This is a genomic window from Flavobacterium kochi, from assembly GCF_048286715.1.
Taxonomy (GTDB): Bacteria; Bacteroidota; Bacteroidia; order Flavobacteriales; family Flavobacteriaceae; genus Flavobacterium.
Window position 1 is genome coordinate 173,015 of the sequence record NZ_JBLVPW010000002.1, and the last position, 112,478, is coordinate 285,492.

91 protein-coding genes and 2 pseudogenes (1 of these 93 cut by a window edge) are annotated in these 112,478 nt (G+C 35.6%); 58 read left to right on the top strand and 35 right to left on the bottom strand.

Features of this window, described 5'->3' with window-relative positions:
• On the top strand, nucleotides 1-4,008 hold the 3' portion of the coding sequence (locus ACNQGH_RS03195) for a CHAT domain-containing protein (protein WP_417954538.1). It extends 1,323 nt beyond the left edge of the window; the window shows 4,008 of its 5,331 coding nt (coding positions 1,324-5,331); the start codon falls outside the window, past its left edge; its stop codon occupies nucleotides 4,006-4,008.
• A gap of 211 nt (nucleotides 4,009-4,219) precedes the next feature.
• Here the strand turns inward: ACNQGH_RS03195 and ACNQGH_RS03200 are convergent, their stop codons facing one another.
• From ACNQGH_RS03200 to ACNQGH_RS03255, 12 genes are all read right to left on the bottom strand, one after another.
• Nucleotides 4,220-4,708 carry a TIR domain-containing protein gene (locus ACNQGH_RS03200; protein WP_417954539.1) on the bottom strand — a complete coding sequence of 163 codons (489 nt, stop codon included), beginning with the start codon at nucleotides 4,706-4,708 and terminating at the stop codon, nucleotides 4,220-4,222.
• Nucleotides 4,709-4,810: 102 nt separating this feature from the next.
• A complete protein-coding gene (locus ACNQGH_RS03205; protein WP_417954540.1) occupies nucleotides 4,811-5,719 on the bottom strand; it encodes an N-acetylmuramoyl-L-alanine amidase in 909 nt (302 codons plus the stop codon).
• 34 nt (nucleotides 5,720-5,753) lie between these two features.
• On the bottom strand, nucleotides 5,754-7,037 hold the full coding sequence (locus ACNQGH_RS03210) for a TIR domain-containing protein (protein WP_417954541.1): 1,284 nt from the start codon (nucleotides 7,035-7,037) through the stop codon (nucleotides 5,754-5,756).
• Between the two features lie 100 nt (nucleotides 7,038-7,137).
• A complete protein-coding gene (locus tag ACNQGH_RS03215; protein WP_417954542.1) occupies nucleotides 7,138-8,424 on the bottom strand; it encodes a TRAFs-binding domain-containing protein in 1,287 nt (428 codons plus the stop codon).
• A 14-nt stretch (nucleotides 8,425-8,438) separates the two neighbouring features.
• Complete coding sequence (locus tag ACNQGH_RS03220; RefSeq protein WP_417954543.1) at nucleotides 8,439-8,846, bottom strand: TIR domain-containing protein; 408 nt, start codon at nucleotides 8,844-8,846, stop codon at nucleotides 8,439-8,441.
• Between the two features lie 5 nt (nucleotides 8,847-8,851).
• Entirely contained in the window at nucleotides 8,852-9,406 is a 555-nt protein-coding gene (locus tag ACNQGH_RS03225; RefSeq protein ID WP_417954544.1) for a hypothetical protein, read from the bottom strand.
• Between the two features lie 25 nt (nucleotides 9,407-9,431).
• Nucleotides 9,432-10,586: a patatin-like phospholipase family protein gene (locus tag ACNQGH_RS03230; protein ID WP_417954545.1), complete on the bottom strand. Its 1,155-nt coding sequence runs from the start codon at nucleotides 10,584-10,586 to the stop codon at nucleotides 9,432-9,434.
• Nucleotides 10,587-11,347: 761 nt separating this feature from the next.
• Nucleotides 11,348-11,638, bottom strand: coding sequence for a helix-turn-helix domain-containing protein (locus tag ACNQGH_RS03235; RefSeq protein WP_417954546.1), 291 nt, complete (start codon nucleotides 11,636-11,638; stop codon nucleotides 11,348-11,350).
• A 345-nt stretch (nucleotides 11,639-11,983) separates the two neighbouring features.
• The gene (gene mobC / locus ACNQGH_RS03240; protein ID WP_417954626.1) at nucleotides 11,984-13,966 is read right to left on the bottom strand and encodes a conjugal transfer protein MobC; all 1,983 of its coding nucleotides are present in this window, start codon (nucleotides 13,964-13,966) and stop codon (nucleotides 11,984-11,986) included.
• A 56-nt stretch (nucleotides 13,967-14,022) separates the two neighbouring features.
• Nucleotides 14,023-15,309, bottom strand: a complete 1,287-nt coding sequence (locus ACNQGH_RS03245) for a relaxase/mobilization nuclease domain-containing protein (RefSeq protein ID WP_417954547.1) — start codon at nucleotides 15,307-15,309, stop codon at nucleotides 14,023-14,025.
• A complete protein-coding gene (locus tag ACNQGH_RS03250) occupies nucleotides 15,294-15,689 on the bottom strand; it encodes a plasmid mobilization protein (RefSeq protein ID WP_417954548.1) in 396 nt (131 codons plus the stop codon). The genes ACNQGH_RS03245 and ACNQGH_RS03250 overlap by 16 nt, the downstream gene beginning before the upstream one ends.
• 198 nt (nucleotides 15,690-15,887) lie before the next feature.
• Nucleotides 15,888-16,784, bottom strand: a complete 897-nt coding sequence (locus ACNQGH_RS03255; protein ID WP_417954549.1) for a toprim domain-containing protein — start codon at nucleotides 16,782-16,784, stop codon at nucleotides 15,888-15,890.
• A 427-nt stretch (nucleotides 16,785-17,211) separates the two neighbouring features.
• On the opposite strand from ACNQGH_RS03255, the gene ACNQGH_RS03260 reads away from it, so the two are divergent.
• Both ACNQGH_RS03260 and ACNQGH_RS03265 read left to right on the top strand, forming a co-directional pair.
• Entirely contained in the window at nucleotides 17,212-18,732 is a 1,521-nt protein-coding gene (locus tag ACNQGH_RS03260) for a MauE/DoxX family redox-associated membrane protein (protein ID WP_417954550.1), read from the top strand.
• A 129-nt stretch (nucleotides 18,733-18,861) separates the two neighbouring features.
• The gene (locus ACNQGH_RS03265) at nucleotides 18,862-19,146 is read left to right on the top strand and encodes a DUF6520 family protein (protein WP_417954551.1); all 285 of its coding nucleotides are present in this window, start codon (nucleotides 18,862-18,864) and stop codon (nucleotides 19,144-19,146) included.
• A 68-nt stretch (nucleotides 19,147-19,214) separates the two neighbouring features.
• Here ACNQGH_RS03265 and ACNQGH_RS03270 read toward each other — a convergent pair whose 3' ends face one another.
• From ACNQGH_RS03270 to ACNQGH_RS03280, 3 genes are read right to left on the bottom strand one after another with little or no spacing between them, the layout of a single operon-like run.
• On the bottom strand, nucleotides 19,215-21,875 hold the full coding sequence (locus ACNQGH_RS03270) for an alpha/beta hydrolase family protein (protein ID WP_417954552.1): 2,661 nt from the start codon (nucleotides 21,873-21,875) through the stop codon (nucleotides 19,215-19,217).
• Nucleotides 21,875-23,302 (bottom strand): RagB/SusD family nutrient uptake outer membrane protein, encoded by a 1,428-nt coding sequence (locus tag ACNQGH_RS03275; RefSeq protein ID WP_417954553.1) that lies wholly within the window; start codon nucleotides 23,300-23,302, stop codon nucleotides 21,875-21,877. Before ACNQGH_RS03275 ends, ACNQGH_RS03270 begins: the two co-directional genes overlap by 1 nt.
• An 18-nt stretch (nucleotides 23,303-23,320) precedes the next feature.
• Nucleotides 23,321-26,353, bottom strand: a complete 3,033-nt coding sequence (locus ACNQGH_RS03280) for a SusC/RagA family TonB-linked outer membrane protein (protein WP_417954554.1) — start codon at nucleotides 26,351-26,353, stop codon at nucleotides 23,321-23,323.
• A gap of 838 nt (nucleotides 26,354-27,191) precedes the next feature.
• Between ACNQGH_RS03280 and ACNQGH_RS03285 the strand changes: the two genes are divergently transcribed.
• The 8 genes from ACNQGH_RS03285 to dcm all read left to right on the top strand — a co-directional run bounded on the left by ACNQGH_RS03285 (nucleotide 27,192) and on the right by dcm (nucleotide 38,981).
• Nucleotides 27,192-27,605 carry a helix-turn-helix domain-containing protein gene (locus ACNQGH_RS03285; RefSeq protein ID WP_417954555.1) on the top strand — a complete coding sequence of 138 codons (414 nt, stop codon included), beginning with the start codon at nucleotides 27,192-27,194 and terminating at the stop codon, nucleotides 27,603-27,605.
• A gap of 521 nt (nucleotides 27,606-28,126) precedes the next feature.
• Nucleotides 28,127-30,175, top strand: coding sequence for an ATP-dependent nuclease (locus ACNQGH_RS03290; protein ID WP_417954556.1), 2,049 nt, complete (start codon nucleotides 28,127-28,129; stop codon nucleotides 30,173-30,175).
• A gap of 1 nt (nucleotide 30,176) precedes the next feature.
• A complete protein-coding gene (locus ACNQGH_RS03295; protein ID WP_417954557.1) occupies nucleotides 30,177-32,078 on the top strand; it encodes a UvrD-helicase domain-containing protein in 1,902 nt (633 codons plus the stop codon).
• A 103-nt stretch (nucleotides 32,079-32,181) separates the two neighbouring features.
• Nucleotides 32,182-34,215 carry an McrB family protein gene (locus tag ACNQGH_RS03300; protein ID WP_417954558.1) on the top strand — a complete coding sequence of 678 codons (2,034 nt, stop codon included), beginning with the start codon at nucleotides 32,182-32,184 and terminating at the stop codon, nucleotides 34,213-34,215.
• Entirely contained in the window at nucleotides 34,215-35,909 is a 1,695-nt protein-coding gene (locus ACNQGH_RS03305; RefSeq protein ID WP_417954559.1) for a hypothetical protein, read from the top strand. The genes ACNQGH_RS03300 and ACNQGH_RS03305 overlap by 1 nt, the downstream gene beginning before the upstream one ends.
• Nucleotides 35,910-36,597: 688 nt before the next feature.
• Nucleotides 36,598-37,032: a very short patch repair endonuclease gene (locus ACNQGH_RS03310; RefSeq protein WP_417954560.1), complete on the top strand. Its 435-nt coding sequence runs from the start codon at nucleotides 36,598-36,600 to the stop codon at nucleotides 37,030-37,032.
• A 99-nt stretch (nucleotides 37,033-37,131) separates the two neighbouring features.
• On the top strand, nucleotides 37,132-38,016 hold the full coding sequence (locus ACNQGH_RS03315; RefSeq protein ID WP_417954561.1) for a type II restriction endonuclease: 885 nt from the start codon (nucleotides 37,132-37,134) through the stop codon (nucleotides 38,014-38,016).
• Nucleotides 38,013-38,981, top strand: a complete 969-nt coding sequence (dcm, locus tag ACNQGH_RS03320; RefSeq protein ID WP_417954627.1) for a DNA cytosine methyltransferase — start codon at nucleotides 38,013-38,015, stop codon at nucleotides 38,979-38,981. Before ACNQGH_RS03315 ends, dcm begins: the two co-directional genes overlap by 4 nt.
• On the opposite strand, the gene ACNQGH_RS03325 is transcribed toward dcm, so the two are convergent.
• The gene (locus ACNQGH_RS03325; protein WP_417954562.1) at nucleotides 38,964-39,944 is read right to left on the bottom strand and encodes a hypothetical protein; all 981 of its coding nucleotides are present in this window, start codon (nucleotides 39,942-39,944) and stop codon (nucleotides 38,964-38,966) included. The two genes, dcm and ACNQGH_RS03325, sit on opposite strands and share 18 nt — an antisense overlap.
• Before the next feature lie 687 nt (nucleotides 39,945-40,631).
• Here ACNQGH_RS03325 and ACNQGH_RS03330 point away from each other — a divergent pair.
• A complete protein-coding gene (locus ACNQGH_RS03330; RefSeq protein WP_417954563.1) occupies nucleotides 40,632-41,096 on the top strand; it encodes an NUDIX hydrolase in 465 nt (154 codons plus the stop codon).
• 75 nt (nucleotides 41,097-41,171) lie between these two features.
• Here ACNQGH_RS03330 and ACNQGH_RS03335 read toward each other — a convergent pair whose 3' ends face one another.
• Nucleotides 41,172-41,843, bottom strand: a complete 672-nt coding sequence (locus tag ACNQGH_RS03335; protein ID WP_417954564.1) for a response regulator — start codon at nucleotides 41,841-41,843, stop codon at nucleotides 41,172-41,174.
• Nucleotides 41,844-41,954: 111 nt separating this feature from the next.
• Here ACNQGH_RS03335 and ACNQGH_RS03340 point away from each other — a divergent pair, with 111 nt between their 5' ends.
• From ACNQGH_RS03340 to ACNQGH_RS03355, 4 genes are all read left to right on the top strand, one after another.
• Entirely contained in the window at nucleotides 41,955-42,203 is a 249-nt protein-coding gene (locus ACNQGH_RS03340) for a hypothetical protein (protein ID WP_417954565.1), read from the top strand.
• Between the two features lie 110 nt (nucleotides 42,204-42,313).
• Complete coding sequence (locus tag ACNQGH_RS03345; protein WP_417954566.1) at nucleotides 42,314-44,347, top strand: tetratricopeptide repeat-containing sensor histidine kinase; 2,034 nt, start codon at nucleotides 42,314-42,316, stop codon at nucleotides 44,345-44,347.
• Nucleotides 44,348-44,545: 198 nt separating this feature from the next.
• Nucleotides 44,546-45,028: an SRPBCC family protein gene (locus tag ACNQGH_RS03350; protein ID WP_417954567.1), complete on the top strand. Its 483-nt coding sequence runs from the start codon at nucleotides 44,546-44,548 to the stop codon at nucleotides 45,026-45,028.
• A 101-nt stretch (nucleotides 45,029-45,129) separates the two neighbouring features.
• Nucleotides 45,130-45,579 carry a GNAT family N-acetyltransferase gene (locus tag ACNQGH_RS03355; RefSeq protein WP_417954568.1) on the top strand — a complete coding sequence of 150 codons (450 nt, stop codon included), beginning with the start codon at nucleotides 45,130-45,132 and terminating at the stop codon, nucleotides 45,577-45,579.
• A gap of 138 nt (nucleotides 45,580-45,717) precedes the next feature.
• Here ACNQGH_RS03355 and ACNQGH_RS03360 read toward each other — a convergent pair whose 3' ends face one another.
• Nucleotides 45,718-47,391 carry an AraC family transcriptional regulator gene (locus ACNQGH_RS03360; RefSeq protein WP_417954569.1) on the bottom strand — a complete coding sequence of 558 codons (1,674 nt, stop codon included), beginning with the start codon at nucleotides 47,389-47,391 and terminating at the stop codon, nucleotides 45,718-45,720.
• A 349-nt stretch (nucleotides 47,392-47,740) separates the two neighbouring features.
• Here ACNQGH_RS03360 and ACNQGH_RS03365 point away from each other — a divergent pair, with 349 nt between their 5' ends.
• The 17 genes from ACNQGH_RS03365 to ACNQGH_RS03445 all read left to right on the top strand — a co-directional run bounded on the left by ACNQGH_RS03365 (nucleotide 47,741) and on the right by ACNQGH_RS03445 (nucleotide 62,731).
• The gene (locus tag ACNQGH_RS03365) at nucleotides 47,741-48,478 is read left to right on the top strand and encodes a hypothetical protein (RefSeq protein ID WP_417954570.1); all 738 of its coding nucleotides are present in this window, start codon (nucleotides 47,741-47,743) and stop codon (nucleotides 48,476-48,478) included.
• A 193-nt stretch (nucleotides 48,479-48,671) separates the two neighbouring features.
• Complete coding sequence (locus ACNQGH_RS03370) at nucleotides 48,672-49,550, top strand: helix-turn-helix domain-containing protein (protein ID WP_417954571.1); 879 nt, start codon at nucleotides 48,672-48,674, stop codon at nucleotides 49,548-49,550.
• Between the two features lie 46 nt (nucleotides 49,551-49,596).
• Nucleotides 49,597-50,796 (top strand): hypothetical protein, encoded by a 1,200-nt coding sequence (locus tag ACNQGH_RS03375; protein WP_417954572.1) that lies wholly within the window; start codon nucleotides 49,597-49,599, stop codon nucleotides 50,794-50,796.
• A 247-nt stretch (nucleotides 50,797-51,043) separates the two neighbouring features.
• Nucleotides 51,044-51,523 carry a hypothetical protein gene (locus ACNQGH_RS03380; protein WP_417954573.1) on the top strand — a complete coding sequence of 160 codons (480 nt, stop codon included), beginning with the start codon at nucleotides 51,044-51,046 and terminating at the stop codon, nucleotides 51,521-51,523.
• Nucleotides 51,524-51,658: 135 nt separating this feature from the next.
• On the top strand, nucleotides 51,659-51,991 hold the full coding sequence (locus ACNQGH_RS03385) for a DUF4134 domain-containing protein (protein ID WP_417954574.1): 333 nt from the start codon (nucleotides 51,659-51,661) through the stop codon (nucleotides 51,989-51,991).
• 234 nt (nucleotides 51,992-52,225) lie between these two features.
• Nucleotides 52,226-52,543, top strand: coding sequence for a DUF4133 domain-containing protein (locus ACNQGH_RS03390; protein WP_417954575.1), 318 nt, complete (start codon nucleotides 52,226-52,228; stop codon nucleotides 52,541-52,543).
• A gap of 38 nt (nucleotides 52,544-52,581) precedes the next feature.
• Nucleotides 52,582-55,050 carry a TraG family conjugative transposon ATPase gene (locus ACNQGH_RS03395; RefSeq protein ID WP_417954576.1) on the top strand — a complete coding sequence of 823 codons (2,469 nt, stop codon included), beginning with the start codon at nucleotides 52,582-52,584 and terminating at the stop codon, nucleotides 55,048-55,050.
• Nucleotides 55,051-55,062: 12 nt separating this feature from the next.
• Nucleotides 55,063-55,755, top strand: coding sequence for a conjugal transfer protein TraI (locus ACNQGH_RS03400; protein ID WP_417954577.1), 693 nt, complete (start codon nucleotides 55,063-55,065; stop codon nucleotides 55,753-55,755).
• A gap of 10 nt (nucleotides 55,756-55,765) precedes the next feature.
• Entirely contained in the window at nucleotides 55,766-56,389 is a 624-nt protein-coding gene (locus ACNQGH_RS03405; RefSeq protein WP_417954578.1) for a hypothetical protein, read from the top strand.
• Between the two features lie 2 nt (nucleotides 56,390-56,391).
• The gene (locus tag ACNQGH_RS03410; RefSeq protein WP_417954579.1) at nucleotides 56,392-57,027 is read left to right on the top strand and encodes a TerB family tellurite resistance protein; all 636 of its coding nucleotides are present in this window, start codon (nucleotides 56,392-56,394) and stop codon (nucleotides 57,025-57,027) included.
• A 12-nt stretch (nucleotides 57,028-57,039) separates the two neighbouring features.
• Complete coding sequence (gene traJ, locus ACNQGH_RS03415) at nucleotides 57,040-58,236, top strand: conjugative transposon protein TraJ (protein WP_417954580.1); 1,197 nt, start codon at nucleotides 57,040-57,042, stop codon at nucleotides 58,234-58,236.
• Nucleotides 58,237-58,269: 33 nt separating this feature from the next.
• Nucleotides 58,270-58,878 (top strand): conjugative transposon protein TraK, encoded by a 609-nt coding sequence (gene traK / locus ACNQGH_RS03420; RefSeq protein ID WP_417954581.1) that lies wholly within the window; start codon nucleotides 58,270-58,272, stop codon nucleotides 58,876-58,878.
• Nucleotides 58,879-58,892: 14 nt separating this feature from the next.
• Nucleotides 58,893-59,414, top strand: coding sequence for a hypothetical protein (locus ACNQGH_RS03425; RefSeq protein WP_417954582.1), 522 nt, complete (start codon nucleotides 58,893-58,895; stop codon nucleotides 59,412-59,414).
• Nucleotides 59,398-60,708 (top strand): conjugative transposon protein TraM, encoded by a 1,311-nt coding sequence (traM, locus tag ACNQGH_RS03430; protein WP_417954583.1) that lies wholly within the window; start codon nucleotides 59,398-59,400, stop codon nucleotides 60,706-60,708. The genes ACNQGH_RS03425 and traM overlap by 17 nt, the downstream gene beginning before the upstream one ends.
• Before the next feature lie 19 nt (nucleotides 60,709-60,727).
• The gene (gene traN / locus ACNQGH_RS03435; RefSeq protein ID WP_417954584.1) at nucleotides 60,728-61,576 is read left to right on the top strand and encodes a conjugative transposon protein TraN; all 849 of its coding nucleotides are present in this window, start codon (nucleotides 60,728-60,730) and stop codon (nucleotides 61,574-61,576) included.
• Between the two features lie 27 nt (nucleotides 61,577-61,603).
• The gene (locus tag ACNQGH_RS03440; RefSeq protein WP_417954585.1) at nucleotides 61,604-62,401 is read left to right on the top strand and encodes a hypothetical protein; all 798 of its coding nucleotides are present in this window, start codon (nucleotides 61,604-61,606) and stop codon (nucleotides 62,399-62,401) included.
• A gap of 6 nt (nucleotides 62,402-62,407) precedes the next feature.
• Nucleotides 62,408-62,731, top strand: coding sequence for a hypothetical protein (locus ACNQGH_RS03445; protein ID WP_417954586.1), 324 nt, complete (start codon nucleotides 62,408-62,410; stop codon nucleotides 62,729-62,731).
• A 54-nt stretch (nucleotides 62,732-62,785) separates the two neighbouring features.
• Here the strand turns inward: ACNQGH_RS03445 and ACNQGH_RS03450 are convergent, their stop codons facing one another.
• The 4 genes from ACNQGH_RS03450 to ACNQGH_RS03465 all read right to left on the bottom strand — a co-directional run bounded on the left by ACNQGH_RS03450 (nucleotide 62,786) and on the right by ACNQGH_RS03465 (nucleotide 65,562).
• On the bottom strand, nucleotides 62,786-63,742 hold the full coding sequence (locus tag ACNQGH_RS03450) for a HipA domain-containing protein (RefSeq protein ID WP_417954587.1): 957 nt from the start codon (nucleotides 63,740-63,742) through the stop codon (nucleotides 62,786-62,788).
• A complete protein-coding gene (locus tag ACNQGH_RS03455; protein ID WP_417954588.1) occupies nucleotides 63,735-64,067 on the bottom strand; it encodes a HipA N-terminal domain-containing protein in 333 nt (110 codons plus the stop codon). Before ACNQGH_RS03455 ends, ACNQGH_RS03450 begins: the two co-directional genes overlap by 8 nt.
• A 5-nt stretch (nucleotides 64,068-64,072) precedes the next feature.
• Nucleotides 64,073-64,291 carry a helix-turn-helix domain-containing protein gene (locus tag ACNQGH_RS03460; RefSeq protein WP_417954589.1) on the bottom strand — a complete coding sequence of 73 codons (219 nt, stop codon included), beginning with the start codon at nucleotides 64,289-64,291 and terminating at the stop codon, nucleotides 64,073-64,075.
• Nucleotides 64,292-64,539: 248 nt separating this feature from the next.
• Nucleotides 64,540-65,562 carry a substrate-binding domain-containing protein gene (locus ACNQGH_RS03465; protein ID WP_417954628.1) on the bottom strand — a complete coding sequence of 341 codons (1,023 nt, stop codon included), beginning with the start codon at nucleotides 65,560-65,562 and terminating at the stop codon, nucleotides 64,540-64,542.
• Between the two features lie 416 nt (nucleotides 65,563-65,978).
• Here ACNQGH_RS03465 and ACNQGH_RS03470 point away from each other — a divergent pair, with 416 nt between their 5' ends.
• The 14 genes from ACNQGH_RS03470 (at nucleotide 65,979) to ACNQGH_RS03535 (ending at nucleotide 85,357) form a co-directional block, all read left to right on the top strand.
• Nucleotides 65,979-66,992, top strand: a complete 1,014-nt coding sequence (locus ACNQGH_RS03470; protein WP_417954590.1) for a PfkB family carbohydrate kinase — start codon at nucleotides 65,979-65,981, stop codon at nucleotides 66,990-66,992.
• A gap of 11 nt (nucleotides 66,993-67,003) precedes the next feature.
• A complete protein-coding gene (locus ACNQGH_RS03475) occupies nucleotides 67,004-67,456 on the top strand; it encodes a NanQ anomerase/TabA/YiaL family protein (RefSeq protein ID WP_417954591.1) in 453 nt (150 codons plus the stop codon).
• Between the two features lie 9 nt (nucleotides 67,457-67,465).
• Complete coding sequence (locus tag ACNQGH_RS03480) at nucleotides 67,466-68,131, top strand: beta/alpha barrel domain-containing protein (protein WP_417954592.1); 666 nt, start codon at nucleotides 67,466-67,468, stop codon at nucleotides 68,129-68,131.
• Nucleotides 68,132-68,146: 15 nt separating this feature from the next.
• On the top strand, nucleotides 68,147-68,959 hold the full coding sequence (locus tag ACNQGH_RS03485) for an SDR family oxidoreductase (RefSeq protein WP_417954593.1): 813 nt from the start codon (nucleotides 68,147-68,149) through the stop codon (nucleotides 68,957-68,959).
• A gap of 36 nt (nucleotides 68,960-68,995) precedes the next feature.
• Entirely contained in the window at nucleotides 68,996-70,159 is a 1,164-nt protein-coding gene (gene uxuA / locus ACNQGH_RS03490) for a mannonate dehydratase (protein ID WP_417954594.1), read from the top strand.
• 7 nt (nucleotides 70,160-70,166) lie between these two features.
• Complete coding sequence (gene uxaC, locus ACNQGH_RS03495) at nucleotides 70,167-71,588, top strand: glucuronate isomerase (protein ID WP_417954595.1); 1,422 nt, start codon at nucleotides 70,167-70,169, stop codon at nucleotides 71,586-71,588.
• Nucleotides 71,578-72,939 carry an MFS transporter gene (locus ACNQGH_RS03500; protein ID WP_417954596.1) on the top strand — a complete coding sequence of 454 codons (1,362 nt, stop codon included), beginning with the start codon at nucleotides 71,578-71,580 and terminating at the stop codon, nucleotides 72,937-72,939. The genes uxaC and ACNQGH_RS03500 overlap by 11 nt, the downstream gene beginning before the upstream one ends.
• Before the next feature lie 1,469 nt (nucleotides 72,940-74,408).
• On the top strand, nucleotides 74,409-77,354 hold the full coding sequence (locus ACNQGH_RS03505) for a SusC/RagA family TonB-linked outer membrane protein (RefSeq protein WP_417954597.1): 2,946 nt from the start codon (nucleotides 74,409-74,411) through the stop codon (nucleotides 77,352-77,354).
• Nucleotides 77,355-77,380: 26 nt separating this feature from the next.
• A complete protein-coding gene (locus tag ACNQGH_RS03510) occupies nucleotides 77,381-79,033 on the top strand; it encodes a RagB/SusD family nutrient uptake outer membrane protein (RefSeq protein WP_417954598.1) in 1,653 nt (550 codons plus the stop codon).
• Between the two features lie 64 nt (nucleotides 79,034-79,097).
• Entirely contained in the window at nucleotides 79,098-79,919 is an 822-nt protein-coding gene (locus ACNQGH_RS03515; protein ID WP_417954599.1) for an SDR family oxidoreductase, read from the top strand.
• A gap of 44 nt (nucleotides 79,920-79,963) precedes the next feature.
• On the top strand, nucleotides 79,964-81,844 hold the full coding sequence (uidA, locus tag ACNQGH_RS03520) for a beta-glucuronidase (RefSeq protein ID WP_417954600.1): 1,881 nt from the start codon (nucleotides 79,964-79,966) through the stop codon (nucleotides 81,842-81,844).
• 249 nt (nucleotides 81,845-82,093) lie between these two features.
• Nucleotides 82,094-84,124, top strand: coding sequence for a glycoside hydrolase family 3 protein (locus ACNQGH_RS03525; RefSeq protein WP_417954602.1), 2,031 nt, complete (start codon nucleotides 82,094-82,096; stop codon nucleotides 84,122-84,124).
• 298 nt (nucleotides 84,125-84,422) lie between these two features.
• The gene (locus ACNQGH_RS03530; RefSeq protein WP_417954603.1) at nucleotides 84,423-84,860 is read left to right on the top strand and encodes a MarR family winged helix-turn-helix transcriptional regulator; all 438 of its coding nucleotides are present in this window, start codon (nucleotides 84,423-84,425) and stop codon (nucleotides 84,858-84,860) included.
• Nucleotides 84,861-84,961: 101 nt separating this feature from the next.
• Nucleotides 84,962-85,357 (top strand): DUF2798 domain-containing protein, encoded by a 396-nt coding sequence (locus ACNQGH_RS03535; RefSeq protein ID WP_417954604.1) that lies wholly within the window; start codon nucleotides 84,962-84,964, stop codon nucleotides 85,355-85,357.
• A 70-nt stretch (nucleotides 85,358-85,427) separates the two neighbouring features.
• On the opposite strand, the gene ACNQGH_RS03540 is transcribed toward ACNQGH_RS03535, so the two are convergent.
• The 3 genes and pseudogenes from ACNQGH_RS03540 to ACNQGH_RS03550 all read right to left on the bottom strand — a co-directional run bounded on the left by ACNQGH_RS03540 (nucleotide 85,428) and on the right by ACNQGH_RS03550 (nucleotide 87,960).
• Nucleotides 85,428-86,558, bottom strand: a complete 1,131-nt coding sequence (locus tag ACNQGH_RS03540) for a DUF998 domain-containing protein (RefSeq protein ID WP_417954605.1) — start codon at nucleotides 86,556-86,558, stop codon at nucleotides 85,428-85,430.
• A 25-nt stretch (nucleotides 86,559-86,583) separates the two neighbouring features.
• Nucleotides 86,584-87,339, bottom strand: a pseudogene (locus ACNQGH_RS03545) (alpha/beta hydrolase fold domain-containing protein); the annotation flags it as partial.
• 69 nt (nucleotides 87,340-87,408) lie between these two features.
• Nucleotides 87,409-87,960, bottom strand: coding sequence for a hypothetical protein (locus tag ACNQGH_RS03550; RefSeq protein ID WP_417954606.1), 552 nt, complete (start codon nucleotides 87,958-87,960; stop codon nucleotides 87,409-87,411).
• A 619-nt stretch (nucleotides 87,961-88,579) separates the two neighbouring features.
• On the opposite strand from ACNQGH_RS03550, the gene ACNQGH_RS03555 reads away from it, so the two are divergent.
• Nucleotides 88,580-91,615, top strand: a complete 3,036-nt coding sequence (locus ACNQGH_RS03555) for a SusC/RagA family TonB-linked outer membrane protein (protein ID WP_417954607.1) — start codon at nucleotides 88,580-88,582, stop codon at nucleotides 91,613-91,615.
• A gap of 28 nt (nucleotides 91,616-91,643) precedes the next feature.
• Nucleotides 91,644-93,317 carry a RagB/SusD family nutrient uptake outer membrane protein gene (locus ACNQGH_RS03560; protein WP_417954608.1) on the top strand — a complete coding sequence of 558 codons (1,674 nt, stop codon included), beginning with the start codon at nucleotides 91,644-91,646 and terminating at the stop codon, nucleotides 93,315-93,317.
• Here the strand turns inward: ACNQGH_RS03560 and ACNQGH_RS03565 are convergent.
• From ACNQGH_RS03565 to ACNQGH_RS03575, 3 genes are all read right to left on the bottom strand, one after another.
• Complete coding sequence (locus tag ACNQGH_RS03565) at nucleotides 93,314-95,326, bottom strand: ATP-binding protein (RefSeq protein WP_417954609.1); 2,013 nt, start codon at nucleotides 95,324-95,326, stop codon at nucleotides 93,314-93,316. The two genes, ACNQGH_RS03560 and ACNQGH_RS03565, sit on opposite strands and share 4 nt — an antisense overlap.
• A 92-nt stretch (nucleotides 95,327-95,418) precedes the next feature.
• The gene (locus ACNQGH_RS03570) at nucleotides 95,419-95,625 is read right to left on the bottom strand and encodes a hypothetical protein (protein ID WP_417954610.1); all 207 of its coding nucleotides are present in this window, start codon (nucleotides 95,623-95,625) and stop codon (nucleotides 95,419-95,421) included.
• Nucleotides 95,626-95,959: 334 nt separating this feature from the next.
• Nucleotides 95,960-96,673: a LytR/AlgR family response regulator transcription factor gene (locus ACNQGH_RS03575; protein ID WP_417954611.1), complete on the bottom strand. Its 714-nt coding sequence runs from the start codon at nucleotides 96,671-96,673 to the stop codon at nucleotides 95,960-95,962.
• A gap of 100 nt (nucleotides 96,674-96,773) precedes the next feature.
• Here ACNQGH_RS03575 and ACNQGH_RS03580 point away from each other — a divergent pair, with 100 nt between their 5' ends.
• The gene (locus ACNQGH_RS03580) at nucleotides 96,774-97,430 is read left to right on the top strand and encodes a response regulator (RefSeq protein ID WP_417954612.1); all 657 of its coding nucleotides are present in this window, start codon (nucleotides 96,774-96,776) and stop codon (nucleotides 97,428-97,430) included.
• 395 nt (nucleotides 97,431-97,825) lie between these two features.
• Nucleotides 97,826-98,017, top strand: coding sequence for a hypothetical protein (locus ACNQGH_RS03585; RefSeq protein WP_417954613.1), 192 nt, complete (start codon nucleotides 97,826-97,828; stop codon nucleotides 98,015-98,017).
• A gap of 128 nt (nucleotides 98,018-98,145) precedes the next feature.
• Here ACNQGH_RS03585 and ACNQGH_RS03590 read toward each other — a convergent pair whose 3' ends face one another.
• Nucleotides 98,146-98,676 carry a flagellar hook assembly protein FlgD gene (locus ACNQGH_RS03590; RefSeq protein ID WP_417954614.1) on the bottom strand — a complete coding sequence of 177 codons (531 nt, stop codon included), beginning with the start codon at nucleotides 98,674-98,676 and terminating at the stop codon, nucleotides 98,146-98,148.
• A 22-nt stretch (nucleotides 98,677-98,698) separates the two neighbouring features.
• On the bottom strand, nucleotides 98,699-100,411 hold the full coding sequence (locus ACNQGH_RS03595) for a T9SS type A sorting domain-containing protein (protein ID WP_417954615.1): 1,713 nt from the start codon (nucleotides 100,409-100,411) through the stop codon (nucleotides 98,699-98,701).
• An 857-nt stretch (nucleotides 100,412-101,268) separates the two neighbouring features.
• Between ACNQGH_RS03595 and ACNQGH_RS03600 the strand changes: the two genes are divergently transcribed.
• Nucleotides 101,269-102,888: a hypothetical protein gene (locus ACNQGH_RS03600; RefSeq protein ID WP_417954616.1), complete on the top strand. Its 1,620-nt coding sequence runs from the start codon at nucleotides 101,269-101,271 to the stop codon at nucleotides 102,886-102,888.
• A 252-nt stretch (nucleotides 102,889-103,140) separates the two neighbouring features.
• Here the strand turns inward: ACNQGH_RS03600 and ACNQGH_RS03605 are convergent, their stop codons facing one another.
• Nucleotides 103,141-103,449, bottom strand: a complete 309-nt coding sequence (locus ACNQGH_RS03605) for a hypothetical protein (protein ID WP_417954629.1) — start codon at nucleotides 103,447-103,449, stop codon at nucleotides 103,141-103,143.
• A gap of 682 nt (nucleotides 103,450-104,131) precedes the next feature.
• On the opposite strand from ACNQGH_RS03605, the gene ACNQGH_RS03610 reads away from it, so the two are divergent.
• Nucleotides 104,132-104,614, top strand: a complete 483-nt coding sequence (locus ACNQGH_RS03610) for a hypothetical protein (protein ID WP_417954617.1) — start codon at nucleotides 104,132-104,134, stop codon at nucleotides 104,612-104,614.
• Between the two features lie 239 nt (nucleotides 104,615-104,853).
• The gene (locus tag ACNQGH_RS03615) at nucleotides 104,854-105,720 is read left to right on the top strand and encodes a class I SAM-dependent methyltransferase (protein WP_417954618.1); all 867 of its coding nucleotides are present in this window, start codon (nucleotides 104,854-104,856) and stop codon (nucleotides 105,718-105,720) included.
• A 331-nt stretch (nucleotides 105,721-106,051) separates the two neighbouring features.
• Here the strand turns inward: ACNQGH_RS03615 and ACNQGH_RS03620 are convergent.
• Nucleotides 106,052-106,147: pseudogene (locus tag ACNQGH_RS03620) on the bottom strand (hypothetical protein); the annotation flags it as partial.
• 113 nt (nucleotides 106,148-106,260) lie between these two features.
• Here ACNQGH_RS03620 and ACNQGH_RS03625 point away from each other — a divergent pair.
• The 4 genes from ACNQGH_RS03625 to ACNQGH_RS03640 all read left to right on the top strand — a co-directional run bounded on the left by ACNQGH_RS03625 (nucleotide 106,261) and on the right by ACNQGH_RS03640 (nucleotide 109,704).
• Nucleotides 106,261-106,455: a hypothetical protein gene (locus ACNQGH_RS03625; protein WP_417954619.1), complete on the top strand. Its 195-nt coding sequence runs from the start codon at nucleotides 106,261-106,263 to the stop codon at nucleotides 106,453-106,455.
• A 338-nt stretch (nucleotides 106,456-106,793) separates the two neighbouring features.
• Nucleotides 106,794-107,591 (top strand): type II toxin-antitoxin system antitoxin SocA domain-containing protein, encoded by a 798-nt coding sequence (locus tag ACNQGH_RS03630; protein WP_417954620.1) that lies wholly within the window; start codon nucleotides 106,794-106,796, stop codon nucleotides 107,589-107,591.
• A complete protein-coding gene (locus ACNQGH_RS03635) occupies nucleotides 107,588-107,935 on the top strand; it encodes a hypothetical protein (protein WP_417954621.1) in 348 nt (115 codons plus the stop codon). Before ACNQGH_RS03630 ends, ACNQGH_RS03635 begins: the two co-directional genes overlap by 4 nt.
• A 491-nt stretch (nucleotides 107,936-108,426) precedes the next feature.
• Nucleotides 108,427-109,704, top strand: coding sequence for a transposase (locus ACNQGH_RS03640; protein WP_417954622.1), 1,278 nt, complete (start codon nucleotides 108,427-108,429; stop codon nucleotides 109,702-109,704).
• A 354-nt stretch (nucleotides 109,705-110,058) separates the two neighbouring features.
• Here ACNQGH_RS03640 and ACNQGH_RS03645 read toward each other — a convergent pair whose 3' ends face one another.
• The 3 genes from ACNQGH_RS03645 to ACNQGH_RS03655 all read right to left on the bottom strand — a co-directional run bounded on the left by ACNQGH_RS03645 (nucleotide 110,059) and on the right by ACNQGH_RS03655 (nucleotide 112,437).
• Nucleotides 110,059-111,582: a DUF4062 domain-containing protein gene (locus ACNQGH_RS03645; RefSeq protein WP_417954623.1), complete on the bottom strand. Its 1,524-nt coding sequence runs from the start codon at nucleotides 111,580-111,582 to the stop codon at nucleotides 110,059-110,061.
• Between the two features lie 215 nt (nucleotides 111,583-111,797).
• The gene (locus ACNQGH_RS03650; protein WP_417954624.1) at nucleotides 111,798-112,394 is read right to left on the bottom strand and encodes a site-specific integrase; all 597 of its coding nucleotides are present in this window, start codon (nucleotides 112,392-112,394) and stop codon (nucleotides 111,798-111,800) included.
• On the bottom strand, nucleotides 112,357-112,437 hold the full coding sequence (locus tag ACNQGH_RS03655; protein WP_417954630.1) for a hypothetical protein: 81 nt from the start codon (nucleotides 112,435-112,437) through the stop codon (nucleotides 112,357-112,359). The genes ACNQGH_RS03650 and ACNQGH_RS03655 overlap by 38 nt, the downstream gene beginning before the upstream one ends.
• Between the last annotated feature and the right edge of the window lie 41 nt (nucleotides 112,438-112,478).

The following is a 112,478-nucleotide window of genomic DNA, read 5'->3' on the forward strand; positions in this document are numbered from 1 at the left end:
GATCATTTTCATTACTTTAAAAACAAAAAAACAAATAGCGCTATACTTCTTGCATTAAAGTTTACAGGTTCTGGTGCCATAGATGGTTTTACAGATCATTTCAGAGGTACATTAGGGGAGGCAGAAAGAAATGCAGTGCTTGGTTTGGATGGGGGGCAATATTCGACTCCGGAGCCTACTGGAAGGAAACCGATTGTTGTTTTATTGCCGGGAATTATGGGCTCCAGTTTAACCCAAAAAGATGATCTGGTATGGATAAATTATTTAAGATTTCTCACTGGCGGACTCGGCAGGCTTTCTATTACTGAAAATAATATTGAAGCTAAATCGATTATAAAATCTTCCTATAAAAAATTAGGTGATGCATTGCAGAGTGAATATGATGTTGTCATTTTTCCATTCGACTGGAGGATTTCGTTGGAAAAGGCAGCAGGGCAGTTTAATGCCAGAATAAATGAATTACTGAAACTGAAACAACCTATTAAAATTATTGGTCATTCTATGGGCGGGGTTCTGGTGAGAGATTTTATGGTCTTTCATCCCGAGACCTGGAAAAGACTCAATGATTCAACCGGTTTCAGGTTAATATTTCTTGGTTCGCCTTTGGGCGGTTCTTTCCGTATCAACAACGTATTGTTTGGGGAGGATGATATTATTGGAAAACTAAGTAAAATTGATATTGTCCATTCTAAAAAGAAGTTACTTGAAATGTTTTCAGCTTATCCAGGTTTACTTTGCCTGTTACCATTTAACATAGATGCAGACAATGATTTTACCAACATTTCTATCTGGAATAAAATGGCAAAAGCATTTAGTGATGACCCATGGCCAATACCTAATAAATCAGATCTTACGAACTTTAAAGATTACAGGGATAAAATCATCAATGCCAAAACAATTGATTTTAGCAATGCTGTATATATTGCAGGACATTATAAGCATACTCCCTGCGGCTACCGTATAGAAGATACCGCCCGAGGAATAGAATTGACGTTTCTTAGCACCGCAGAAGGTGACCAGAGCGTTACATGGGAAATGGGAATACCAAAGCCAATGATTGCAGCCAATACTGTATATTATGTAAACTATTCGCATGGGAATTTAGCAAATGTTCCTGCTATTTTTGGTGGAATAAAGGAAATACTTGTAAAAGGGAAAACCAATTTATTAAGTAATAACAGACCTGTAATAAGGAGCGATCAAAAAGTATTTAAGAAACCGGAGATAAGTGACTTTGATTTTTCGCCGGAAGGTCTGCAAAATACCATATTGGGGATTTCTGACGAAAGTGAGACTATTTCCAGTGAACTTCCATTACAAATTAAGGTATCCCACGGGGATTTGAAATATGCTTCATTTCCGGTACTGGCGGGACATTTTAAAAACGATAGTATATTATATTCTGAAAATAGGATTAATACTCTTCTAGCAAATCTTTTGAAAGAACAGCACAAGCTAGGTATATATCCCGGAGATATTGGAACTTATGAAATTTTGTTGACACACAACAGTACGGGGTTTGCGGGAGCAATTATTGTAGGATTGGGTGAACCAGATAATTTGACCTCTTTTGAACTGATAAGAACTATAGAACAGAGTATTACGAAGTATTTGCTAAGTATAAATGATGGCCACGATAAAATAAATTCACCTTCAACGGTTACTGAACCTATTGGTATAACTTCCCTTATTATCGCTTGCGGCTACGGTGGCTTATCAATAGAAAGTTCTGTCAATGCAATTTTGCAGGGCATTATTAACGCCAATGCAAAAATTAAAAGCCTATATAAAGAAAAAGGTAAACTAATCGAGCTGGCGGAATTCATTGAGCGCTATGAAGACAAAGCGTTAAGTTGTATGTATTCCGTTCGGAGAATGTGTAAAGAACAGGGAGGTTCTTTCAATATTGCACTTCAGTCTAACCGAATCAAATTACTGGATGGTTCACATAAACAGATGAATGTAAATCAGAGTAGTGAATGGTGGAACAGAATATCAATAACAAAAGTGGAAAATAAGAAAGGCGAAATAAAAGGTATGCGCTTTTCCATTTCAACAGGCGCAGCCCGGGAAGATCTTAGAACGATTTATACCAGTACTGGGATAGTAGAAAATTTAGTAGAAAGTATATCAACAAATAACAATTGGACTGATGAAAAAGCCAGAGCCATTTTTGAATTACTCATCCCAAATGATTTTAAAAGCCGATTAAAAAAACATGGAAATATTACCTGGATACTGGATAAGTATACAGCAAGATTTCCCTGGGAGCTTTTACAGGACAATAATATGGATGCCAAACCTCTTTGCATTAGCGGTGGAATGATACGACAGTTACTTACAAGCGATTCCAGATTAATAATAGAACCTGTTACAGAAAATATTGCATTAGTTATCGGCGATCCTGATCTTAATGGATTTCTCACCCAACTGTCAGGCGCCCGTGCAGAAGCGCAACGTGTAACTGAATTGTTAGGTGAACGCGGTTATAATGTAACCTCTTTGATTAACGAATCTGCCGATACAATCGTTCCTGCGTTGGTAAGTTCCAATTATAAGATAGTTCATCTGGCGGGGCACGGTATTTTTAATTCCGATCCGGACCAACCATCAGGAATGGTAATTGGTGTAAACAATTTTCTGACCACAGCTGAGATTGCCCAGATGAGCGCAACTCCGGAATTAGTATTTGTGAATTGCTGTTTTCTCGGAAAAACAGATGGAGTTGCAGAAGAATTTTTCCGGGAACGTTATAAATTAGCGGCAAGTATTGGCATGCAATTGATAGAGAATGGGGTTAAAGCGGTTATTGTTGCCGGCTGGGCGGTAGATGATACCGCAGCTTTGGCGTTTGCTAAGGAATTTTATACGTATATGCTTGAAGGAAAGTCGTTTGGTGAAGCTGTGAGGTTGTCAAGAGAAAAAATTTACTCACCCAAAAAGAATACCTGGGGAGCTTATCAGTGTTATGGAGATCCTTTTTATGCACTTCGAGAAATAGAGTGGGGTGATAAAGAAAAGGATTATGTGATTTCGGCCCAGGCTGAGATTGAATTGTCGAATCTTCTGAACGATCTTACTATGGGAGAAACAAACACTGAAGCAGCAATAGAAAAGTTAAATGCGATTTCTGCCGAGGTGGACAAACAAGAACTGCGCACTCCACTTATTACAGAATTTGAAGCATTTATTTTTAAATCGTTGAATGATTATGATAATGCCATTAAGAAATTTGAACAATTGCTGGGATCGGAAAACACATCTTATTCTATCGCAGCAATTGAACAATATTGTAATATCAGAGTTAAAAACCTGATCCAAAGAATTGATAAAGAAAATGATCCCAGCTATTTGGAAAAAGAATTTGACAAGGCTATTTCAGATTTGGATGCACTTATACAGTTGAGTCCTTCAACAGAAAGGTATAACTTAAAAGGTAGTGCATATAAAAGAAAAATCAGGATGTATAAAACTATCAATGAAACGAATGCTGTTAACATATTGCAGGAAGCAAGTAAAAACTATTATCTCGCCTATTCAGGAGCCAGAAAAGACAATAGAATATATGCATATACAAACTGGATAACACTGGAAATTATCTTTTGTATTTCCTCAAATTGTGAATGGAGAAAATTTAATATGGATGATGTTACCGTTTCGGGTTTATCATTACAAGTAATAAAGAAGAATTTGCGTGAAATGAAGGAATTTCATTCTAAGAAACCCATTTCAGATCAATATTGGGACAGGATAGTAATCCCCAACATAAAATTGTGCGAGTGGTTATTGACCGCGACGCATAAAGATATTGAAAAAATGCCGGATTTTAAAACCGTAACAGAAAGCTACCGAAATGTATGGAAAATGTTTGGCTCCAAAGAACAAAAGGAATTGGAATTGCAGCATCTAGAACTGCTGACAGATGCAATTAATATTCTTGCTCCCAAAAACTTACTTCTTGAGGCAATAGAAAAGTTGAAAAAGGAGTTAAATAATATATTGGGATAATCGAAAAAAATACATTAACGTTTTTGCAGGAATAATGAAAATGATAAATGGATTAATGACCTCATTATTCCATTTGTTGAAAAATTGGGATGTATTGTCATCGTTAATGAAGAAATGCAGGGTCAGAATCTTTCCGAAGGTGTTCTACAAGAATTAAAGAAAGGAATTAAAATTAATTAGCTACTTCAATTAATTAATCTAGTCATAGATCTTATTGTAAGTCAAAATATTCTTTTGCCTTATCATATGAATTTATTAAAGCTTCTTTAATTCTCACTTCCTGATCTTTAATGGAGTCTTTTTTAAACATAATTTTTACTAATCCATCAATGTTAGCAAATAACTCTATGTCTTTTTCGGCTATTACAATTACGGCGTTTTTGGTTTCATAACCGGAATGACTAGGGATACTATCAAAAGCTCCGAAACAATACCCTAATTCAAATATGACATTTTGCCGGGCTCTTTTTTTATTCTTACTTGTTCTATCATCTCCTGTCAAAACAATAACAACACAATGAACATCATCCCAAATTAAGTTTCTGAAATTCTCTAAAATAACATCTGCATCATATTCTTCAATCAATATGCGTGGTTTAAATCCAAGTTTTTTGACATACTTTTTTATTATTAAATATTGATCAGAATGTCCGTGCATTATAGCTACATTAAATACATCTTTTTCTTCTTTTTCTTTCATAGGAATAGTGTTTGATTTATGTAAGAAGGTGCAACTAAATTTATCCCCTAAAGTTACGAATTAATGTAGATATCTGTTCTTCAATGGATTATTTATTGAATTTTATTTTAATACTAATAACGAACTGTGTATCCATCCAATTTCTTTCTTGCTGCTGCCATCTGGATTAACTACATCTTTTCGCTCATTTACTAAATAGACCTTGTACCAAGAACCGTTGGTTTCAATTAACCCAACTTCATAATCTTTCTTTAGCCTTTTTATAGGGTTATTTTCTCTCGACGGTGAATTTCTAAAGTTGGTGCCGTCTTCTGTAACTTTAAAGATTTTACCAACGTGATCAGTCTTACCAAGTACTATTGTTTTAAAAGTATCCCATGGAAATGCAGGTCCAGGATCAGGCTTTCGAGCAGGTGAAATATCATCGTGACCGATAGCGGTAATAAGTTGATAATGTTGTATTAATAATCTGCTTAGTGTATAAACGGTATCCAATTGTGCTTGTGGAAATTGAAACCAAAGGTGATCATCGGAATCTGTCCAAAATTTATGTTTGTGGCTACCAGCAAACAGTTTTGTGGCAATAGAAGCTGGGTATGTCTTGTAAACAGGCTTCTTATTTTTATTTTGTCCAACATGTCGTCTGTAACTACCGTTGGATAATTTTTCTAAATAGCCCGGATTAACAATTTCTATACCGATAGCATGGTCATTAAACCCTGATATTTTATCCCAAACACTATAACCTGCATGATTGGCCCTTCTGTTAAAAGGTACTAGTTGAGTGATTGTGCCATCCAGATCCACAACAATATGTGCTGCAATCCTGTCTGGGTTGCCCTTATCCTGTGGCGTCATAAACCAATTAACAGCTGCTTCTGAGGTATCACCAGCAGTATAGTGAATGACTAAATATTTAGGAACAATAATATAACGAGAGTTTGGAGAAACCAGTTTATTTATTTTTCCAGAAGTATTATCAGTGACCAACCAATCGTTATCAATTTTCATAATGAATGTTTTTAGTTAATATATAAACGGACTTTTAATTTTTAGCTACCAAATAAATATCTGCACGATCTCCCATATAGTCTTTCATTGTTTTTTCATTCGAAACTTTATTACCATATCCAACACTTAAGACCCGTGCTGGTTCAATTCCGTTTTTGATTAACCAATTTGCAATAGATTTAGCTCGTTTATTACATATTGCTGCAGCATATGCATCAGAATAATAGTGTTTTAACCCTCCAGCAGAGAGATGTTTTTTTTCTAATTCAGTTGTAATAATATCATCCATAAAAATAGACTTTGTTAACCATTGAATAGACATTCTAGTCTCTATTTTAACTTTATGATTTGGATATTGATTTAGAATATCTAATAGATTTTCTAATATAATAGCCCCCTCATTTGGGATGTTAAACTTGTCGAAATCATAAAAAATAGCCAAAGAATAATTTAAATTTGGATTTTGATTATCATCGATTAAATTAGGTTGTTTATATTGCTTATAACATAATTCTCGAAGTTCACTAAACAACTTTTCTCCATTAGAATTTGCTTCATTTGCAATTGAAAAGTAATTTTTGGATTGAGCCTCAAATTTATCAGCTAAAGACTTTGCCCTTTTTTGTCTTATAACAGCTTGCTTTAAGTCTTCTTGTTTATGTCTCAATTCGTCATCAATTTTGTTCAATGAATCTTGCTGAATTACTAGTTTGGCCTGAGATTTACGTAAAGCACCATCACTAACAAACAAATCCTTCTTACTTTTCTCATTTTTATCTTTCATATCTTTAAAGATATAAAGACTAATAATCAAAGAAAGGATAATTAGAAGAACTGCTGAAAGGGCTGAATATTTAATTCGTTTAGATTGCTTCAGATATATAAATGAGTTTTGAATACGTTCCAATAATTTTGTTGACGTTTTGTTTGTAGTCTTAAACTCATCTTTCTCATCAGAAATAGCAATACCTTCAATTTTTGTGAACCAAATTGCATCAAAAATATTTCCTAGATTAACTGGTATTATAACCCTTCTTGTTGTTAGGAAAATATCTATTTCTAGATTAATTGAACTAGATTGCAAGGCTTCATTTGAGGCTAATAAAATAAAGACTGAACTATTCATTATATTAGACTTTAATCTCTTGGGTAATTTCTTTCCAGGATCAGAACCCCATTGATCTAAGTAACAACTATATCCTTTTTTTATAATTTCGGTAGCAAGGTTGGAAGCATAGTTGGAAGCATCTTTCCTAGAGTAGGATATAAAGAAGTCATATCCAAATACTATGCGGTTTAACTTTTCTAAAAATTTCATTTTTACATGTTAATTTATATATTCTTTAAATTTACTGTGTTTTATGAATCTGTTTTTTAGTTATATGTTAATTGAAAAAACAGTATAGTATTCTGTTAAGCTAATCTAAATGCTCAAAAGCATCCAGTACTTGTGATTTTTCATTTTTACCAGCTTGTAATTTCTCTAATAATATCAAAGCTTGTTTTTTGGTAGATTCGTGACTGCCGAAGGACCTGGGCTCCATGAGGATTGCTTCCTCATACATGTTTCTCGCTTCGAGATATTGGCCTTTTATCAAAAAAACTTCTGCAACTGTAGCAGTTTTCCAATAGTTATTTGGATATGGTATAGTTCCAACTATTTTTTGGACTTTATCGGCATACTCATATGCTTTTACTCTATCAGCTGCGGTACCGAGCAGTAAGCTTTTGGAAGCTGCATTGATACCTGTATAAAAATCGTCAGGTGCTTTTTCAAAAGCTTCTGCATAGAGTTTACGAGATTTTTTTAGGTCGCTGATGTCATTAGTGATAACATATCGGTCCATCCATGTTCGGGCATAGATACCGAGCGATTCAGGATCTAAATGGTTCTTATAATTTAAAATAGCCAGGATCTCCTGGGCTTTATCAAGATCATCATTAACCCCTCTGCGGGCCAAGGCTAAGGCTCTTAATTGTTTTGGTCTTAAGGATTTTGGAAACTTTATATCAAGCTGTTCAAGCATATCTATTGCCTCCGAATATTTTTTTAATTTAATCAGCCCATTAGCAGTTTTACAGCCAAGTGCTGCTGAAATTTCCCATGACAACCCTCCAATGCTAAATAGTTCCAAAAGTCTTTCCCATCTTCCATTTCTAATTGATGCATTTACTTGCGCAAATGCCATTTCTGAGGTCTCATCAAGATCATTCGAAAATTTAACTGCTTCTGGACTTAAAGGCAACCCTTCAATAGCATGTAAAAGTCGGATAAGGTCGCCGCCGTTAGGGCCATCAGGATAAGCTGTGAAATCAATAAAGATTCTATTGTCGGCAAAAAGAGGTAAGTTAACCTGATTTATCCGCACCGGTATAAAATGAAAATCTGTGTCTTTGGTTGCTTTTTTTTCCAAAACATAATATTCCTTTTTAACCCAATCTGAATCCCTGGCTTCATTTGACCAAATAAGGATTCCCGCCTGACTTTTTTCAAGAGCATCTTCTAGTTTCTCGATTAACACATCTCCAGCTTTAATTACATATTGGTCTAAAAAAACCTTGTGACCTAATTCTGTAAGTGTGTCATAAAGGTTTAAAACCCAGGGTCGATTAATTGAGCGATAGGAAAGAAATACATTCCAGCTATTTCCATTTATTAAAGGGGCTGGTTTGGGTGCGAACTTCAATAATTCTGGATTAGCCATAACTTGTGATTAAATTAATTATTTTTTGATTTACTCAAAGCTTGTACTATTCCATCTAAAGTAAATCCATTTGTGATAGATGTATAATTTGGTAAACCCGATGGGAGTGTGTTGCTAGAATTAATTCTTACAGCTGCGAATTTTAATTTCGTATCTTCTTGCTGGGCCCTGTTAATTTCCCATTTTATCCATTTACTTGAATATGATTTTTCGCCAATAATTACAAGAATGTATTCTGATTCTTTCATCTTTTTAGTTAATGCAGCTTGTATAACACTAGCGTCAGTACTATCAATTGCCACATTGGGAGATCGCAGATCGAACTCAAAATCAAAATCTGTATTAGCATCCCATGCTCTCAATAACTCTTTATAGTGAACATCTTCACTATGGTCGTAACTTACAAATACTTTTTTAGCCATGTTTTTTATATTTCATTTATATTAATAATGTTTATTTTTGCTCCTTTATCTTTAGCTATATTTATCATATGTTCTGTTCCTCCATTTCCATCTCCACCTTTCTCATCCCATAAAGCAATGAGTGTCATGTTTTTTTCTTCGACTTGTAGAGCATGATCAAGCATCCATAAGTTTGCCACTGCCCATATATTATTTTGTGCAATATTGCTTCTATCTACAGATAATATGTGTATAGGTAATTTTTTAGTTAGTTTATCAAAACGGATGTCCCATGCCGTTCCCGCAAATGAAACCGATCGCTTTTTAAATTCTTCAACAGGAAAAGCAAGGTACATTTCAGTTGGTATACCGATTTCTTCGCACAATTCATGAAATAGTATGTCTCCACCACATGCTCCTCCTGCAATCCCTGTCAACACTTTCTTCGTTGTTGCTTTTTCTTTAATCAATTGCTTGAGAATTTCAGCTCTTACTACCATTTCTTTACTTGCAGGAAAGCGAGGCTCTTCTCTTTCCTTTTCATCAATCATATGTCCTGTAAATAAAATTGTATGCTTCATATATCAAGATTTTTACTGCAAATTGTTAGATAAAACTTTTGAAATGGTCTTTAACATTAACCTGATTTTGTCCCACGGCTCTGCCCACTTCTCTTAATTGAGGAATATACTTTACAGAATCCATTTCTCTTACTTCGTCAGAATCAATATGACTAAGACCGGTATCTTTCAAGCCTTGAACACTTAAGTCAGCGTTATAACGCGTATATAGAAAATGTTTTTCAGCATCCGTTTCCATGCTAAGTGGCTGACCTGTGGAATCCAGCGGTATCATATCGTTTAATTCACGGTCTATATTAGCTCCAAAAATGCAACGTCCAACGGTTCTACAATTAATATCCTGATCTACCTGCATGGCGTACATAAGGTTGTTAGGTAATTCTTTTAGGGTATCTAATAAGTTGTTGTACACTCCGGCAGAAGGCGCTGATCCAGTGCCAACAGAAACAATCAATAAATTTTTTTCGCCCGTTTTCCAGTTAAGTCCGTAGGCCGCCTGGGTAGCCATTTTATATAAAAGAAAGGAAGGATTGTTGTAGGGAGTTACACCTCCATCAACAAAAACAAATGTTTTTTCAGGATCATTGGGGTCCCATTGTAATGTTTCTGGTCGAAAATAAGCGGGTGCCGCGGTGCTTGCTCGTACAAGTTGGTAAAGTGGTATTTTTAAATTGCAGTCTGCTCTGTCAGTTCTATTGTACTTTGCATTTGGATTATTACTGATTGGCCAAGGAGAGTCTGTCGTCCGGTTCATTGTTACTACTAATAATAAGGTCTTAAACTTTCCTGATGAAATATTAATATCTCCTTCTCCAAATGTATTTTTTAGTTCTTTCAGTAAAGGACCATCATTGTAAAAGTGTTTTACTCTTTTTAATAAAAAAGATTTATCAAACATGGCCTCACCTTTATCCTCATAAAAATTGAGAAGTTCATTAACGGACATTCCTAAAGAGAGACCAGCTGCTATTATTGCTCCAGTACTTGTGCCTCCGATATAGTCGAAGTAGTCGCTCAATCTAAAATTGTCACCCTTTTTTAATTCGGTTTTAAGTTGATTTTCTATCTCTAAAAGAATTTCCAATGTTAGCACACCTCGTATACCGCCTCCATCAAGTGAAAGGATTTTGCGTGGTTCTTCTTTTTCGTAGCGTTGCGTTAATGGTCCCCAATTTGACATGTTTTTATTTTAATATTAAGATTATGAACTAACTTTTGCGTGAAGGGTCGACTCGTGTGTTGGGCAAAAACAAATGTGCCATTTGCGCGACTAAAAAATATTGAATTAAAATAAAAGTTTGGTGGGAAAATAAAAAAATACAGAAAAATGTCACTCGTCGATGCTATTGCAATATAGTCTATATATTGTTGTTCACCTACCAAAATTTATACTCCAGTTTAGTTTTTGTCTATTTAAGGATTAAGTTTTATTTTTGTTAATTCGAACTATTTTTTAATATTTAGGGTAAGAATGATCGTATTAGTTATACTTTTATTAAAGTTCTAAAGTAGGAATTTTTTCTGAATATTGTAAGGTAAATTTGAAAGAGTTTTGAATAGATTTACAGTAGATGATTTAAAAATTGTAGTTTCTAAATTAAAAAACTTCCAAATTAATTGTCGGGAGTTCTGAATTAAGTAATTATTATATGGTTAATCTTGACGATCGTAATTGTCTAAAGTTTCTAAGGGCGTAGCATATTGATCTAAAACGCCAAGAATTCCTTTTGCCTCAACGGAAGACAAATTTTTCTATCTAATAACAGGACTTTCTCCGCCAGTACAAAACTTTCTGTATTTTGCAACATTTAATGGCTTTGATTATCGATCAGTTCTACTTGTGAAGAATTGAATCGAGCTTTACTATTATCTTTCAAATAAGGAAGCATGTTATTAAATTGCCCTTCTAAATTATTTTTTAGTATATAATTTTTTTAAAAACTAGATTTCAATCAGTATTTTTACTTTTCCTCCCAATCCTTTTTCTACAATGTCGTACAGGGTCTTAAGCGTTAGGTTATTGCCGTTATTTTCTATTCGTGAAATATATTCCCTTTTCTTGTCCACGATTTCGGCTAATTGAGTTTGTGTTAAGTGTTTTTCCTCTCTAGCTTTTTTAAGCATAAGGCCAATTTTGAAACTTTCAAAATCCCTATCAAGTTCGTCGCGTCTTCCGGTTCCTTGTTCCCCGTAAACGGTATTTTTTATTTCTTTCCAGCTTTTAATTTCCATTGTCGTTTTCTTTTGACTGATAATACTCGCTCATTAATCGTTTTGCCTTATCGATTTCGTTCTTTGGTGTTTTTTGGGAAAATCTTATCCTGTACTTTTCGAGTCTGACCTAAAAGAAATTCCTCGAAATAGCTTTTAAACGCTATAACTTCTCTGATCTTCATAATGCAAATGTAACATAAAAGTTACTATATTTTTTAAATTTATAAATATCAGGAAAGTACCGATTAATCATTTCAGTATTGCGGTAATTGCTTTTGATCCTGATTACTTTATCAATTCGACAATATCTTTAAATTGCTCCTGTATCATCATTTTTATATTTTGAGAGTTTTCAATTATATTTTATTTTTTTATCACTAAATGAGCCTGTCCAGGATCATTTAGCAGGCGATCCATTTCCGAGCGCATAATCTCTTGAATATCCTGTTTTATTTGTAAATAGTTTCGTTGCACCATTGTGCTATCCAGTTTGTGAATCATCTCAATGTCTTTATAACTGTTCTCTTCTTTTCTTAAAGCGTCATGGTCATTAACTATTTCACAATGAAAAGTTTTTAATTCAATTTTGCAATCAGGATTATCAGCAACCATGCCTACAAATTCACCAGAACTTAAAGTAGCAATCTTGGAAGGAGGGACGGCAGACTCTAACTGTTTGGAACGACTGATGGAGGTGTCACCGCTATTTATAGACAAACTCTCTCTGTCCTGCATAATTTTTCCAAATCGCTCTGACAACTGCTTAGCCGAGTCACCGTTTACCTGACCGCTAATAATGTTTCCTGTAATGTTCATAATCACATCAGCCTGTTCCCGTCCATAATCTTTGCGAAGCTGGCTGAAGTCCTGAATCCCCAGGCAAGTGGCCACTTTGTTGCTTCGGGCTGTGGCAATAAGACTGTCCATATTGTTGAGGTAAATCGTTGGAAATTCATCGAATATCAGGCTACTCTTCAGTTTCCCTTTCTGATTCACCAGTTTTATCAGGCGGGCTACAAACAAGGATATTACGGCGCCGTAAATTTGTATTTTTTGAGGATTATTCACAATGCATACAATCTTTGGTTCCTCAGGATTATTGATGTCTAATGTAAAGTCATTTCCTGATAGCACATAATACAATTGGGGAGAGGAGAGTCTCGCCATTGCAATTTTAGCCGAAGCGATTTGTCCTTCTAATTGTTCCATTACATTATGGAGATACGCATTTACGAAAGGATTAATGAGTACTTCAATTTCCTTTTCTGTTCGCAATAGGGTAAACAAGTTGTCATAGCCCAGTTGCATGAGCTCAATAACGTGTGGAAGTGTACAGAATCGGCCGTCCTTATATTTCTTTAAATACCAAATTATGGCGGTAAGGAAGTTAATCGGTGATTCAACAAAAAAATCTCCCTGTCTTTTAATCCATTCCCTGTTTAATCCCAATAAAATTGTTCGTGCTGACTCCACTGCATCCGTAATGTCGGTCATAGCAGAAGGCTCTAAGGGATTGCATCTATGGGTACGTGTCAGGTCATCAAAATTGATCACATAAAATTGCGGCGGGACAGGATAGCGGTGTTTGTATTTCAGCCAGGTATTATATGTGATTCTGGATAGATCGTCGAACTTGAAATCATATACGAACATAGTAAATCCTTTACGGATATGCTGGGTAATAACGTGTCGTATTACAAAGTATGATTTACCGGATCCCGGAGTCCCCAAGACCATTAAAGCACGAAAAGGATTGATGATATTGATCCAGCTGCTCCGAACTTTATCTTTCAAATGATATCGCGCCGGCAGGTTGATAGAATACTCATTTTCCAAAAGCCTTTCTTCCTGTGGAAAGGTTTCATTTTCTTTATTAAAAATATCCTTGTGGTCGAGTCTGTTTTTTATAATGCGGGATAATAGGGTGCCACCTGATAGGATTAGAAGAAAACCACCCGAAGTAATAAACATATATACTATTGCTGCCTGTACTATTTGTATTTTCAGATATAATAAAAAGTAGCCGATAAAATAAATCAGAATACCTGTAATAATATAGACAAAAGCTGTTTTATAATTCAGTTTTTCATCTTTACGTCCTTTGACACCTATTAGGGAAATCATTAAAAATCCCAACACAAAGAATTTGGATTTATGAAAGTTACTGAACAATCCTGTATTTTGGATATTGCCTAAAATGGTATTACCTAAGCTGCTAACAAAATGCCATGCTCTAAAAGCAGCGTAACAGTAATAATAAAAATGGATTACCAGTAGTATGATGCTGATTAGTCTGGTCATATCCATGATTTTCCTCAATGCCTGTTCGTTTTCTCCGGTATGCATAGCCATAACTTTTAATTTTTTTTAGTAATCACTTATAGTCTTTACGAAATGGATTATTATCTTATTTTTTGCTTGCTTTTCAGTTGGTGCGGAAGGGATGTTGCAGTCTGTCCGAATTGGGTAAGCATATCCGCTACTTTTGCAATTGCAGTATTTGATTCAGCAGATTTATTCTTTAAGAACGCATCACCATTAGTTGTTTTATCAATTTGCGAATTAGCCGTTTGAGCGATGCCTTCGTGTAAGTTTTCATTGTCATAATCAGTTATTTTTTGTCCAATTACAATGTCTAATCCACAACGCTCCTGTATAGCCTCAGCACTGTATTGCTTGCCCAGCGTACTGCCATTAAAAACACATTTGGAGACATGGTCTACATAGATAATTTCATAAAGTAAACCTTCTCCGTTTTTCTTAAAAACGGTATTAATTCCCTCCTTTTCCAGCGTTTTGACCAGTTGGTTCACGGTCATTCCTTTCGCTCTTAGCAGCGCCAAATCAATGCTGTTTTTTATCCGTGTTTTGTCAGGTATTCTGCTGACTTCATTATCATTAAATTTTTCTTCTAAAAATTTAAGAGTTGGCTTATTGTTAAAATCACTCGCTTTAATTGGAACCCCAATTGGCTTACCCTTTTCGTCCAGTATTTGGTATAGTAGTCCTTTAACTAAAAACATTTTTGAATGCTCACCGCCACGATTAGCCGTGATATTGTATTGTTTTAGCACCGCATTAAGTTCGGGAAGGCTCGCATACTTGTACTGGTTCAGTATCACATTCAAAACATCGGTTACTGCTTTCTTTGATTCCATTCGACCGTAGTGCACTTTGCTGATAACAACAGGCTGTAAATGAAATTCCGCTGCCTTTTTTCGTCCTTCCGCTTTAACAAGCCCAAAGAGTTCTTCAATCTCCTTTCTTGCTGGCTCTGATTTTTTTATAACTAAATCATGCATGAAAATCTGCTTGCCATCTCTCTCGATAGTTATTGAAACCACATGCAGGTGTTGGTGTCCTGTGTCGTAATGTTGGTACACTAAATAAGGCTGTTTTCCGAAACCTATTTTCTCCATATAGCTATCCGCAATGGCCATTAGTTTTTCTTTGGAATGGTTTTCTGATGGGGCAAAATTTAGAGAGATATGGACACTGTTGCACTTTGCGTTGTCGTTTAATGCAATTCGCTTTATAAAGCGGTCTAGCTTTATGATATCGTTCATTTTGTCGACATGGACAGAATAGTTTCCTGCACCGATGCAGGCCGCAGCACCCGTTTTCACTTTGTTCTCATTGTAGTTTAAAATGCGATGGATCGAGCGGCCTATATTTAGGATTGTAACCATTGGTTCGTGATTTTTTGGAAGTGTTTTTCGATCTCTTCCACCTTGTTGAAAAGAATTGTTTTCTCCAGTTCGTAGCGTATAATCCAGTCCCTGAATTCGGGATGATGTTGGATGGTATGTAATTTTGTTATAAGCAGAGTAAGGTTATTCCCGATAGCAATAAGCTCATTGCGAAGCGCTATCGTTTCCTCCATAAAATCATCTAATGACTGATTTCTGTAATTGGTGGTAATGGGCTTGTCTAAGACTTTTTTTCGGGCATATTCGGTTAGGTTTCGGCAAGTGCTGGCTTTGCATTTAGGTTCAATTTTTGCATATTCTTCGGGCGTAAGTCGCAGCCCGATCATACGTGGTCTGTTTGAATTTTCTTTTTTCATCATCTATAATTTTCATTGATTTTAAATTCTTTTTTCAGTGTCACTGCCCGAGTTCCTGGTGACTGGATTGCGATAAACCAGAGAGTTGATGATTGAAGGAACTTAACCCTCTTTTTGTTACTTTAATGTTTATCTGAATTTTATATCTTTCTATAGTTTAAGATTCTTTGTAATCATAGCGTTGAGGAAATGGGTATTAACTTATTTTTTGCTTAGATGTCTTTTTCTTAATTTGCCGAAATTCATCGCCCAATCATTTAGGTCTTTATAGTTTGAATATAGTTTGCTTTCATCGCTATATTTAGTACTCAAAGAAAGTGCGCGCCTGGTATAACTTAGTCCCGTTTCATCCCGATCAAGATAAAGTCGGATTGATTGATGATTTTCCATAAAAGGACGGGCTTTTTTGAAGAAAGAAACAGAATTTAGAATAACAAAATCCTGACTGTTTTCAGGAAGGTTTTTGTTCATGGCTTTGAAGGAAAGAAAGTCTATAAAACCCTCAAAAACGATAACTTCATTACTGCTATTATCAAAGGAGGTAATACCCTTAGGAGAACTGCTTGTTTTGAAATAGGGGGTACGAATTTCAAAGCCTCCCAAATCATTTTTAAAGCCAATTCCGTAGTAGGTGTTTTTATTTAAAGTATACCGAAGTTCACAGCAATAGTGTTGCGCAATTTCAATAGGAATTCTTCTCTGTCCGAGATAACGCAAAAGGGATGGGGAGGTAAGTGGAATGGATTTCAGAATTTTAATTTTAGTCTCCTGTTTACCAATGTTATCAACTTGCTGAATTGTTGGCTGTTGAAGTGAAAAATTCCCAGTTAAATTTTGTAGTAATTCGTCGAGTGTGCAGTTGTAATAGTGCAGTCCAAAATCAATTAGCGTACCGCCTTTTCCGATTCCATGGTCGTACCAACAATTAAGTTTTTGGTTGACTTTGAAAGAGGGAGTTCTTTCATCCCTGAAAGGGGAGAAGAACCAGAAATCCTCCCCTCTGATTTTAGAAGGCTTAAAACCTAAAACAGACAAATAGCTAATCATATCGATTGTCTTAGCTTGTACTAGTGTTATTGTATGGTTTGTGAAATTCATAACAGTCATTTTATCAGGTTCTTATTTCAGCTATTCTCTACGAATGTATAAAAGGTTATTAACCTGACCAATCCTCCCCGTATTTTGACTAGGATCGGAAAATCTTTCTATTTGGTCCACTCCAATTCCGCGATATATTGAATAGGTAGCTAACACGTCATTTTACCCAAAATAGTATGGTTTTGTCAATTTTAAGTAAATTTTTGATATGCTGTTTTGGCTTTATCAAGAGTAAATTTGTATCTGTTTCCTCCATTTCCTATTAATTCAGGCAGTTAAAGACCATTTATTTTACTGCCGTCGGAAATGATGAAATAATAAATTTTATACAAATCTCCTGGTAATACCTAATTGGTAGTTTCAATGAGGAATAGGTTATTACCAGTGATAATTTCAGTGTTTATTATACATTAAAACTTCAACTAACATGAAATCAAAAGTAAATTTTAGGGAAATAATTGTGAAAGGCATTTGCTTGCTTTATATAATGTTATTCGTTTATGCAGCAGTGAGTAAATTTTTGGATTTTGAAAACTTTCAGGTGCAGTTGGGACAGTCGCCTTTATTGAGTGCTTTTGCAGGATGGGCTTCTTGGGGTGTTCCGATTATAGAAATTTTGATAGCCATTGTGCTGCTATTTCCAAGACACCGGTTAGTTGGACTTTTTGCTGCTTTCAGCCTGATGGTTATGTTTACCACCTATATCATTATCATTTTAAATTTCAGTTCCTTTATTCCTTGTTCCTGCGGTGGGATTCTTGAGAAATTGGGTTGGACTGAACATTTGGTGTTTAATATTGTGTTTGTACTATTGGCGGCATCGGGTATACTGATACTAATCCTGCATGGCGTGTCTGAGGAACGCCGAATTTTAAAGCCCGCAGCTCTGGCCAATATTTTTTCATTATGCTTATTTTGCAGCATTGGTATCGTTGCCTCGTTGTTTTTGTTGTCGGAAGACATGATTCATCAGCGTAACCCCTTTGTACGCCGATTTCCTATCCATGTGCAAAAGGAGGTGTCTCAATTCGATCTTCACTATAATTCTTATTATTTTGCAGGCATCGCCGATGGAAAGATTTATTTAGGCAATAGTACCGCACCATTACATATACTGGCTGTTGATACTTCACTTGCTGGGGCAGCGCGGAAACAAATCAAATTAGACCGGGTCAAACTTCCCTTCCATTCCGTGCAGGTAAGGATAACTCCACCATATTTTTACGTATCTGATGGTACTGTTCCCTGTTTTTATAAGGGAAGCACAAAAGATTGGAAAGCGCTATTACAGAAAGGCAAAATAATGCATTTTTCCCTTATGGAACCTATTGACAGCGTAACATTGGCCTTTCGAGGTTCCGATCCAAAAACAGGAGAAAACAGGATTGGACTTTTTAAATTAGGAACCCTTACAGCTACCACTACCAATCCGGACTTATTGCAGAAACAGCTTGATGGAATTTTTGATACCGATGGTATGTTACTTTACAATTCGCAGCGAAAATGGTTGCATTATATTTATTATTACCGCAATCAATTTGTTACCGCTGATACCAAATTAGTATTGAAACACACGGGGAATACCATAGATACTGTCAGCAAAGCACAGCTCAAAATCGCTAATCTACGTGGAGGTGAAAGCAAACTTTCCGCTCCTGCGCTGCTGATAAACAGGACCGTCGCAGTATATAAAAATTTATTGTTTGTTAATTCTGACCGTATTGGAAAATATGAAGATGATTCGATGCTAAAACATGCTACTATAGTTGACATCTATAATCTCAACTCAGGCAACTATCTTTTGAGTTTTTATCTCTACCATATCAATAAACAAAAAATGAAAAGCTTTAAGGTTGTTGGCAATACAATATACACTTTGACAGGTGACTACTTAACCCGTTCTGTATTAAGTAAAGAAATAACGGCTTTTTATGACCAAGGGAAATAACAAGTAAACAGTATAATCTTAAGAAAATGAAATTTCTGTTTTGAATATGAAATATATCGGGCCCGATATATCAGGGGAACGACTGAAAACCTGTAAACAGAGTAGGTCAAAACTTTAAATTTTAATATTATGAAAACTAAAATCCCGCAATTTATTTTGCCAATGTTAGTGGTAGTATTTGCTATCGCAACAGCATTCAACACGAATGCATCCGCCAGCAGTAAAAAAGCTGCTGTTCTTGTTACGGGTTACATCCAGCACATCGGTGCTGAGGAACCTTGTGAGCAGTCCAACGATTGTGCCACCAGTGGAGTCACTTTTTGCAGAGTGGGTCAGGTAGCCACCAACCCGCGTCTTTGGGATAAAAATGCCAACGACCAGTGTGTTATCCCACTATACAAACCGGCTCAGTAATTAATTGATAACCACAAAAAAGCAATGCAGTCCCATAAGGACTGCATTGTCATTTAAAATAACCGGTATTATATCTTTTCCATCCATTGTGCCGATGGCTGTCCTTTTAGGTAATGATCAAACCACAGCTGGGTGCGCTGGGTAAGATCGGCATCATGTTCTTTTTTTTCCATTGCATGCTCCTCATCCGGATACGCCAGCATAATGTGTTTTTTACCCAACCTGCGCAACGCAAAATAAAACTCAAAGGTTTGTGTTGTATCAATGTGCAGGTCCCTTAACCCGGTCCAGGAAAGTAAAGGCGTTGTAATATTGGCTGCCTGTAATATGGGGGAATTATCAAGGTATCTTTTTGGATCTTCAAAAAGTGATTTCCCCATCCGTGATTGAAAACTCTCGATCCTGAAATAATTGGGATGATTTGTATTTCGTGCTATAGACAAATAATTGCTGACATTATCTGTTATTGCCGCTCCCGCAACAGCAGCTGCAAATATATTGGTTTGGGTGATGATAAAATCGGTTTCAAATCCTCCAAAAGAATGTCCTATAATCCCGATTTTTTTTTCGTCAACCACTCCCATATCCACTACGGTCTTTACTGCAGCAGTTACACAATCAACAGCAGAGAAGCCCACTTTCCCAATTTCGAAAGCTATATCAGGCATCAAAACAAAATAGCCTTTAGTAGTTAAATTGCTCACATTAAAACCGTCTGTATTATACAAGGAAGGTCTCCAGTATTCATTAAAGTAAGGTGTCTGTCTTTGATATACGTGCACGATCATAGGGTATCGGGTTCCCGGTTGATAGTCTGCCGGATAAAACAAAGTTCCTTTGAGGGGTTTTCCGATGGAATTGGTATAGGAAATCAAACTCGATTTTCCCCAAAAATAGTACTGCTGTTGCCCATTGCTCTGTACCAGAGGCACCACTTTTTCCTTTTCTTTTTTGACACAAATCTGCAGCGGACTTTCAAAGCTTTGTTCTGTCCATACCAATGTTTCACCAGCTGCGGCTTTGAGCAGTCCATCCACTTTTTTATTACCATAGGTCAATGCCTTAGCTACGGAGCCATTTTTCCAAAAATAATATCCTGAAGCGCTATAGTCGTCCGCTGTAGCTGATAAAAGCACCGTTTTGGAAAGATCAAACAGACCGGCAACAACATGATCTCCCCCTGTACTGACAGCACGCTGTTCCGGTTTTAAAGGCACCAGCCTGAAAACGATTCCTTTTTCGCGTCCGTCGGTAAGCCGAGCAGCCTTTGAACCATCGGGAGTGACTTGCCAAAGATCATATTGGTCATAAAGCAGTATCGATTTTTCATCAGTTGTCCAGCCGGGGTTTCTATAGGTTTCCGCTTCATCGGGCATGTCATGATAGATATTGGCCAAAGGCACGTTGAGCATTGGAGTCAGGTCAAAGTGCAGGTCCCGGGCAATATCATAATTATACCATTTGCCTTTTTTGAAATAACAAATATAATTGCCTTTTGGAGAGAATACCAGATGGTTTGGTAGTCCGCTTTGGCCTTCAAGCATTAGTTTCCTGACTCCTGTCTTAATATCCGTGATGTACAGATTACGGTCCGGCTGGTATTTGAACTGGGGCTCAAAATCCTGTTTGTTGTAGGTAATGATATATTGCTCATTGACCGTCAGCATCCCTTGGGGCTGATCGTTATCGGTAAGTGGTAAAAAATAGTGGTTTGTAGGTTCCCAGACCGTCATCTTAGCAAATTTGCTCCAGCCGTCAATAGCCTTTTCTGCCGGATACAACCACTTGTCAGCGGCATTCCATACCTGAACGGCATTTTCATCTGTTTTTGCCACAGCCTGCTGTTGCATTTTAAAAAACACCCGTTGTCCGTCTTGTGATAGCTGAAGGGAAGACGAAATAATTGCCATTCCCTGGGGAAAGTTATATTCCGAGGGCACAAATTCGAATCGTTTATTCTCGGGAATGCTATAGTAATGAAGACGACAATTATGTTCTTCCTTTTGTAAAAAAGCCAACTGTTTTGAGTTATTTGACCATTTCAGCTGCTGGTAGGAACCAGCAGTATTCGTTGCAATAGTTGTAGCTGTATCTATACCTGTACCTGCAGCTCTACCCTCTTTTATAGTACTAAGCAAGGCCACTCCCGCTGTATAGGCAGTAGGGGAAGCCGTAAGATAGGCTACGTATTTACCGTCAGGGCTGACTTTATAGGCTTGCACATTTGCTGCTATTTTTTTAATGGCTCCATTGGTGCTATAGCAGTACAGTACTTTTGATTCTCCCTTTTGCTTTCTTAAAACCAGTAGCAGGGGACCTGCGATTTCATAACTGATGGCGTCAGTAATCCGTTGTTGTTTCCCTGAGGTAAGATGGGTCAGACAGAGCGTTTGTTCCGGCTCCTGGCAGACAAAGTACTCCTGGTTGTAAAATTGCCCGTTAGATCCTTTGGGGTAGCGGTAGATTTTATCCCCGACAATACTTTTTACAAATACCGTATCGCTGTCCTCATATCTTAGCTGGTAGCTCAAATAGTCCCCCTTTGGCGCGATACCGGAAAGATCCAGATGGCTCCATAAGTGATAGTCCCTGGCGGTGAGTTGTTTCTTGTTTGCAACCTGCCCCGATACGGAAAAGGTGACCAGTTCAAAAAAAATCAAAAGCACCATCGCTTTTGGGTATAAACGCCTTATACCTGTCTTTGCTGTACAATTTAAAAATGTTTTCATTAGTATCCTGGGTTTTGTGGTTTGAGATTGGGATTCAGATTGAGTTCTGTTTCCGGAATCGGTAAAAAGCTATCGGTAGTATTCCAGTCGGGCTTCACTCCCGAAAGCGCTGCATCGAGCTGTCCGGATCTTTTCAGATCAAAAAAACGGTGTCCGTACTCGGTAAAAAATTCAATGCGGCACTCGCGCAGCACCGCTGCCAAAATATCGGTTTTGGTCACGGCAGCAGTATCACCAAGACCGGCCCTGTTTCTGATTTTATTTAAATCTTCTTTAGCCCCGATCAGATCGCCCTGTTGTGCCCTAGCTTCGGCCCGTATCAGGTATTGTTCTGCCAGGCGCAATACAATGGGATACTCCTGTGAAGGGGTACTGGTAGCCGAACGCTTGTATTTATAGGCATGGTACCAAGTGGCAGTACCCTTGCTGATGGCCCTGATCCACTTGCTTTTTCTCAGATCGCCACTTTCAAAAGCGCTCATAAGACCAGTACTAAGGGCCACCAGTGGCGGTGGTCCCGAGCTAAAGATAAACGTGGCGCCTTCATCGGTATTTCGGGTGGCGGTGCGGGGGAACAGCTGCCAGATTGTTTCGGTGCTCCCTTTGAGAAAAACGCCATCTATAGTGTTCGGCCACACATACACTTCGGTATTGTTCAATACCGCTGAAGCGCTGTTAGCCGCTTCGGCCCATTGCCCGTGGTACAAATAGACTCTGGCCAGTAGCGCTGTGGCAACAAAGGAATTGGGACGCACCCGCCCCTCTGTTTCATAGTCGGCAGGCAAGAGTGTTTCGGCAGTGGTTAGGTCTTCAATAATATGGGCATAAACCCCGTCAGCGGTCATGCGCCCCACGGTGGTGTTCTGGTGGTAATCCGTAGTGGTGACATAAGGAATAGCACCCCAGAGCTGCAGCAGATAAAAATGTAAAAGCCCCCTTACCAATAAAGCCTCTCCGGTGAGCTGGTCCTTGTCTTTTTTTAGCAAGCCCTTCGAGCCTTGTACACCTTCCAGCACTGCATTGGCAGCATAAATGGGAGTGTAGCTGCTGTTCCACCAGCTTGATATACCCTGCATTGAGGGCAGCAGGGTATTGTTGTAAAAATGTACCGAAGGCAGTGCGTTGCTCCCATACCACGTTAGCTCGTCCGCATATAGTCCCAGCTCGCGGCTCATACCGGTTGTTTTGCCGGTCAACAGTCCGTTGTCACGGATCTGAGCATAGATATCGGTCATTGCAGCAGTGGCGGTATTCTTTTGCTCAAAAACTTCTGAGGCATTGAGCTCTGAAACAGGCATGTCCGTTTCAGAAAAGCTGTCGCAGCCAGAAAGCCAAAGAGAGATACCGGCTATGGCAATTCGGATCACCATGAGGTAAATCCCTTTATTACCACACAAATACAGGTTGTAAAAATGTTTTGATTTCATCTTGATCGGTTTAAAAAATTAGAAACTGAATTGTAATCCTGCGGTAATCACCCGTAAGGGTGGCAGGAACCCGGTAGCCCTAAACTCCGGATCGGGTCCTTTGAATGGGGTAATGGTGAGCACATTCTGCGCTTCAATCGTGCCACGGCAATGCATGCCGCCAAGCCATTGCGCCGGGAAATCATAACTAAGGGCCACATTTTTCAGCCGTACAAAAGAGGCATCGGTGATGACCGCATCACTCGCTACAAATTGGTACAAGGCAGTTTCTGCAGCCCCATTGGCACCGCTGCTATACAGCTGTGCCAGGCCTGTATCGCCGGTGTGCTGCCAGTGATTCCCGGTAATAGTGGCCTGATTGGCCATGGTACCGGGCAAGGCCAGCATGGCAGCGGTATTGTAGTTCTGTTGTTTTACAAACTGAAACAGGAAGTCCAGCTGCCACCCCTTGTATTTGAGCTGGTTGAGCAGTCCGCCAAAATAAGGCGGGTTAAGGTCTTTGATGAATTGCTTGTCCTCAGGGGCATTAATCGCGCCATCGTGGTTCATATCTTCAAACGTATAAATCCCGGTATCAGGGTCCAATCCTGTATAGTGAAAGACCTTGACAATATTTAACGGCTGTCCGATTACATAGCGGTTGCTGTAAGTGGAGCTTTCAAGATTGGGGAACGAGAGCAGTTTGTTTCGGGCGATGCTAAGGTTCAGACTGCTGGTCCAGTTAAAATCCTGACGCTGCAGGTTCACCGTGCGCAAGGTGAATTCCAGGCCACTGTTCTGCACCGTTGCATCCAAATTGGACTGCAACGAACTGAATCCTGTGGTTCCCGGTAAAGGGATGCCGACCAACTGGTCGGAAGAGCGGTTTCGGTACCCCGCTGCGGTCAGGAATAAGCGGTCTTTAAAAAATCCTGTTTCTATGGCCACCTCAAGTTTCCTATTGGTTTCCCATCCAAAATCAGCATTGTACAGCCGCGAGGGCTGCAGCCCGATGATTCCCTGATAGGTTGCAGCAGCCGGGGTATAGGTGTTGAGAAACTGATAGTTTCCAATCTGGTCATTACCCGTGATACCGTAACTGGCACGGAGTTTTCCAAAACTGATCCACGGGGCACGCTCCCTGAAAAAGTTTTCATTTGAAAACAGCCAGGCCGTTCCAACGGCCGCAAACCAGGCAAAACGATTGCCGGGTCCAAAACGGCTCGAGCCATCGCGTCTTCCGGTCAAGTTGATAAACCATTTCTCGCGCAGGTTGAAATTGGCCCGCCCAAAAAAGGATTGGTATTTGTACACCGACTCGTCGTAGCGCATCACCATCAGATCGGTGGCTGCCGCCGGGTTGTAAATCATACTGTTGCTGGTAAAACCAAAACCACCCATGGCCAGCAGTTTGTTGTTTTGCCTTTGCAGCGTGCTGCCCAGCAGCAATTCGGTTTTAAATATTCCAAATTGCTGTTTCCAGTTCAATTGCGGCTCTATGATCCAGGATTGGCGCGCCGTGGTATTATAAAAGATACTGGAAGATTCACTGTCCAAACCGAAGGCGGGGTTGTAAATGGTCGAGGGGAAGGTACTGCTTTCGTTGTGGTTCAGATCCGTAAACCCAAAGCTGGATTTGATTTCAAGGCCTTTAGACAATTGATAGACAAGGGTGGTGTTGGCAACCAGGTCACCGGTATTGGCTTTGGATAGTCCGCTGAGATTCCGCAACGGGTTTTCAAAGGTATTGTTTTCCCAATTCAGGTTACCCAATTCATCATACAATGCCGGTGCATTGGGAGGCAGTAACCAGGCTTCGGCAGTCAGATCGGTAGAAGGCTGGTCGTTATCCTGCATCGTATACCCGGCTGAAAAACTGATTTTAAAGCGCTCGTTTTCGGACAGGTGTTGCAGGTTCAGATGTACATTGGCTTTGACATAGGCAAAATCCCCCGGAAATACCGTAGTTTCTCTACCGTAATTACTGCTGATCAAAAACTGCGTTTGGGCAGAACCACCCGAGGCCGATGCCTGCAGGCTGGTGATGCTCGCTGTCCCTCCCAGCAATTTTTCCTGCCAGTTGGTATAGCGATTGGAATCCCAGGTCCCGTTGATGTCGTAGGCATTTTCGGGATATTCGGATATCCCGTCATTGGCGAAGGCTTCGGCGCGCATTTCAAGATACTGTTGGGTGTGCATCATGTCCATAAACCGGGTAACGTGTCCTGTCCCTTGCGAGACTGTGGCAGCAAACCGGGTTTTTCCCTGCTTTCCTTTTTTGGTGGTGACCAGCACCACACCGTTGGCACCCCGCGATCCATAAATAGCGGTGGCATCGGCATCTTTCAGCACCTCTATGCTCTCGATGTCCCCCGGATTGATATTGTTGAGCGGGCTGGTTGGTGCCGCCATGATCGTTGACGTAATCCCATTGCCGATAGGCTCCGAAGAATACGGCACGCCATCAATGATATACAGGGGCGCATTGCCCTCTGCACGCAAACTGTTCTGTCCCCGGATCTGTATCTCGAAGCCGCCTCCGGGCGTTCCTGTGGTTTGGGTAATATTAACTCCCGTCATCCGTCCCTGCATGGCGGCCAACATATTGGTGACCGGCTGTTTTTCGATGGCCGCAGAGGTGATTTTAGCAATGCTTCCGGTGCGTTCGCTTTCTTTTACGGAATAGTAGCCCGCATTGACGCGAACTTCCTGCAGTGCCGTCGCGTCTTCCTGCATCTGAATATTTAGTACGGAGTGACCCTCAACAGGGATTGTAACGGTCACAAAGCCTATATAGGTAAAAATAAGCATGTCGCTGGGAGATGCTGTTATAGAATATTTTCCATCAAAGTCTGAGATTACCGTTTTTTGGTGACCTTTTATAGAAATGGTGACCCCGGGTAAGGCGCTCGTACCATCGGTGATGATGCCGCTGATTTGGTTTTGCTGGGGTAGGGACTGTAGTTGCCTCAGAACGTTTTTTGCCGAAGCTGGGGTGTAGGATAGTGATAACCCAAAAAGAATCAGGTACCAAAAAGCCGAACCACCCTTGTAAAATGAAAAATTTTTCATAATATTGGAATAGTTAAATGAAACATTAGTTTTGTTAGCGATGGTCCTCTAAACTTGTTTTCCCGACGAAGTAGAGGGCCTTTTTTGTGTTTGCCGCGAAGGGCGTTGAGTCTTTATTTTGTCATAGGCGTGGGGTTTTACGGTTAGTTTATGGTTGTTTAGGTAGTACTAAATAACCTGCACCTTTTATTAATAAATTCAAATTAAATTAACCTAGGTGTTCAAAGAACCTTTCGGTGCAGGTGTTTTATAGTGAGTAATAGTTTATACAATCATAAGCAGTTTTTTTAAAGTTTTCAGACATCGTTTTTAGCTGGGATTAGGCATAAGTGTTTACTACCAGTTAAGAAAATGCTTTTTTCCTGATGGTGATTGATGCAGTTTACTGCTTGGAACCACTGTTGACGCTAAGCGTATGGTGTTTTAGGTGCGTTGTTGCATTTTACTTATAGGCATTCGGGTTTTAGCGGGTTGAACTGCTGCGAGACTATGAAAAAGGATGAAGTGGTGCTAAGAATGTAAAACGGAGAATTGTGCCAGGGGAATGAAAAAAGGCATGGAACTCAGCTTATCGAACAGAGGTACTGGCGGCACCAACCACAATAAGTGAGCCCACGCCATGGGACGTGAGCATCGTACTTATCATCTCGTGGTTTTAAAACGCCAGTTTTCTGTCCGAGATTCAAAGCGAATGCTTCAAATATTTTTAAATGAAGAAACGCAAAATTACTATTCGTAAATAGTAATTCAAAACAAATATATTGATTTTATTTCACATATCTATATGTATGTGTGAAATATTTTATTAATCCTTTAATTCCTCACTCAAACTAAGCAGATGATTATAGAAATTATTATATCAGAATTAGATTTTTATTTAATTGAGAGAGTTAGGGAATTAAGATTGAAGTCTAACTTATCTCAAGTGATGTTAGCCCATAAATTAGGGGTGTCAGAAGGATATATTGGAAATATAGAAAATCCAAAGCAACCGGCAAAGTATAATATTAGAATGTTATCTAGGATCGCGATAGCATTAGAATTAGAGTCTTATGTGGATTTATTTCCCTCAAAACCTTTTTCAAATGATTTGGTTAAAATAAAAATTAATTTATTTGATAAAGGGGAGATAAAAAAAGAGGAATATCAGCAAGGAGATGTGATTGAAAGATTTAAAAAATTATCTATTACACCCTTATCAGAAAAAGAAATATTGGAATATGATAAAAGAAGAATAAAAAATAAATCATAAAAGAATATATTATGGAATGAAATAGTAATATTGATAATACTTGTTCCAGTAGTGCTATATTACAGGTACAGTTTATGAGTTCAGGAAAAATTATCATTATAATGCTAGTTGGAAGGAAAGACACAAAAATAAATAATTAATATAGAGATAGGAGAAAAGATGCCACAAGCATCTTTTTTTATGCATACTATTTTTCGTTGTATTATGGTAAACACTAATACATAATTAAAACTATTTTGTATGTTTGGTATGGTACAGTAAAAAACCTACAATTTGGTATAAAGTCATCCAGATTTTGAGTGCAGTCTACACCTATAGGGTCAACCACCCAAAACATACAAGAGAAAATAATAGAATTACAAAATATAAAAGCCAACCAAGACGAAAAAAGCTTTAATAACTGATTTTTTATTAGAAACAGTGAAGTTTAATCAGGATAATTCGAATACGTTGGGAAGTGGGAAGAAGATGAATGAGGAGTTGGATTTGTTTTTAAGGGAAGAAATTATAAAATAAAAACTATGAGGATAAAACAATTAAGAGTTAAAAATTTTAGACTACTTGATAATGTAGTTTTAAATATTGAAGATGATATTACACTTATTGTTGGAAAGAATAATACTGGTAAAACCTCATTATTTGAAGCGATAAATATTTTTGTGAAGGCACAAGAAATTTCTTTTGAAGATTTTTCTCAAAGTACTTATTCGATATATAATCGTTTGATGCATTTTATTGATAAAATTAATAAACTTGATTTTAACTCAATTTCTGAAGCACGTAAAGAGATTTTTGAAAGAATAATTCAAAATCAAATGCCGAAAGTCCAATTGTTTATTGAAGTTGAATATGACATTCAAGAAGATTCGCTTATTAATTTGAGTGAATTTGTAACTGATTTAGATGAAAATAGAAATGATGCTACTATTTTGATCAGCTATGAATCAAATAATTCTTTAGGTTTATTTTCTTCATTTATGAAAAGAGAAAAGGAAGAAGTAAGCTTAATACATTGGTTAAAAGATAACTTAAAAACTTTTTATCAAATTAAATGTTTTGCTGTCGATAAAGATTCAAATTTTAAAAAAGAAATAGATTTCAATTTTAAATCAAAAATTGAGAAAATTGTTTCATTTGAAGATATTAAAGCTTCTAGAACATTGGATGATACTAAAGCTGATAAAAATAAAACATTAGCTACTGGATTTTCTCATTATTATCGTGAAAGAGATAAGACAAAAGAAGATGTTAAAAAACTTGAGGAAACTTTATTAGGAGTATCAAAAGATTTAAAGTTAGATTACGAAAATGTTCTTAAAGATGTTATTGTAGATTTAAACAATTTCGGAGCTTCAACTACAATAGCGATTCCTCAAATCGAAATTGACTCTGAATTTAATTCTGAATCTGTAATTAAGAATAATATAAAATACTATTATAGACAAGATGGAATTAATTTACCAGAGAGTTACAATGGATTAGGATATAGTAATCTGATTTTTATGATTTTAGAATTAACTAGTTTCATTGAACGATTTAAAAATTCAAGCGTCGAAAAAAAGTCAGAGTTTTTAACGATTTTGATTGAGGAGCCAGAAGCGCATATGCATCCACAAATGCAGCAAGTGTTCATTAAACAAATTACCAAGAAAATAAATGAGGCAAGAAGGAACGGTATTAATATTCAATTAATAATCACCACGCATTCATCGCATATCATCGCAGAAGCAGGCATTGACTTAAATAAAGGATTTGATAGAATACGTTATTTCAATAAAATAGAGAAGGGTATAGAAGTTAATGATTTTAATAATTTTAAACATAAGGAAAATGATAAAGAAACTTTTCGTTTTTTAAAACAATATCTTAATCTTCATAAATGTGATATTTTCTTTGCTGACAAAGTCATAATGGTAGAAGGAATTACTGAAAAGATGCTGTTGCCTCTTATGATTAATAAAGTTGCAGCAAGCTTGAATAACAATTATATTTCTATTCTTGAAGTAGGTGGAGCATATACTCATAAATTCAAAGATTTACTGAAGTTTATTAAAGTAAAAACACTAGTGATTACTGATATTGATTCGGTTGATCCAGTTAATAGTAGAAAAGCATGTGCAACAAATACTATAAATTCTGTCACTTCAAATGCAACATTGAAAAATTGGATACCTAAAAAGACTTTAATTAATGATTTAAGTTTGGCAAAACCTGAAGAAAAATTTGATGGTAATTTTATCCGAATTAGTTATCAAATTTCTGAATGTGAAGAGAATATACATGTAGCTAGAAGTTTAGAAGAAGCTATAATAAATAAAAATTTAGATTTTTTTAGAAATAAATTTAAAGAGTTAAATGATAAAGAATTAGAAATTGAAGTTAAGTCAAAATTTGAATTGTTCAAAAATGAAAATTTAGTGGACAATATTGATGTTTATACATTATCTCCAAATTCAGATGAAAAATCTCAATTTACATTTGATTTAATGACTTTTAAAAGTGAAGAATTAGATTGGGAAGTCCCTCTGTATATTAGAGAGGGTTTAGAATGGTTAGCTAAAGATGAATAAAATGACAGCATTTGAACAAATAGTACAACATATAGAAGATAAGAAAAGTTTTGTTTTAGAAGCCGGAGCAGGCTCAGGTAAAACTTATGCACTTATACAAACGCTGAATTATTTAATTAGTACTAAAGGAGAAGATATTCAGTATAATCATCAAAAAATTATCTGTATAACTTATACAAATGTCGCAAAGAATGAAATTATAGAACGATTAGAGAATAATCCGTTAGTTTTGGTTTCAACTATACACGAATTTTTATGGGACTGTATAAAGTCTTTTCAAAAGCAATTAAAAATTGAATTATGTAAATTAAATGAAATTCGTTTAGATGAGGATTTTTGTAAAGGAAAAAAGGACACAAAATATATTTTGAATCTTTCTGATAGAATTATAAATATTTATAAGGTAAATTATGAGGATACTGCATTTCGAGATTTTGAAAAAGGTATATTACACCATGATGATGTAGTTGTTTTATCTAAATTAATGTTTGAGAGTAATTTGGTCCTTACTACTATTCTATCTCAAAAATATCCGTTTATTTTAGTAGATGAATATCAAGATACAGCAGAAGAAACTATTGTGTCATTGATTGATTATTTATTGGAAAGAAATAAAAATAAAATAGTTTTAGGTTTTTATGGAGATTCGCATCAAAATATTTATGAATCGGGTGTTGGTAATTTAGAGAAATATTATCAAGATGAAGAAAATAAAAAAATTCAATTAGTTAAAAAAGAAGAAAATTATCGTTCTTCAAAAGAAGTAGTGAGATTATTGAATTATTTTAGAACTAATATTGAACAAAAGGAACAAACAGATTTACAAGGAAATGTAAAATTTGTTTATTGTGAGTATTATCCACCACGAATACCAAAGATTAAAAATGGAAATCAAGTTTTTAATAAAAAAGGGGAGTTGGTATATGATGAAACGGTTACAGATTATGAAACCAGAATTGAACCTCAAAAGAACATAAATTATGATAATGTAAAATCTAAATTAACAACTATAGGTTGGGATTTTTTTCAAAAAAGTAAAGATAAAATACTTGTTATTGCAAATAGTAGAGTTGCAAAAAGAGCTGGTTTTGGAAATCTTTATTTTATTTTTAATAGAAAATATGGTTTAAGTACCAAGGAGCAATTATTAGATAGAAATAATGTACTGATAAAACATTTTGTTGGATATAGAGATAAAAAAACATCTCAAGAACGAGAAATAGGTGTCGAGCATTTAATTAATTTTTGGAAAGTAAAAAATTACAACGAAGTTTTAAGATTTCTCAAAAAATACAGTAATCTAATAAATGGTAAATATTTGGAGCACAGACATAAAAAGTATATAGCAGATTTATTAAATGAACTAGAATCAATAAGAAAAACTAAAACTATTAGAGAGGTGTATGATTTTTTGGATGAAAAAGAAATTTTAAATAAGCAAGATAACTTAAATAAGTTTTTAAAAAGAATAGAGACAGATACAACTGAGATGGATGAAGGAAAAGATAAAGATAGAATTGTAGCTGATAAATTTTTATTTGATTCCTTTATGAATTTACCTTATTCAGAAATCATCAATTTTTTTGAACATTCTCAAAATCATACAGTATTTTCAACTAAACACGGAACTAAAGGAGAAGAATATAGAAATGTACTAACAATCATTGACGATACTGAATGGAAACAAGAATATAATTTTGAGAAGTTTTTTAATGATTCAGATGATAATGAAAGAAGAAAGTTAAAAACCAGAAATTTATTTTATGTTGAATGTTCTAGGGCAAAAGAAAACTTAGTGGTATTGGCTCTTTCAGAAATGAATGGAATAGCACTAGATAGAGTAAGAAGTTGGTTTGGTAGTGAAAATGTAATGTCTATTGAAGAATTTATTAAGGGATTATGACCATCCAAACCCTAAAATTCCAAAATCTAATTCTTTTTGAAGTTGTTTCGGGAAGTAAATATTTTGGGTTAAATACAACGAAATATAAAATAACTATTATAATATGTTAGGAGATCTAAATAAGTTAGCATTAGAAGCAAAAAAAAGAAGCGATAATTACGATAAAAATGAATTTGTTTTTTCCAAAGAGTTTAAACTGAAATTTGTAGAGTTACGTCTAAAAGATAATATTAAGTTTTATGATTATACTTCAGTTGTTACGACAAAAAAGGACTTATTAATTATTGTACCTAATCAATGGTTTGTACTAGGTTCCTTTTTTACGGAATATGTTACAGAAATAAGGAATTATAAGTCAATAGCAGATGAACTGCGAATTGATAAAAATACCATTGGTTCAATTAGAAATAATAAACTAATTGATGAAAGTACTGAAATTTTAATAGTTGAAAAATTTAGTAATGTGGAGGATGCAGCAAAATTTAGAAAATTCTTGACTGACTATGATTGGTGGTTTGGAAGTAAAACTATAGACAGAGCTGATTATTTTGTATCAGCTGTTTTAAGTCTGGCAGGTGTAATACATAATTCACAATCATATATTGCAGATTTAGCTTACTTATTAAGTCAACATCCAGAGATGAATACTCTTTTACAGAAAGATTATCAATCCTATTTAAATCAAGGTGTTCTTCAACCTGCTTTAATCGAACCTTTAATCGAAGAACCTTTAGTCGAAGAACCTTTAATTGAGGAGAACAATTTAAGAAATTTAGTATTCAAATCTTTTAAATATATATTAGAAACATTTGGAGAAGAAAATGTTATTCGAGGTCATGTAATAAAACCAAGTGCAATTGAAGGTAGAGTTTATCGTGGTTTAACTATACCTCATTTTTTTGGATTTGAAAATATTATAGCACTTTTTGATGAATCGCAGAATTTAGAAAATTTAAAATCAAGCATAACAAAAAGATATTTTGAAGAGCCAATTTCAATTTTGAATAATGAATTTTCGTATTTTACAACTCAGTGGAATTTTGATAAAAGAGGTTTGCAACTTGAAAGTTTTAATAACTATTTAGCTTTTGTTTCGGGTAATACTTTGCAAATTATTAAAGTTGGTAATATGTATCAATTGATTAAAAAGACTATAAATAAGTCACCTTTAAAAATAGCAAAAAACGAAATCTATTATGGTTCACCCGGAACGGGAAAATCATATAAAATAACTGAAAGGCTAAGCTCCTTAGATTTTAAATTCTTTGAAAGAATAACTTTTCATCCTGAATATGATAATGCCTGTTTTGTAGGTGGATATAAGCCTATTTCAGAGATTGTCGAATATACGAATCACAAGGATGAATTTTTAGTTAAAGATGAAATTAAATATAAATTTGTTCCACAGGTGTTTACTAATATTTATATTAATGCTTGGAACGATTTAAGTAACCAATATTATTTAGTAATAGAGGAAATTAATAGAGGAAATTGTGCCGAAATATTTGGGGATATTTTTCAGTTATTAGATAGAAATTCAGGATATACAGTTGCGCCTTCGAATGAATTGCAAAAACATATAGTAGAGGAATTAGGCAATCAACACGAGGGAATAAAAAATGGACTTAAACTACCTCCAAATCTTTCAATATTAGCAACTATGAATACTTCCGATCAATCACTTTTCCCAATGGATAGTGCATTCAAACGCCGTTGGGATTGGGAATTTATTCCAATTTGTTATGATATTACAGAGAAAAATAAATCCTCCAATTATTTTGTAACTGTAGATAAAAAACATAATTTCATTTGGATTGATTTTATTAAAGCGGTAAATCATAAAATAAAAATGAACAGAAATCTGGGTTCAGATAAGTGTGTTGGAAACTATTTCATTAAACCCGAAAATAATGAGATTAGTTTAAAGGAGTTTATAAATAAAGTGATTTTTTATCTATGGAATGATGTATTTAAAGATGAAGACCAAGCTGATTCGATATTTAAAGATGGAATTCATTATGAAGATTTTTTTCCAATAGAAACGAAAGGGAAAGAATTAGTTTTAGAAATTTTAAAAACTGACGATTTTAATAATGTTCTGAATATTGTAAGTGATAAAGAAGAAGTATTAAGTTAATGAAAATTTTAATCGAAGGACAAAAATATCTGATCTCAGTTTTAGAAACTATTTTGGATGACCCGAAATTCTATATTCAAAAAGGAATTGAAGGTAAAATAAGCTCTGTGGGTTATTATCATTCTTTCGAAAAAAACGAGTTGGTTTATATGTTGCCAAAGGTTTTTATGAAAGATAAGGATGAGACAGTATTTGGCATTTCTAAGGATGTTCTTTTCGATTTTGAATCTAATGAATCCTACAAGCACAAATTAGAATTTATTTGGATACGCCAACTTTTAATTTTTTTCTATAATAGTTTAAAAGAGTACAAACGAAGATATTCCGATAACATAATCATTGAAACAAGTCATAATTTTGAACTGAATACGAATCTTGGAAATAATGAATATACGTATTTAGACTTGCTCTTGAGTTTTGTGAATTTTTTTAAGAAAAATAAAAATACAATTTTATTCAAACATATTGAATTTAAGTCAAATCTAGCTAAAAAGCCAACTTGGGGCAAAACCGTAAAAAAATCCCTTCCTTTTCTAGATGCAGCAAATGCTCCAATCTATGCTGAAATAAGGAATAAAAAGAAAATTTTAAATAAAGAGGAGGAATTAATTATTTATTTCTTTTCCATTTTAAACCATTTTAATAAAGAGCATGAACTCTGCTTAAAAATAGATTCTAGTTATGTTTTAATAAAAGGAAATGCTTTTGTAAATCTGCAAAAATCAGGACTTTCAAAGCTTAGAAAAATAAAACATCGTTATTTTTCGGATATACTCAAAAGAATGTATTCGCTTTGTGAGTTATATTTTGAAAAAACAGATGCTAGTAGTAAAAAAAGAAAAAAAGAAGAGTTCATTTCTGTGAAAAATTATAATATCATTTTCGAAGATATGATTGATAAATTATTTTCTGATAATTTTGATGAAAAAAAAGAAATTGATAAAATCCAAGTTTCTTTGGATGACTTAAAGTACAATAATGATGGTAAAATCATTGACCATGTGTATAGTGGTCAATCTTTAATTGATACTTCAAATATTTTTTATATTGGGGATTCTAAATATTACGAATCAAATTCAGAGGCTGGAAAATTATCGAAATATAAGCAATTCACTTATGCTAAAAATGTAATTCAATTCAATATAGATTTTTTAAATGAAGGGAAAGTTTACAAAGAAAACATAAGGTATAGAGATGAAATTACGGAAGGATATAACTTAACACCTAATTTTTTCATTTATGGCTATATTGAAAATGTAAATGATTTTGATGATTCCCGTCTTATCCCTAAAAATGAAGTTCCTATTAAATCCTTTCATTTTGAAGATAGATTATTTGATAGAGATACGCTGTTTGTTCAGCAGTATAAAATCAATTTTCTTTTTGTTTTAAAATCTTATTCAACTTTTAATGAAAAAAAAACAGCTCAATTCAGACATAAAACAAAAAATGATTTTAGGAAAGAATTTATTGATTTTTTCAATGATGCGATTAAATTAGGATTTGAAATTTTTGAAAAAGAAATTACTAAAGAAGAAGCAAAGGAATTGATAGATTCGAATTTTAAACTATTGATTGGAAAATGTTTTTTCACAGTTGATAATATACTCCTAATTGCAAAAATAAAAGGTGATAATACCATTGAAAGCTTTATAGCAGAAAATTTATTTAAATTAAAAAAACTAAGTTTGTAGATGTCTGAAATATTAATTTATTATAATTAATTGATAGGATTCCTGAAGAGGAAAAACTTTCTTTTGATAAGTTTAGATATTCCGACGAAAGTACCCCACCATTCCGCGCTAAAGGGGTTCTTCATCAATTTTGGTGAAAAAGAATCGACTTAGATAAAATCATTTTTCTTAATAATTGGAAGCTAGCCCTTCCATACATCATTCTTTTGATATTCTTAAGTCGATTAACCTAGCCTTCAACTTGTCCGTTACTATATGGGTAACCACTGCATTGTTAACAGCATCATAATCTCTTAATAGATTTTCAGTAAAATTTTTGAAAGGTAGATTATCAACCATTTGAGCATTAGCGATCCATTTTGACAACGAGTCCGGCTCCTTCTTATATGCAATGCAGCCAGATTTCATTTTTTTTATTCACTCTCCTAATTTTTTACCACATTTAACGGCCACATTACGCTTTTTTTGTGTTATTAAAAAAGTATTACTGGTTTTTTTATCTCTGGTACAGGAGCGCGGAGAACCTTGATTTTTATTTATGTTTAGGTGATTTCCTTGGGACTTAATTATCTTTGTATTCGTGTCTTCACGCTATCTTAAATTAATAGTTTAGATGCTGAAATAAAACAGTTTATAAAATCAATTAAGTCCTTTATTTTTATAGGGAATAAGAAAAACCAAATAAGTAATGACTGATGTTCATGTACCAAAGGTAAGGAGTTATAATATGAGCCGCATAAAGGGTAAAGATACCAGGCCCGAAATGACAGTTCGTAAATATCTGCACGCAAAGGGATTGCGTTACAGGCTTCATTCTAAAAATTTGCCGGGGAAACCCGATATTTATTTGCCCAAGTATAAAACAATTATTGAAATTCACGGTTGTTTTTGGCATGGACATCAGGACTGCAGGTATTTCACATTGCCAAAAACCAAAACCGAATGGTGGCAGGATAAAATTTCTAAAACTAAAGTCAGAGATGAACAAAATAAAATTTCACTCGAAAAAATTGGTTTAAAAACAATTGTTATATGGGAATGCCAATTAAGGGGAGCAAATAAGTCTGATGTTCTGGAAGGTTTGTATAGAGAAATTGTTGATAAAAAGTTATATACAATTTGATTTTTTTTACGTTGATAAATCATTTAAAAAAAGATTTTAGTTTAACTCACGGGAATAAAAATTGCCTTATTTTTGATTAAAATTTTTAAATCAAGTCTATTGTCTGATATTCCCATAATATTTCAAATTCCTGAAGAAGAAAAGCTTTCTTTTGATACATTTATAAAGTCCCAACGTGGGAAATATATAAGATCATCCCAAAAAATTGTTGATGAGATATTTTTAAAGCGACCGGATTTACAGGAAATTGTTATTAAAACCAAAGTGGTGAGTGAGATAATTAAATCTCTTAGAACTGAAGTCTGGGAAGAGTTTTTAATGGATGAGATAAATTTCAATGCAGCAGTTATGAAAGATCTGCATAAAATTTTAGATACTCCTAAAAAATTGCTGGAGGTTTTGATCGAGAAAAACATTGCTTCTAAAGGTGGTGAGGAGCTAAGGGAATCGATTAAAGAGCTTTGCGGAGAATATGCGGGCAGGGTTTTTCCTTATCTCTATGCGTTATCGCTGAGCAATACACAATCAAGAAGGTCGAGATCCGGTAAAACCTTTGAAGCCATTATTTATAAACTATACAACCTGCTGGACTATGAGTTTGATTCACAAAACAAGGTTGGAAGAAAAATTTTTAGTGATGTAGGGTTGGGTAAAAAAGTTGATTCAATTTTACCAAGTATTGAAAAATTTAATCAGAGAAGAAATAAAACAATTATCGGCACAATGAAAACTTCTTTGCGGGAACGGTGGCAAGAGGTAGCTGAGGAAATTGAAAGAACTAAAATACCGGAGATTCATTTATTAACTGTTGATGAAGAAATTCCTGCGAGTAAGGCAGCAGAAATGTCAAAGCACAATATAGTTATTGTTGCATATTCCTGGATTGCCAATAGTGATAAGCTGAGAGATGCAAAAAATATAGTAAGTTTCGAAGAGTATTTTTTTGAAGAAATACCAGCAATTTTAGAATTTTGGAAAAAATGATAAGAATTATTGATTTATTTGCCGGTATAGGAGGCATTAGAAGAGGGTTTGAACAAGCCGCAAATGAAAAGATTGAGTGCGTATTTACCAGTGAATGGGATAAATATGCTGCTCAAACCTATGTAACGAATTATCCTGGTGAAGAAGTTTTTGGAGATATTACAAAAATTGAAGTGGATGATATTCCAAAGCATGATATACTGCTGGCTGGTTTTCCCTGTCAGCCATTTTCGCAGGCAGGATTGAAAAAAGGTTTTGATGATACAAGAGGAACATTGTTTTTTGATATAGAAAGAATATTGATTGCCAAACAACCAAAGGCATTTCTATTGGAAAATGTAAAGAGATTAAGAACACATGATGGTGGCCGTACGCTTGAGGTAATTTTAAAGCATTTGAAAAGTATAGGATATAATAATCTTCACTGCCAGGTATTACGTGCAAGGGATTTTGGATTGCCTCAAAACAGGGAGAGAATATTTATTATAGGTTTTTTAGATGATAATGTAAAATTTGAATTTCCAAAGCCAACAAATATTGTTACTAAAGTTGGAAATATATTGGAGAATAATATAGATCCTAAATATACAATTTCGGATAAACTATGGTCCGGACACCAAAGAAGAAAAACTGAGAACGGGTTAAAAGGGAAAGGTTTTGGATATGGTATTGTTGATGAGAATTCAGATTATACCAATACAATATCGGCAAGATACTATAAGGACGGCAGTGAAATCCTGGTCCGTCAGAATGGGAAAAATCCAAGAAAACTGACTCCTCGTGAAGCTGCAAGATTACAGGGTTTTCCTGATACCTTTAAAATAGAAGTTTCAGATAATCAGGCTTATAAGCAGTTTGGCAATAGTGTGCCTGTGAACACTATTGAGGCTGTTGCGAGGGAAATGCTGAAAAGTTTAGACGTTGCAGTTAAAAACAAGCACAAAAAATTACAAATCTCCGAATAGATCATATGGACAAATTAAAGTAGGATTGTATGAGTTTGAACTTCTCATTCCCGTTCCTCCCTTAACTTTTGCATTCCAGTCTACAGCGGATGCAAATTTGTCTATCGATAAATATTTCCATCCAAGTAAATTTCGATCTTCCTGGTTGTTTATTTCTCTTACAACTAAACTATATTTCAGTTTTGTGGCATTTGATATTCTCTGTAGGTCCTCTAAACGTGGTATGTCTAAACCAAATCCTTTTTGAGCCTGTTTTGGTAAATCCTTTTCCTTGACTTCAATCAATCTGTATTCGCCTTCCGGAGTTTTAAGTATCATATCAATATCTGAAGGTTTGCCTTTCTTTTTTCCAAATCCTATATATCCATCAAGGAATAATCTGTTCATGTAAATTTTTAAAAGCTGATTTTTAGAAAATTGAATCATATTTTTAGTAAACCATACCTTAGTTGATTCATTTATAGGGTGGCTGTTTCTTTTCCTGATTTGTTCTGTATCAAAAAAAACAGTTACTTCTGTAACAGAATTTGACGTTTCTTCAAAGTTTTCCGATTCAATATTAAATTCAAAAATTTCAATTTTAGGGATGTTAAGCTTAACCGTTTCGCTGTGAAAATGCATAATTGGGACTTTGTTCCAGTCACTATCCGAGTATGTTGCCAGGTACATTTTTTGAAAACCTATTTTTGAAAACCTATTATATATTTTTTTATAATCATCGTTAAAGTCTTCTTCCGGTATAACAGTTAAGTACAGAGAATTATCCAGGCTTGTTGTCTCACTATCTTTTGAAATAATCATTCCACCTTCCAATTGCTTGTATTGAGGGAATTTACTGAGCAGATAATCCTCCAGAAAGAGTTCTGCCCGAAAGCCTTTGTATCTGCTTAATAATTGTTTATCTCCAATTACATTATTGGAAACAAGAATATGAAGAGCTTCGAGAATATTGTTCTTTTCCATAATGTAATTGTATTGGATTAAATAAGGAAGTATTGTTAGCTAATCTTGTGAATCAAAAGATTGCAATTTTTTTTGCACAGGGATAGATTATCGGACCTTTTTAATTTATTATATTTCATTTTATAAAACTTTCCTTGTTATCAGTTAATTATACCAGCTTTTTGTAAATGTAAGTAAAGTTTTGTTATATTTTACTAAAAACGAAAAGGTAACTTGTAAATCGCCAGCTTTTAAGCACCGTTTTTTAGTCCTCAAAAAAAATCTGCTCTAATGTATTTGAGGATGTCGTATCTTTTATCGATACTATGAACTAATGCCCTTTATAATGATATTTAATTTCAGAAGGCATGTGATTGCGTTTTGACCTGGGGCACTTTGCCGGTAATGCATTTTTTTTGTTTTATTAAATTTCACTAATTGTTTGATTGATTAAAGTACAAAGTAAGGGAGGCTGGAAAGGGAAAAGTATTTGTTACTATTCTATTCATTTTTTGATTTTGATAATTGAATAATGCAGGACTCTGGCTATAACAACGACTGAATCTAATGGGTGGGTTTTCTGGTAATTGTCCGTTTATTTTTCATAACTTCGTTTGTGCCTGTGAAAAAAACGTGATGTTTAGTATCGGAAGGTTAAACAGTCTAAGGCCCCCTTGTGATGAATTACCTACTATAACTCCTATCAAAATGAAGCTTAAAAAAAGTGCCGGTATACTTTTATATAAAAAAGTCAACATGCGATTGCTTGTTATGCTGGTGCATCCTGGCGGTCCATTCTGGGAAAGTAAAGGTAGCGGACACTGGTCTATACCAAAAGGAGAGTTTAATGATGAGGAAAATGCATTTGATGCAGCCCTGCGCGAATTTGAGGAAGAAACAGGGACTCGAATAGATGGAGATTTTATTGAACTTGATCCGGTAAAATTAAAATCAGGAAAAATCGTTTATGCCTGGGCATTGGAAAAGGATATTGATGCAGCTGCAGTAGAAAGCAATACTTTTGAAATAGAATGGCCACCAAAGTCTGGAATATTAAAAAGTTTTCCGGAAATTGATAAAGCGTCATGGTTTACAGTTGAAGAAGCTCTGGAGAAAATCAATGTGGCAATGAGAGGTTTTATTTTGCAGTTGGTAGGGAAGGTGGAGCCTTGAATAATGCCAGAATATTAAAAGAAAAATATAAGGCTAATCTCTATAGAACACTTGCATAAGATATTTGTATTAAATTTATAATAAGCCTAATTTTTTAGCTTTATCTATTAGATCCCAATCACTGCCTTTTCCCATTAATAGCTGCTCTTTTATATTTGCTTTTCTTTTTTCTATAGCACTCATAGAAAGAGGAATATAGTCAGGAAGATTAACCGTTTTAACTCCCTGCGAAATTAAGATTAGAATCTGGCTGTCATGTTTATCCCAATTTATATTTTTTTTAAACAGTTCTCTCTGAGATTCTACTATAGTAGGGCTTCGGAATGTATCTCCATCCATGATTTTTTTACAAATAACAGGGAATAATTCAAAGTTAATATCATTTTTAGAAACAAAACCTTCCGGGTTTATCTCTTTAATGATTGTATCTACTGTAAGGGGTTCACTATGCATTGTAAGAAGAACGATTTTGCAATTGGTAAATTTTTTTCTTATTAGCGAAGCCAGGTCAATGCCATTTTCAATATTTAACTCTTTATAGGGAGGAAGGCTAATATCCAATAAGGCCAAATCAATAGTGGTATTTTCTTTGAGATGAAAAAAGATTTGGTTGTACGCATCCTGACAGTTATAACACTTTATAAAATCGGGAGTGTTTTTTTGAAAGGCGTTAGCAGATAAAAGATTACTATAGCTATCAACAGTCATAGGGTGGTCATCAACTATCAAAATATTAAGGTTTTTCATCTGTTTTTCAATTTCTGCAAAATTAATTAAATATTACGGTTATACCGTAATATTTAATTGAAGCAAAGTTGTTTTTTTGTGAAAAAAGATTGTTTAACCCAAATCAATATTATGAAAAATAAATTATACATAGCGGGACTTGCTTCCATGTTGTTATTAACCTACTCATGTTCAAATGATGATAGTTATGAAGTTCAGGAGGTTAAAGCTAAGAGTTTTGAAATTACACCTCAGGCTGCTTTGAATGCAAAAATAATTGATTCCACTTCAGTAAAAGCCGGCACAAAAATAATTAGTACACAAATAAATATTGCACCGCCGGAAGATGGTGATCCAGCTAATCCGATACCTCCAAGATAGTATTAAGCTATAACTTGAAATAAGAATACCATATGATTTATTTGTAAATCATGTGGTATTCTTATTTCAAAATACTACATTTGAAATTATAAAATAATAATAATTGCATTTTGAGTACCCCTACTAAAATAATTTTTTTACTTCTATTGTCTTTTTTTTTTTCATGCCAAAAGAAATCGGATGGTTCTATAAAAAACAATACTACTTTATTTGACAAAACTGCTGTAGATGGTTTAGACAAAAATAAAAAAGAGAAATACTTAGATTCAATAGGTGATTTATTAAAATCCAAGGATAATGATTCCATTGTCAGAGAGGCCTATTTAAATGTCGCGACGGAATATTATTATATTAATAATTTAGAAAAATCTTTATCTTCCAGTTTACGGGCTTTAAAACTATCAAAGCAGGCTAATGATAGTGTCAGAATTCCAAAGGCCTTATTTTATGTGGGTGATTGTTATCGCAACTCAAAAAGTGACAGTGCTTACTTTTATTATTTACAAGCAGAAAAATTATATTATAAAATTCACGATTACGATCAACTGGGGCGTATGTTATTCAATAAAGCCTATGTTTTGTTTTATGACGGAAATTATGTAGAATGTGAAGTTGAAATTTCTAAAGCATTACAGTATTTAAAAAAATCTACCAATCACAGCTTAATTTATTCCTGTAATACGTTGATGGGTAATTGTTTAGAGAAATTGGTTAATTATGATGAAGCCCTGCGCTACCATGAATTAGCATTGCGTGATTTAGAAAAAATGAAAAGTAGGGGTGAAAATAACGATGTAATAAATAGTTACAATGTGATCTCGGTTATTAACATCTGTAATTTATATGATTTGAAAAAGGAGTTTTCGAAGTCGATAGAAAAATTACAAGGTTTACTTACAGAAGATTTAAAAAAGAAATCACCTATTTTTTATGCTAATGTTTTAAGTAATTTGGCTTATTCCAAGATGAAAAACGGGGATTATAAAAATGTTGAATCCATGTTTTTTGAATCCTTACGAATTGTTGATAGTTTGGGGATTGAATCGGAAATTTTATATAAAAAGATACACATAGGAGAATATTTTTTATCCCAGAAGGATACTATAAAATCAATTAAAAGTTTAAAAGAAGCCAATCAGTTAGCTATTAAAATTAAGAACAGTAATGAAATTTTGGCTTCATTAAAGTTGTTATCCGAATTAGATAAGAAAAACAGGTTGTTTTACGCAAATCAATATATTAAAGTAAGTGACAGTATTAATGGAGTTCAAAAAAATACTCATAATAAGTATGCCAGAATTGAATATGAAACTTCGAGAATAGAGGATGAAAATAAAGTTTTGACCAAAGAGAACTTTTATATTTTGATTGTTTCGTTTGGACTGGTTTTAATGCTGATATTAATTATTGTTTTAAGATATATAAAATATAGAAATAAAGAGTTAGTGTTTATTAAGAAACAGCAAAGCGCTAATGATGAAATATACCAACTACTGACCGAAGAACATAAGAAAATTAATCTTGCAAAAGAGAGTGAGAAGGGCAGGATAGCCAAAGAACTGCATGATGGTGTAATGAATAAAATTTATGGCGTTCGAATGAATTTAGGTTTCTTTAATTCTTTAATAGACCAGGAAACAATTGAAAAAAGGAAAGTTTATATTACTGAATTGCAAAATATTGAGAGTGATATTAGAAGTATAGCGCATGATTTAAGTCGAGACTCTTTTTTTGACGGGAATGATTTTAATGTGTTATTGTCCAGTTTAATAGAAAATCAAAAAGAGTTTACAAAGACCCAGTTTAAATATATAAATGACGGAATGTTTGAATGGACTACTGTTGAAAATATATATAAGATCAATCTATACCGTATCATTCAGGAGGCTATTTTAAATATTAATAAATATGCAAATGCAAAGAACTGTACAGTAAAAATTCAGATACAGGGTAACAATGTTTTGCACCTGAGTATTATTGATGACGGGGCAGGATTTGATATGAAAAGTAAAAAGGGCGGTATCGGATTAACTAATATGAAAGAAAGGACAAATTCTTTAAAAGGTCAATTTAACATTGAGTCAACAATAGGAGAAGGAACAAAAATTGAAGTTGTATTTAATCTTCATGCATTATCCTATTAAATATTCAAACGAATGGAGCGGGTAGGGATTTACACTATTTACGCTTTATTCGTAGTTCGCTTTACAGGCTACTGATACACTACAATAATTTTGCATGTCCAGAGAAAAAAACTTATTTTTGATAGTATCAATGAAGACTCCTTTGATATTACTTTTATCTTACTATAATGAATATTATGTAATTAAAAAATCAAAACCATGGACAATCAAGATTTTACAGCAACCCTGTTGGTAGACCAGACTCCAGAAGAAGTATTCAATGCGATCAATAATGTTCGCGGATGGTGGTCAGAAGAAATCGAAGGTAATACAGACCAACTCAATGATGAATTTACCTATCATTACAAAGATATTCATCGTTGCCAAATGAAATTAATAGAAGTCATCCCAAACAAAAAAATTGTTTGGTTTGTGATAAACAACTATTTTAAGTTCACTAAAGATAAAAGTGAATGGACGGGGACCAAAATTAGTTTTGAAATCTCGAAAAAGGATAGCCAAACGCAAATCCGTTTCACGCACCTTGGTCTCGTTCCAGAATATGAATGCTATGACATTTGCAGCGATGCATGGAACAATTACATACATAATAGTTTACGAAGTCTTATCACTACAGGTAAAGGTCAGCCAAACAGCAGTGACAACCCAAGAACTGCAAATGAAAAGAAACTTTCTGTGTGAGGTGCGCCATAAAGAAACTGAAAGAACTGGATTTACGGAGAAGCATTAACAGTGTTTCAAAATGAGCAGAAAATTTGGAATGACGCTTTAATAAGAAAAATATGAAAATAATAGAGGTTGTTTTTGAAGATTTTTTAATTACGACAGACAGAAATAAAATGGATATCACAGCAATACATGAGTTTTTATCAAACTATTCCGGCTGGAGCGACAATATTCCATTGGAGAAAGTGAAAATTTCAATTGATAACTCATTAAATTTTGGATTATTTCACAAAGGCGATCAAATTGGTTTTGCAAGAGTAATTTCTGATTTTTCTACTATTGCATATTTAGGAGACATATATGTTTTAGACAAATATCGAGGACAAGGACTTTCAAAAAAACTAATGGACACGATTATGAATCATCCAAACCTAAATGGATTGAGACGATGGATTCTGCTAACATCGACAGCAGATTGGTTATATGAAAAATATGGCTTTAACAAAGTGCCAAAGCCAGAAATTTATATGGAACTTTTTGATCCGGATGTTTATAAAACCGTTTAATGAAACAATTAATGAGGTTTGAAAAAGAGAATGGCTAATACATTAGACTTTAAAAAAGAATATTCAATTGTAGAAAATTAATACTTGAGGTGGTTTATTGATCTGCTGTTGCGGCAAGTTTTGTTAATATTTACGACTTTAGGACAGCCCTTTCTTTATTTCCTGAATAAAAAAAGATGGTGAGATTTCGGTTCTTGAATAAAATGCATTTGCAAATCGCTGCGTACTGCTAAATCCTGCTTTTTCAGCTAATGCCTTATTAGTGTAGCTTCTCAATATTTTCTCCGTTTTTAATAGTGAAATTAGATAATCAACCTTTAAGTCATTGAGGTATTCTACAAATTTTTTCCCTCTATAGTGGTAAATTATCTTGGACAGATATTTGGTATTGGAATCAAAAGAGGCGGACAGTTTTACTAAAGTTAAATCTTTTTCCAGAAATTTTTTATCTCTTTCAAATTTTTCCAAATGTTTTAAAACAATGGCAACTGCCTCCTGATTTATGTCCAGGACTCCTGTATTTATATTTTTTACCTCAGCTTTAGTAATAACCTCGCTTTTCTTCATCAGCTCCTCAAACTTGTGCTTGTACTTCCTCTGGTTTTTACGATGCCTGTGTATCAGATATACCAATGAAAATAATAAGAGTGTTATTACAGCTGTAAATAGATAATCATGGTATTTTCGTTTGTCCAGCAGATTTTCGATTTTCTTTTTCTCCAGTAACAACTCTTTAGTATCGTACTCTTTATTAACTTTTGTGATTAGATATTTATAGGTATCATTTATCACGTGGTCTGCTTTTAACAGCTGATCGATATAGTAAAGCTGAATTTCTGAATTAGCTGTCGTCTTATAATAACGGATCATTAGTTCATAAACTTCACGAAGGTCCGGACGCATATAGCCTTTGTGCTGAAAAGTTTGATCAACTTTGTGAAAATAGGGTAGTGCTTTTATTGGTTTTTTAAGTGCCCAATAGCTTTTTCCGATATAAAAATTCCCTACCGCTTCGTTGGCAAAATCTTTATTTTCATGGATACCAGCAAGTGAACAGGTAATATTTCTTATGGCTGATACATATTTTTTATTGAAATATTGATTAACACCTTCTGAATGAATGAAATAAGAATCCATGTCAGCATTGTTCAGCCTTTTGCCTTCGGTTAAACCAATTTTATTTGTTTGTGTGCATAATCCATAATTACCTGTTTTGTTATAGCAAAGCCCTAATGAATGCAGTGAATTTAAATAAGGTCTGGTACTTTCATTTTTGTAATAGGCAATACATTCTTTAAACAAAGAAATGGCTTCATCATAAAATCCAAGATAGTATTTGATCTGGGCAATATTATATTTCACCTTGTAAACTAAATAGTTGTCATTGGTTTTAGAAATAAAATTATTGGCAGTAAGATAATTATCTAAAGCGTAATGGTACTTTTTCTGAGAATAGAATACAATTCCTTTTGTAAGGTAGGCGGAACCAATTAAAGCATTATCCAACGACTTTTTTGCAGTATAAACCATACTGTCTGAATAAACCAGTTTTAAATTTTCTGATGAGTGATAGACATAATTTTTATAGCCGTTTATAATCTCTGCCGAATTTTTTTCTGATTTGGCTTTAAATAAAAAAGAATGAAGATAAAGTGATTGCCTGACACTGTCTTTTTCTGACTCTTCTATTCTATCGAACAGGTAATTGTAATCTTTATTTCGAATGCTATCAGGAATTTTAAATGCACTTATTTGGGCACTTACTGGATTTCCTAAGCACAGCGATACTATAAGAAGGTACTTTTTAATCATAGGTTAGGTTAAAAATGGGGTAAATACATGCTGCGGAATCATTTTGTAATAAGTGAACCGTATTATAGAAATGTTTGGGATATTCTACAATAAACGGTTTCAAATATACTATAAAGTATTGATAATCATTACGTTTTTGGTAAAAAAAAGTATTGTGGATTTCGTGGAAATCCATACCGTAATTCGCGGAAATCCACACACAATGTGTTGCGGGGAAGAAATTTGGCTGCTAGATTTGCCTTGAATTCAAAAGCAAAAAAAAATAGCATCATGCTATAATAAGTTCTGCTTACCCGGGTGAAATGAACTGACGAAAAAAGTACTCAGTCCCATTTAACACATTTTAATCATGAAAAATTGTTCCTTATGTTTAGTGATTTTACCATTGCTAATTGTTTCCTGTACCGCTGACACTATTGATACTACAGCTGGTAGCAATACTAAAGTTAGTAACAATAAATTAGAAAAATCCACTCGGTTAGTGCAAAAAGCAACTCCTGAAAACCCGGAAAATGTTTATGACATCGCCGGGAAGTTACATAATGAGATCCTTGATATTTATCTGACAGGTAACTATCATTATACTACAATTGTACAAATTAGTGAGCAGGTCGAGGCCATTGCAACAAAGACTAGTGATTCGAGGCTTTTAGATTTGAAAACAAATCTGCCCATTAGTATTGAAGAGCTGGAGGAGATTGTAAATAAACCTGAAGCTGAACTAGATGAAGCTATTGCAAATTCATCAATGACAAGTGCGGCAAAACGTAGTCTTTGTGGTTTTATGAACGCTGTAGTTTTATGGAAAAACGATGAATACGCAAAAATCTATCAATCCATTATTTCTTACGAATCATCGGTGATGACCAATCCTCAATTTAGCAGTGAGGACAAGAGGATTATTCTCACCGCTTCCTCCATAACCAGGTATTCACTTTACGACGATACGGGGCGCAGAGATAAAGATTGGGAAGCATCTGTTGGCAACCTTGTAGGAGGAGTTAAAGGCGCTTTTGACCAATCGTCCAGAGCGGTTAAAATGGCACTCATAATCGGCATTAGTCAAAATAATCATATAAGAGATTAATAACGGATTAGAATGATGAGGATTGGAAAGAAGGTAGTCGGATTTTGTCTATGATCATTTTCAATCTGGTTGTCCTTTATTTCGTCGCAGACGTATTGCGCTGCGATGAAATAATCGACTATCTCATAATAGTGGTATAACAGAATTTTTGATTTTCATTTGTTTTTTTATTGTATTAAATACGCCTTGAAATATGATTAAAGATTTGATAAGTATGGATTTGGGAACTAGTCCGGTACCGGGCTTAACGATTCATATCCTCAAGGAGTATGAGATAAAAACGCCTGCGAATGAATCTTTTAAAGTCAATAATTTTTCGATCATGCTGATTAAATCAGGCGAATTAAAAATTCAAATGAAGGATGATAGTATCCATTATCTATTCCCGAAGGATATTATAGTACTGCCCAAAAACTCATTTTGTACTCTATTAGAAGTAAAGCAAAAGCTGCGGTTATTTTTGATATCATTTACAGCAGAATATGCCTCTCGAAACACTATAGTAAGAGGCGAAACTGACCCTTTTTATTTTTTTATTTCAAAAACTACTTCTAAAATAACGCTTGAGGATAGGGATTTTTTGAAGTTGACCCGTATTTATAAATTGATTTATACTATAAATGCAGAACCAGAAAATGCTGTTTTTAAGAGACGGCCGGAAGTCGTTTGCCTTAATTTATTTAGATATGGATTAGAGCTGCTCTGTGCAAAATATAAAAAAGATATGATAATAAATTTTACCAGAAAAGAACTCCTTGTAATCAAATTTTTAACGATGCTGACTACTGATTGTAAAAAACAGCATAGTGTGAAATTTTACGCGGATATGCTATTTGTAACTTCACTGCTTTTGACCAAATCGGTCAAGCTGGTTACAGAAAAAACAGCAAAAGAATTAATAGTGGAGGCTATTATTTTTGAGGCAAAGAAGCTGCTTGATAATTCAGAATTAACTATTTACTATATAGCTAATGAATTGGAATTCAGCACGGTTTCCTTTTTTAGTAATTTTTTTAAAAAACATGCTTCAATTTCACCTTCCGACTATCGTGCGAATAGCCGAAAGGTTTAAAAGACATTAGTTTTTGTGTCAAAATGTAAAATTAAACAATGGTATCATGATTAAAACATATCCTTTAGAATGGTTGGATTCCTTGATATTGTGTACTCTTAATCCAGGGAAAATATTCATTAACACTATTACAGAGAATGACGTTCTTAGTATCTCTGAAAAAGTTTTAAAAGAAACACAGCATATTCAAATTCAATTAAAAAATGAGATTTTCGCGTTGCGCAAGAAAAGACACGCGAGACTTTTGGTGCGGAAGTACCATTCAACATTACTGTTTTTATTGGATAACGTAATCGAAAATCAAGAAGACGATCGATTTAAAAATTCCACTTTGTCCGGCATTATAAATACATTGATTTCCTGTCTGGATGAATTGCTTGCTTTTATAGAGCATCGTTTCTCGATGTATCTCGGTCTGGATCAGCGGGTATCAATTACTTACTTCATTGTGTCAAGGAAAGAACTGAAGCTAAAGTTAGACAAGCTGAAGAAAAAAATAACAGCAAATACTGTTGATAAAGCTATTATAGAAATTGTTCTTGGCAGTCTCTATGGGTTTGTCAATTCAAACAGAAGTGATCCGACCACTTACAGACAGATTCTATATCGAAAAGAATTGATAAAGCAGTTGGACGTACTGAAGGAATCCCAAAAACAAACGTGTGTTTATACCGCGTTAAATGAGCTACTCATTTATATGAACTTCAATAGTACCGCCTATATTAATTACTTCAGTGAATGTATTGCTCAAAAGATTAGTTCCATTGAGGATGCCGGCGAAAGGATGGACAAATTATTGTTTTTCTTTAAAGAGTTTAATCAATTGCCCTGCAATGAAACTATTATACTCGATCCTGGTCATCAAAACCTGAAAATAGTGTTGAGTAATTGGTTTATTCATGAAATAGCCTATCTCCAAAAGAAAATAGATTTGGCTATAGCCTCAATGGCAGATATGGGTAGCAATCATAATCTGCCAGTAGACAGTAAAGAGAACAAGATAGAATGTGCCCTGTCAACAGATCAGATCGGGCTTATCTTGAGAGCCTCTGATGAATCACGAATCGTGAAAGCCAAATCGATGAGTGAAGTTTTTAAAACGATTGTACCCCATCTTTCAACCCCTTTCAAAAAAGACCTGTCGTATCATTCCGTACGAAGTAAATCATACAATGCAGAAGAAAGGGATAAGGAAATTGCTATTCAGACCTTAGAAAAAATTATAAAAAAGATAGGGTCTTATTAAGACAATTATTTTTTGTAAAAGTTGTATCCATTAATATTCGGATTTTTGTTTTCAGGACTTTTTTTTTCTTTTTTTATAAGTTTAATACGGGCAATACACGGATATACAATGGGGTACGATAAAAGTTGTACTTGTGACAAACGGAATAGCATTGTTACTTTGAAAAACAAATTAAATGGTTTACCATTTAACTTGTTTTTTAAATGCAGGGTTAAAAGAGTAATGTAGAACGAAAAATGAAGCGCGTATGTTTACAAACATTTCATGGAGCAATTACCTGGTAGTAGTTGTTCCGCTATTGGTAAGTTGGTATTTATTTGTGGGATTGCGATTTTATCCTGAGGAGTTAAAAGATATCATGACCCGAAAACGAAAACTTCAATTCCGTGGGGCGGGCGAGGAATCATATTCAGCATCGGATGATGATTTACGGTATCTGGATTTAGAAATTATTGCATCGGAATCTGCCGCATCCGATACCATCTTTCATGAAGTGGATGGGTTGGTGAAACAATTGAAAAATGTGATCATCGATGCAAGCCAAAGAAAGCTGACAAAACAGGAGTTTAAGGATTATATGCAATTAATTCTCGCAGCATATCCCTTGCTAAGGGATTCTCCTTATCGCTCCTCGGTTGATGAATTGATTGTTTCTGAATGCAAAAAACGGGGGGAAGTGCTTTTGACTCAGCAGGAGGTGGCACTCTTATGGAATGAAAAAACCTAATACATTATAGCGGAGGAATAGCTCCCGTCGGTCCCGGTGCGGTATGGCTTCATGTGACAGGATAGAGGGTAATACGACAGCAACGAATCCTCCGCTTTTTATCTGAATCGTTTCAAACTTTAAAAAGAATGCGTTATGAAAAAGTCTGGTTGGAAATTGGAGAAGTTTAAGAAGTTGTTTTGCATTGGTGCCGTTCTGGTGCTGGTATTATTTCATTATCAAACCTATGGTCAGGATGGAATTGCAGGTATTAATCAGGCCAATCAACTGGTGCGAAGCTACTTTGATGCAGGGACCGAACTGATGTATGCCGTTGGTGCCATATTGGGACTAATAGGCGCGGTCAAGGTCTATCAAAAGTGGAATGCAGGTGATCCTGATACGGGTAAAGTTGCCGCCGCATGGTTTGGCAGCTGTGTTTTTCTGGTTGTCGTGGCCACTGTAATACAATCTTTTTTCGGAATTTAAAGGCAAGCAGTATGATGATTGTCGGAAAGTATAACCCCGATATTGTCGAGCTGAATAATAAAGGCCGGATGTTTCTCTTTTGGAGGGCTAGTACGATTTAGATTAGATAAAAACTTGCCCCAATATTCTTTCCGTTACTATCCTGATTTTTTTTTTTCTTCTTTTTTATTTCATTGCCTTTTAATATCAGCAGAGCCTACTTTAAACAGTAGTATTAAATTTTAAAACAGGAACATGAGTAATAGTGTGTATCAGATCAATAGGGGCATCAATCAAAGTATTGAATTTAAGGGGCTTCGGGCACAGTATATATGGTATCTGGGCGGTGGGATCGTAATGCTGCTGATTGTCTTTGCAGGGATGTACATTGCCGGACTTCCTTCTCTTGTTTGTGTTGGGGTAATCGGTATTTCAGGAATGTTGTTGGTGGTGAAAGTGTATCGCATGAGCCGCAGGTATGGGGAGTATGGGTTGTTGAAAGCTTTGGCTAAAAGACAGCTGCCTAAAGCCGTCAAAATATACAGCAGGAAAATTTTCATGATGGTGCAGTAGAAGATATTAAAATTAATAACAGCTAAATGCGATTGGAGATGGAAAAGAGGATGGATGCTATTTTACCGATTATGGATGTACAGCATGACTGTATTTTATCGAAACAGGGCGATATAACAGTGGTATTTCAGGCTGAATTACCAGAGATATTTACGTTAGCAGACCAGGAATATGAGGCCTTCCACCAGTCTTGGCTGAAGGCCATAAAGATACTTCCAAAATTTTGCGTGTTTCATAAGCAGGACTGGTTTATTGAAAGTAAACATGAGCCGGACTTTACCAATGAAGACACTAGTTTTCTTACCCGTAGCAGTGAGCATTTTTTTAATGAACGTCCTTTTTTAGATCATTCGTGTTATATTCTGCTGACGAAAAAACCTATAGGGAGAAAAGCTTCCAGCTCATTATTTTCTAATCTGATCCGGAGTTCGCCTGTTCCCCAGGAAACACTTAAAGCGGAATTGCTACAGGATTTTATTGACAGTACGGGACAATTCAAGCGAATACTCGAAGACAGCGGTTTTGTAAAATTAACACGGCTCGGCAATGAGGAACTGCGGAGCCACAGCCGAAAAATAGGATTGATTGAGCGGTATTGCTCTTTGTCAGAAAAAGAGAATTCGTTTGTTTTTAATGACATTTCATTTGAGGATGGTTTACAGGTAGGTGATAAGCACTGCCAACTATACACTTTGGGTGATGCTGCGGATCTTCCCGCGCTGTGTGGCTCACGGATTAACTATGATCGGTATTCCACCGATAAAACTAAATTCAGTATTGGTTTTGCTTCTACACTGGGGCAGCTTTTGTCGTGTAATCACATTTACAATCAGTACCTGTTTATTGAGGATGCACAGAAAATGTTGCAAAAATTGGAGAGCAAAAGATTGCGGCTGCAATCGCTTTCAGCCTATAGTCGTGAAAACAGTATTGCCCGAGATGCCACCAATGATTTTCTGAACGAAGCGATTGGCCAACAACGATTGCCTGTAAAGGCGCATTTTAATGTATTGGTCTGGTCAGCCGATCAGGAAGAACTTAAGGATCTCAAGAACAAGGTTGCTTCAGCACTGGCGCAAATGGATGCCGCCGCTAAACAGGAAACCGTTGGGGCTGCTCAGATATTTTGGGCAGGCATTCCCGGTAATGCAGCAGACTTTCCGATGAATGACACTTTTGATACGTTCGCGGAACAGGCGGTATGCTTCCTGAATATGGAAACGGGTTACCGTTCTTCGCTAAGTCCTTTTGGAATTCGTTTAGGTGATCGTCTGACCGGTAAGCCGGTGCATGTAGATATCAGTGATGAGCCTATAAAGCGAGGCATTTGCACGAATCGGAATAAGTTTATATTGGGGCCTTCCGGGAGTGGTAAATCCTTTTTTACCAATCATATGGTGAGAAGTTATTATGAACAAGGAACTCATATCGTGCTGGTGGATGTTGGACATAGTTACAAAGGATTGTGTGATATGGTGGGCGGTTATTATTTTACCTATGACGAAAAGAATCCCATACGGTTTAATCCCTTCTACATCAGTGAAGGGGACAGCCTGGATACGGAGAAAAAAGAAAGTATTAAAACACTTCTCCTTGCTTTATGGAAAAAGGATGATGAAACCTTTAACCGAAGCGAGTATGTCGCTTTATCTAACGCGTTGCAGTTATACTATGAAAAACTCGAAGCAAACAAAGAATTGTTTCCCTGTTTTGACAGTTTTTACAATTTTCTGAGAGATGATTTTATCAGTGTACTGGAAGGGGATAAGGTAAAGGAAAAGGATTTTGACATCAATAATTTTATGTATGTATTGCGTCCCTATTATAAGGGAGGAGAGTTTGATTACCTGCTTAATGCTACGGAAAATCTTGAATTGCTGAAGGAACGTTTTATTGTATTCGAATTAGATAATATCAAAGACCATCCCATACTTTTTCCCGTAGTGACGATCATTATAATGGAAGTCTTTATCAGCAAGATGCGCAAGCTCAAAGGGGTTCGAAAAATGATATTGATAGAAGAAGCCTGGAAAGCTATTGCTAAGGAAGGTATGGCAGAGTATATTAGGTATCTGTTTAAGACGGTAAGGAAGTTTTTTGGAGAAGCAATAGTGGTCACACAAGAGGTAGAGGATATTATTTCATCTCCTGTGGTGAAGCAAGCCATCATCAATAACAGCGATTGCAAGATCCTTCTGGATCAGAGCAAATACCAAAATAAATTCGACCAGATTCAGGAACTCCTGGGACTGACTGAAAAGGAAAAGGCATTGGTGCTTTCGGTCAATAAAGCCAATGATCCGGATAAGCAGTACAAAGAAGTATTCATCTCCTTGGGCGGAATGCTATCTAAAGTGTACCGGACGGAGGTATCCCTTGAAGAATACCTCGTTTATACTACAGAGGAAACCGAAAAATTAAAAGTGCAGGCCTATGCGAAGCAATTTGATGGCGACATTAAAAAAGGGATTGCAGCACTGGCTAATGATCTCAGAAATGGAAACTAAATGGATAAGATTATGAAAGCGAAGAAAAAAATCATGACGGCTATGCTGTGCCTGCTACTGGTAAGCACTCCTGTCCGGCCAGCAGAAACGGCTGCAGCATTCCCGATTATGGGACTGATTACTGCAGCAGTAAAGAAAGTTATTTTGGCAATTGATCTGCGAATACAACGACTGCAGAACAAAACGATATGGTTACAGAATGCCCAGAAAAAAATAGAAAACACCCTTTCAAAGTTGAAATTAAATGAGATATCAAAATGGACTGAGCAACAGCGCGATCTGTACCGGGATTATTATGAGGAATTGATGAAAGTTAAATCGATTATCACTTATTATCAGCTCATCAGAGATATTGCCCAAAAACAGGTACGGCTTGTTAACGAATATGAAAGAGCGTGGAAGTTGTTCCAACAGGATCGTCACTTTAATCTGACTGAATTGGATTATATGCAAAAAGTATATTCCGGTATTCTCGAGGAGAGTGCAAAGAACATAGATCAGATATTCCTAATCCTTGATTCCTTTACAACCCAGATGAGTGATGCTAAAAGACTTGAAATCATCAATACGGCTGCTGATCAGATCGATGCCAATTACAACGATCTTATGCTTTTTAACCGGCAGAATATACTGCTTAGTCTGCAAAGAACTAAAACGCAGCATGATGTGAATGCAGTGAAGCAATTTTATGGGATTCCAAAATAAAAGTAAAGACATGAAAAAGCTATTGTTATTGCTACTCTTTACGGGATTCGTGACGGGTGGGGTGCAGGCACAGGAAAAACAAAGAAAAGTGCTGCTCCAACAAATTGCAGCCTTAAAAGTGTACATAGACTATGCGCAAAAAGGTTATTCCGTCGCCAAAACAGGACTGAATGCTATAGGGGATTTAAAGCGAGGTGAGTTTAACCTTCATGCGGATTATCTGAGCTCGTTAAAGAAGGTTAGCCCGCAAATAAAAAAGTACAGCAGGGTAGCCGAAATTATAGCCCTGCAGGCGAAGATCATGGCAAGTTATAAGCATAGCTACGGACATGTTACGCAGGGTGATTTATTTCATGGGAGTGAGGTGGCTTATATCAAAAGGGTTTTTGATCGATTGCTGGAGGATTGCACTGACACTTTAGACGAGTTGATTGCAGTGACTATGGATGGGGAGCTTGAAATGAAAGATGATGAAAGGATGCAACGTATTGATGGGCTCTATTTGAACATGATGGATAACTATCGTTTCTGCCAACGTTTTAATAACCAAACGAAAGTATTGTATTTATCGAGAACAAAGGAGAATCATGAAGTACCAACTAGTCGTGCGCTGCATGGCATTTTAAACGATTGATTATGAGAAAGCTATTTATTATGTGGATGGCTCTTTTAGGAATGTTATTGCCTTCCAGAACTTCAGCGCAAGCGCAGGAAATGCAGCAGCTGCTATTGAATATAGAAAAGCTCGCGCAGTTCAAGCAGATTTTATCGGATATGAAAAAAGGCTATCAAATTCTCCATGGCGGTTATAATACGGTAAAGGATTTGTCACAATGGAATTTCAGCCTGCACAAGACCTTTATTGACGGATTGATGCAGGTAAGTCCGACTGTAAAAAAGTACAAACGTATTGGTGAGATCGTTAATTACCAGTTGCTTTTGGTAAAGGAATATAAGCTTTCGCTTAATCGCTTCAGCAACAGTCACCATTTTACTGAAGGAGAAATAAGGTATTTCGAAAAGGTTTATGATCAGCTGTTTAAGCAGAGTCTTCGCAACCTTGATGAACTCGCTACAGTTATTACAGCTAATAAACTGCGGATGTCTGATGATGAGCGATTAGAATCCATTGACAGGATCTATGTTGATATGCAGGATAAAGTGATGTTTCTTAGAAGTTTTAATGCTAATGCCACTATGCTAACAGTACAGCGGGCAAAAGAAGGTAATGATGTGAATTCCCTTCGCAGTATTTACAAAATAATTAATTAAAGAAGCGCTAACATGAAAAAGAGAAACAAGGCTATTTTATTTACAGGCATGGCTATAGTAGGGTCTTTTACCAGTAAAGCGCAGGGTATGGCCGATGATATGAATGGCCTTCATGGGGTGCTTGATCAGCTTTATGATGAAATGATGCCTTTGTGCAATAATTTGTTAGGCGTAGGGCAGGGTATCGCCGGTTTTGCTGCGATTTGGTATATCGGCTCACGAGTATGGAGGCATATTGCCAATGCGGAGCCCATAGATTTTTATCCGCTGTTCCGTCCGTTTGTTATCGGGTTCTGCATCATGATTTTTCCTTCAGTATTATATATGATTAATGGCGTGATGAAACCCACCGTTACAGCAACTGCATCGATGGTGGAAGGTTCCAATAAAGCAATCGAAGTTCTTTTGCAGCGAAAAGAAGAAGCAATCAAAAACACTAACGCCTGGCAGATGTATGTAGGGGAATCCGGAAGTGGGGACCAGGACAGGTGGAGTAAATATACACATGATGCTGCTGATACGGCCGGTGAAGGCCTGTTCGATGGCATTGGCAATGATATCAAGTTTGCGATGGCTAAGGCATCCTTCAATTTTCGCAATTCGGTAAAGGAGTGGTTGAGTGAAGTGCTTAGAGTACTTTTTGAAGCGGCATCGCTTTGTATTGATACCTTAAGGACCTTTCAGCTGATAGTACTTTCTGTTTTGGGGCCATTGGTTTTCGGTATTGCCGTTTTCGACGGTTTTCAGCATACGCTGACGGTATGGCTGGCGCGTTACATTAATATTTATCTGTGGCTTCCCGTGGCTAATATTTTCGGGAGTATCATTGGAAAGATACAGGAGAAAATGCTGGAACTGGATATATCGCAGGTCAACGATTATGGTGATACGTTTTTTAGCCGGACAGATATGGCCTATCTGGTGTTTATGATTATCGGTATTGTGGGTTATTTCACGGTACCGTCAGTAGCGAACTATATTGTCCATGCCGATGGCGGTGGTACTTTGAGTCAAAAAGTAACCACGATCTTCAGCAGTTCTTCAAACGCTGTGGTTAACACCACTGCTGCAGGGGTGGGTATGGCCGCAGATGCTATGGGTAATGCTGCAGGGCGTATGTCCCAAAGCATGTCAGGGCACCATAATTCTTCGCCCTATTTTGAGGAGAAAGACAGTTATATGGGCAATAAATTAAAGGGCAATTCCTGATAACCCTTAAAAATAAGCAGCATGTTTAGCAAAATGAAAAATATAGACACCGCGTTTCGGCATGTAAGAGCGTTTTCCATGCTAGTCATTGCAGGATGTATCATTATATGCTGTTTTACACTGTACAAGAGTTTTAGCCTTGTCGCGCAAATGCAGTCCAGGATTTATATCCTCGCCAATGGGAAAGCGCTGGAAGCGTATTCTTCAGACCGAAAAGATAATATTCCTGTAGAAGCAAGAGATCACATAAAAGCGTTCCACAAGCTCTTCTTTACCCTTGACCCGGATGATAAGGTAATCAAAGATAATGTGACCAAAGCCCTTTATCTCTCCGATGACAGTGCTAAACGAATCTATGATGATCTGAAAGAGAATGGATACTATGCCGGTATCATCTCCGGTAATATCAGCCAGACCCTAACAGTAGACAGTATAGCCGTTGATATTAATCAATACCCGTATCGTTTCCGATGTTATGCGACGCAGCATATAATAAGGACGACCAGTATTGTTCACCGCAGTCTCATTACGGAAGGCGCCTTGCGCAATGTATCGCGAAGTGACAATAATCCTCATGGCTTTTTAGTCGAACGATGGAATACCATTGAGAACAGGGATCTGAGTACGGAAAATAGAAAATGATAAATCGGACCATTATGCAATTCCTATACAAGAGCAGAAAAAAAATACCGGAATCCAAAGATAGCGCAATCAGTACTATCCTTGCTGAGCAACTAGAGAAGGGTTACTTAATTGTACAAGGTAAATGGGCGCAATGGATGACAAAGAAAACGGCAAATATTTCTCCTACCAATCTGCTGGTGATGTGGGTTTTTTTTATTGCTTTTTCCACAGGGTACAGTATGTATCTGATTGTTGCCAGTCTTTCAGGAGTTGCAACTACCGATAGTATTATAACTCCGATTGTTAAGCCGTCAAAGCTGCCAGAAAGTGATGACGATACAATACGCAAGGAAAATAGTTTTATCAGTACAAACGAGTTTGAAAAAATCAATCGCTTTCGGATCTACATGGATAGCCTTGCCCGCAGTCCCACTGGAAAAAAGAGGTATGACAGCATTGTAAACAATCCCCCCGGACTACTGGATAGTCTGGCTACCATAGAAAATTATTACCAATCCAATTTTAAAAACTACACTCATGGAAAAAAAAACTGAATCACTCCAGCTGCTCCGGCAACGCAAGCTGCTTTTGATGGCACCACTATTGACACTGCCATTTATTACCCTGCTGTTTTGGTTGCTTGGCGGAGGAAAAATTGAAGCTGCCAATGCGCAGGTCATCGAAAAAAAAGGCTTTAATATAAAGCTTCCGAATCCCATCCTTCAGGAAGATGACCCGCTGGACAAAATGAGTTATTATGATCGGGCCACGCTGGATTCGGTAAAATTAGAGGAACTGATTAAGAAAGATCCCAATTATTTAAGACACTCTTTTTTAGGGGATTCCATTGGGATAGCAAATGACAGCGTTCGTGATCGGATGGGTTTAAAGAAGAAAAGTGGCGCCTTAAATACAGTAAGCTACCGTGATCCAAATGAAGAAAAAGTGTATAAAAAGCTTGAAGCGCTTCAAAGGGTCATTAATAATCCGCCACAGCCACCTGAGCAGCAACATAATTTTACCCAATATAAAGACCAGACCACCACAAACAGCGATTCAAAAGATGTTGACCGGCTGGAGCAGATGATGCAATCTATGAACCAATCGGATACTGAAGATCCGGAATTGCAAAAGCTTAACGGAATGCTTGAAAACATACTTGATATTCAGCACCCTGGTCGTGTACAGGAAAAGTTACGAAAAACCTCAGATGCAAACAAAGGAAAGGTGTTTACCATTGCTGCAACAGGAAAGGAGGATGCAATCACTTTTTTACAAAATGCTAAAAATCCCAATGCGGAGGGTTCTGGGATTCAGCCCAATCATAATGCGTTTTTTTCTTTTGAAGAATCTTTAGATGCGGCGGCTATGCCAAATGCAATTGAAGCGGTTGTTCATGAAAATCAAACCCTTGTGAATGGGGCAACTGTTAAGCTGAGGCTTACGACTGCGATTTTTATTAACGGGCTAATGATTCCTAAAGACAATTTCCTTTTCGGTGTCGCAACCCTACAGGGAGAAAGACTGACCATTAAGATCAACAGCCTTCGCTATGGCAATTCCTTATTTCCTGTTGACTTGTCGGTCTATGATATGGATGGGCTTGAGGGTATTTATATACCAGGAGCGATTACCCGTGATGTAGCAAAAGCTTCTGCAGATCGTTCGATGCAAACCTTAGGAATAACTGCATTGGATGACTCCTGGGGTGCTCAGGCAGCCGGAGCAGGTATTGAGGCTGTCAAAAATCTTTTGAGTAAAAAGGTGAAGCTGGTAAAAGTGATGGTAAAGGCCGGCTATCAGGTATTGATCCATGATGAAAACCAAAAAGAGAACAATTCCAACTAAACCTATAAAAATAATAACTATGAAAAAGAGTAGTCTATTGGTAATGATACTGATGGTATTCATTACAGCCAACGTATTTGGGCAACTGCAATCGGGCAAAAGTGAGGTGTACAAAATTGAATCGGATTCCGTAGCTATCGGGTATTCTAAAACAACAACTATTGTATTTCCCTATGCGATAAAAAGTGTTGACAGAGGTAATGGCGCTGTATTAGTGCAAAAAGTAAAAGGGGTTGAAAACATCCTTCAGCTAAAGGCCGCCCAGCATGATTTTACTGAAACAAACCTTACAGTGGTTACATCCGATGACCAGCTCTATTCTTTTGTACTGAATTATGATGAACAAACTCCAGTATTGAATTTAGTGGTGAGCAAAGCAAAACGGTCACTGTCGGAGCCTTGGGATTCGGCTGTAAATGATAATGAAGCAGTATTACAATCTTATGCAGCCCTGGCCTCTTACGAAAAGAAAAAAGTACATGGTATAAAAGATAATAAATACAATATGCTGCTTCAGTTAAATGGATTGTTCATTCACGAGAATGTAATGTATTATCGGATCAAAGTAGAAAATAATTCTAATATCAATTACGATATTAGCCAATTGCGATTTTTTATTCGCGATCAGATAAAAGTCAAGCGTACTGCATCACAGGAAATAGAAATCAAGCCGTTATATATTCTTAATAATACCGCGGTAATACAAGGGAATACGACAGTTTGTTTCGTATTTGCCTTGGCAAAAATCACTATACCCGAGGAAAAATATCTAGCGATACAGCTGATGGAAGATAAAGGGGGAAGACACTTAGAACTCCAGGTAAACAATAAAAAATTGATGCAGTTAGGGATATTGCCGGTTTTATAAATTAGTAATCATTTAAATTGAATAGACATGAACGAGAAAAATTTTGAATACCTGCGCGATCAGGTAAAGTACACCGGTTTCGGTGATGGATTAGAAGAGGAATTAAAAGAAAAAATGCAGCAACAAAAGCCTGGTTTTGTCATCGATCATGAGGCCTACTATGGGGATGATGTTGCCAGGGTCTCCTTAAATTTTAAGAAGTCAGAGCAAAACGATATGTATTTCTTTAATTCTTATAAAATTGATTTCCTGAAAGAAAATGCAAAGGAATCTTTGGAACAGACTTTTTATATCAACAAAGGAAGCAATATCACGATGAAGGAGGCTTATAATCTGCTGGAAGGAAGGGCGGTTAATAAAGAACTTAGCAATAAGGAAGGACAACGATACAATGCGTGGGTTCAGATGGATTTTAAGGAAACGGATACCAGCGGAAATTTCAAGCTAAACCACTACCATCAAAATTACGGCTATGATCTTGAAAATACGCTTTCCAGGCATCCGATCAAGGAGCTGGAAAATCCTAAGTTTAAAGAGGATCTTATCGATTCCATAAAAAAAGGAAATCTGCAATCGGTCACTTTCTTAAAAGATGGAAAAGAGATTAAATATTTTGTCGAGGCGAATCCTCAGTTCAAAACGATCAATGTTTATGATGGCAACAGGCAACGCATCAACAACCGACAATCTAAAGATGAAAAGCAATCGGAAGGACAAAACAAGACTATTAAGGATAGTAAAAAGCAAAGTCAAAGTACAGCTGGCGATGGGGAGGCAGTACCGCAAGAAAAGAAAAGCAGAAGAAGACAGTCTAATTCAATGTAGATGCTAATGGAAACCCTAAAACCCTTATCTGATTTTTTTTCAGCTATCGAAAAAGATGATCGTATCAGTATCACACATATTGGTATCTATGCTGCTTTGTTGCAGTTTAGGACAGATAAGGGTTTTATTAATCCGATACAGGCTTTTAGTTTTGAGATTATGCGTATCGCTAAGATATCTGCATCGAATACGTATCATAAATACTTGAGAGAATTAGGCGAGTATGGTTATATTAAATATGAACCTTCTTTTAAAAGAAATCAAGGAAGCAGGATTTATTTCCTTTATTCTTTGTCTGATTCAGGAGAAATTAAAAAACGAATTCATTAGTTGGGTTATTGATAATGCAAATGATTTGTTCCCAATAAAAGTAGCTATAAGAAACTACTCCGTTTCAAATAATCTACGGTATCTTTCTTCTAATAGTACTTTATATTTTTCTTTGAATGTATCCGATAGAAATGAATTATCGATCCACTGGATGGCGATGGATTTGTTTTTTTGGAATCGTTTTGCAATGTCATTTATTTGTTTTTCATTTAGTCCAAGGTTTATGCCCAGTCTTTTGAAATGTTCCCATTTTAGTTTCTTCTTTTTTCCTTCTAATGTTAGCGCTAATTCCTCGGTATCATCGGGATTTACTATAGCCACGTTTAATAAATCGTAGGCAGGGGCCAATATCCAGGTTTCACCGTAATGTATCATGGAAAAGTTTTTCAGGTGCATATCATTATTGCCTGTAAGGAAACTGAAAATGCCCAGTTCCAGAAAGTACAATTTATCAAGTAAAGTGTTATCTGAAAATTGATCCAGCGCTTTACCTATTTTCTCCATGGAGCTTTTGTACTTGTCAAAAGCTTCTGTGATTTGAAACATGTCGAGCATGTGAATTTTTTCTCCTGTTGCTGTTCTGTCGATGCGTTTAGTGATGTAAGAGAGTTCTCCGGACTGCAGTCTTATTAAGCTTGACTTTACGGTATTGATACCAAAGGCTTCTGCAATACGCATCGTTAGGTGTTCATTTTCGGGCATTTCAGGGAATTGCTCGGATGGTGGTTTGAAAATATAGTTACCACCCAAAGCTCCGACAACCGTGAGACGCCCTTTATTTCCGTCCTGGATCGTATCGTTTATAATAGATAAGGATAATTTGGGTTGTACTCCGGGTACTGCTACGCTTCGTTCCACCACGTTTTTGGCTAATGCTACCATTTGCTTTAGCGAATGTTCGAACGCCGGTTGCTGTTTGGTATTGAAAAATGCTAATCTGCAATGCTCATGAAAATCACCAATGCTATTCTCCTCTAATGATTTGTAACAATATAGACATTTCCTAGGCATCTTGATTTGGTATTGGTTGAACGCTTACGGCTCCGATACAATTTTGACAACAGGCCAAAAGTAGGCCCATGCGATCATTTGGATTGATTTTCCAGTTTTTGGAAGCGATATCGAGTAACCACCCTTCTGGTATTAAACCTTCAAAAAAAGGGAATAACCGTTTTTCAGTATATGTTTTTGTATGCACAGGCAGGGTCAGGGTGATGCTTTCTTTAGGATGTTCTGCGATATACTTTTCTTCGTATTGAAAGGTATAGTCCCCATCGTCAGTTTCTGTTAGTATTCCTGCCAGAAACTCTTTATAATATATGGCTGCTTTTCTCATAGACTCTAATGGTCATTTTTGGATAATTCCCTGGCATTTACCGGAGCTAAAGCATGTCCAAACATTTTGAGTACTTGATTTACTTTCTCTAGATTAAGGTTTTCTTTTCCTTGCTCTATTTTTCGAATAACGGTTAACGCTACCCCGGCACGCTCCGCAAAAGCTTCCTGTGTGAGGTTTACTTCATTTCTTTTTTCTTTTACAAAATCTGCTATTGTCTTCATGATTATATGCTTTTACAACGATTTTAAACAAATATAGTTAATTATATGTAAAAGCATATAATCTGTAATGTTAAATTGAATTTATATGTAAAAGCATATAGCTGTCATTGATGGTTTATTTCGAATGCCAATCGATATTTAGGTTGATTTATACCATTTGTATCAGAAAGTGTTTATGTTCTTACGAATTAATATACCAACAAAGAGCGCATCATTAAAAAATAGTTATCCCTGGATTAAAACTATCTTTAAATGGTGTAGCAATTTTCTTTTATGATTATTTCCAAGGGCATGTAATAGGTATTTTCAACATTTTCGTTGAGTATAATTTTTTTATATAAATATTCCACACCCAAGTAGCCTTGTTGTTCTGGTTTTTGATTTATTAAAAAATTAATAACGCCATCTTTTAGGTATTTTACATTCTCCTGCAACAAGTCGTAACCGACTAATACAATATGATTTAGGTTGTTGTTTTTTAAAAATTCAGCAACAATGTAAGATCTTGAATTTGGGATAAAAATGGTGTTGATTCCTTCAAACATTTTTACGGTTAGTTGTTTTTTACCGGAATCTTTCAATGTAATTTCCGAAAATTTAAAGTTTGAAAATTCTTTGTGATCTTCAAAATAGGAGTAGAATCCCTTAATTCGCTGTAGGTACACCGAGGTGCTTTCTATTTCACGAGTGATTTTTATTATCAGGACATTATTTTGCAAGGCTGAATTATAACAAACGAGCCTTCCTGCGAGATAGCCACTTTGAAAAGCATCCTGTCCTATATAGGCAATACTGTCCACTTCTTTTAGGTTAGAGTCAATCATGACAACCGGAATGTCTTTCTTTTTACATTGATTCAAAAATAAAATCGATTCGTCATGAAAGATAGGTGCAAATAAGAGGCCGTCATATTTTTTATCTACTATTTTAGAAGCCATTTTTTTGAAAGAACTGGAGTCGTATTTGTAGAAATAGTAATCGAGGGTAACTCCAAATTTTTCAAATTCATTTTCTGCTCTTTCAATACCATTAAGTGGGATTTTCCAATATTCAAGTCCTTCATTTTTAGGTAGGAAAACTGCAAATTTGAACTTTTTGTTAAAGGCGAGATTACTGGCAAAAATATTTTTTTTATACCCGTGTTCTTTTATGATAGCATTAACTTTATCAATGTTTTCTTGTGAAACCTGACCTCGATTATGTATAATCCTATCTACAGTTCCTTGAGAAACAGCAGCAAGCTGAGCAATTTTTTTAATTGTGATGATAATTGTTTAGTTTAAGGTTAGGTGAAATTTCACTTTATAAGTGAACTCAAAAATACTGTTTTTTTTATAATTTGCAAAAGTCCTAATCGTAGGATCTGTAATCAAAAAAATTGATTCTTCCAACTAGGAATAATTTTTTGTATTCTAATTTATTTAGCAAAAATAAAATCTTTTTTTTGCATGATTGAAATTTTATTATATATTTGCCCTGTTCCGTGTACGTACACGAATTGATTTTACCTTCTTGATTTCAATTTAAGAAAGAATATTCCAAAAATAAATTTGCCGGCTTTATTTCTAAAAGCAGACAAATATATTAAAAAAAAACGTGTGCGAACACGTTTTAATTCTTTCTGTAATTTTTTTATCATTATGGTTTAAAATAATCGGTTTGCAGATCAAATAAAAAATTAAATAGTATGATTAAAAAAGTTGTAACTCTAGGTGAAATTATGTTGAGATTGTCAACGCCGGATCACAAACGTTTTGTTCAATCTGAAACTTTTGAGGCTACTTATGGTGGGGCAGAAGCCAATGTTGCAGCTGCAATGTGTAATTATGGATTACAAGGCACTTTTATTTCAAAAGTACCTGATAATGCGATTGGCCAGTCGGCAATTAATCATTTGCGACGTTTTGGTGTAGATACCCAATTTATAGTTAAAGGAGGGGATCGTTTGGGTATTTATTTTTTAGAACCGGGTGCTTCTATGCGAGCCTCCCAAGTTATTTATGACAGAGCAGGATCTTCCATTACTGATTTTAATATAGCCGAGTTTGATATTGATGCCGTTTTAGAAGGTGCGCAATGGTTTCACACCAGTGGAATTACGCCTGCCTTGAGTGATCAGGCTGCTACATTAACTGAAGCTGTTTTGAAAGCGGCACAAGCAAAAGGAATTATGACCAGCATCGATATTAATTATAGAAAAAAAATATGGAGTAAGGATAAAGCAGCGAAGGTGTTAGGAAGAATTTGTCAATACGTGGATGTTTGTATTGGAGCTGATACCACTTTGGGTATGGAGCCGAAAGCAAACGATGTTATAGATGGTAGAATAACGATTGCCGGTTTTAAGGATATTTTCAAACAAATGAAAGAAACGTTTGGATTCAAATTTATAGCCACTTCATTACGAGAAAGCCACAGCGCGAGTGATAATACTTTTAGTGCTTTGGTTTATGATGGTACTGAATTTTATGAGACCAAAAAATATGATGTCAGAATTGTTGATCGTGTCGGTACAGGAGACTCTTTTGCCAGCGGTTTAATTTATGGCCTGGTGACGGGTATGTCAACACAGGATACTGCTGAGTTTGCGGTTGCTGCCAGCGTAATTAAACATACCATACCAGGGGATCTTAATCATGCTTCTTTAAATGAAGTGCTGGATTTAATGAAAGGTCAGGGAAGTGTTAGGGTTCAACGATAAAAAATGCCTGTATGATTATAGATACTTTAGAAAATGCTTCCAATTATTTTAATATAAATCCTTGTTTTAAGGGAGCCTTCGAATTTATCAAGGGCCATAGTGATCTTGAAAAAGCAGCAGCTGGTCCTGTTGGTACTTTTGAAAATTTAACGGCTTTCGTAGCAGCATTCCAGGGCGTATCTAAAGAAACTGGTTTGTCGAAATTTGAATGTCATGATAAGAATATTGATATTCAGTATTGTATCAAAGGGAAAGAAACTTTTGGCTGGAAGCCCCGACATAAATGTATGATACCTAATGGGGATTATAATCCGGAAAAAGATGTACGATTTTTCAGTGACGCACCGGAGCTGTTATTCGAATTGACAAAGGGGCAATTTGCCATTTTTTTTCCAGAGGATGTTCATGCTCCCATGATTGGAGCGGGCGAAATAAAAAAATTGGTAATAAAAATTAAGAGATAACGTAAAGAAATGAAAAATATCCAACAAGTAACAGATGCAATTGTTCAACAAGGACTACTGCCTTTGTATTTTAATACAGATGAAACGGTAAGTGTTGAAGTGCTTAAAGCACTCTATAAAGCAGGAATTAAAGCAGTGGAGTATACCGATAGGGGAACCACAGCCTTAAACAACTTTAAAGCGCTTGTTCAATTAAGAAATTTAGAAATGCCTGGTATGTTACTTGGTATTGGTACAATAAAAAATTTAAGCCAGGCTAAAGAATACCTTCAGGCAGGAGCTGATTTTTTAATAAGTCCCGGTTTTGTTCGGGAAATTGCAGACTATACCATAAATAATGATATTTTTTACAGCCCGGGTTGCATGACACCTTCGGATATAATTGCAGCTGAAAATGCAGGAATTCGATTCGTTAAATTATTTCCCGGTAACATCCTGGGGATCCCTTTTTTGAATACGATTAAAGATGTTTTTCCAAATCTTTTATTCATGCCTACTGGAGGAGTTGATGCGACTAAAGAAAGTATTGAAGCTTGGTTTACAGCCGGGGTTTGTGCCGTGGGGATGGGGAGTAAACTGATCAGTACAACCATAATGGATCAAAAAGACTATCAGGCTATCGAAAATAATACCATTGCAGTTTTACATTTAATTCAAACAATAAAAAACAAATAAATAATATATATATATATGAATGATTTATTCAATTTAAAAGGAAAAGTAGCTTTAATAACGGGAGGAGCAGGAGTTTTAGGAGGTCATATGGGGGAAGTTTTGGCACAATCCGGTGTGATTACTGGGATTATGGGACTAAACATAGCAGAAGCAGATCTTGTAGTGAACAAAATTATCGCAAATGGAGGAAAAGCTTTTGCTGTAGTGGCAAATGTATTAGATAAGCCTTCACTTGAAAAAGTAAAAGATTTAATCTTAGAAAAATACGGACGCCTTGATATTTTAATCAATGCAGCAGGAGGAAATATGCCAGGGGCAACAATTGCGCCTGACAAGGCAATATTTGATCTATTGACAGGTGATTTACAAAAGGTATTGGACTTAAACATTATTGGAACAATGTTACCAACACAAGTTTTTTCTGAAATTTTTGCTGAACAAAAACAAGGAGTAATCATCAATATATCTTCCGCTTCGGCACAACGTCCTTTGACTCGTGTAGTAGGTTATTCAGCATCAAAAGCTGCAGTAGACAATTTCACTAAATGGATGGCTGTAGAAATGGCTAGTAAGTTTGGAGAAGGAATACGCGTTAATGCCATTGCTCCGGGATTTTTTATCGGAGCACAAAATAGAGCGCTATTATTAGAATCGGATGGAAGTTTGACGGCCAGAGGAGAGAAAATTATTGATCAGACTCCAATGCGACGATTCGGCATACCAGAAGATTTGAGCGGAACTTTAATTTGGTTGTGTAGTGATGCTTCAAAATTTGTTACCGGTATTAGTGTCAATGTAGATGGTGGATTTGGAGTATCAAGTATATAAATAAAGTAACTAATAATATATAAAAAATTTAAGCAAATGGAACAAACATGGAGATGGTACGGACCAAATGATCCTGTGAAATTATCTGACGCCAGACAAGCCGGTGCAACCGGAATTGTTACTGCCTTACACCATATTAAAAATGGACAAGTGTGGGAAGTCGATGAAATCATGAAGAGGAAAAATGAAGTGGAAGCTGCAGGATTAACTTTTTCAGTTGTAGAAAGCATTCCGGTTCACGAGGATATCAAAAAACAATCAGGTGATTATTTGAAATATATAGAAAATTACAAGCAAAGTATTAAAAATTTAGCGGTATGCGGAATTAATATAGTTTGTTATAATTTTATGCCTGTTTTAGATTGGTCTAGAACCGATTTGTCTTATGAAATGCCAGACGGCTCTAAAGCCCTGCGTTTTGATATCAATGAATTTGCTGCTTTTGAATTGTTCATTTTAAAAAGACCTGGAGCAGAAACTACTTATTCTGAAGCACAGCAGGTAAAAGCAAAAGCTACTTTTGAAAAGTTAACCGATGCTGATAAAGTAAAATTGCAACAAAACATTATTGCTGGTTTGCCAGGTGCAGAAGAATCGTATACTGTTGAAGATTTCTTAAAAGTACTGCAAGGGTATGATGGTATTGATGCCAATAAATTGAAAGAAAATTTATATTATTTCTTGCGTGAAATCATTCCAGTAGCCGAGAGTGTAGGCGTTTTAATGGCTATTCATCCTGATGATCCTCCTTATCCAATTTTAGGTTTGCCTCGTGTAGTAAGTACCGAAGCAGATTTAATACAATTACTAAATGCAATTGATTCACCATCAAATGGATTTTGTATGTGTACGGGTTCTTACGGAGTTATTGCTAAAAATGATTTGCCAGGTATTGTAGATCGTCATGGGGATAAAATGAATTTTATTCATCTTAGAAGTACCCAACGTGACGCAGAAGGAAATTTCTATGAAGCCAATCATTTAGAAGGTGATGTAGATATGTATGAAGTGGTAAAATCTATTCTAAAAAAACAAAAAGAAACGAAAAGAATCATCCCAATGCGACCAGATCATGGCCATCAGATGTTGGATGATTTAAATAAAAAAACAAATCCAGGTTATTCAGGAATTGGTCGTTTAAGAGGTTTGGCAGAATTGAGAGGTTTGGAAATGGGAATAGAAAAAAGTTTATTTAATTAAAATAGTTATGGCTAAGAAAACATTTATTTCAGACGATTTTTTGTTAAATAGTCCGACAGCAGTAACGCTTTATAATGAATACGCTAAAACACAGCCTATTCTTGATTACCATAATCATTTGTCTCCAAAAGACATAGCCGAAGATCGCCAGTTTGAAAATATTACCCAGATGTGGGTTGAAGGGGATCACTATAAATGGAGGGCTATGCGAGCCAACGGAATTGATGAAAAATACATTACCGGTGATGCAACTGATTTGGAGAAATTCAAAAAGTGGGCTGAAACAGTTCCCTATACCTTAAGGAATCCTTTGTACCATTGGACCCATATGGAGTTAAAAAATTATTTTGGAATTGAAGATCTTTTAAATGGAGATACAGCCGAAAAAATTTATGAGCAATGTACAGCGCTGATAAAAACACCGGCGTTCAGTGTGAAAAATTTATTGCGAAAAATGAATGTGAAGGTAGTTGGTACAACCGATGATCCTACGGATGATTTGCGCTACCATAAACAAATTCGGGAGGATCAATTTGAAATAACAGTTGTACCTAGTTTTCGTCCGGACAAATCCGTGAATATAGAAAATAGTGCAGAATTTTTGGGATGGATTGATAAACTTGAAAAAAGTGTTGGCTATGGTATCACTACTTTTGAATCTTTTGTGAATGCCATCCAAATGCGTCATGCTTTTTTTCATGAAATGGGTTGCCGTGTTTCAGATCATGGGCATGGAACGTATTATGCTTCGGATTTCACGGAAGAGGAGGTTGCTGCAATTTTTGATAAAGCAAGGGAAGGGAAAAACCTTAGTGATTTAGAAATAGACAAATATAAATCGGCAATGCTTTTCAAATTGGCATTAATGAATAATGAAAAATCATGGACACAACAGTTTCACGTGGGGGCTATTCGAAATAATAATACCAGGATGAATCAGCTGCTGGGTCCTGACAATGGTTTTGACTCTGTTGGATCTCCCAATACTGCCGAAAAAATGGCGCAATTTTTTGATCGACTTAATCTGGCTAACGGATTAACAAAAACGATTGTCTATAATCTGAATTCCAGTGAAAGCGAGATGGTAGCTGCTATGGTTGCTAACTTCAATGAGGGACCAATTCCAGGAAAAATGCAATATGGAGCCGCTTGGTGGTTTTTAGATCAAAAGCAAGGAATGGAAAATCAGATGAATGTATTATCTAATTTTGGGTTGCTAAGCAGATTTGTCGGAATGGTTACCGATTCAAGAAGTTTTATGTCTTTTTCTCGTCATGATTACTTCCGTCGAATAGTATGCAATGTGCTTGGGGATGAAATGGAAAAAGGTTTAGTTCCTGATAATATGGTTTTCATTGGTAAAATGGTGGAGAATATTTGTTTTAATAATGCCTTACACTATTTAAAAATATCCATAGATGAACACTAAAATTAAAAATTATCGTTGGACTATTTGTGGGCTCTTATTTTTTGCTACGACCGTCAATTATTTAGACAGACAAGTGCTTAGTTTATTGGCGCCTAGTTTATCTAAGGAATTCAATTGGTCCAATAGCGACTATGCTAATATTACAGCAGTATTTCAATTTATTTATGCGATATCCATGCTTTTTGCGGGTAGGATTATCGATAAATTAGGAACAAAATGGGGTTATATTTTAGCGATATCGATCTGGTCAATCGGAGCCATAATGCATGCGTATTCTATCGTTATCGGAAGTGTTTTTTCGAATGCTTTGGCTTGGGTAGGAATTAGTGCTGTTCCAATATCAATTGCTGGTTTTATGGTGTCCAGAGCGGTTTTAGGTTTTGGTGAATCGGGAAATTTCCCTGCCGCAATTAAAGTCACAGCTGAATATTTTCCAAAAAAAGAACGTGCTTTGGCGACCGGTATATTCAATTCAGGTTCAAATGTTGGTGCTATATTAGCACCACTAACGGTTCCGTGGATTGCTGTTCATTGGGGGTGGCAAAGTGCTTTTATCGCAGTTGGTGCAATAGGTTTTATTTGGATTTTATTTTGGAATGCCTTATATGAAAAACCTGAAAATCAAAAGAAGTTATCCAAAGAAGAATTGGATTATATAATTGGTGAAAATGATCCTGCTATTGTTCAGATAGTCGAAACAGGAGATAAGGTTGCGTGGACTAAATTATTGGGTTACCGTCAAACCTGGGCCTTTGTAATTGGGAAATTTTTGACCGATGGTGTTTGGTGGTTCTTTTTATTCTGGTTGCCAAAATACCTACAGGCAGAGTTTAACATGGTAGATACTGCTATCATTTTACCTTTGGCGGTTTTATACAGTATGACAATGATTGGCAGTATCGGGGGAGGTTGGTTTCCTGTGTATTTTATTAATAAAGGATTTACACCTTATGATGGAAGAATGAAAGCGATGTTACTAATTGCAATAGTTCCGCTGGTAGTGTTATTGGCACAACCGTTAGGACATATTAGTTTTTGGATTCCGGTACTATTGATTGGTTTAGGCGCTTCAGCACATCAGGCATGGTCTGCTAATATTTTTACTACAGTATCGGATATGTTTCCTAAAAAAACGATTGGTTCTGTGGTGGGAATTGGAGGAATGACAGGTGGAATAGGTGGGGTTCTTGTTACGAAGACAGCCGGTGCTTTAATTGATCATTATGAGGCTTTAGGACAAATTAAGACGGGGTATGCCCTTGTATTTGTTTTTTGTGCAACGGCTTATTTATTAGCTTGGTCAATAATGAAGCTATTAGTTCCTAAATATGCTCCTGTACAGGATTTGTAATGCTGTATTCTGCTATGATTTCTAGACTGCGTCTAAAAGTTTAGAAAAAATTACACTTATGTTTGATACTATGAGCCCGATATTGCATCGGGCTCATTTCGTTTAAATTTATTTTTTTTATCAGTATACTATTTGAGATACGCTTTAATTTCTGGCTTTAACGGTTTTGCATCGCTAAAGTTCATGATAGTAAATAGTTCTGATTTTTACATTCCAAAGCAGTTTTCCATAAGTGCAGCATCTAAACCGTTTCCTTTTCCTGATGCTTTGTGCTCATCCCCTTTTATTTTTTTCAATAGTATTTTATTTGATAGTATTTCAGTTGGTAGTATTTCAGTTGATAGTATTTCAGTTGATATTGGCTGCCTTGATCTAAGTGCAATAGTGGCAAATTTAAAAGATTTTTTACTATTGGTTAGTTGTTTAAAATTTGTTTTTTCAGCTTCTTCAGAACTTATTATTTCACTACACCATTGTTACTACACCATTGTTACTACACCATTGTTACTACACCATTGTTACTACACCATTGTTAATACACCATTGTTATTTCACCATTGTTATTTCACCATTGTTATTTCACCATTGTTATTTCACCATTGTTATTTCACCATTAAAGAAATTAATTGTAGGCAATAAATACAATGTAGTACCAGATACTTATATTCCGTAACAGCAGTTCCCCATTTTTCATTGGCCTTTAGAGCCTTAAAATTATGTTATACTAATTGGGAGCTCTTTTTCCTTGTTCGCCTTAGCATACAAAGAGGCTCAAGTATATAATCTATTCGACAAAATTGAAGTACTTGTAAAAGGAAAGGAATTGAAAAATAAATATAATTATTATTTTATTTTGACCAAAATTGACAAAGAACCACTTTGCTCGGTAACACCCATCCTATTCACTCCATCGAATAATAACCTATATGAGTCGTTTTAAAGCGGTCGCTTTGTATGGCTTTTCAATTTTTGGTTTTGCCTTCCAATGGCTTTATTTGTAATTCAAAGATTCTGTTGTTGCTGCTTGTTCCAGTGGTACTTTAAATGATAAGAAACTTTCACACGATATATAGAAGGAGTGTCTTTTGTATTAGTAGTATTATTAAATATTTTTATTAAGTAAAGTCATTTATAGTCTTGTTTGACTTTTTTGAAGTCATTTCTTTTGATTTTAATTTATTTAACGAAATAAAAGGTCCATTTTAAGAAATGGTTAAATTTATAGATAATAGTTTACAAAATTATATTTAAAAAAACACATAATTAAATTTTATGTGTTTTTTTGAGAATAATTATAAATTTTATTTTTTATTTAAGAAATAAGACTTATGTTTGCGCACACGGTATTGCTAAAATGCTTTTTTTTTGAAAAATTACGTGTGCCTACACGTAGGTAATTTAATAAAGAGCATTAGTTAATAAAAAATAACCCAAAAACAAATAAATTAATTTCTAACCAAAAAAAAATTATGAAAAAAACTATTTTGATGTGTCTCTTAGTTTTCTCTGCTGTTATTTATGGCCAATCTGAAAAAGTAAAAATTTCAGGTAAAATAGTAGATGAAAATAATCAACCACTACCCGGGGCCTCTATTCTTATTAAAGGTACCAATAATGGAGCGTCTACTGACTTTGAAGGGACCTATGCTATACAGGCTAATACAGGTGCTACTTTGGTATTTACTTTTATTGGTTACGATCAGAAAGAAATTGCAGTAGGGAATCAGACTACTATTGATGTAAAACTAACTCCTACTAATAACACTTTAAATGAAGTAGTTGTTGTAGGGTACGGTACACAGAAAAAGTCAGATGTGACAGGGTCTGTGACTTCTTTATCTAAAGAACGACTTTCTCAACTTCCTGTTACCAATGTATTGCAATCGGTGCAAGGTGCCGTTGCCGGAGTGAATGTAATTCAGAGCTCATCTGCTCCCGGAAGTGGAACTTCAGCTCAAATTCGTGGGGCGAGTTCTATCAGTGCTGCTACCGGTCCTTTTATTGTTTTGGATGGTATGCCATTTAGTACTACAGGTGGATCTTTAAATGATATTAATCCGAATGATATTGAATCATTGGAAATATTGAAAGATGCTTCGGCAGTTGCGATTTATGGAACCAGGGGAGCAAATGGTGTTATTTTGATTACTACTAAAAAAGGAAAGACAGGAAAACCTGTTATAAAATTCAACACCTATGCCGGTATTGAAACGTTCTCTAATAGAATAAATCCTATGGGACCAGCGGAATACGTGCAAAAATATGCAGACTGGAAGACGCAGTCCGGATCAGCTGATAAGAATGTTTTACCAAATCTTTTTGAACAACAAAACTATGCTAATGGAGTAGTTACCGATTGGATGGATCAGGTGGATCAGCTAGGGAAAATTCAAAATTATAATGTGAGTATTTCTGGAGGTAGTGAAAGTGTTAAGTACTATATTTCAGGAGATCTATTGGAGCAAAAAGGGGTTCTGAAAGGATATGACTTTCAACGTGGGAGTATTAGATCAAATATTAATGCCAAAATAACACCTTATTTAGATGGTGGAGTAAATATATTTTTGACAAACAACAATTATGATGGGGGTCATACCAATTTAACTTTAGCGGGTAGAATGAGTCCTTACGGTAGTCTTTATGATGCAAATGGGAATTATGAAGTCTATCCAATGTTTGGAGAACTGGTATTCAGAAGCCCAATGGTGAGATTGAATAGCCCACGTAACGACAGGAATCAAAATATTACAGCGAATGCTTTTTTTGATTTAACCCCAGATTTTTTACCGGGATTTAAATACAAATTAAATGTAGGCTATACTTTGGTTCCGAGTCAGTTTCAAAGTTATTTAGGCAGAAGTACGGGGGATTTATTAGGTACCGCTTTGGTATCAAATAGCGAGACCAGAAGTATGACCGTTGAGAATATATTTAATTACAACAAAAGCTGGAAAAATCACACTATAGGTGTTACCGGACTTTACAGTGCACAACAAACGGATTTCTTTTCGTCGAGTACAACCGCTTCAGGATTTATTAATGATCAGTTGACTTTCAATAATCTATCGACTGCATCGTCTACGTCTGCAAGTTCTCAGGGATATAAGTCCAATCTTTTGTCGCAAATGTTACGATTAAATTACTCTTATGCCAGTAAGTATCTATTTACCGCTACAGCAAGAAGAGATGGGTACTCCGCTTTTGGATCTAATTCTTCAAAATATGGTTTGTTTCCTTCGGTAGCGTTGGGTTGGAATATTTCGAAAGAAAAGTTTTTAGAAAATTCGAATGTTGTCACTAATTTGAAATTAAGAGCTTCTTATGGACTTTCAGGAAATCAGGCGATAAATCCAAACGTGACCTCATCCACTGCAAGTACTGTCAGATTACCTTTCAATGGTGTCAGTACTGTAGGTGTTGTAGCTAATGTATTGGGTAATAAAGATCTTACCTGGGAAAGTACCCTTGGAACCAATGTGGGGTTAGATTTTGAATTGTTCGACAAAAAGATTTCAGGAACTATTGATGGGTATAGTAATCATACTAAAGATTTATTGTTGTTGCGTGCAATACCGATTATAACGGGTTATAGCCAGGTATTACAAAATTTAGGAGAAGTGTCTAATAAAGGGTTGGAGATTTCGCTAAAAGCTACGGTTCTTAACCTAAGTAATTTTAGATGGGAGACCAGTGCGAATTTTGCGACTAATAAAAACAAAATTGTTGATTTATACGGAGATAAAAAAGATGACGTAGGTAATAGATGGTTCATAGGTAAGCCAATAGGTGTGGTGTATGATTACAAACAAGTAGGCGTATGGCAGGTGGGAGAAAATCCTGCAGGAGTAGATCCTACAGCTAAACCGGGAGATTTAAAATTTGCCGATACCGATGGAAGCGGGACTATTACTCCGAATGACCGAGTTGTTTTAGGTCAGACTGCTCCAAAATGGACAGGAGGGATTACCAATACGTTCCATTATAAAGATTTCCATTTAAATGTTTTCATTCAAACCGCACAAGGAATTAGTAAAAGCAATAACTTGTTGGATTACAGAGATTATGGTGGCAGACAAAATTTACCTGGAGGAATAGGATATTGGACAGCAGCAAATCAGAATAATTCAAGACCTGCACTTTCTTATACCAATACAAGAGATTATAATTATCCAAAAGATGCCAGCTATACAAGGTTAAAAGATGTAACGCTAAGTTATGTAGCCAATACCAAAGTACTTGATAAATTACATTTAGGAGGATTAACAATCTATATGAGCGGTAGAAACCTTGTGACCTGGACCAAATGGTTTGGATGGGATCCTGAGGCTGATTTTGATAAAGGATTAGCGAATGATACGAATAGTTATCCTTTGACTTCTGTCTTTACAATAGGTACCAATATCACTTTAAAATAAGTAATAACTTTTAATACTTTCAAAAAATGAAAAATAAAATATATATGGTTAGCCTTCTGATTGTAATGGGGGTTAGTTCTTGTCAGAATGATTATTTAGATGAAAAATTATATTCAAGTTATGATCCTACACAACTCAATGATGCGTTGGGATTAGATGCGGCCCTGGTTGGTTTGCAAAACCAATATTCAACCTGGCACACCTTTTTTAATTTAGCTAATGCGACAGGTCAGGGCTGGTTGGCCTGTTGGCAAATTGGTACTGATGTGGCCTATAATAAGTCTCCGGCTGACATGGACCCATGGGCTGTTCCTTTTACTGATTATGCGAATCTTACTTCTACGGATCCGGCAGTATTGTATGCATGGAAATGGGCCTATAAAATTATTAACAATGCAAATGCAATTATTGTAGCTACTGAGAATCCTAAAACGGTTTTGACTCAAACTGCTAAAGATAAGATTGCGGCGGAGGCTAAGTTTTACAGAGGATTAGCTTATAATACGTTGGTAACTCTTTTTGGCAAAGTACCCTTGATTACCGTTCCGGTTAGTGGAGCAAAGACTGATTTTGTTAGAGCAGATCTAGCAGAATTGAATAAGCTTATTGTAGATGATTTACTATTTGCTAAAACAAATTTGCCTACTGTCAATAATGTTAGCGGTAATGTAAAAGGAAAAACGTATTCAAGAGCCCATTCAGCAATGGCTTCACAGGTATTAGCGGAAGCTTATCTTAGGATGGGAAAAAATGATCTTGCAGAGGCAGCTTGTGATGCCATTATAAATAGTGGTGATTTTAGTTTGGTAACCCAAAGATATGGTAGCAAAGCAGGTCAACCTGGTGATGCATTTGCCGATATGTTTTTGTATGGTAACCAAAGGAGATCTCAAGGAAATAAAGAAGCCATCTGGGTTTTAGAGATTGAAAACCCATCGTCAGTAATAGGTGGTACCGGATCAAGTTTGCCTGTAGGTGCAGTGGATGAAATAGGATCTCCACAATACCGAAGAGTTTGGGGATCTCGCTATCATCAACAAAAAGGAATGTTGCTTTGTGATTCTTTGGGAGGAAGAGGAATCAGCAGGATTGCCTTGACGGATTGGGTATTGAACAGTCTTTATGCTCCAGGTGATATGAGAAATTCAAAATACAACCTAAGAAGAAATTATTACTATAACGACCCTACTTTTGCAAAGTTTGGACAAAAAGTAGATATCAATGATCCATCGGTTAACACCCAGCGATTTATTGTGCCTCAAACGAATAAGTGGAATGAATATAATCCAAGTGATCCTTTTGGACAGGCTATGATAAAAGATATCATTATCATGCGATTGGGAGAGACCTACCTGCTAAAAGCAGAAGCACAGTTTAAACAAGGAAAACTTCCAGAAGCAGCCTCAACTATCAATATTTTGAGAAGTCGTGCGAATGCCCTTCCAGTTATCGCTGCCGATATTACAATAGATTTTATTCTTGATGAAAGAGCAAGAGAACTTCTGGCTGAAGAAAATCGCAGGATGACTTTGATGCGTACCGGTCAACTTGTAAATAGAGTAGTGGGCAGAGGTCAAAAAATTACTGGAATTAAAGCCACTAATTTATTATTGCCGATTCCTAAAACGGAAATTGATTTGAATAAAGATGCCGTTTTAGACCAAAATACGGGATACTAAAAGTTATTTAATTAAAACGAAATAGCTATCAACTGTTTCGTTTTAATTATTAAAATCTAATAAAATGATCAAAAAGAATATTTTTTCGCTAGACAATAAAGTGATTGTAGTTACCGGAGGTACTGGTGTTTTGGGAGGTCATTTTGTAAATGCAATTGTTCAGGCTGGCGGTACTGTAATTATATTTGGATTGAATGAAGAAAGAGGAAATGCTCAGGCGGAAGAGATACGTTGGAATGGAGGCGAAGCCTTATTTTTGGCCGTAAATGTTCTTGAAAAATCGGAATTAGAGGAAGCTAAAGAAAAAATTATTTCTAAATACGGTAAAATAGATGGTCTTGTCAATGCAGCAGGGGGTAATGTTCCCGAAGGAGTGTTAAGTCCGGAAGGGGATGTTTTCGATTTGAACATTGAAGGAATGAAAAAGGCTATGGAACTTAATTTATGGGGTACTATTTTACCGAATCAGGTTTTTGGTCCCAGTCTGGCTAAGACAGGAAATGGTGCTATTGTCAATATTTCGTCAGTAGCTTCTAAACGGGCACTCACCAGGGTGTTGGGATACAGCATGGGTAAAGCAGCTATCGATTACTATACGAAATGGTTTGCCGTTGAGATGGCCAATAGGTATCAGGATTCCATAAGAATAAACGCTATTGCACCCGGTTTTTTTCTATCGGAGCAAAATCGTACCTTACTGACTAATCCGGACGGGTCTTATACCGATAGAGCGGATTCAATTTTAAGGCAAACACCCTTTAAGCGTTTTGGGAAACCAGAAGAATTATGCGGCGCTTTGGTATGGCTGTTAAGTGATGCCTCTAAATTTGTAACCGGAATGGATATTGGGGTTGACGGTGGATTTACAATAAATAGCGGTGTTTAAATAAAGAAGGGATAAGGATTAAATTAATAAAAATTAAATTATTTATGAAAACTAAAATTTTACTAGTAGCAATGCTGTTTGCCTCATTTACTAAGACCGTAGGGCAGGATTTTAAAACAGCCGAAACCAAGGATGTTGCTTTATTTCCGCAACAAAATGAGTTCAGAAATAAAGAGAATATTTCAGGGATTTGGAAATTTCAGAAAGATTCACTAAATGTTGGAGAAGCTCAAAACTGGAAGAATGGGTTGCCCAATACTCGTTCGATTGCCGTTCCGGGAAGCTGGAACGATCAGTTCACGGACAGTAGAGATTACCTGGGAACTGCTTGGTATGAGAAGGATGTATTTATACCTAATTCTTGGAAAGGGCAAAAAATTTATGTCAGAATTGGTTCGGCTAATTATGCTTCTAAAGTGTACCTTAATGGAAAACCGGTAGGTGCTCACGAAGGAGGAAATTTGCCTTTTGCTTTTGACATCTCTGCATTAATTAACTGGAATGCAACCAACAGATTAACGATTCAATTAGAGAATGTATTAAAACCAAGTCGTGTTCCGCCTGGTGGTGGTATTCCTGGAGGAATGTTTAATAGTAATCCAAAAGCTAATTTTGATTTTTTTCCTTATGCAGGTTTACAGCGTGATGTATTTTTGTATAGCGTTCAGTCAGAGGCTAGTATTAAAGATATAACGGTACAAACAGGATTTGAAAACACTACAGGTTCTGTTAATGTAAAAATAGATACTGAAGGAAAGGCGACCAAAGGTAAAGTTACTATTTCTGGAAATAACAAAATATATGAATCAGAATTTGTCCTAAATGGTAGTACTGCAAATGTGCTTGTTAAAATTCCTGAAGTGAGACTATGGTCAACAGAGGATCCATTTCTTTATAAAGTGTCCGTTAGTATCAGTGATGCCAGCCGCATGATCGATACCTATGAATTGGAAACAGGGGTAAGAACCATTACGACTAATGATAAACAAATACTTTTAAATGGAAAACCTGTATTTCTAAAAGGATTTGGTAAACATGAAGATTTTCCTGTTTTCGGAAGAGCTACTGCAAACCCAGTAATTATTAAAGATTATTCCTTATTAAAATGGGTAGGGGCGAACTCTTACAGAACATCACATTATCCATATGATGAAGAGTATATGAACATGGCCGATAGAGAAGGAATATTAATCATCAATGAAATTCCAGCGGTTGGTTTGTTTTTCCACGGAGACAAAGAAGAATTAAAATTGAGACAAATTGCCTGTAAAAAATATATCGAGGAACTTATTACCAGAGATAAAAACCATCCATCGGTGGTAATGTGGAGTGTGGCGAATGAACCTGCCCCAGAAGTGATGAATATGTCCCCTAATGATGTGAAAAAAGCAGATCCAAATTCAGTGATTTTGTTTAAAGAATTGATTGATCTTGTGAAAAAATTAGATCCAACCAGACTAAAAGTAATTGTTGGTGTAATGGGCGGACCAGTAGAATGGCTGGCACTATCTGATGTAGTATGTATTAACCGTTATTGGGGGTGGTATACGAATCAGGGTGATATTAAAACTGGAGCTAAAATGCTTAGCGATGAATTAGATGATTTATACAGTAAATTAAAGAAACCAATCGTTATTACGGAGTTTGGAGCGGATACTTTTCCTGGAATGCATGCAGATCAGGCAGAAATGTTTACCGAAGAATATCAGGTACAATTCATTAAGGCTTACCTTGATGTAGCAGACACAAAAGATTTTGTGGCAGGGATGCATGTATGGGCTTTTGCTGATTTCAAAACTGGCCAGTCGATTATACGATTTGGAGGAATGAATTATAAAGGGGTGTTCACAAGAGACAGAAAACCAAAAATGGCGGCTCATTATTTAAGAGAAAGATGGACAAAAAAGCCGGAAGATAAAAAATAACAGGCGTTAAAAAAACGATCTTATAGAATAGGGGTTGTAACTGTTAACATTATATTGGTTCTTCTGGTTTTTTTGTGGAATAAAAATCATTTTTACGCTTTTAATACATGACCTTCCTCACATGTTAAAAAAAGACACTACACGTAAAATGTTTCACTTCTTTTCCGGCTGAACCATTATATTAACTATTGACATTAAGAAAGCAGTCCAATTATTTTCATAAAAATATTAATCTCTTGAAATAGACTTATGACGAATTATCACGCAAACATTACAAAAATTTTATCACTGACTTTAGTGTCTTTTGCCACTTTTGCTCAAAGTCCTGTGCAGGCAAAATTAGGAAATAAAGGGGTTCATATCATCAAATCACAAGGGTACGAATTTAAAGATTTGAATAAAAATGGTAAACTGGATCAATATGAGGATTGGCGATTGCCTAATGAAACCAGAGTTAAAGATTTGATTTCTCAAATGACTTTGGAAGAGAAAGTAGGTTTCATGCTCATCAGTACCACAAGAATGCAGGGTGATTATGCTTTTCAGGCTAATGCCCCAAAAGGAGTAGAAATAAAAAGTGGATTTAACGAAGAGGACCTGGTAGGGACGGTCAACATGTTTTCAAAAAAACCATTGCCGGCACCAGTAATGGATGCCGTTGGAACCACCAAGGCTGTAACGAAATTTAATCTCAGACATTTTATTCTCAGAGCCAATACTTCAGCAAAAAACATCGCGGAATGGAGTAATAATTTGCAGCGACTTTGCGAATCTTCCAGACTGGGAATTCCGGCTATAGTGGCTTCAAATCCAAGAAATCACATCACTGTGGATGCCTCTGTAGGTCTAAGTGTAGGAACTACAGTTTTTTCAAAATGGCCAGGAGAATTGGGACTTGCTGCAATGCGAGATTTAGAATTAACAAGAGAATTTGCAGATATTGCGAGACAGGAATGGGCTGCCGTCGGTCTTCGTAAAGGATATATGTATATGGCTGATCTTGCTACTGAGCCTCGCTGGCAAAGAGTGGAAGGGACCTTTGGCGAAAATGCTGATTTGGCAGCTTCAATGATACGGGAGATAACTTTAGGTTTTCAAAAGAATAAATTAGGAACGGGTTCTGTAGCTTTGACGACAAAGCATTTCCCAGGGGGAGGTCCACAAGTAGATGGTCAGGATCCGCATTTTGTTTGGGGTCAGGATCAGCATTATCCGGGGAACATGTTTGATTATCATTTAAAGCCTTTTCAGGCTGCTATTGATGCTGGCACTTCTTCGATTATGCCGTATTACGCAAAGCCTATCAATACAAAATATGAAGCAGTAGCCTTTGCTTATAATAAAGCTATCATTAATGATCTTTTAAGGGTAAAAATGGGCTTTAAAGGTATCATTAATTCCGATACCGGGCCAATAGATATGATGCCTTGGGGTGTTGAGAATTTAACTATTTTAGAGCGTTATCAAAAAGCAATTGATTGTGGTGTAGATCTATTTTCAGGAACGGGAGATCCCGCCTTACTGTTAGAAACTGTTAAAAAAGGGATGGTATCTGAATCGAGGATCAATCAATCAATAGAAAGGCTTTTAATAGAAAAATTTGAATTAGGTTTATTTGAAAATCCGTATGTTGATGTTGCTTATGCCGAAAAAACCGTTGGAAACAGTGAATTTCAGAAAAGAGGAGATTTGGCCTTTAGAAAATCTATTGTATTATTAAGAAATGATGCGAAATTACTGCCTATTGGAAAAGGCACGAAAGTCTATATAGAAACATTGTATAATAATAGCAAATCAATTACTGCCATTCCAGAAATACAGTCTAACGATTGGGATATTGAATTGGTCAAAGATAAAAAAGATGCTGATCTTGTTATTTTAATGGTAACACCTAATGCAGGTGGCCTTTTTAGCAGTACAGGTGCTGAAATAAAATTACAATTATCCGATAATAAAATTGATGTGACGTATATCAATGAAGTTACTTCCAGTAAACCTACAGTAGTGGTTATAAATTATTCTAATCCATGGGTGATTGATGAAATTGACAATAAAAATTTACAAACTGTATTGGCAACTTTTGGAACCTCTTCAGCTGCCATATTAGATGTTTTAACGGGAAAATATAACCCAACGGGAAGAATGCCCTTTACGACTCCAAAATCGCGTCAGGCCGTATTGGATAATCAATCGGATGTTCCCGGATATTTAAAACCATCTGGTTATGCATTATTTAAGTTTAATGAAGGGTTAGGGTATTCAATGGAGAATGAAAAATAAAACTTGTACCAATCATTAATTGGGTTTGTTAAAAGGGTAGGGTTCGAATAAATGGTTAGGTTTGTAAAAAGGTTAAAATAGAGTTTGGTTTGGTTATTTGTTTAATAAAAGTGGCTTTTTTAGCCGCTTTTATTTATTACGTTTAGACCAAAAACATATAAATTAATACTTTGTTTAGTATAATTTGTAAGGACCATGTCACGATCAAAATATTAAAAAAAAATATTAAATTTTTTTAATATTTGTAATTTTAGTTGTATTTGTAATCGTTATAATTATAACTAATTTGAAAGTGAAAATGAAAAGAAAAGTATCTATTGAACTCAATAGTGTAGACCTGATAAAATATGCATTGTTCAAAGAGTATTCTTTACCAGAAGAGTTAGCATTCCTAAATCTTACCCAAGAAAGAATTTTAATGACAGTAAAAAACTCTGTTAATGTATCTATGGTGTCCATTTCAAGAGCTATAGGCTTGGAAAAAGGCCCGTTTTCTCAGACAGTCGATAAATTAGAAAAACTTAGGCTATTAGAAAGAGTACGATCTTCTTCAGATAAAAGAATAGTTCGTTTATTTTTGACAAAAGAAGGGGGATTACTTGCTAAAAAGGTAGAAGACAGTATGGAAAGTCATTTTTCTAGTAAAATAAAAGCGCTAACCGATAAAGAGCAGAAAGATTTATATGACTCGCTAGACACATTAAAAAAAATTGCTGAAACTTTAATATCAAAATAAAAATATGAATATAATGCCTATCAACAAAACTGAACATTTAGTATATACGTTCCTGATGGTTCTATTTATGGCAAGTGTAATGACAACTTTATAATGTAGTATTGCATAATGGATTTTCAGTTGAAAGTTTAAAAATAGCGTGGTTAACGTTTCCTTTTACATTTGTGGCAGCCTTTTTATGTGAATGGTTTTTGGTCGGTAAATTAGCTATGAAACTTGCTCATAAGTTTTTAAAAGAGGATGATTTGCTGCTAAAAAAAATACTCATAACAGCACTTTGCTTTGTTACGGGGATGGTTGTACTGATGTCATTTTTTGGGCCTTTACTTGCGAACGGACCATCATCAGATTTAATTCGAATATGGATAAAAGGCATACCAATGAACTTCGCTATGGCTTTTCCGCTCCAAGTACTAATTGCAGGACCTTTAGTAGGGTTTGTATTTAGAAAATATTTCCCCATTGGAACTATAGTTGTGCCAGTCAAAGAGGATTAAAGACAATGGCAATTAGTTGCTTGTATTGAAAAGACACAATTGCCATTAAAATAGGCATGCTCATCATCCTTTAGATACCCAAGCTATTTTTTTTGGTTTTAGACTCGGCTGCTGTTAACATCGCTGCGTTTTTTTCAGCCCGCAAGAGCACAGTAGCCAGCATCACAACCCAGAGCAGGAAAATGCCTATGTTGATGCGTTCCCAAACTCCAATCAGCGGTGTGGGTTCATTTGTAGAGAGTTTCGGCGCATCCATAAATGTGAGGATACCGAATACAAGTACCGCTACGAAAGTTATAATGGAATAAATGCGGAATCGCTTTCCAAGTGCCGATGCCGCAAAGCCCAGAGCAAGCAGATAAAAGATTTCGGTCGCTGCACCAAGAGCGATATGCATGGTGTCGGAAAACGTTCCGCCACCTGCCTCCAATACCTCACGCTGGTGCATGGAAGCGAATGGCCAGAGAAATCCCAGAGCGCCATAGGCCAGCATAAAACCACCCGCAATGCGTAGTGGTCGATTTTTACCGGCTGATTTCAAGATACCCCAGGCGAAGGCAAGTATAAGAAAGATATAAGGTGTGGCCAACACTAACCATAACATTCGTGTCGGGGCACCGATGGCCGAAAGCTCGCTCACGACCTGAGAAGCGGAGCTATATCCAGGGTATTGCATCGGCACGATAATATTTATCGCCGCGTAGAGCAGCGAAGAAAGAATGCCGCAATAGAGTACTGCTTTTTGCAAAGTTGTTTGTTGTAAAGGAACAAGTGAAAAGGTCGCGAGAAAACCTGCAACAACCGGCAGACCCAACATAGCATGCAGCCAGTGAAATTCCTGCAGAATGGCGATTTCAATCCAGAACCAGATGAGCAGTCCGCCCAAAGCGAGGCCAGCCATGATCCAGTCGGAAGGCCGTCTGCGAAGAACAGCGAAAAAGGCGGCCGTGTTTAAAATTCCTAATCCAAAGAGAAGGACGCCGGGAATCAGGAAATCATGGAAGACACCATGCATGATGTCGACCGACATATATATTAGTCTGCCGTCCGGTGCCGCGACCAGAAGGATGCCACCCAACAAGCAGTCCGCTGCCTCGTAACCAAGAACAAAAAGTAGGGTAATCCGTTTCCATCTCGGCTGGACCATCTTCTCGTGTGCTTTTAGTTCTTTTCCGGAGTATTCAATTGTTGTAGTTTCCATACTATTTCTTTTATTATTTATTTCTTTAGGATATTTTGCTGGTGGTTGTTTCCATTTCTGTGCTTTGTCTCCACATCATCAGTGCCATAAAGCGTTCCACATCATAAAATGCATTATGTGCCGACGGAGCTGTTTTGGGCAGTTGAAGGTCAAAAGCATGGTCGGTCTGTGGCAAAATATGCAGTATCACAGGTACTTTTTTTTCCACTAAAAGTCTGTGCAATATACGGGTGGTTTTTACCGGCGCCATAATGTCATGTTCACCATGAATCAATAAGGTAGGAGGACAGCCTGAATGCACATGTGTTACAGGTGAAAAAAGAGCATAGCGTTCAGGATACTCATCCGGATGCCCTCCCAGAAGAGGCCCAAAAGCTCCTGCATTCTCAATGCCTTTGTCAAAACCAAGCCGCTGATATTCCTTTCCCATTCTTTTGATTAACCATTGGGGTATTTGTGTAGGAACAGTTTTTTTGGGTCTGTTTGGAGTTGATCGGGTTGTAAGATGCTGGTTAGTATGATAATACATTGCTTTCAAATCGGTTGGACCATATAGGGAAATTACTGCGCAAACATTTAGGTCCTTTCCTAGCAATTCCGTTGGTGTAAATTGCGAATTTATGGTAGTATAAGATGCCAGCAGGGCAAGATGTCCACCAGCAGAACCTCCAGCCAAAACAATTCGATCGGGATTTACCTCGAACGTACCAGCATTTTCCTTCATCCAGACAACGGCCCTTTTTACATCGTTTACCATCCCCATCATATCTGTTTCGGGGGCGAACCGGTAAGCCCACGTCCATAATCACATGTCCCTGGCTGGCCAAATGACTAAAAAAAGGGCGAGCACCTAAATCTTGTCGAGAAAATACCATGCGCTTCCATGTAGGTATATAAAAGCCATACCTGAAGGGATAACATTATCGGGTGGTTGCCATACATCACAAAGAAGTTGCCTGTTGGTGCCAGGAACAACTGAAAATACAATGTCCTGAACGATGCGAGGATTTGGGACGGTAGGCAACAGTACTATCGTGCGTTTAGGAAGAAAGTGACTTTTTTGCTCGGGATTTATACGATTTTCCCATTGCAAGCCGAAAGCCTGTTCAAAACTGCCTGATAAATGAGGAGGACGTGTTACCCTGATTATATGAATAAAATAGAAGATAACATCATAAAAGCCAATCCAGGTGATGAAAACGGAGCCAGTTGTCAATCCTACTATAGTGCTCAACAGACCGGTTAAAAAAAGGAGGGGGGCTAAGGCTGAAGTATACAGTTTTAAGAACCATAATACCGTTGCAGGCCAACGCAGTCGAATCAAAATAAGGATGCTCAGTAACGCAGCCAGAGTGTTTATTACTGCAACAAGGATTTGAATAATTAATTTTATAGCGTTCATAGTGTTTCTTTTATCTCATTTTTAAAGTAAAAGTAAAAGTACAATCGCTTCAATTGCATATTAGTCAATTTGAATAAATGATTTTATTTGCCTAATTGCGCAATAGTATTACGTAACTGTCTGTTAAATATATGCAATTTTTTATTTTATAATTGTATTTTTTAGCTTCAATATCTTTTCAGAATAACGCTACGCGATTCGTTGATGAAGATTTTGCGGACCCCAACGAAATAAAGTGGTGTTTTGGATGAAATAGCTCCATACTCTCTCAATACTAATTGCCTCGTGGCAATTATTCATTAAAAATATCCCATCCATCGCTGCCATCCAGATATATCAATATTTATTTTATATTTTTAAAAAAAACAGTTAACTTTATTACAGAATATGTTAAAAAACACGAGCGGTTTAACAATCGATTGTATTTGGTAAGTTTTGAAGAAAAAATAATTAAAAGAGGCTGCTAAAGCTACTTAATCCAGCTATTTATTTATCGAAATATTGTGAGAGACTAGTGATAAGACAAAAACATTAATCACTTTATAAAAAATATAAAAAACTACAGTCAACAGTTAAGGGTAATCGATTTTTTAGTAAAAAACTAAAATTACAACCAAAGATGAAAAACTTTACTGCAACGAGAAGATTACATTTTTATGATTTGGAATTTGATTTAATGAAGAATCTTAGTCTGCTTTTTTTAGTCGTGTCTTCATTCCAGATTCAGGCGAAAGTAACAACTGTTACAAAGTTGACAGCGGAAATACAACAGGAGAGAACCATTAGCGGGGTAGTTACAAATGGAAAAGGGGAGCCTCTTCCGGGTGTGAGTATTGTTGCACAGGGAACCACAAATGGGACTACAACTGATTTTGATGGTAGGTTTACTTTAAAAATAAATAATGATGTGAAAACCTTAGTGGTGTCTTTTGCAGATTATGAAACCGAAGAGATTACAATTGGAAATAAAACCGAATTTAAAATAGCTTTAAAGGATGTTTTTGAAAGTTTACAAGAAGTTGTAGTGATAGGTTACGGAACGCAAAAAAGAGACGACATAACCGGAGCGATTTCCTCTGTGCCAAAAGAGCGATTAGAAAATTTGCCGGTTACCAATATTTTACACGCGATTGAAGGCACTACTGCAGGTTTAAAAATCGCACAGTCTTCGTCTGTACCGGGGAGCTCGGCATCCGTACAGATTAGGGGGGTGAACTCGATAAATGCGAATAGCAGTCCTTTAATTGTTTTGGATGGGATTCCTTTTTTTGGTACTACCAATGATATCAGTCCCAACGATATCAAATCGATAGAAATTCTTAAAGATGCTTCGGCAGTTGCAATTTACGGAACCCGAGGCAGTAATGGGGTTATTTTAATTACGAGTGAAAGAGGTAATGCCTCCAATAGAAAACCGATTATTAAATATCGTGGCTATTCAGGTGTTGAGGACATGGCTAATGTATTAAAACCAATGGGTGCTGCTGCCTATGTGCAAAAATACGCTGATTTTCAAAAAGCGAATAACCTTACCCAGACTACCGTGTTGCCAAATGCATCCGAAGAGGCAAATTATGATGCCGGAATTACTACTGATTGGTTAAAAGATGCTACCCGATCCGGGATAATTAGTGAAAACAATTTGAGTATCTCCAGCGGTACCAGTAAATTTCAATACTTTATTTCCGGGGGTAAACTGAATCAGAAAGGTGTTGTAAAAGGATATCAATTTCAAAAAACAAATTTTCGTGTTAACATTGATTCTGAAATAACAGATTATTTGAAAGTAGGTAGTTCCGCATTTTTTACCGAAAATAATTATGATGGAGGAAGAGCCGGTCTTTTAAATGCGACCGCCATGAGTCCCTATTCAGTGCCTTATGATGCAAATGGCGGATATTTGATTTATCCAATGGCGCCAGAATTATTATTTACTAATCCACTTTTAGGATTGACAACTGACAGACTGGACAGGGGAAAGAATTTAACCGGATCAGGATTTGCTGAAGTAACGCCAATAAAAGGATTGTCATACCGTCTTAACGCATCGTTCACTTACAATATAGATCGTTTTGCGACTTACACGGGAAGAAAGGCAAATGATCCAAATGGAACAGCTTATGTTTCAAACACAGAGACTTCAAATTGGGTGGTGGAAAATATCGTAAACTATACAAAGGATTTTAAAAAGCATCATGTGGATTTTACAGGATTATATAGTGCTCAAAAGGTTGATTATTTTAAATCAGAGGCGCAGGCAGTAGGATTTATAAATGACGGTTTGTCCTATCATAATTTAAATGCAGGTGCAATAAAATCAACTGCCTCATCAGCAAATGGCTATACTTTATTGTCTCAAATGGGAAGAATGAATTATTCTTATGATAACCGTTACTTGTTAACGCTTACTGCCAGAAGAGACGGGTATTCTGCATTTGGTACAAATACCAGCAAGTATGGAATCTTTCCTTCAGTAGCTCTTGGATGGAATATTAAGAATGAGGCATTTTTAAAAGATGTAGCTTACGTAGATATTTTAAAACTTAGACTTTCACACGGAAAAACGGGTAACCAGGCAATTGGGGTAAATCAAACAGCAACAACTGTCAGTATAGTACAACAACCATTTGACGGTGTAGCCTATACAGGTGTTTTGTACACTTCTTTAGGGAATGCTGACCTTAACTGGGAAACGACTACATCCAGTAATATTGGTTTAGACTTTTCAGTATTAAACAGCAGAATCGGAGGGTCAGTTGAAGTGTATAAATCTAAAACAGACGATATTTTGCTAAGAAGAAGCATACCAAATATAACAGGTTACAACAACATATGGGATAATTTAGGAAAGATGCAAAATGTTGGAATCGAAGTATCATTAAATACGGTAAACATTCGTAAAGCAGATTTCTCATGGGAAACAGTTATCAATTTTTCTAAATACAATAACAAATTGTTGGACTTGTATGGGGATGGTAAAGATGATTTAGGGAATACTTGGTTTATTGGAAAACCTTTAAATGTTGCCTATGATTATGAAAAAACAGGAATTTGGCAAGCAGGAGAAGAGGCTCAAATTGCTTTAGCAGATCCTGTAGCAAAACCTGGAGATCTTAAATTTAAAGATCAAAACGGTGACGGGAAAATCAGTGACGACGATAAAGTTATCCTTGGACAAAGAGATCCAAAATGGACAGGAGGTTTAATCAATACTTTTAGTTATAAAAACTTCAATTTTAGCGTTTTTATTGAAACCTCTCAAGGAGGTTTAAAAAGTAACAGGGACCTTACCTATGCGGATGAAGCAGGCAGAAGAAATTTACCTGAAGATTTCAAGTATTGGACAGCTGAAAATAAGGACAATTATTGGCCATCACTTTCTGCCTATAAAAACTATAGAGGATATAATTTCTTTGCAGACTATAGTTACGTAAGAATTAAAGACATAAAATTGAGCTATCAATTTCCAATGGTAGTATTGGGCAAGTATTTAGAAGGGGTAACACTGTATGTTTCAGGCAGAAATTTATACACTTTTACAAATTGGTACGGTTGGGATCCGGAAATGAATTATTCATCCAGAGGTTCGACAGATTGGCAAAACAACTACCCGGCAGTAAGAACCTTTTCATTTGGAATAAATATAACGCTTTAACAGTAATTGATTTAAACAATAAACTAAGATGAAAAAACGTATAAAATATTTAATAGGTTTTATCAGCATCGTAGTATTGACTACCGCTTGCAGCGATTCCTTTTTAGATGAAAAGGTATTGGATTCTTATGCTCCCGGATCATTAAATGACCAATTGGGGTATGAAGCAGCAGCAATTGGGCTTCATAATACTTTCAGTACTTTGTATACTACCGAGCAAGATCAGACTTTTCTGGGGATGGCACAATTGGGTACGGATATAGTTTGGGCGCCAAATGGTAATTCGAATGGAATGGCCCGTCCTTATTTTGATTATGCTCAGCTTAAATCAACCGATGCAGCAGCAGCTAAGCTGTGGACTTCTCTCTATAAAATCATAAATAATGCCAACCTAATTATAAAATTCTCAGGGGATAATTCTGCTGTGGGAATGACTCAAGAGCAGCTTGATACCTATAATGCAGAAGCCCGTTTTTTTAGAGCGTACTCCTACAATATGCTTGCAACTCTTTATGGAGGAGTTCCGTTAGTTACTGAGCCTGTAACTTCTGCTAAGACAGACTTTACAAGGGCTCCTATTGCGGATGTAAATAATACAATTGAACAGGATTTGCTTTTTGCAATTGCAAAGCTTCCTGAAGTTGATGCTGCGGTAAAACCAGGAAGAGCCAATAAAGCGATGGCACATCAGCTTTTGGCAGAAGTATATTTACGTGTAAACAAGCCAGATTTAGCAGAAGCACAATGTGATGCTATTATTAACGGGGGGAAATTTAGTCTTACAACAAACCGATTCGGAGTGAAATCGAGTCAACCCGGTGATGCGTTTTCAGATATGTTTGTTTATGGAAACCAAAGAAGAAGCCAGGGCAATAAAGAAGTTATTTGGGTTATGGAACAGGAAAACCCCACACTTGTCCCGGGAGGCAGTACGGGATTCCCGCAACAGCGCAGGGTTTGGGTAGCTGCTTACCATAATTTGCCGGCAATGTCGATAACAGATTCATTAGGGGGTAGAGGACTTGCAAGAGTCAGACTGAATAATTGGGTGCTATACAAGCTGTACAAAGGAAGTGATATGCGTAATTCTAAATATACAATACACCGTCTTCATTATTTTAACAATCCGGATGCTAAGTACAGTGCTGTATATCGTAAACAAGTTCCCTATGGTCAAAATGTTAATTTTACATTAGGCGGTGGCAGTGAAATAAAAATATTTGCAAGTGACACTATTTTCAAAAGCAACCCTTATACATTGAAATGGGGTCAATTTGATCCTAAAGATGAATTTGGATTTGGTATGTGGAAGGATTTTATTATCATGCGTTTGGGTGAAACTTATCTTTTAAGAGCTGAAGCTCGATTGAAACAAAATAAACTTGCAGCTGCTGCGGCTGATATTAATGTTCTTAGACATAGAGCTAATGCAGCGGTCGTTACTTCCGGAGATATTAGCTTAAATTTCATTTTAGATGAAAGAGCCAGAGAATTATTAGGGGAAGAGAATAGAAGGATGACCCTGGTTAGAACTGGTACATTAGTAGAAAGGGCCACCAGATTAAATGGAACTGCACCGCTTGCCGGGGGAGCTATTGAAACGACCAATGGCCTGCATAGTCATAACATACTTTTGCCGATTCCTCAGAGTGAAATTGACCTTAATAAAGATGCTCCATTAGAGCAAAATCCGGGGTATTAAAAGATTATTTCTATAGTTGTACCGTTCTCCGGACCTGAAGTAATTTTCAATTCTCCGTTTACCATTTTGGTCCTGTCTTTTATGTTTTTCAGCCCAATGCCGTATTTTACTTTTTCGGGATTAAACCCAACACCGTTATCCCAAATCCGAATGGTTATTTTAGCGGCAGTTTTCAATAGTACTATAAAACATCTTTCTGCTTTGGAGTATTTATTGCTATTCTGTATGGCTTCTTGTATGATGCGATAAATATGTATTTTAGTATCACTAGAAACCGATGACCAGTCAATGTATTTATCTATTGATACGTCAAATTTAGTGTCGTATTGGTTTTTTTGGGATGCCACTAAAGTTGTTAGTATCTCTGGAAAACTTTTATCTTCAAAAAGCAGGTTTTGTGTTAAATCATGTGAGACCCGTCTAATTTCATTTTCTGTTTTTTCTAACTCTTTTACCAATTGTTCCTTTTTATCTAAAGCACCTGGGTCTAATTGGATTAAATTAAAACGAGTCGTAAAAATGCTGTTTACAATCCCGTCATGTAATTCCATGGCGATTCGGTTTCTTTCCTCATTGCGTGCTTTTTCAGTTTCAGATTGTTGTGCTAACATTAGCCGATATATTCTTTCGTTTGCAGTCTGTTGTTGCTGAACAAAAAGCAGTTCTTTATTTTTAGATTTTAAGCGGTACATGACAAAAAACACTCCTAAAAAAAGAATTACAATTCCGGAACCAATAATAATATTGGTATTCCTTTTGGATAAGATTTCATTAATTTCTTCTACCTGGTCTGTCTCATAAGCGATCCGGGCAAATTTATTTCTGGTTTCCCTTTCTGTATTTTGAATACTATCATTTACCTTAAAGTATAAATTAGAATAGAAGGTTTTGTTTTTCGAATCGTTCTCAGTTAATAGTTTTAGGGCATGAATAATATCGTAATTACTTTCGATTTTTTTTGATAAAATAAAGCCTTCCCTGATGAATTTCAATGCATTAATGGTATCTTTTTTATATAGGTAATATTCTCCAATTCTTATTTTACTAGCTACTATACCAGGCTCTATTTGAAGACTGTCCCGGATTCTTAGAGATTCAAATAATAATTTTTCAACACCTTTATTATTTCCTAATTTCATTTTTGAATAACCAAGATTATTTAAAAGCATGGCATATAATTTCGGATAATTCTGCTTTAAATCCTTTGTCTGTAACCCTATAGTATATAAATGGATTGCTTGTTGATGGTTTTCCAGTTTTTCATAAACTATCCCCATATTGTTATAGACTGAAATTCTGGATTTAATTACTTTCTCTTTTGAATCACCTTCATTTTCCAGGTTTTCAACTTGCTTTAGAGCCAGGTTAAAATAGTGAAGAGATTTTTTATGCTGGTTTGTTTCCTGTAATGATATTCCTAACAAATTATAACATTCATAGAGTAATCGTGTATTATCTGTTTTAGAAAGTAATCGCAAAGCATTTACCGCTCCTATTTCACTTTCGGTGAAGATTCCTGCCCCATATAAAATTCCTGCTTTATATAAAGCAAGTTTTCCTGAATTTATGTTGTCTTTAAGTTGTTTATATATTTGTTCGGATTGAAGGTAATAACTGAAAGCACTATCCAATTGCGTTTTTGATTCAAAATAATCACCTAAATAATACAATGATTTTGCGATATGGGAACTATCGTTATCCTTAACGGATAGTCTTCTAATTTGCTTTGTTACAATTAAATACTTATCAAGTCGATTAAGGTTGTAATATTTAACCGCAATTTTAAAATATAAATTTCTTGTGGCTGAATCATTTTTTTGAACCTGCAATTTTTGACATAATGTATCCAGGTATTTTTCCTCCTTAGATGGCTCTAAAGAGTTCGCCTCCAGCTTTTTTAAAAAGGCTAAAACATCATTTCTTTTTTCATTCTCAAATTTATTTTTCTGACAGGAAGCTATCAATAATAAGAAATAAACGAACAGAATTGTCTTTAATTTTGCTTTCAATTTTTAAGAAATTTATAAATTCCACCAAAAATAAGATTAAAAACCAGACAAAATATTTTTTAAATTTATTGTCTGGTTTATTATTGTAATTTTTACGTTTTACTTTTAGCAGGATCGGTATCTCCATTGTCAGGTTCAATCGAATTTGGCACCACAATCGAATCCAGAACTTCAGCAGAGATGATTTCCGGAGTAGTCTTATTGGTCGTGTTTTTTGTTTCTTGCATACTATCTGAAGTACAGGAAGACATTTGTACTATAGCTGCGATACAGCCTATAGCAATTAATAGCTTTTTCATAAAAAATGTTTAAAAAATTAGGAAATTGTTTAACCGCACTGATCCAAAATGGAGTACCTTTTTTTAAGAAAAGCTGGGAAGTAGCTGTTCTGAACTATTGAGAATGACACTGCATTAATGGCAGATTTCCCCCATCCTCAATACTTATTTAGAAGCTTCTGATGCATTATTTGAGTGCAAATTAACAGGTAAAAACTGATGTGATTTTGAAATCTGATGCGCTTGTTGTGAACGGGTTTAGTACAGTAGTGTATGGGGGCATCTAAGTGGTAAAACCCTGTGTTTTGAGAAAAAGATTAGTTCAATACAGGCTAAAGGAGGTAGTAATACAAAACTAGATGTTGATTTTTCGGATTATGGCGTCAATATTATCTCTGTAAGTCAGGGAGAAGGGTAAGATTTCATTATAATTGAGATAACATTTTGATTTGCTAAAGTGAATCCGTGAAACATGATTGATGTTAACAATATAGCTTTTGTGGATTCTCAAAAAATAGAATGGTAAACTGTCTTCAAAATGCTTTAATGTTTTATATGCATTCACTGTTTTGCCAGTATACAACTGAATATCCGTCGTGTTGTTATCCGCTTTTAAATAGGCTATGTCTTGCAGGGCTACGAACTGATAGTCACTATAGGATTTAATGCAAATCGTTGTAATGCAGTTTGGTGGATTTCTTTTTTCAAATTTGAAAAGGCTTTTTCCTAATTCATGCAAATGCAAGGGAGCCATTATATAGTCAGAAAAACCAGATTGTATTGCTTGAAGGGCATTATCTGGTACTGCTGCCAATGCGATGAAATAGGGCATCGGATCTACATATTGAAATAAGTCATTAATCGTTGCAAAAAGAGAATTTCTTTCATTAGATTTGGTCGGAATACGTAGGAGTATCAGTTGTGGTTTTACTTTTATAATTTGATTTATTGCCGTTTGACTATCTTTGACAATCCCAGCACAAAAATAATTTGGGAAATTTTCGAAGAGCTCTAAAGTTCCTGTAGCTGAGGCGCTATTATCGTCAATAATGAGAAAGGAAAAACGCATAGTATGATACTAGAAATAAGAGGAGTGCAAGCTAGATAAGAACCAATTTATTTTGTTGCAGAAAAACTGCCTATTTTGTTAAAGTTCAATAACCCAATTTATGAATGTATTTTTAGTAGATGATCACCCTATGACAGTAGAGGGTTATGTTAGTGCTCTTTTGACGGCTCCTTTTGGATTATGCGAACCTGTTTTTACAAAAGCACATAATTGTGAAGATGCCTACGCGATTTTGAAAAAAAAAACTTCATCCAAGCAGTTATTTGATATAGCCATCGTTGATAAAGGTTTACCAGGTTATGAAGCAAAATCTATTTTATCGGGTAGTGATTTAGCTATTATGATACGGGAGAAGATGCCTAATTGTAAAATTATTATGGTTACGGCGCATACTGAAGTGATCATTATTTATGATATAGCCAAGAAAATACGACCTGAGGGACTGATCATAAAAAATGATGTAACGCCGGATAAATTGCAACAGGCAGTATTGGAAGTCATGCAAGGAATCCAATACCACAGTCCGATGGTAAAAAGCTGTATCAACGAAATATGGAAAAAGGATCTAATGATTGAAGATCAGAATCGCCAAATTCTGTTGTATTTATCAAAAGGATTTAAAATAAAAGAGCTGGAGGGAATTATTCATCTGACAACAAGTGCCATTCAAAAACGCATCATCCGTATGAAAAACGCTTTTGATGTGACAGATGATACCGGTTTGGTGAAAGAGGCCATTAAACAGGGGTTTATTTAATACTTTCAGTATAAATTTTAACAGAGTTTACTGTTAAACTACCTCATTTGTTAAAGGTTGCTGTTGAAGTTTTTTTTTTGTCAGCTGACGTGCTACTTTCGAATAATTAATACTCTAAATTAATTATTTGTGAAGAAAATACTCTCGGTGATGGCGATAATTATAGCTGTACTTTTCATTGAATTTGTTGCGCCAAATAAGACAAAAACTCAAAATTTTTCTAAAAGTGCGGAACAATTCCGTAAAGGAAAAATTGGGAGTTGAACAATTATAATAATTGGCTCAATATCATTCTATTTAATTACAAAATCGAATTTTGGAAATAACCATTGTATCTAAATCCATTTTTTTTGTTTCATTAAATAAGGAAATGCTTTCTTTCAACGCAACTCAAAATGTCTTTAAATAAACTAATTGTGCTGTCGCCAATTTTGACCTGTTTTTTTGGAAGACCAAATACTGCCGAAGTGAATTACACTTGGCAAAAGAGCAAAAAAAGCATGCGCATGGTTTTTAGTCTTAAAACGCTTTACATATCCGGAATCATTTTTTTTCACGGAATCTCTTATGGTTGTATCATTAATTAAAGAAATCAGCTGTCCGAAAATAGATTTACTATAAAAATAATCGTCATTTGGTTTTATAAAACCAAATGACGATTATTTTTAAGCCCTTTTTTTGGTTTCTTTTTTCTTTTATCGGACCACAATGATTTTTAATCTAAGTTATCCTTTATAACGCATAATCTTGCGATTTCATGATGCATTTCTTTATCTAATTGCAGGTAATAGGTCCCCGCCTGTACATCAGCCATTTTCCATAACAATTCGTGTTCTCCTTTTACAAGCATTCCATCGGCCAATGTTTCCATCAATCGGCCATTCTCATCAATTATCTTTACCGACATTTTTTCCGGTTGGGAAAGTGTAAATGAAATGCCGGCAGATTGTGAATCGGGATGATAGATACCATTAAAAATTGTTTCATCATTGCTTTTGTTTTCTGCAAAAGGAATTGGGCAGTAGGAACGGCAAAAACTGATACAGTCTGGATTACCTGAGCAGCCATAACCACGCAAGTTGCACTGGCAAAACCAAACGCACCTTTTATTAATACACATACCTCCACTGGGACAGGGATGTTTATCATTGCAACCTTTTTGAGCTGATGCAAATTGCGTAAAACCGGAAAACATCATTACTGTAATGATGAAAGCAAAAAGCTTTTTTGATGTTTGTGTTTTCATGATTTTATTTTTTTAAGGTTAATTATTTAATTACATATAGTTTTTTTGTTTCGTTATAATCTTTGGCATCAAATTCCAGAATGTATATTCCTGCTTTGGCTTCGGTTGTATTCCATTGCAGCTGATGTTGGCCTTTTTCAAACGGTTCATCTGCCAATATTTTTACTAATACTCCATTCATGTCATAAATTTTCAGCGATATTTTTTGCGACTGGGAAATCGTGAAAGAAATAGTAGTCGAATTTGTAAATGGATTTGGGTAATTAGAGAGCGAAATTTCCCCTATTCTATCATTGGAAATAGGTGGATTTACAATAGCTGGCCCGCTAAAATTATTGCTGGAATTCCCAAATTTTACTATCCAGGTATCTGCACCTCCTATTGCATTTTTAACATCACCATCATTTGATTCTGTATAGTTTGAAGTAATGATATCCCCATTAGGTGTTTCATCTCCAAACTCAGCAAAATCCTGCTTACTGCCACCAAATATTTTAATCCATTGCTGGTTGCCAGACGCATCTAATTTCAATAGCATTGCATCCCAGGTTTGGGAATCCGCTGAACTTCCGAAAAGGCCCATAGCTACACTACCGCCGTCAGCGGTTGCCAGTACCGCCAAGGCACCAAGTTCGGCAGGGTTGGCAAATGTTTTATTCCATATAATATTGCCAGTAACTACATTTAATTTTACCAGCCAGGCCACATATAACCCATTATTACCAGCCACATCACCATCAACGGAATTACTGAATGTAGCAAAAACAATATTTCCATCGATGGTTCTTGCCAGACCATTTAAAACATCATCTCCCGAACCTCCCAAGGTTTTTTTCCATATAATATTCCCTGCTTCATCTATTTTAACAACCCATGCGTCCCTTTCTCCATGATTACCGGTAACATCACCGTTATTACTTAAGGTATAACTTCCAAAAACGATGGTTTTCTCTTTGTCGTTAAAATAAATCCCGTTGGTGTCTTCATCATCACTACCTCCATATATTTGTTGAAATAAAATTTTTCCTGAAAGCGAAATTTTCACAATCCACGCATCTAAATGCCCATGAGGAAACAATATTTTTAAATCGCCATTTGCAGAAGCTGCGCCTGCACAAAATGCATAGCCATCATTTGATTGAACTATAAAATTCCCATGGTCATCTTTGTGTCCTCCATAGTTTTGTTGCCATTGTATTTTTCCGTTGGCATCCAATTTAACCACCCATACATCCTTATCACCATGGTTACCTGTTAAATCTCCATCATTAGACATTGAAGATCCTATTGCAATAAAACCACCATCTGAAGTTGGAATAATATCATTAAAATCATCGTACCCACTCCCACCATAGGTATGTGCCCAAACAAGATTGCCTTCATTGTTTAACTTTACAACATAGGCATCAAAATCATGATTTGCCGGAACTTGAAAGTCGTTATCTGGTGAATTTGTGGAACCACAGGTGATATACCCCCCTCGAATGGTTCTAATAGCCCCACGGTCTTCGTGTCCGCTTCCTCCAATTGTTTGTTGCCATAAAATTGAAGAATCATGTTTGTCCGGTAACGATTTATTTTTAAAGGGAAGATATGGGGTTCCCTTTATTCTTACATCGTTTTTTTTGTTAAGTAAATTCATAAAACTTTTGGACGAACGCTGTGCATCTGCAAAAGAAAACATCAAGATTATCATGATGAAAGCAGAAAGTTTTTTTAGTAATTGTGTTTTCATAGTTTTATTTTTTTAAGATTTTTCTCGTTAGCTCAATTTGAGGGGATTTTTTTTGAAGCTACAGATCACAGATCCACACTTTTATGGATAGTGGATACAGTTACAGTGTATGTAAAGAATAGGGTCCGTTTTATAGTTTGATGGGTTTTAATATTTCCTACCGCAAATATGCCTATGACTCTAATAATAATAACTTTTCAAAGTTATAATTTATATATCTACCTGGTTGTTAATTAGTTAATAAAATATATATTGTTTTTTAATGTTTTAACACCGTTGGATATTCCAACAAAAAACTACTATAAGCCAAATTACACGAATTGGGAGAGTTATACAATCAATCAAAAAACATATGGAGCGGAACAAACACCCTCCAAAACGTATCATCCGTATGAAAAAAGCTTTTGATGTGAAAGAAGGCCTTAACAAGGGGTTATTTGATATTCCTTTAATTTTAACATAATTTACTTAAAAACAACCTTCTTTGTTAAAGGCTGTATTCGCGATGGCTACGTTTCAATTCTTTTCTATAATTTCGTTGACAGAATTTATTTACACTCATTGAAATTTAATAGTTCATACAATAAGCCTGTATGATAATCATTTTGGAAATATAAAGCGTTGCACAATTGATGATTTGGTCTTTGGTAAAATTGAAAAATGATCTTAAGGAGATTATTTTGAGTCCAAAAATGAAAGATTTTTGGAGAATTTCAAATGATAAAATTAAAATATGTAAAGATTGTGAATTCCGATATGTCTGCCCAGAGGAAGTATTCCATTCAAAGAGTAACAATCAGACTTATTATATACAACGAAAATTAAATGCAACTATGACCCTTATAAAAATACTTGGAATGCTTAAATATACGATTACGGCGTGCCTTTTTCTTCTTCTTCTTATTTCTTGCAGTATCAATAAAAATGAACTCGTAAATAAAAATTATTTCAATAAAAATTATTTTTACAATGATTCCTTAAAAGTGGCAATTGATTTTGATAAAGACATTCAATTTACAGAAGTTTCTATTGTTAAAGAAAAAGCATATAAAGAACTATTGAAAGGCAATGAAAACGTATCTCGCAAAGATCTTTTTTTAGTTGCAAATGACAAAGAAAAGGGAATGGAGGTGTATTTTTTTAATCAGAAAGTAGCACCATCCAACGATAGTGTAATAATTAACGAGGTCGTTGTCAATGATACGCCCAACAATAGTATCATTTTTAAAAAACAAAAAGGGAAAAGAAAAATTATAGGTTTGGTAAGAGCGACGTCAAAAAATAATAGTCACTCGTCCCATACTTTTGTTAATGACTTGGTAACCAAAATAACCATTGATTCTCTGAATGGAAAAAAAATGTCTTACCCTTCTATATTTATCAATTACTTACCATCTATTCATCCAAATGGGCTCTACGCAAGTAAAAAAATAGCAACAGCTCCTTTAAAAGTTGAAGCAGGAGACATGAAATTTCAATTGCTTTCAACGGTCAATTCTTTTATGTCAAATAACAAAAGCTATGATTCGTTAATTGTCGGTTACGAAAAAGCACGCAAAGAAAAGTTCAATCCGTTGATTGCCGATTTATCGAGCAGAGAAGATGTTTATAAGGATAATGCTGTTTTTAATAAAATATCTCAAATAGCAAAAGAGAACAAAGTAATAATGCTTAATGAAGATCATTACTATCCTAAACACAGATTGTTTGCTATGGAATTATTAGAAAATTTGAAATCTAGCGGCTATAATTATTTATCATTAGAAGCATTTAACGATGATTCAGAAAAGAGTTTTATACCCAATTACAAAAATGGATTGTACACTGATGAACCCTATTTTGCCCATTTCATCAGAAAGGCAAAAGAATTGGGATTTATTATTTCAGGGCATGAAAACGTCGATAGAAGTACAGAAAGAGAAATAGGTCAGGCGAAAAACATTTTAAAGATTTTAAGACAAGATCCAAATGCCAAGATTTTTATATATGCAGGACATTCTCATATTGAAAAGGGAAGCGGTAAAAAGAAGTGGATGGCAGAGCATTTTAAAGAATTATCCGGAATTAACCCTATTACAATCAATCAAACCGTTATTTGTTCTGATATTAAAAATGAGTTGCTATTGATGCCCCGAGCATGCTTAAATGATTCTACAAAAGCAGAATCCTCTGCAGACTTTTTTTTAGTGAACAACATAAAACCCAGTCTGAAAAATATATATCCAAATGCTGTTTTCAAAAAAATAAAAATTAAGAATAATTACTTTTCAGAATATAAAGGCAAAGAAATTTTGGTTGAAGTGATTGATTTAAAAGAATATGATTTGATTAAAAATCTGGCTATTCCAATTCAAAGTTTTTTAACAGTTCCTAAAAGCAAAGAAATTAATTTTGAATTACCAATTGGCAACTATCACATTTTTGTAAAAACTGAAGAAGATCAGATTATTTATAATAATGATATATGGGTAAATTAATGTATAAATTGTCATAAGTATTGGTATCTCAAAAATTGATATTAATTATATGCTTTTGCAACGATTTTAAAAAAAATAGAATTAATATGTAAAAGAATATAGTTACTGTTGAATTTATTTCAAATACCAATCGAGATTTAGGTCGACTTGTGACACTTGTGTTTCGAATCAGCTAAAAGAATATCCGGGGGTATTGAGTTGTACTCATGTTAAAAAAGAAATGAATTTAGCAGTTCTAAAGATTTTTTTAGCTTACATTTTTAGTAATTGCTTTAAACGACCCTGATAGGATTGCCAATAATTTCTTTTTGTGGTATCATTGAGAAAAGAAGCTGTTGTCAATTTTTGTACTTTATTTGACTGTGATATCATCGCCATGATATCATTAAATTTTTTTCCACTAATTCCTGCCTGCTCCGCCAGTATAGCAAATTGTCGACTAATTTTTCCTTGGCCTAAATTTCGTGGTAATAACCCATCATCTAATGCAAATTCTTTGTCTTCTATGTGAATACGGCTATTGAGTACGTCATAAGTAGGACTTAATCGGAAATCTCCTATAGGAGTTTCAAGTAAAGAAAAATTTTTAAAATGAGCATCACCATTTTTTTATTAAATTCAACAAAAAGAGCATTAAACTGCACTATGTTATGTATTTTGGTCTGCAGACCGCTTTTATTCGTAGAGAAGTGCGTTATAATGCACTATATACGGTTCTAGGTTGAAAAATGCTAAGCGAAGGTTTTAATTCTTCGACAGATTCAACAGACCCCTTTTCTCTGATGGTGTTGCTTTAAATCATCCAAATTCAAGAAATTCTGATAGGTTCGCGTCTTTAAGCTCCAGGAGGTCTTTCATGAAAATAGACCATCGGCTTTCATTCCAATGATTTCTTGTATCATAACTGATCCTATCGATTTATCGTCTATAGTTACGTGATTTAATCACAAAGTAGGACTAAAAGCCATTATCAAAATAAATGTCCAGTTTGAATCGGAATGGGTGTACACTTTGTCCCAACTCCGACCTGTGCTATTATGGACAGATCGTCAGCGTCCGTACAAAGAATAGCACTAAAAACAGGCAAATCTCTGAGAACCAAAAAAAATTGTAACTTTAAAAATATTATCTTTACTTAGTGATGAAAGAGGCCGGTTTGGCTGGCGTACTTTTTAGCGGAATCGTGGGGGTACTTTCGTCGGAATATCTAATGATCACAATTATTAACTAAATATTTACTATTATGAAAAATCTAGGTCTTTTTTATTTGCTGTTTGCTTGTATTGGATTCCAGAGCTGTAAAAAAAATCAAAACCCAAAAGTCGTTGAAGGGGCACAAGTCCAGGCTGAAAAACCAATAAGCGTCCAGTGCTATAAAGCGCTATATCAAGAAGATACTATTGAATTAAAAATGAACACTTTAAAAAATGGAAAAATAACCGGAGATATGGTGATGAAATTTTTTAATATGCCGAAAAAGGTTGGGAAAATCGCCGGAGAATTTCGTGGAGATACATTATTTGCCAGCTACACATTTATTCAGGGGACGTACGATAAAATAACGTACAAAAATCCAATGGCATTTCTAAAGCGAGGAAACGAACTCATTTTAGGCAATGGGAAGATAGAAACCACGATGGGTGCCTCTTATTTTGTTAAAGGCGAGCCTATAGATTTTGAACGTGTAAAGTATAAATTTACAACTGTTGACTGCGTGGCTAAATGATGAACAGATAGGGGGGAGTTATTCCTCTTTTTAACTAAAGGTCTGGTTTGTATTAAATTTTTACGCACTTAGATGAGAGATTGCTTTACCGTACTGTCTTTCGTTCGCAATTGCGGGAAATCCCGGTTCGATGCCTTTATAATTTCGGGTTAGTTCATCTTTACATATTTCTCTGTAAGCTTGGATGTAATCGGCAGTTGTCCTTGGAGACCCTACATGTAACCTAAATTCTAAATATTATGGATCCAACAACACCTCAATTTGATCCTGTTAAGTACAAAAATACGACTCGCGACCAGTGGCAAGAGACAGCCGATGCTTGGTTTCGGTGGAGTCCTACACTTAATCAGTGGCTTGGTAATGCCACTGAAAAAATGCTTAATATGGCAGGGATTACTACCGGATATCATGTTCTTGATATCGCTGCGGGAGCAGGTGAGCAATCCATCACAACAGCAAAAAAAGTTGGCACTTCAGGTAATGTTTTAGCTACTGACATTTCCTCTAATATTTTGGAGTATGCCAAAAAAATGGCAAAGGAAAATGGTATAAGCAATATCAAGACGAAAGTAATGGATGGTGAAAACCTAACTCTTGAAGATGAAACATTTGATGCAGTTATTTCCAGGGTTGGACTTATCTATTTTCCTGACCAGCAACGGGCATTAAAAGAGATGTCGCGCGTACTTAAGCCGGGCGGAAAAGTAGCGGCCATCGTTTATTCAACTCCTGAAAAAAATAAATTTTTCTCAATCCCTGTTTCTATTATTCGCAGTCGGGCAAAATTGCCACCACCTATACCAGGTCAACCTGGCCCTTTTAGCTTAGGTGCCGAAGGCACTATCGAAAAAGCGTTTGAACAAGCAGGATTTATAAATGTGAAATCAGAACTTGTAGACTCGCCTTTACAGCTTCCATCGGCAAGCGAGTGCGTTCGATTTGAAAAAGAATCATTTGGTGCCTTGCATCAAATGATGAGTAATTTATCCGACGCAGAGAAGGAAGTTGTTTGGGAGGAAATTGAAAAAGAACTTCAAAAGTTTGAATCTGAAAAAGGCTTTACTGGGCCATGCGAAATGATTGTAGCTGTTGGAGAAAAACCTTAATTTCATCAAGTGCGTAATAAAAACTGCCTATAACAGATAGGATTTCGTTGTGTGAGTGGCACGAGCAATGAAATCTGTGTTGAACGGAACCGGAGGTAATAAAAAAAAAGATTGTACTTTAAATCACAGATATTTACTCTCTTATTAATAAAAAATTAGTTCGATTTACAGGGTACTAAATAGTGTAGCTGTCGAATCATATTTAAAGTGTAAAATGAAATTAGGTTCCATTGAACAATTCCAATCAGGTTTAACTCTTAGTTGCTGTAAAATAAGAGGTTCCGATGCCTTTATGAAAATCCCAGTAAATATAAGGGTTGCGATACATTATTTAAAACAGGGTCACCAATAGGGTCACTAAACTTTCACCCATAGGTAATAAACCAGGATTCCATATTTCCAGACGATCCCTGAACATCATTACCTGAACACTGCTTCAGGTGATCCAATAGGAAATCTCTAAAATAAATTTAGGTTATTGTCAGACCCAATTTCTCTCGGTAAGGAAATGAATATTGCTTTTTTACGGGGTAATTACGGATGAAATTCGGAACAAATGAGGAAGAAATGGAATTGATATTCTTATGCTCTTCGTGCTTGAACCATCCATTAGGACAAGACATTGCTGTTATTCTTGAACTGGCAACAAGTACAATAGAAAAAGTGATCGCTAAATTGAAGGATGATAAAGTAATTGAAAGAGAAGGTTCAACAAAAAGCGAGTATTGGAAATGAAATTCACGGAAACATAATTAGAAAGGCATTTGTATGGTAAGGTGTCCATACTAATAAGGTGTCCATATTGTTGCTGGAAGTGTCAAGGTTGTAGCAATAACAGGTAATGAGGTGTCCACATTACTTCTTGAGATATCAAGATTATTGCGTCATATATAAAAGTTAGGTAAGATTACGATGTAAAGAGCATTTTTAGTATTTTTTTTAAGTGTGACAGTATTTTTTTTTAATTGTTGAAATATAATAGTCAGGAGAGTTTTGTTTTAAATTAAAACATATTTTTGTTCTATATTGAAACATTTTATACATTTGCATATATTAACTGATATTTCAAAATTATGATTTTTCAAATTTCACAAGTTCAAATAGGACAACGTATTGTTGAGCTAAGAAAGAGAAAACAACTTTCTCAAGAAGACTTGGCTAAAATGGTTGGAATATCCAGGCCTTCTTTGACTCAAGTAGAGTTGGGTAAAAGAAGTTTGAATATTATGGAATTGCAAAAGTTTGCTCAAGTACTTGGTTTTTCACTTGACGACCTTATGTCTGAAGATTTTACGACTGAAGCAATTAATTTTTCGGAAGAGGAAAAACCTAAAACTAGTAATGAGAGAATATCTGTTCCGTCTTTACAAATTGGAAAATTTAAAAATATTCTATTGTATATATTGGAACGATGTGCAGGAAAGCCTAATGTTGGAGAAACTGTATTGTATAAGTTGTTGTATTTTTCTGATTTCAATTATTATGAGTTGTATGAAGAACATCTTACCGGAGCGAATTACAGAAAATTGCCTTATGGACCTGTTCCTCAAAATTTAGATATTATCATGAATAATATGATTGAAAACAAGCAAGTACAACGTTTCAAAACTGAATATCACGGTTATCCTCAAACCCGTTATTTGCCATTAGAAAAAGCTGATTTGACAGGATTACTAGCTAGTGAGAAAGAAGTAATAGACAAAGTGATTGAACTAATGAGTGATTGGTCTGCTTCTGCGGTTAGTAACTATTCTCATAAGGACATTCCTTGGATGGCTTCAAAAGATGGTGAAGAGATTAATTATGAGTTAGCCTTTTATAGAGAACCTCCTTTTTCAGTAAGGAATTATGAAGAAGATATTGAGTTATGATTGTATTTGAAGAAATAGATCCCTTTAAGAAAGATTTTAAAGGCCTTTTGAAAAAGTATAAGACTTTAAAGGATGACATGGAAGTGGTGAAGAAAGTTATGGAAATTTTACCCGATGCAAGACCTCCTTTTAGTTTTAGAATTGATAATTTAGGAATAGAAAGTTGTGTTATTAAGGTAAAAAAAATAGCATGTAAGTCTCTCAAGGGTAATGGGGTTAATTCCGGATTACGATTGGTTTATGCTTATTTTAAGGAAGATAATAAGATTGTTTTCATTGAATTATATCATAAAAATGACAAAGAGAATGAGGATAGAGATAGAATATTAAAAAATTTTAAATAGAAAAAATTAAAAATAAATAACCGAAGCAAACTGGAATAGCGCTTCAGTAGATTGAAATAAAAGTTTCGCGGCTCTTAATTTCTTCTGCAAAAGTAATTATCCTTTTTAGGTATATTTTGTTATAAATACCTATGAAAATTGGTATGGCATACGGTTTTTGATAGAAAATTTGTTTTTTGATAAAAAGTTGTACACTTGCAGAGTCATTTTTCTAGGGAAAAGGACCTGGTTCGCCACAACACCGTTGCTACTCACACGATTCTTTTATAAAAAAGCGTTCCATTTAAGGAACTACGTCTGAAAATGAGTTGGTTATGGTGTTGTTGAGTAATTAAAGATGTCCGATGCTTTTGGAATAGAAAAAGGAAAGTCTAATGCTAGACTAAGTTTTGGTATTGGGTTTTTCTATTTTGATTGGTATTACGTGCAAATACTTTCCTATTGTTTTTAATTTCATATTATTGTCAGACAATTTATGACGCATTTTTTTTATGATCTATTCATCTTCTCGTATTTCATGGGATACCAATGTCAAACATTACATCAGAAACGGATTATTCGACAACTTGCCCAATACCATAAAAGCCAAAATTCCCAAAACAAACAAGCACCGTTGGGAACATGAAACAGCCGACAAGTACCTCGGTTGCGAAGTAGCCAATTTTATAAAAGAAGAATTAGAACTCATAAAACGGACTGGAGAATCTAAAAATGCAAAAAAAGTCATGGAAGCTTATTTCAAACTTTCTGATACCTATCATGAGATTATCAGCGCAATAAAAGGAATCAAACGACAAATGGGGTTACAAAAAGAAAAATTGGTAAATGCCGTCGAAATGGTAAAAGATATAGTTCCCGTTGAAAGTGCATTAAAAGTCTTCAATATTTCCAGAGCTACCTATCACAATTATAAAGTACTTGTTATTAATAAATGTGATTCTTCGTATTTTTTGTGGTGTGTCAAACAATATCCGCATCAACTATTAAAAAAGGAAATTTTACAAATCAAAAAATATATGGAAAATGAAGACTATCTTCATTGGTCTAAATCCTCTGTTTACTTGTTGGCATTACGCAGCAAAGAAATCTCTTTTGGCTTGACCACTTGGTACAAATACTCCAAATTATTGGGATATAGTACAAGACACCTGCATCCGAAAAAACGATATGGCTCGTTGATGAGTTGTAGACCCAATGAAATTTGGTGTGCCGATGTAACGATACTAAAAACGGCAGATGACAAAAAATATTACATTCATTTTTTGATGGATCATTATTCTAAAATGATTCTAGGATACAGAATTGAAAACAGTTCCAGCCCAAAAGCCATTAGAGATTTGTTGGAACAAGCATATTTGAAACACAAAAGCAAAGAACCCATCACTTTTGTCACCGATGGCGGTGTGGAAAATGTAAACAGTACGGTTCAAGAATTCCTAACCACCACCGGCCAAGACATCAAACATTTAATTGCCCAAAAAGACATTCCTTTTTCTAACTCCAAAATTGAGGCGTTCAATAAAATCATCAAACACCAGTTTTTGTTACCGCAAAATTTAACCAACAGGGAACAACTTGAAACTGCTTTAGTGGCAGATGTGTTAACTTATAACACGATTCGCCCACAACTCTCCCTACAAGGAAATACACCTCAAGAAACTTTTTCAGGAAAACTCGTAGCTTTAAAAAGTTATAAAACCCATTTTCCGGAACATAAAATCCATAGAATATCAGAAAACCAACAAAATAGCTGTAAAGGTTGCAGGTAATATTGGAATAGCAAAAAAACATTACCGTTTTCTTCTGTATTGGATTTTTATAGTTTCAAATTATCCGTGCTTTATTTTTACAATATTATAACAGCCTCACTTTTAAATCAATTCCTTATATGGAACCCTTTTTTATAAAAGAATCGTGTTAGGGGGAGCGGTTTACAGATACTGTATGCTTGTTCTTGCAACTGTTGTATTTGTGCAATTAATGGTTTCAATTGGTCTATTAAACTGTCCAAATTCTCGTTATCCATGTTCCCTTTTTTGGTATTATCTACAAAAATAGTATTTCATATGTTGGTGTTTATTGTTTTTTAGTGGGTATATGTATTTGGAGAAAAAATACTTCAATTACTCTTTAATTTCTTTACTGATTTCCCAATAACCACCCTTGGTGCCGTGGCGAAATAGGATTCCTTTTTTCTTTAATTTTGCCAATTGTTTTTCGACTGTAGTAGTGCTTATTGCTAATTGTGAAGCCAACTGGGCAATACTAATTTCTTTGTTATTTTTGATAGCAACAATTATTTTCATAGAAGTATCTCCCAACTTATCTCCCAACTTATCTCCCAACTTATCTCCCAACTTATCTCCCAACTTATCTCCCAACTTATCTCCCAACTTATCTCCCAACCTTGAATCTCCTTTTTCGGTTGCTTCCTCGGTAGTTTTTCTGTAAAGTATGGTTTTGAAATCTTCGTCTTGAAGAAATATGGGTTCTTGGAGTCCGGCTTCTTTACTCAGTCGGATGATATCGGCCGTACCTGTTCCCAAGCGTTCGATGTAACCAGCCAAATACATGGGATGAGCCAATAGCGGATTGAAGGGAATTGAACTATGCAGGATTTTTAGTTTTTCGGTGGTCCAGCCCATAGGTAATAAACCAGGATTCCATATTTCCAGACGATCCCTAAACATCATCACCTGAACACTGCCATTTGAAGTGTAATCACGATGTGCAATGGCATTTACTAAAGCTTCAGCAATGGCTTCTCTTGGAATCTCGTATTGTCCCGGAATGTCTGTATTCTCAGACCGAGTACCTACTGAATAATCCAATTTGGACAAAATGAAGTCTTCTGCCTGATTCACCAATTCAAAAACATCACCCTGAAATACTTTGTAAGAAGGGATTGGCTTTTCTACTATGTTACCCTGGAAATAAGCGCAACGAACTTCTGCATTTATGAAAAACCGTTGCGGGTTTTTCCCGAACAAAAGCAGAGCTGCATTGGTCACCCTGTTTTCCTGACAGAGATTTAAGTGGGTTAAAACCACTTCAACAGCCGCGGTTTCCGGTAGTGGAAAACCTCTTTTTGATTTTGCTAAACGAACAAAGGCTGCAACTTTTTCGGTATCGATGTCCTGCAAAGTAGCTTTTGGATGTAAAGAAGCGTCAAAAGGACCTGTTCGAATGATTTCCTTTTCTTCTAAATATTTGACCAAAGCAGCATAAACAGAAGCTTTTAATTCTTCGACAGAACTAAAGCGTTTTCGGACTAAACCAGATTGAACTTTATTGATAAAAGCATTTTGTTTTGGACGTCTGTCAGATGCGCTATTTGATGTTAGAAAAACAAGACGGGTTTTGTGGTGTAAAGTGGCATGGTCAAATTCTCTTTCAGTAGGAGAAATTCCTGCAGCATCCTCAAAACCATAATCATTGCCTAAAATTCCTAAATAAATATCACAAAGTTCCACTTCTCTCAGATAGAGGTTTGCCGCATTCTGGTCGCTTGCAGGTAACAGTTCAAACAAGAAAGGTTCGAAAAATTTCCCCAACAATGGGTCGGATAATAAATATTCGTGTAAAGCCCAACGCTCTTTCGCCATTTCGACTTGTACGCTACTGATGAATATTTTTATTTTTCTCATTCTTTATACTGATCTGTAATTGGACGGGCAATAATAATCAAAATATTTGGTTTTTTTGAAGTTCGAAGATTTAAAGATTCAGGTTCAAGGTTTAATAGTAAATGAACAGCTTTTTTGGAGACAAAGCGAAGACCTCTGCAAATTTTTCGAAAGATATTTTTAACTCATGTGCGTATTTTTGGCAAATAAGGTTTTTATTCACGGCATGATCACCCTTATATGGTTTTATATTTCTTCATTAATTTAATCATGTCTTCCATTACATTTGCATCTAATACCTTAGCATAATGCTGTGTTTGCATAATATTAGTATGGCCCATCATTGCTGAAACATTTTCAATCTTCACCCCATTGCCTAGTGTCACAGTCGTAGCAAAGGTGTGTCTGGCTACATACCAAGTTAGGTTTTTATCAATCCCGCATAACACTCCAATTTCCTTCAAATAAACATTCATTTTTTGATTGGATATTTTAGGAATCAATCCAATTTGTTGATTTTTATATTTGTTAATTATCTTCAGCACAGGAGGGAGCACAGGCACATTGGCGCGAATTGCTGTTTTTGTTCTGTTGGTTACAATCCAAAGATTGCCATTACAATCAGTCACTAAGTTGCTTGAAGTCAGATTTGAAGCGTCTATAGGAGCGTATCCGGTATAGCAACAAAAAAGAAATATATCTTTTACTCTTTCAAGACGCTTGATACTAATTTTTTTATCTTCTATTGTCTTTAATTCTTCAGTAGTAAGATATACTGCATTTTTAACGGTTAACTTACCCGTAAATACTATAGGGGTTTGTAAGCAGGACACCCATTTTAACACCGTAATTTGCGGCTGTTTTGTACATTCTCATGTACTTTACCACGGAGTTGTTTTTAATCCCTGTTTTTCCTT

Coding starts and splice junctions, on each gene's coding strand:
- ACNQGH_RS03200 (WP_417954539.1), bottom strand. CDS start 4,708: ATGAAAGAAAAAGAAGAAAAAGATGTATTTAATGTAGCTATAATGCAC.
- ACNQGH_RS03205 (WP_417954540.1), bottom strand. CDS start 5,719: ATGAAAATTGATAACGATTGGTTGGTCACTGATAATACTTCTGGAAAA.
- ACNQGH_RS03210 (WP_417954541.1), bottom strand. CDS start 7,037: ATGAAATTTTTAGAAAAGTTAAACCGCATAGTATTTGGATATGACTTC.
- ACNQGH_RS03215 (WP_417954542.1), bottom strand. CDS start 8,424: ATGGCTAATCCAGAATTATTGAAGTTCGCACCCAAACCAGCCCCTTTA.
- ACNQGH_RS03220 (WP_417954543.1), bottom strand. CDS start 8,846: ATGGCTAAAAAAGTATTTGTAAGTTACGACCATAGTGAAGATGTTCAC.
- ACNQGH_RS03225 (WP_417954544.1), bottom strand. CDS start 9,406: ATGAAGCATACAATTTTATTTACAGGACATATGATTGATGAAAAGGAA.
- ACNQGH_RS03230 (WP_417954545.1), bottom strand. CDS start 10,586: ATGTCAAATTGGGGACCATTAACGCAACGCTACGAAAAAGAAGAACCA.
- ACNQGH_RS03235 (WP_417954546.1), bottom strand. CDS start 11,638: ATGGAAATTAAAAGCTGGAAAGAAATAAAAAATACCGTTTACGGGGAA.
- mobC (WP_417954626.1), bottom strand. CDS start 13,966: ATGCATACCGGAGAAAACGAACAGGCATTGAGGAAAATCATGGATATG.
- ACNQGH_RS03245 (WP_417954547.1), bottom strand. CDS start 15,309: ATGGTTACAATCCTAAATATAGGCCGCTCGATCCATCGCATTTTAAAC.
- ACNQGH_RS03250 (WP_417954548.1), bottom strand. CDS start 15,689: ATGATGAAAAAAGAAAATTCAAACAGACCACGTATGATCGGGCTGCGA.
- ACNQGH_RS03255 (WP_417954549.1), bottom strand. CDS start 16,784: ATGAATTTCACAAACCATACAATAACACTAGTACAAGCTAAGACAATC.
- ACNQGH_RS03260 (WP_417954550.1), top strand. CDS start 17,212: ATGAAATCAAAAGTAAATTTTAGGGAAATAATTGTGAAAGGCATTTGC.
- ACNQGH_RS03265 (WP_417954551.1), top strand. CDS start 18,862: ATGAAAACTAAAATCCCGCAATTTATTTTGCCAATGTTAGTGGTAGTA.
- ACNQGH_RS03270 (WP_417954552.1), bottom strand. CDS start 21,875: ATGAAAACATTTTTAAATTGTACAGCAAAGACAGGTATAAGGCGTTTA.
- ACNQGH_RS03275 (WP_417954553.1), bottom strand. CDS start 23,302: ATGAAATCAAAACATTTTTACAACCTGTATTTGTGTGGTAATAAAGGG.
- ACNQGH_RS03280 (WP_417954554.1), bottom strand. CDS start 26,353: ATGAAAAATTTTTCATTTTACAAGGGTGGTTCGGCTTTTTGGTACCTG.
- ACNQGH_RS03285 (WP_417954555.1), top strand. CDS start 27,192: ATGATTATAGAAATTATTATATCAGAATTAGATTTTTATTTAATTGAG.
- ACNQGH_RS03290 (WP_417954556.1), top strand. CDS start 28,127: ATGAGGATAAAACAATTAAGAGTTAAAAATTTTAGACTACTTGATAAT.
- ACNQGH_RS03295 (WP_417954557.1), top strand. CDS start 30,177: ATGACAGCATTTGAACAAATAGTACAACATATAGAAGATAAGAAAAGT.
- ACNQGH_RS03300 (WP_417954558.1), top strand. CDS start 32,182: ATGTTAGGAGATCTAAATAAGTTAGCATTAGAAGCAAAAAAAAGAAGC.
- ACNQGH_RS03305 (WP_417954559.1), top strand. CDS start 34,215: ATGAAAATTTTAATCGAAGGACAAAAATATCTGATCTCAGTTTTAGAA.
- ACNQGH_RS03310 (WP_417954560.1), top strand. CDS start 36,598: ATGACTGATGTTCATGTACCAAAGGTAAGGAGTTATAATATGAGCCGC.
- dcm (WP_417954627.1), top strand. CDS start 38,013: ATGATAAGAATTATTGATTTATTTGCCGGTATAGGAGGCATTAGAAGA.
- ACNQGH_RS03325 (WP_417954562.1), bottom strand. CDS start 39,944: ATGGAAAAGAACAATATTCTCGAAGCTCTTCATATTCTTGTTTCCAAT.
- ACNQGH_RS03330 (WP_417954563.1), top strand. CDS start 40,632: ATGAAGCTTAAAAAAAGTGCCGGTATACTTTTATATAAAAAAGTCAAC.
- ACNQGH_RS03335 (WP_417954564.1), bottom strand. CDS start 41,843: ATGAAAAACCTTAATATTTTGATAGTTGATGACCACCCTATGACTGTT.
- ACNQGH_RS03340 (WP_417954565.1), top strand. CDS start 41,955: ATGAAAAATAAATTATACATAGCGGGACTTGCTTCCATGTTGTTATTA.
- ACNQGH_RS03350 (WP_417954567.1), top strand. CDS start 44,546: ATGGACAATCAAGATTTTACAGCAACCCTGTTGGTAGACCAGACTCCA.
- ACNQGH_RS03355 (WP_417954568.1), top strand. CDS start 45,130: ATGAAAATAATAGAGGTTGTTTTTGAAGATTTTTTAATTACGACAGAC.
- ACNQGH_RS03360 (WP_417954569.1), bottom strand. CDS start 47,391: ATGATTAAAAAGTACCTTCTTATAGTATCGCTGTGCTTAGGAAATCCA.
- ACNQGH_RS03365 (WP_417954570.1), top strand. CDS start 47,741: ATGAAAAATTGTTCCTTATGTTTAGTGATTTTACCATTGCTAATTGTT.
- ACNQGH_RS03370 (WP_417954571.1), top strand. CDS start 48,672: ATGATTAAAGATTTGATAAGTATGGATTTGGGAACTAGTCCGGTACCG.
- ACNQGH_RS03375 (WP_417954572.1), top strand. CDS start 49,597: ATGATTAAAACATATCCTTTAGAATGGTTGGATTCCTTGATATTGTGT.
- ACNQGH_RS03380 (WP_417954573.1), top strand. CDS start 51,044: ATGTTTACAAACATTTCATGGAGCAATTACCTGGTAGTAGTTGTTCCG.
- ACNQGH_RS03385 (WP_417954574.1), top strand. CDS start 51,659: ATGAAAAAGTCTGGTTGGAAATTGGAGAAGTTTAAGAAGTTGTTTTGC.
- ACNQGH_RS03390 (WP_417954575.1), top strand. CDS start 52,226: ATGAGTAATAGTGTGTATCAGATCAATAGGGGCATCAATCAAAGTATT.
- ACNQGH_RS03395 (WP_417954576.1), top strand. CDS start 52,582: ATGGAAAAGAGGATGGATGCTATTTTACCGATTATGGATGTACAGCAT.
- ACNQGH_RS03400 (WP_417954577.1), top strand. CDS start 55,063: ATGAAAGCGAAGAAAAAAATCATGACGGCTATGCTGTGCCTGCTACTG.
- ACNQGH_RS03405 (WP_417954578.1), top strand. CDS start 55,766: ATGAAAAAGCTATTGTTATTGCTACTCTTTACGGGATTCGTGACGGGT.
- ACNQGH_RS03410 (WP_417954579.1), top strand. CDS start 56,392: ATGAGAAAGCTATTTATTATGTGGATGGCTCTTTTAGGAATGTTATTG.
- traJ (WP_417954580.1), top strand. CDS start 57,040: ATGAAAAAGAGAAACAAGGCTATTTTATTTACAGGCATGGCTATAGTA.
- traK (WP_417954581.1), top strand. CDS start 58,270: ATGAAAAATATAGACACCGCGTTTCGGCATGTAAGAGCGTTTTCCATG.
- ACNQGH_RS03425 (WP_417954582.1), top strand. CDS start 58,893: ATGCAATTCCTATACAAGAGCAGAAAAAAAATACCGGAATCCAAAGAT.
- traM (WP_417954583.1), top strand. CDS start 59,398: ATGGAAAAAAAAACTGAATCACTCCAGCTGCTCCGGCAACGCAAGCTG.
- traN (WP_417954584.1), top strand. CDS start 60,728: ATGAAAAAGAGTAGTCTATTGGTAATGATACTGATGGTATTCATTACA.
- ACNQGH_RS03440 (WP_417954585.1), top strand. CDS start 61,604: ATGAACGAGAAAAATTTTGAATACCTGCGCGATCAGGTAAAGTACACC.
- ACNQGH_RS03445 (WP_417954586.1), top strand. CDS start 62,408: ATGGAAACCCTAAAACCCTTATCTGATTTTTTTTCAGCTATCGAAAAA.
- ACNQGH_RS03450 (WP_417954587.1), bottom strand. CDS start 63,742: ATGCCTAGGAAATGTCTATATTGTTACAAATCATTAGAGGAGAATAGC.
- ACNQGH_RS03455 (WP_417954588.1), bottom strand. CDS start 64,067: ATGAGAAAAGCAGCCATATATTATAAAGAGTTTCTGGCAGGAATACTA.
- ACNQGH_RS03460 (WP_417954589.1), bottom strand. CDS start 64,291: ATGAAGACAATAGCAGATTTTGTAAAAGAAAAAAGAAATGAAGTAAAC.
- ACNQGH_RS03470 (WP_417954590.1), top strand. CDS start 65,979: ATGATTAAAAAAGTTGTAACTCTAGGTGAAATTATGTTGAGATTGTCA.
- ACNQGH_RS03475 (WP_417954591.1), top strand. CDS start 67,004: ATGATTATAGATACTTTAGAAAATGCTTCCAATTATTTTAATATAAAT.
- ACNQGH_RS03480 (WP_417954592.1), top strand. CDS start 67,466: ATGAAAAATATCCAACAAGTAACAGATGCAATTGTTCAACAAGGACTA.
- ACNQGH_RS03485 (WP_417954593.1), top strand. CDS start 68,147: ATGAATGATTTATTCAATTTAAAAGGAAAAGTAGCTTTAATAACGGGA.
- uxuA (WP_417954594.1), top strand. CDS start 68,996: ATGGAACAAACATGGAGATGGTACGGACCAAATGATCCTGTGAAATTA.
- uxaC (WP_417954595.1), top strand. CDS start 70,167: ATGGCTAAGAAAACATTTATTTCAGACGATTTTTTGTTAAATAGTCCG.
- ACNQGH_RS03500 (WP_417954596.1), top strand. CDS start 71,578: ATGAACACTAAAATTAAAAATTATCGTTGGACTATTTGTGGGCTCTTA.
- ACNQGH_RS03505 (WP_417954597.1), top strand. CDS start 74,409: ATGAAAAAAACTATTTTGATGTGTCTCTTAGTTTTCTCTGCTGTTATT.
- ACNQGH_RS03510 (WP_417954598.1), top strand. CDS start 77,381: ATGAAAAATAAAATATATATGGTTAGCCTTCTGATTGTAATGGGGGTT.
- ACNQGH_RS03515 (WP_417954599.1), top strand. CDS start 79,098: ATGATCAAAAAGAATATTTTTTCGCTAGACAATAAAGTGATTGTAGTT.
- uidA (WP_417954600.1), top strand. CDS start 79,964: ATGAAAACTAAAATTTTACTAGTAGCAATGCTGTTTGCCTCATTTACT.
- ACNQGH_RS03525 (WP_417954602.1), top strand. CDS start 82,094: ATGACGAATTATCACGCAAACATTACAAAAATTTTATCACTGACTTTA.
- ACNQGH_RS03530 (WP_417954603.1), top strand. CDS start 84,423: ATGAAAAGAAAAGTATCTATTGAACTCAATAGTGTAGACCTGATAAAA.
- ACNQGH_RS03540 (WP_417954605.1), bottom strand. CDS start 86,558: ATGGAAACTACAACAATTGAATACTCCGGAAAAGAACTAAAAGCACAC.
- ACNQGH_RS03550 (WP_417954606.1), bottom strand. CDS start 87,960: ATGAACGCTATAAAATTAATTATTCAAATCCTTGTTGCAGTAATAAAC.
- ACNQGH_RS03555 (WP_417954607.1), top strand. CDS start 88,580: ATGAAAAACTTTACTGCAACGAGAAGATTACATTTTTATGATTTGGAA.
- ACNQGH_RS03560 (WP_417954608.1), top strand. CDS start 91,644: ATGAAAAAACGTATAAAATATTTAATAGGTTTTATCAGCATCGTAGTA.
- ACNQGH_RS03570 (WP_417954610.1), bottom strand. CDS start 95,625: ATGAAAAAGCTATTAATTGCTATAGGCTGTATCGCAGCTATAGTACAA.
- ACNQGH_RS03575 (WP_417954611.1), bottom strand. CDS start 96,673: ATGCGTTTTTCCTTTCTCATTATTGACGATAATAGCGCCTCAGCTACA.
- ACNQGH_RS03580 (WP_417954612.1), top strand. CDS start 96,774: ATGAATGTATTTTTAGTAGATGATCACCCTATGACAGTAGAGGGTTAT.
- ACNQGH_RS03585 (WP_417954613.1), top strand. CDS start 97,826: ATGTCTTTAAATAAACTAATTGTGCTGTCGCCAATTTTGACCTGTTTT.
- ACNQGH_RS03590 (WP_417954614.1), bottom strand. CDS start 98,676: ATGAAAACACAAACATCAAAAAAGCTTTTTGCTTTCATCATTACAGTA.
- ACNQGH_RS03595 (WP_417954615.1), bottom strand. CDS start 100,411: ATGAAAACACAATTACTAAAAAAACTTTCTGCTTTCATCATGATAATC.
- ACNQGH_RS03600 (WP_417954616.1), top strand. CDS start 101,269: ATGCTTAAATATACGATTACGGCGTGCCTTTTTCTTCTTCTTCTTATT.
- ACNQGH_RS03610 (WP_417954617.1), top strand. CDS start 104,132: ATGAAAAATCTAGGTCTTTTTTATTTGCTGTTTGCTTGTATTGGATTC.
- ACNQGH_RS03615 (WP_417954618.1), top strand. CDS start 104,854: ATGGATCCAACAACACCTCAATTTGATCCTGTTAAGTACAAAAATACG.
- ACNQGH_RS03625 (WP_417954619.1), top strand. CDS start 106,261: ATGAAATTCGGAACAAATGAGGAAGAAATGGAATTGATATTCTTATGC.
- ACNQGH_RS03630 (WP_417954620.1), top strand. CDS start 106,794: ATGATTTTTCAAATTTCACAAGTTCAAATAGGACAACGTATTGTTGAG.
- ACNQGH_RS03635 (WP_417954621.1), top strand. CDS start 107,588: ATGATTGTATTTGAAGAAATAGATCCCTTTAAGAAAGATTTTAAAGGC.
- ACNQGH_RS03640 (WP_417954622.1), top strand. CDS start 108,427: ATGATCTATTCATCTTCTCGTATTTCATGGGATACCAATGTCAAACAT.
- ACNQGH_RS03645 (WP_417954623.1), bottom strand. CDS start 111,582: ATGAGAAAAATAAAAATATTCATCAGTAGCGTACAAGTCGAAATGGCG.
- ACNQGH_RS03655 (WP_417954630.1), bottom strand. CDS start 112,437: ATGAGAATGTACAAAACAGCCGCAAATTACGGTGTTAAAATGGGTGTC.